The organism is Serratia sp. DD3, assembly GCF_000496755.2.
Genome location: NZ_AYKS02000084.1, coordinates 1 through 115343 on the forward strand (window position 1 = coordinate 1; position 115343 = coordinate 115343).

A 115343-nucleotide genomic window follows, 5' to 3' on the forward strand; every position below is an offset into this window, starting at 1 on the left:
AGCCGCTTCACATTAGCATCTGGCTGGTGGGTATGATGCGGAACGCTGACACGCCGTAAACCCGTCCCTGGGGGCTCGTATCGCGCGTCCATGCGCTCAACGGTCAGCTAACCTGCATCATACCCATCTGTAGCACAATTAGGGGCAGCTATTTAGGGTATAGCGGTATCGGGAAGAGGATGTTTATTTCGGGGCAATCACTAAATGGGCATGGGAGTCAGCCATTCCAGGTTTAATCGTGCCGACCTGGACATAGCGGGCTAAAAATTCCACTGATAAAATACCCGAAGCATTAGAGACCAGGTTGGTATCAATCCAGCGATAATCTACACCCGTAGCAGGTGTAATGGGTAAAGGATTACCCGAGGTATCAGTCAGTTGCACACCCACCCCCTCAGCACTGTTCGCGACATTATCTAGCGCTAAAATCCCCTGAGTGCCATCAGGATTATAGTTGCTGGTCGTTCCCATGACGGCCCATCTCATTGCCGTATTCTGCGAACAACGTGCGGTCACATTGACTAATTTATCAGCGACCCCATCCGCCGGTTGACCAAGCGCCCTGAAATCACTGCTATTCACCCGCCCCAGATTCACCGTAACCGTGTTAAAAGCCTGGCAAGGTGCGGTTTGGATCTTCACATCATTAGCCAGGCCTAAACGCACCAGGTTAAACAGGCGTGTATTCCATGCTGGCGGTGTCGAGCGGTTATCCATCAAACTGAACAGGACTAAGGCACCATCGTTATTATTTGTCATCATCAGCCCCGCCGCAGGAATGGTTCCTGCCAATCGGTATAGTGAGACCTTAAGCGTGAACGACCCAAGCTGCCGCCAATTGACAATATATTGATTGTCTCGACATTGGCCAGTAAAAGGCGGGTAGCCAGAAGCACCACTTTGGGCGTCGGCACAACGAATACCTCTTACTGGGCCGGGGCTTATGGGTGGCAGATTTTTGTTCGGTGCAGTACGCAGCCAACTAAAGGGATATGAATTACCATCAGACAGCAGTTCTACGGTGTAACCGACACTGCCTGACCCAGAACCGCCATAAGGGTTGTTTCTTCCGTTATCTCTTATGACATAAATATGGCCATCTTGCGTTGGCGCAGTGACTCCATTAACCGGGTAGCCACCTGAACTTTGCGCATAATGTTGCTCAAGCCACCAATATTTCACCTCATCATTCGCATCATCACATATTGCCAACCAACCATTATTAGCGGCGAACAATTCAGCGCTGCTGACACTCTGTTGCGCAAGAATAGTTCCCACCGGAGTTGCCGGGTCAATGTAGAGCGATGCACCAAAATTGACGCGTAAGGGATAGTCCCAAAATGCCGAATCAATTTTATTACAGGCTGACCATGCTTTGTTTATACAAAGAAGTGAGAGTAAAATCAGAAAAAATGATTTTGCACCGACCGTTTTAAACTTTGTTCTTATCATACCCACCTCATTAATCAAATACAAATAACTGGCTGCTTGGAAATATTTTTAGCATTGGTTTCTTTACGTTTTTCAACACTAAAGTGACACAGTTTTTCTCTTTTATTTTCATCATTCCAAGTGACTTTAAGCTGAGATTTTATATTTTCCCTGATCATCAAAATACCGCCACCACCAACAATACCTGCCATTTTCCCGTTACTGATAGCCGTTGCCCCGAGAGGCACATTTTCACCCTGATATTTAACTTCAAAAATACGCAGCTCACCATGGATAGTATCAAACTTCAATTTAACAATTGCCCCGGCATGTGGCGCAATATGTTGTGATGTATTTTTGATCTCCAAATCACTGGCTGCCGTATTGGGATTCAATGAGATTTCGTTATCACGATAAGGTGACAAATAAGGGAAAATAGCATATCCGCGACTATCCACTTTAATATTATTATTCCCTGAAACAACAGCATCAGTAGCGCCAGTGGCTTCAATAATCGCTGCGGTATCACCGGTATATTGACCAAATGTAATTCCACCACTATGCAGCGCAACAGAACCATTCATACCCAGCGCATACTGAGTGGTATTCTTTTTATAGGAAGCACTTGCAGAACGATTACCATAAGGCGTTAACTTCGATACATTACCGCTATAAACATTTTCATGTTCACCAGCGGTGGCCATCGTCGTGCTTAACCCATAGGAAAAACTGCGGTCTTCAAGCAAGGAACCTGTTACGGAAGCCAGTGCATATCCGTCACCTGCGGATGATTGGGTATAAGCCGTGGTCATCACTGGAGAATAGGTTGATGTACCCAAAGGAATACTTAACCCTAACTGGTACTGTATTTCATCACGATTATTACTGATATTATATGACCTTGCAGCAGAAAGCGTATATCTTAGTCTTTTATATTGATTACTGTAGCCCACCAGGTAGCTATTAGCACTTTTCACCCTGCCCCAATAATTGTTAAGACCGGCAGTGATATAGATACTGCCAGCATTACCAAGGGGTTGGTTAATACTCAACTGCACTGAGTTCTTCTGGTTCATTGAGCGTAAATCATATTCATTCACTTGCTGACTATGATCATATTTATCTCGGACCCTTGCAGCATCTTGTAGTGTAGTAAACCCCGAAGAGGAGTAATGATAAGTTGCGACATTAATGCTAGTCCCTGATTTATCAATAACATTTGAATAAGATAACCCTATGTTATAACCTTGGGTTTTATCATACCCAAGACCTGCCCTTGCCAGTGCCACATTGGCAGAAACTGCCCCCATCGTGGTATTTATGGCAAGACCCGTCAGCATAGATTGATAATGTTCACTGACCTGCACACCGCCAAAACCGGTAAAATAGTTATTCAACCCCCGATGATAGGAGAGTGAAGTAACAAATGGTTTTTTACGCAAACTACTATCATTCAATTTGCCTGCAGCCACTGAATATTTAGATTGATTTGGTCGCAATAATTCGGGTAATGATGCATAAGGGACAACGTACGTTTTTTGTTCACCCGTAGTTTCTTGAATGGTAACATTAAAGTCCCCTCCATAACTGGCCTGATAAAGGTCAGAAATTAAGAAAGCACCGGGTGATACCGTCGTTTCATAGATGATATTTCCATTTTGCCTGACGGTTACTCTGGCATTAGTATCAGCTATACCACGAATATCCGGCACATAACCGCGTCTGGAGTCAGGCAACATGCGATCATCAGAGAATAATGAAATACCGAGTAAGGGTGTCGCGGGTAAAAAACTCTCTCGCGTATCAATTTCTCCTGTTTGCGCCACAGAAAAAATCCCAGGAATATCTCGCTGAATGTAGGTACGCAACATGCTTAGTTTTTGCTGATCGCCAAGCGTAAGTGTACTGTAGCTTCGAAGCTGCCATCTACCTGCATTAAGCCAGATATTCATACCGGAGAAAAAACTGTCATAGCTGTCGCTAAAATCCCCGGTATCAGTATTAGAATGATAATAATTACTGATGTAATTTATCATTGCCGCAGTTTCCCCAGAGTCCCAGGCTGAAGGGTCTACATAACCCCGTGGGGTATACTTGGATGCCACTTGCGGTGCAATGACATCAACAGATAACGTCGATATATCAAATTTCACTTTAATATCGAAATTATTACTATCCAGTGCTATTTTCCCATTAGCATTAATAGTTTTAATGTATTCCTCATTAATTTCATCTTTAAACCCCAGCTGTAATAACACTGATTTATCAAAATAAATAACAGATTTACTCTCAGAATTTATTGATACTGTTATTGCCGTAGCACCAATAAAAGCACCATTTTTATAGAGTTCGACATCATACTCCCCTTCTTTTAGCTGATTTCCGTTTGAAAAAGTAGAGATATCGATACCGGTTCCGACAAAAAAAGCAGGATTATATTCCACTTCAGTTTCTTCTTGCGCATAAAGTGGCATGCTCAATAAAGAAATAATTATTATCCCTTTGTTTATTAAGCTGTCTTTTTTCATACTTTACTCATTAGATATTAATTTATTATAACTGGACGATAAATTACAGCACCATAGTCATTAACCATGCCGTACTCAGCCTTACCCTTATTAACATCCGATAACGTAACCCCTTTTAAAACCCAATTCTCACTCTGCCCGGGTGCCACCATATCGACTTCGTTCTTGATTTGTTTTCCATTGACATTGACATTCAGTTCAGTCAGCGAGGCATAATAGCGGCTGTTATTACTTACCTTAGCCAGAACATTGCCACGCCCATCATGGGTGAAATGCCAAACGAGATCTTTGTGCATGGCATCAACCTGGTTTTTTAACGCTGCTGGCCGATAGAATATTTTTATTTTATTAACAATAGAAAATTGCAAGTAATTGTCAGTTCCCTTTTTGGGTGCTGCCGGGATATCTTTGATGTTTAGCCAGTAGATTGACTCCTGATGAGTGTTAGCAACACCTTCTATTTTTTTTATTCTCAAATGCTGCTCACCGTTACTCTCTATTTTAAATACGGCTGGGTACAGAATAAAAGGAGAGGTCGCAGTGCTTGGCAAGTTACTATTTATTTTATTATCAATCCATGCCTGAACCATTGACGAGGTATTATCTCGATTATTTATTTTCACTGTAACACTACTATCAGACTCATTGTAGATAACCCGTGTACCAGTAATAGAGATACTCGCGAAGGCGATTGTTGGAGAAAGGCACAATGATATGACTATTTTCGTTAAATTTTTCATTTTATAGGCAGTAATTTTATTTTTGATAATAAAAACCAATCGAATACTGATGCGGTTATTAGGTAATTAGCTATACTCTTCATACTTCAAGTTGCTTGGGTGTTGACTGCCTTCGTTCACCCCAGTCACATAGTTAGCTATGCTCCCGGGGATTCCCTCAGTTGTCGCCTACAGGCAACTCGAATTATTTTGTGTATATAGCCTTCTTACTCAGGCTGTTAGCTGCGCACAGATACTCGGCTTTTCCTGAGCCTCTCGCCAAACGGGCCAGCGTAAGCGCTGTTCAAAACACTCGAGATTTTGTCAAGCAACACCAAGTATTTTGGGTATATATTGGTTCACCTTGAAACGTAAGATAGATAATAAGAAAAGTTTCCCTAAAGGTTTACAGAGTAAACCTTTAGGCAAATTATTTTCTTAACTACAGATTATCTATAGACCAACTCGATGGCACCGGTGGCGGTCAAATTCCCAGCTGTAATGCTTGCCTGATATTGCTGATACCATGCAGTCAAAGGGATTGACGCGGTACCTGATGTGGTATTTATTGTTTGGAAGGCGGAGTTATTGCCCGCTGTTTTAATATGCGTGTCTGTTGAGTCATATACCGCAATGCCAACGCCTCTTGCCTCACTTGCTGCAGCGGGCAAGAAAAGACCTGTAGTAGGGTCGACTTGCGTACCGGTACCGGTAAAGCGCACCGCAACCGAGCCACTGGCTGGTGTGCAACCCGTCAAATTAATCGTAAAGGCAGTTTGACCCGCTCTTGAACCAATATCGTTAAAATTACTGGTCGAGATAGTAGGTAAAACGACGCTAACCGTTCCTGAACCGGTACTAATGGTACAAGTATTGGCAACAATCTCACCCGTAAAGTTAATGGTACCATCTGCTGCATAAGCTGAAGACATGAACAATAAAGATAATGCAACAATCGGTTTTAATTTTTTCATAGCAGCTCCTGTTATTTGCTATTATTAATAAAAAATCCATTATTAGAGAGAACAGATTATATTAAGGTGCAAAGGTAAATATTATTAATTAATCTAATTGAAATTAAATACAACCTCCGTTTTTTGGTAAATAATCACTAACTGAATAACTTAATCAGCCTATATCTATAAATAATTTAGATAATCAATTAAATATATTAATTATTGGGTGGGGTAAAGATGATAATGCAACGTTCTTTTTAATTCCCCACAAGCCATATTCACAAGATATTGAGAGTATATCGATTAAGCGGGTCATGAGTAACCCATCATAAAGCATCGCTACAGCAGCCTATTTCAGCCGTTTCATTGCTTACACTGGCAATAAATCAGAGTTAAATATCGATAAATTCTAAAATAATGGCGTATTATTTCAAAAAAGGAAGGGTTTGCGCACTGGAATTTCTATGGATTTTTTTGAAACTTTCAGATACTAATTAGTTCGCTGGCTATATTATAGAGCCTTGCAATAAAATAGTAGTATTCAGTTAGGCCACTCAATTATTTGGGCCAAATACCTCCTCAAATAATCGCTGAGAATAATGAGTCCATCGGCTTAACGTAACGCGTATTAGGGGGTTATTTGGTGGCGAGGGCAACCCCATGAAGGGTTAAAAGGCATTGCGCTGTCACAATCCTGCGTTAATTCCCTATTCTAAGAAATCTGTAGTCCCCCAGGGTTGTAGTATTGGGGCCACCACTCCCTTGCGAACAGGAGTGGCACCTCTGGTTTCAGGTTATTTCTTCACAGCCAGCCACGGATCGATAATCTTCTGGTACTCTCCGGTGGCTTTGCTCAGGTGTAGCCACTGATTAATGTAGAACTTCCAACCCAGATCATCGCGTACCACCTGTTGGCCTTCTCACCGTATTGCATCGGCTTTTCCGGGTTTACGGTACAAAGCGCCGGATAGCGCTTCTGCTAATACCGGGCTTCGGCGGTATTTGCAATCATGCCCCTTTTTGCACACGGCTATTTAAAGCCGCTGCATTGGCACCATCAAAACCCCTGTGAAGCCTGCAACCATACCTGTGGTTGACTCTCTAATTGGCTGTCACTGTCATCGGGGTGATTCACCCGCCACGCCAGTTGTAGTGAAACCTGGCGCTGGTTGCCAAACCAAGTGGCCCCGGTTCCTAACGCCCCACGCTGTTGATGATTCTTATCCTTTGTCCATGGCGATTTGTTGGTTTTAACACCGCCATAATCAAAGAAAGTTTTCAATTGCCAAGCCGGGGTTATCGCGTAACGCAACTCCAGATTGGTCATCCAGCCTTGGTCACCGCTGGCCTCTCCAGAGGCATAAGCCCGCACGCCATTAACCCCTCCCAGCGAAAATTGTTCTGATGAATCGAGGTTTTTCGACGCTAACTGACCACTGAACTGGCTATAGAAACTCCAGTTCTCACTGAGCATCTGTAGGCGCAAGGCGGTCAAGTTGAATTTGCTGAAGTTACCCGCCGTGCGCGCGGTTTGACTGTCGTTTTGCGCGTTGGCCGGATCGGCAAGCTCCAGATTGCCGTTACTGACACTGGCGGAAACAAAGTTCAACCCACCACCGCCGAAGCTATCCTGGCTGTTGGCAGTTAAACTGGCAGTCCATAACTGGCTGTTTTTTTTGTTTTGTGTGTCGAATAACTCGATATCATCCCGTAACCGTTTGTCATCAAACTGCAACTGGCTACTGACGGTTAGGGTGCGACTTCTGAATAACGGTTGGGAAACATAGACACTGGTGGTGCGAGCGTTACCGTGCGCATCAAGATCGGCAAAGTCTTTGCCCAGGGTGTAATCCATATTGGAATAGGAGGCTCCCACGCGGGTAAACCAGCGGTTCACCGGGGCATCGTAGGACAGAAAGTAATAATACTGCCGATCATCACTGGCCAGGCCGCGCAGGCGCAGTCGATCTCCCAAGCCTAATGGGCTGTTAACCGAGACATCGGCGTTTAGGCGGTTTTCCCCGGTATATTTGCCACCATAGTTATCCAGATCGAGGCTACCGCTAAACAAAGGTGCTGGCGTGGCCTCCACCAGCAGATCCGCGGCTCCGGCTTTTTTACTGGTGAGCAGTGTTGAGCGCGCCTGCACGCCGGGGGTATCGTTCAGCAACAGCAGCGTCTGCTGCAGTTGACCGACGTTAATCGCCCCATCTGGTTGCATCCGGCCAATCAGGCGGTTCAAGGTGGCATCTGAAAGGCGCGAACTGTTCTCCGTTTTGATCTCGCCATAGTGCGCTTCCAGTACGTTGATCTTGACTACGCCGTTTTCAATTTCTTGTTCCGGCAGATAGGCACGGTTGAGCACATAGCCACGCTGCTGGTAATAGAGGGTGATATGCTGCACCGCTTCATAAAGTTGCGGCAACGTGAGTTCACGCCCGGTGTACCCCTGCAGCAGCGGCTGTAATACCGTATTGGAAAACAGAGTGTTACCGCTAATAATAAAGGTGGTCACCTTGACCTTAATCTGCTCACCATCGGCAGACTCCGCCGGTGCCGATGTCTGAGGGGCAGGCAACCCCAGTTCTGGCGTTATTGAAGGCGCTAAAATGGGGCGACTGGTGTCGATCTCACGCAAATTTTGGCCCGCATTCGGTATGGTCGGTGTTGCTGCCTGCGCACTGCTGAAGCTCAGCAACAAAGAAAGCACAGAGCAGGTCTTCCGGGACGGGGAGTAGCGCAAGGGGGATTTTTTAATTTTTTCCATGGGATTACCAAATAAATTCCATATATGTGGCGAAATGCGGGTCATAAGGGTTATCGGGGGGCCAATATCCCTTCCGACTTCTCCTGTCTGAAACAGGTATTCGAGCCGCCGTTAGCACAGTGCACAGCACCCCGGTACTAACGCTGAATAAACGACTAAAAAGCCCGAGCAAGTCGGGCTTGGAGTCAGCTAAATATCACTGTTAAATTTTGCAGTAAATATCAGCGCAAGGAGCACCGTTGACTAAACCGGTAGCGTAGGAGTTGGTGATGTTGGGGGTTTCAGATCCAGAATAACCCAACAAATTACCAACATCTTGATTGCCAGTTACACTTCCTGTGGCATAGCTATTAATAACACTATAAGTTGAACCCCCTCCTACCAATCCGCCGACAGAGGATCCGCCAACAACATTTCCGGTAGCATAACTATTAGTTACTGTCCCATTTAACATGCCAACCAATCCCCCAATTGTGAAACTATTCCCCGTTACATGACCGGTGGCATAAGAATTGGAAATATCAGTAAACATAGCAGCACCCACTAAGCCCCCCAGAATGTAACTGTGTGAACCATTACTGTTTACATTACCTGAAGCATGAGCGTTATTAATGCTTACGCGCTCACTATACCCGACTAATCCACCCGATTCAGCGAAGTACATATCGTCGCCCGATCCTTCAATATTTCCTGAGGCAGAAACATCACTAATCACAGAGTCATATGCGCGGCCAATTAATCCACCCATTGAGCCACTACCTTCAGGAAGGCTAATAACATCACCCGTTGCATGGGCGTTGTTTAAGGTGGCCCCCCATAACGTCCCGATTAACCCTCCAACTATATTCTTTCCGGAGACCTGTCCACTTGCAGAGACATTATAGATGGTCACATCCTGCATATAGGGATGACCTTCAAGACCCTGAGTACGCCCTATCAGCCCACCGACGGTATAAGAACCCGAAACGTCCATACTGCTATGTGCATCAGAGATACGCCCCCCTTCCTGTAATCCCACTAAACTACCCGCATCACCAACCCCTTCATTGATGCCACCCACAAGGTTGACATTGCGCAGTGTGCCAGTGGAGTAACCGAACAACCCAGAGTAATCTCTCGCAGATTGTCTGATAGTCAGATCATTGATGTTATTACCTAAACCAGAAAATACCCCCTGAAATTTGGACATGTTATAGTTTTCATCGTAATCGCCGCCAACAGGCCTAAATCCTTGCCCATCATTCCATATGGTGGTGATGCTGGCATCAATGGCATTACCTAAAACATAGTAACCGCTTAAGTTATTTCCCATTGCCTGCAATTGGTCGACATTGTGGATCACGGTGTAATCTTGCCAGTTATTGCTAAAACGGGCATTGGCGCCAGACAACGTGACGGTTTTACCTTTGGCTAACACATAATCCCCCCCTTCAACAAAAGCCAGGCTGGCATCGCTGCCAAAGGCTCTGAGGTTGGCATTAAGGGCGATATTACTATCAGCAGCAACTATCATCAGTTGGTTGTTACTGCTCCACAGAATATCATTGCCAACGGTGAGATCACCGCTGTCGCTAACCAACTCCACATGGGTGTTGCTGAGATTGTTACTCACGGCACGGGCAGAGACTTTATTGCTGCTGGTACTGTCATTCACATTAAGCTGAGGGGCGGTGATGTTCCAGGTCCCAGTGTCACCACTGGTAGCACGGGTAGTCACTACCGCAGTGGAAGTGACATTCACTCCCTGACCGCTGACGTCGACTGAACCGCCGTTGCCGCCATTAGCCGCGCTAGCGTCGAGTTTACCGCTCACATTGACCACACCTTGCTGTGTGCTGGAAAGCAGAATATGGCCGGATTTATTGCTCAAGGTTTGTGCTTGCAGCGTGCCGGTGTTATTGACCACATTTTGCAGCACATTGCCGTTGGCGTAAGAAGCAGTCAGGGCAATTTTACCCCCATCAGCCTGGATAACACCGCTGTTTTGCGCCAACGCATTAGCGGCGCTGCCAGTGACTTGAATATTCACCAGACCATCACCCGCAAAATCGAGCGTTGTTGCTTTACCCGCAGCCAGTTTCACCGAGCCAACGTTAGCTTTGATTGTGCCTTGGTTACTGACTTGACCGCCCAGTAACACCACCGCTCCGCCATCAGTGGCGGTGATGGTGCCTTGGTTAGTTACGCCATTAGGGGAGCTGCTGCTGCTGGTGAAATTATATTTACCCAGTCCGAAATTGTTGGTGCTGAGATCCTGAGTCGAGGCGACCAGGCCACCGACATTCACCTGCGCTGTGCTACCAAACAGTATGCCGTTAGGGTTGACCAAAAACACGCGACCATTGGAACTCAACTGCCCCATGATTTGTGAACCATTGGTACCTACCACGCGGTTAAGGGCAATAGAACTGGTTTGGGGTTGTTGAAACGTAACTTTATTACCCGCAGCGATATCAAAACTTTGCCAATCAATTGCAAGCTTGTCGGTGTTTTGATTAATCTGTAATTGCTGCGCACTTGGTTGAGTAATGGTACCGGTACCGAGTTTTATCGTGCCGTTGGTAGGTAAATCAGCAGCGAATGCGCTATGTACGGTTAAAGCACTGAGTATTGCTAAAGTTGATTTATTAAAAACAAAAGACAGCTTATTCCATTTATTTACTTTCATTACACGAACTCCATCTATCCATTGAAAGAACTAAAAGTATAATTCAGGAGGTAGGTTCAAATACGTCATCAGGCGTGACAAACGGCGCCATTCCATTAAGAGTTTTCCCCCTAATCAGTGAGCATGCTTGGTCTTTCCACGTTGAAGATCAGGTATTGCGCAATGAAAATGTTTATCATCACTTAATACATAAACGAATTTGAACCCTTGCAAGATACTTCTCATTCATAGAGCTTGTCAATGTCGTTTTCACCTAAATGGCATTCATTGTGGCTAGATTACCCAGGTTGTGTCGGATTAAGATGATCTCACATAAAATTTTGTTCATATTCAGTTTTTCCCGCCAAAATATTCAAACCGCAAAGAATTATCTCGTCCGTATTACTCCTTCAGGGCTTGTATTTAGTATATTTTCGGGTGTCTCACTTAAGCCCTCAGCTTTCACAGGTTTCTTTCGTAAGAGCATGAGCTTGGCTACGCACTTTTTTATTGCCTTTTTTCGAATAAATATACTTATTTTTTAGTTTAGCTTAGCTTTAAATAAGGTTTTCTTTATCGAATTTAGAAGGCATGTATAACCATTTCTTTATTAATTGATTGAGTATAGTACATTTCAATTATAACAAGAAAAACATTGTCTAATTATTGATCAAGTTACGTTCTCACCTGGGTACCAACACTTCAGCTCAAATCATTCTCAATACAACAAGCTCGAGTAATAAATCATCACTATTCTGGTAGGGGAAATATCTGAATAAACGGTTAGCCTAATTGTTTGTCACTGGCTCATGTTATTACGACACCAGGGCAACCCCATAAAGGGTTAAAAAGTATTCTGCAGTCCCCATCCTGCGTTAATTACTTGTTCTAAGAAATCTGTAGTCGCCCGAGGTTGTGGTATTGGGGCCACTCCCTTGCGAACAGGAGTGGTTCCACTGGCCTCAGGTTATTTCTTCACAGCCAGCCACTGCTCGATAATCTTCTGGTACTCTCCGGCGGCTTTGGAAAGTTTTCAATTGCCAAGCCGGGGTTATCGCGTAACGCAACTCCAGATTGGTCATCCAGCCTTGGTCACCGCTGGCCTCTCCAGAGGCATAAGCCCGCACGCCATTAACCCCTCCCAGCGAAAATTGTTCTGATGAATCGAGGTTTTTCGACGCTAACTGACCACTGAACTGGCTATAGAAACTCCAGTTCTCACTAAGCATCTGTAGGCGCAAGGCGGTCAAGTTGAATTTGCTGAAGTTACCCGCCGTGCGCGCGGTTTGACTGTCGTTTTGCGCGTTGGCCGGATCGGCAAGCTCCAGATTGCCGTTACTGACACTGGCGGAAACAAAGTTCAACTCACCACCAGCGACGCTATCCTGGCTGTTGGCAGTTAAATTGGCAGTCCATAACTGGCTGTTTTTTTGTTTTGTGCGTCGAATAAATCGATATCATCGGGTAACCGTTTGTCATCAAACTGCAACTGGCTACTGCTGAAGCTCAGCAACAGAGAAAACACAGTGCAGGTCTTCCGTGATGGGGAGTAGCGCAAGAGGGTTTTTTAATTTTTTCCATGGTATGACCCAATAAATTCCATCTATGTGGCGCAATGCGGGTCATAAGGGTTATCAACTGGCCAATATCCCTTCCGACTTCTCCTGTCTGAAACAGGTATTCGAGCCGCCGTTAGCCCAGTGCACAGCACCCCGTTACTAACGCTGAATAAACGACTAAAAAGCCCGAACACGTCGGGCTTGGAGTCAGCTAAATATCACTGTTAAATTTTGCAGTAAATATCAGCGCAAGGAGCACCGTTGACTAAACCGGTAGCGTAGGAGTTGGTGATATTGGCTTCATAAGAAAGACCTAACAAACTGCCAACATCTTCACTGCCAGTTACACTGCCTGTGGCATAGCTATTAATAATAGTAGAATCTGAAGCAGAGCCTATCAATCCACCAACAGAGGATCCGCCAATAACATTTCCGTTAGCATAACTATTAGTTACTGCCCCCCCCCATAACATGCCAACCAATCCCCCAATCGAGCCACCACTACCACTACCACCACTGACATGGCCAGTGGCATAAGAATTGGAAATATCAGTTTGCATAGCGGCACCCACTAAGCCACCCAGAATGATACTCCCTGAATTATTATCTAGATGATTACCGTTTATATTACCTGATGCGTGAGCATTATTAATGGTTACGCGCTCATTATACCCGACTAATCCACCCGCTTCAGCTAAGTACATATCGTCGTTCCAGCCTTCAATATTTCCTGAGGCAGAAGCATCACTAATCACAGAATCGTATGCACGGCCAATTAATCCGCCCACACCTGAATGACCAAAGACATCACCCGTTGCTTGGGCGTTGTTTAAGCTGGTTCCCCATAACTGCCCGATTAACCCACCGACTATAAACGAGCCTGTGACTTGCCCGCTTGCTGAGACATTATAAATGTTAATGTCTTGAGTGTATTGAATATAATTAACACTCTGAGTTTGCCCTATCAGCCCTCCGACGGCATTATAACCCGAAACGTCCATACTGCTATGTGCATCAGAGATACGCCCCCCCTCTTGTGTACCTACTAAACTACCTGCAGAATAATAACTCTCTCCCGATTCATTGATGCCACCGACAAGATTCACATTACGCAGTGTGCCTGCGGAGTAACCGAACAACCCAGAGTTACCTCTTGTAGATTGTCTGATAGTCAGATCAATGATGTTATTGCCTAAACCAGAAAATACGCCTTGAAACTTAGAAGTGACATAGTTGTTATCAACATCACCTCCAACAGGCCTAAATCCTTGCCCCTCATTCCATAGCGCGGTGATGCTGGCATCAATAGCATTACCTAAAACATAGTAACCGCTTAAGTTATTTCCCATCGCCTGCAATTGGTCAACATTGTGGATCACGGTGTAATCTTGCCAGTTATTGCTAAAACGGGCATTGGCGCCAGACAAAGTAACGATTTTACCGTTGGCTAATACATAATCACCGCCTTCAGCAAAAACCAGGCTGGCGTTGTTGCCAAAGGCTCTGAGGTTAGCATTAAGGGCGATATTGTTATCAGCAACCAGCATCAGTTGGTTATTGCTGCTCCACAGAATATCATTGCCAACGGTGAGGTCACCGCTCTCGCTGACCAACGCCACATGGGTGTTGTTGAGATTGTTACTCACGGCACGTGCAGAGACTTTATTGCTGCTGGCGCTGTCATTCACATTGAGCTGAGGGGCGGTGATGGCCCAGGTCCCGGTGTCACCATTAGTACCACGGGTGTTCACTACTGCAGTGGAAGTGATATTCACTCCCTGACCGCTGACGTCCACTGAACCGCCGTTGCCGCCATTAGCCGCGCTGGCATCGAGTTTACCGCTAACATTGACCACACCTTGCTGTGTGCCAGAAAGCACAATACGGCCAGATTTATTGCTCAAGGTTTGTGCTTGCAAAGTACCGGTGTTATTGACCACATTTTGCAGCACATTGCCGTTGGCGTAAGAAGCAGTCAGGGCAATTTCCCCCCCATCAGCCTGGATAACACCGCTGTTTTGCGCCAACGCATTAGCGGCACTGCCAGTGACTTGAATATTTACCAGACCATCACCCGCGAAATCGAGTGTTGTCGCTTTACCCGCACCCAATTTGACCGAGCCAAGGTTAGCTTTGATTGTGCCTTGGTTACTGACTTGACCACCCAGTAACACCACCGCACCGCCATCAGTGGCGGTGATAGTGCCTTGGTTGGTTACGCTATTAGGGGAACTACTGCTACTGGTGAAATTATATTTACCCAGTGAAAAATTGGTGGTGCTGAGATCCTGAGTCGACGCGACCAGGCCACCGACATTCACCTGTGCCGAGCTGCCGAAAAGTATACCGTTAGGGTTGACCAAAAACACGCGGCCATTGGAACTCAACTGCCCCATGATTTGTGACCCATTGGTGCCAACCACGCGGTTGAGGGCAATAGAACTGCTTTTGGGTTGTTGAAACGTAACTTTATTACCCGCGGCAATATCAAAACTTTGCCAATCAATTGCGAGCTTGTCGGTATTTTGATTAATCTGTAGTTGCTGTGCACTGGGTTGAGTAATGGTACCGGTACCGAGTTTTATCGTACCGTTAGTAGGTAAATCAGCAGCGAAGGCACTATGAATGGTTAAAGCACTGAGTATTGCTAAAGTTGATTTATTAAAAACAAAATACTGCTTATTCCATTTATTCGTTTTCATTACACTAACTCCATCTATCCATTGAAAGATCTAAAAGTATAATTTCAAAGCGAGTTTCAAATACGTCATCAGGCGTGACAAACAATGCTATCGCATTAAGAGTTAATCACCCTAATCGATGACTATGCTTGGTTTTTCCACGTTGAAGATCAGGTATTGCGCAATGAAAATATTTATCATTACTTAATACATAAACGAATTTCAACCCTTGCAAGATACTTTGCGTACTTACCGTTTGTCAATGTGGTTTGCGCCTGAAGGGTATTTAACTAGCTAGTTTATCCAGGTTAGATCCTATTAAGATGAACTTATGTAAGCTCATCGGGATTCTCTCTATTGCCGACTTCAAGCAATTCGAAGTATTTTGGGTATAAAAGCAAAAAGCGCCCGCAGGCGCTTTTAATAGAGAATAGCGTTCAACTAGAACTAGCCGATATATTCCAGCCCCCCCATATAAGGGCGTAATACTTCTGGCACCTGAATACGGCCATCAGCCTGCTGATAGTTTTCCAGCACGGCCACCAGAGTACGGCCTACAGCCAAGCCTGAACCATTCAGGGTATGCACCAAGCGCGGTTTTTTATCAGCCTTGGTGCGGTAACGAGCCTGCATACGACGAGCCTGGAAATCCCCCATGTTGGAGCAAGAGGAGATCTCGCGGTAAGTATTCTGCGCCGGGAGCCACACTTCCAAGTCGTAAGTTTTGCAGGAACCAAAGCCCATGTCCCCGGTACACAACAATACCTTGCGGTAAGGCAGGTTCAGCAACTGCAGTACTTTCTCGGCATGACCGGTGAGTTCTTCCAGTGCCTCCATAGACTCTTCCGGGCGAACAATCTGCACCATTTCAACTTTATCAAACTGGTGCATACGGATCAGGCCACGGGTATCACGACCATATGAACCTGCTTCAGAACGGAAGCAAGGCGTATGCGCCGTCATTCGCAGCGGAAGATCGTCTTCTTCGAGGATTTCGTCACGTACCAGGTTGGTAACAGGCACTTCTGCCGTTGGGATCAGCGCATAATTGCTGCTTTCTGACTCTTCTTCCAACGGTTTGGTATGGAATAAATCCGCGCCGAACTTCGGTAGTTGACCCGTTCCATACAGTGTTGCCTGGTTTACCAGGTAAGGAACATAGGTTTCCAGATAGCCATGCTGTTCTGTATGCAGGTCTAACATAAACTGTGCTAGCGCGCGGTGCATACGCGCGATTTGACCTTTCATCACCACAAAGCGCGCACCGGTCAATTTTACGGCTGCAGCAAAATCCAGGCCGCCACAAATTTCACCTAATTCAACATGATCACGCACAGGGAAATCATACTGGGCAGGTTCCCCCCAACGGCTCACTTCCAGATTTTCACTGTCGTCTTTACCATTTGGCACGCTATCATCAGGCGTGTTAGGCATAACCAGCGCGTAATCACGGATCTCACTCTGCAGTTTATCCAGAGCCGCTTTAGCCGACTCCAACTTGTCACCCAATTCATTTACTTCACGGCGTAGAGGTTCGATATCTTCACCACGCGCTTTAGCCGCACCGATGGATTTCGAGCGAGAATTGCGTTCCGCCTGTAATGTTTCCGTTTCTACTTGCAGAACCTTGCGGCGCTCTTCTTGTGAACGCAACAGATCCAGATCGAGTTTAAAACCTCTGCGAGCCAGTTTTACGGCAACTGCGTCTAGCTCATTACGCAGTAAATTGGGATCGAGCATGCTAATCCTGTGCTTGTAGTTATTGAAAGAAAACTATTTATACTCTTCATACTTCAAGCTGCTTGGGTGTTAGCTGCACTCTGTCACCCCAGCCACATAGTCAGCTATGCTCCTGAGGTTCACCCTGTGCGGGCCAGCACAAGTGCTGTTCAAACGGTTCCTGACCGATTTGTCCATCGCTGGCCGCCTGCAAGCAACTCGAATTATTTTGGGTATAGTATTTAAGTCATAAAACTATGGGCTTCTTTCACTTACGATTTTGGCTTATCAGCCCCCTGAGAGCACTGGGTTAACCATTACCTACAGCCGGGGATAAACCCCGCTAAAAGAAGCGTTATGCCGCTAACCTTACCGCAACAATGGCACTAGCGGTAGCGTTTTGTCGGGCTATTTTGATCCTGCTCAGCGAGCCATTGCAACTTTTCACCAATTTTACCTTCCAGACCACGCGCGGTCGGATGATAGTAACGGGTAGCAGCCATTTCTGGTGGGAAATAACACTCCCCAGCAGCATATGCATTAGCTTCATCATGGGCATAACGATATTCTGCCCCCAATCCCATCTCTTTCATCAATTTGGTTGGGGCATTGCGCAAATGTTCCGGTACGTCATAATCCACCAACTCCTTGGCATCATGCATCGCCGCTTTAAAGGCGCTATAAACGGCGTTACTTTTCGGCGCGCAAGCCAGATAAACAATCGCCTGAGCAATCGCCCGTTCCCCTTCTGCTGGCCCAACACGGGTAAAGCAATCCCACGCGGCAATAGCCACTTGCATCCCCCGGGGATCGGCATTACCAACATCTTCAGAGGCGATGGCTAACAAGCGGCGTGCGACATACAGCGGATCACCCCCGGCAGTAATGATACGGGCATACCAATAGAGCGCTGCATCGGGTGCCGACCCGCGTACCGATTTATGCAGCGCAGAGATCAGGTCGTAATAACGGTCACCTTTATTATCAAAACGCGCGCTACGCTCCCCCGAAACTTCCTTCAGCAAGGTTGGCGTCAGCACACGCATGCCTTTGCTGTCTATCTCGGCCATATCAGCCATCATTTCAAGGCTGTTTAAAGCACGACGTGCATCCCCCGCCACCAATTCCGACAGGATCTGTTTGGTTTCTGGTAGCAGGGTGATGTTCTGGCCGCCAAAGCCACGATCAGGGTCTTTCATTGCCTGATCCACGACCAGAGCAATATCCTCGGCAGTCAATGCCTTCAGCAAATAAACCCGGGCACGGGAAAGAAGTGCCGAATTGAGTTCAAAAGAGGGGTTTTCAGTGGTGGCACCAATAAAAGTAATGGTTCCATCTTCAATATGCGGCAAAAAGGCATCCTGCTGGCTCTTATTGAAGCGGTGAACTTCATCAACAAACAAGATAGTACGGCGGCCGGCATCACGATTTTGCCGTGCTCGTTCTATAGCCTCACGGATCTCTTTAATGCCCGAAGTGACCGCAGAGATCCGCTCAACATCTGCCTGCCCATAACGGCCAATCAACTCCGCCAGGGTGGTTTTCCCTGTTCCTGGCGGCCCCCACAAAATCATTGAATGCAGTTGCCCTGCCTCAATAGCACGTGGCAAAGGCTTGCCCGGCGCCAACAAATGCTGTTGACCAATGTATTGTGCCAGCGTTGTCGGCCGCATACGGGCCGCCAACGGCTGAAACTCATTATGAGAAAAATCAAGCGACATGTTACTCACGAACACCTCACTGCCGTTGGTCGTCCACCGTCACCCCTTTCGGCAGTGTGAATTTAAACTTGGCGGCATCAACACGGCTATTCTGCTGGCCTTTCAACTGATAAGCACTACGTTGCCCATCTTGCTCAACCGCAGTAAAGCTCTTGATGGTACCGCTATTGGTAACGGTAATGGCAAATTGCTTCAGGTTGCCGCTGCTCGCTTTCGGCGTCAGTTCAAATTCATCACCTTTCTGCTTAACGTTGTATTGCTTCCAGTCATTGGCATCGTTGCGGGTGATCAGCATAAATGGGGTGTTGCCAGTAGCACTTTTCAACCAACTGGCCGTCACTTGCTCAACAAAGGGATTATAGAACCACAGTGTTTCACCATCAGAAACCAACACACTTTCATCAGGGGAAGTCATATGCCAATTAAACAGATTGGGGCGTTTTACCCATAGCTCGCCTTCACCCTGTTGTACCGCGGCACCATCTGCACTGGTTACTGTTTGAGAGAAGCTGGCATGAAAACTGTTTACCTTCGCCAAACGACTCTGTAGATCTTGCGCCGCATCCGCCCACACGGCAGTAGACACCCATCCCGAAAGCAGACAACAGGCAACTAACAGTTTTTTCATTGTTTCAGTACCTTATGAAATGTATTTATCGCAAAGCAACGCTGTGCGCATCAAATAACCCTAAACCCCACCACTTTACCTGAAACATTGAGTTGGCAACCAGTGCAATATTCCGATAACCAGCGCGGGTTTACGCATCTTTGCAAAAAGGCCGCAAAAGCGGCCAGGTAAAAGTAAGATAGCCGACGCTGATTGGTGAGGGCTTTGCTGGCAAAAAATAGTGATCAGGACGGCCCATACCCATAGCCGTTTCACGCAAGATCAGGAATGCTTTTCGATCACCAGATCGACACCTTCATTAAGCAATTCATTAATGGAATGCCCAGTAGCCTGTGCCGCTAGTGCTAACGCCTGATGGCGCTCTGGTGAGAGTCGGGTGGTCACTTTGCCGCTATAGGTTTTATACGGCGCAATGTTGTCTTTCCGGCACTCATCCAAGAAGACCGCCAGTGAGATGGCCCCTTCTTTTTTCAGTTCTTCGACGCTGTAGGCATAAAAGTCTGCCCCGCCATTCAGCCCGATAAACTCGCCCCGGAACATTTCGATCTCCGGGTCAAAGCTGATAACAGCAATATGGCCGTCGATTTTCAGTGTGTTATTCATCATGGTTTAATTCCTAAACTATCCAACCAGATCCTGATGGCGTTAACCGCTCCTTTGTCAGTGGTCGGTCTAGGGTGGGGCCGGTGAAAGATGCGTTTCTCACCCTTTAGTAACACAGCAACCCTAGAGCCTTCCCTTTCGTGAACTTCCGCCCCTAACGCAGTAAAAAGTGCCTCGATATCAGACCACTTTATAGAACCGTTAACGGGCCGAGAGAACACATCTGACAACGTTTTTTGGTGTCGTTTGTTCATGGATTTTATAGTATCACTTTATGACACCACCGCAAGATACAGATATTGTATGTATTCAGGTTAGTTGGATGACCGGCAGATAGAGAAAGGCCGCAAACGCGGCCTTTGAAACTCTGTTTAGCTGTAATACTACCGAAAGCGGATAGTGCGAAAACTGCTCACTGGGTCCGCTTCGGCATCAGTGATTAATTACTCATGGCGCGGAGGGGCAAGTACCTCACGGTTACCGTTATGCCCTTGTTCACTGACAATCCCCTGGGCTTCCATCTGTTCAATTATGCGCGCGGCACGGTTATAACCGATACGGAACTGGCGTTGTACTCCGGAGATCGATGCACGGCGTTTATCGATCACAAACTCCACCGCCTGGTCGAACAACGGATCGAGTTCTTCATCGCTTTGACCACTACCCGCGGTACCCTCACCATCGTCAGCTTCGTTGAGAATGCCCTCTTTATATTGAGGACGCTCACGCGCTTTCCAATCTTTGACCACCGCATGAACCTCTTGGTCGCGAACAAAAGCACCGTGAACACGCACCGGAATTGATGAACTTGGTGCCAGGTACAGCATATCCCCCATACCCAGCAATGATTCCGCACCACCTTGATCGAGGATAGTACGTGAGTCAATTTTGCTGGACACCGTAAACGCGATACGCGTCGGGATATTGGCCTTGATCAACCCGGTGATCACATCAACCGATGGCCGTTGCGTTGCCAACACTAAGTGGATCCCGGCAGCACGGGCTTTCTGTGCCAAGCGAGCGATTAACTCTTCCACCTTTTTCCCCACGGTCATGATCAGATCAGCGAACTCATCTACCATCACCACAATATAGGGCTCTTTTTCCAGCATCGGCATACTCACTTCCATGCTGTCACTCGGTTTCCAGAATGGATCCGGGATTGGCCGCCCCATTGCTTCCGCCTGATCGACCCGTTCGTTATAGCCCGCCAGGTTACGCACCCCCAATGCGGACATCAGCTTATAGCGGCGCTCCATCTCGGCGACACACCAGCGCAATGCATTGGCGGCATCTTTCATATCGGTAACCACATCAGTAAGGAGATGCGGGATCCCTTCGTACACCGACAGTTCAAGCATTTTCGGGTCGATCATAATAAAGCGCACCTCTTTCGGTGTGGCCTTATACAAGATGCTCAGGATCATGGCATTGACCCCTACCGACTTACCGGACCCGGTGGTACCTGCGACTAACAAATGGGGCATTTTAGCCAGATCAGCCACCACTGGTTGACCCGCAATATCTTTACCCAGCACAATCGCCAACGGTGAAGGATTATCACGGAAAGCCGGGCAATCAAGCACTTCTCGCAGATAAACCGTCTGGCGTTTGGCATTTGGCAATTCCAGCCCGACATAAGGTTTACCAGGAATAACCTCTACCACACGAACTGCCGGTGCAGACAAGGAGCGAGCCAGATCGCGCGACAGGCTTGAAATACGCGCCGCTTTAACACCTGGTGCCAAATCCAGCTCAAAACGCGTAATAACCGGGCCAGGCAGAATGTCGACAACATCCGCTTTTACCCGATAATCCGCTAGGCTAGCTTCTACCAAGCGCGCCTTTTGCTCTAAGACAAAAGTATCTACCGGCTCAATATCTTTTGGCGCTTCCGTCAGCAGATCTAATGTCGGCAATGGCGTTGTTGGCTTCTGCAGTGGCAGATCATTGCGCATCAGGAATGGATGGATCAAGCTATCCATCGCCGGTGCAACTTCTGTTTGTGGTGATTGAGGTTGCGGTGCTGGCACTCGCGGCGTTGAAACCGGTGTGCTCGAATAGGCTGGCACTGCAGATTCATATTGACCAAAAGGCACGTCATCTTCTTGCTCGCTTTGCAGCTCAATGCGATCTTCAAGCTGAGGCGATAAGTTGAATAACGGTTCTTTTGGGCCATCATCAAACTGATCGGTGGTTGGCGTAATGCCAAAACCGTGTTGAGAGAAAGAAGCAGGTGGAGAAAGCTCTGCTGGTTCAGATTCCCGGTACTCTTCACCATAGCGAGCCTGCTGTTGTGCAGCAAATGCCTGGGCTAGTGCAGCCTGGTTCTGTGCCTCTTCATCCGCTTGTTGGTCTGGCTGATACCCTTCGCCATAGCGTTGGCTCTGCTGCTCGGCAAAAGCCTGACCTAATAAGGCTTCCTGCTGAGCATCCTCCTGAGGTTGCTGCTGCAAAAAGTCGTCCACACGCTGAGCTTGTTGCTGTTGTTGCTGTTGTTGCTCAGCCACGCGCTGAGAAGGCAGTTTGATACCATAAGAAGCCAACTCACGCCGGGTTGGGATCCGTACCCGATTTGGCCGGGGCAGTTCAGGGCCAATACCCTGCTTAATCTGCGAACTGGCGTCATTAGTTGCGGTGAATGCGGGTGTAAACAGGTTATTCACCGCCCCCAACGCCGCACTGCCAGCCGGGTCAAGCGCACCATCGCTATCACGTTGAGCAGCAGTAAAATCAAGTGGTGAAAGTTCTGCTTGTGCCGTATCCGTTATCTGCCAGTTACCCATCCGGGGATCGTTTTCTATTTCCAGATAAGAGGTTGCCGAATGGCTTGTATTAGACTCAACAGCCTTATCGGTAGGGATTTCGAATGAATACAACGGCGGCATATCAGCCTCTGCAGCCAGCCCTAGGGGCAGAGAATTGTCTGCGGCAGACGCTTCAGGCGCCATGATACCTGCTGGTGGTATCGCGGCGTCAGGCAGGGTAGAGCGCAGCATACCCGCAGGTTCGAACTCAGCAGTCGGATAGTCATCGCTGCTGGCTCGTAAGCCACTCAATAAGGGGTCAGCAACATCCTCTGCTACTTCTTGTGCCATTTCCGCCACGGAAGGGGCAGAAAACAGCACATCGCCATCATCCGCAATTGCATCAGCAGAGACCGCGGTCTTAGGCTCCTGAGTCGTTAGCTCAGGCCGATCTTCAAACACGCGGACATCATTACCATCGCGGTATTCAATACCATTGCGGGGTTCAATATCTTCATCTAGCTCAAGATCATCATCATGGTAATGCTCTTCACGACGGGAACGATTGGTCATAAAGGTGGCAGCACTCAACACTACCCAGCCGATTTTCTCAGCAATCGTCAGCCATGACCAACCGGTGAACAAGGTTAAACCCGCAGCCCAAACACAAAGTAACGCCAACGTTGCACCAATGCCATTGAACCAAGGCAACATGGCATTACTCAGTAAGCTGCCAATTACCCCGCCGGAAGCAAAATAATAGAGGTCATCAACATTCAGTGCCGCCAGACCACAAGAGGTCAGTACCAGCGCTAAAGTGCCGATCAGGCGCAATGCCAACGCAAAATAGTCAATATAATCGCCATCCTCAGTTTGGCGGTAACTCACCCAGCAAAGAATCAGCATGATCGGGGGGATCGCGTAGGCAAGTACGCCAAAAGTGAAGAACAAGGTATCGGCCAACCAGGCACCAACACTGCCCCCCAAATTATGGATAGGCTCATGCCATGCGGTTTGTGACCAACTAGGATCAGATGGATTGAAACTAAGCAGGGCAACCATCAAGTAGATGGCGCAAACCGCCACCACCAGCAGCATAGCTTCGAGCAAACGCCGCCCACTGCTGAGTTTTTTTAGAGTAACGTCTTTATCTTCTGTGTATTCCTGGCTCAAGAAAGGCTCTCCAGGTTCCTGTTAGCTGACAGCGTAACAACGCCGAGAAGTTTTCTCGGCGCTAAAACTGTATGAATAAACAGGAGTATAGCGAATTTAATCAGGTTTTGCACCTGCGTGTTACCGTGTTTTGATAACCAGACGATTGGTTTGCTTAACTTCTTCCATAACCACATAAGTGCGGGTGTCATTAACCCCTGGTAAACGCAATAGCGTTTCACCCAGCAACCGACGGTAAGCTGACATATCCGGTACACGGGTTTTCAACAGATAGTCGAAATCACCTGAAACCAAGTGACACTCCTGGATCTCTTCCAATTTCTGCACCGCAGCATTGAACTGTTCAAACACATCTGGCGCACCGCGGTTCAAGGTGATTTCCACGAAAACCAGTAAGGAAGCATCCAGATAATGGGGGTTAAGCAATGCGGTATAACCATTGATAAAGCCCTGACGCTCAAGACGGCGCACACGCTCTAAACAAGGTGTTGGGGATAAACCGACACGTTTCGAAAGCTCGACGTTAGAAATCCGCCCATCTTTTTGTAGCTCATTAAGAATGTTGCGGTCGATGCGGTCCAGGTCTTTACCTGGTCGTTTTTTATTCTCTGCCATTATTGTTGTCTCTCTTATGTTCTTCCCTGCACTTACACCCTAAGCCAAAACAATGTACCAAGGCAGGGTTTGTTCCAAGCGAAGACTCGATGCCAGTGGTAAGCGTCCCCCTCCTTGGTTAATCAGGAGAGTTCGTTCTTGATACCCATTCTCATTCAAACAGCGGGGGTTTGGCTATACTTAGTCACCCTAAGGCAATAATAAGCGACGCTGATGCGGATTTACCCGTCTGCCACCTGGCTGCAATTTGAATCAGTCTGGATGTTAATACTAAAATTCGCTGTCAGTCCGGAAAAAATTTCTCCTTCCTCTGATGTTTTCGCAAATGCACAGCCGATTGTCAAAGTAAAAGAACAAAAATCAGTAGAACGTGCCACTTGCCTGATGGAAATTCATCCCCAACAGAAGCGGAAAAGCCACGTGGATAGCCCTATTCTGCAATCCGTCGCTATTTTGCCCGATTCATTTCGCATCAAAGATACCGACTCATTTTTTGCCATTCAACAAATCATTAACAACGCGCCTTAACACTTTTTTTACGCGGGCATTTTCCCTACAATCAGCATCATTATCTGCCATTGTGCAAAAAGAGGTTATTGAAATGGGCAACGCTAAACACAGCAAGTTATTGATCCTAGGCTCCGGCCCTGCGGGCTATACCGCCGCAGTTTATGCCGCACGCGCCAACCTGAACCCCGTGTTGATCACCGGTATGGAGCAAGGTGGCCAATTGACCACCACCACCGAAGTGGAGAATTGGCCGGGGGATGCTGAAGGGCTGACCGGCCCAGCCCTAATGGAACGTATGCGTGAACATGCGGCAAAGTTCGATACCAACATTATTTTCGACCATATCACCCGTGTCGAATTGCAAAAAGCGCCTTTTCGCCTATTTGGTGACGACGATAATGAGTACACCTGCGATGCCCTGATTATCGCCACCGGCGCATCAGCACGTTATTTAGGGCTACCGTCAGAGCAGCAGTTCAAGGGGAAAGGCGTTTCCGCCTGTGCGACCTGTGATGGTTTTTTCTATCGTAACCAGAAAGTCGCGGTAGTTGGCGGTGGCAATACTGCCGTAGAAGAGGCACTCTACCTGTCTAACATCGCTGCAGAGGTGCACCTGATCCATCGTCGTGATAGTTTCCGCAGTGAAAAGATCCTCATCAATCGCCTGATGGAAAAAGTAAAGAACGGTAACATTATTCTACACACCAACAGCACATTGGATGAAGTGCTGGGTGATCAGATGGGGGTGACAGGTGTTCGCCTGCGGAGTACTCAAGCTGAGGATAAAACCGAAGAACTGGCGGTGGCAGGTGTGTTTATCGCGATTGGCCATAGCCCAAATACGGCCATCTTTGGTGACCAGCTTGAGCTGGAAAATGGTTATATCAAAGTGCAATCTGGTATTCACGGCAACGCAACACAAACCTCTATTCCCGGGATATTTGCCGCTGGTGATGTTATGGATCACATCTATCGTCAGGCAATTACCTCTGCAGGGACTGGCTGTATGGCCGCACTGGATGCCGAACGCTATCTTGACAGCCTTGCGACGCAAACAGGTCAGTAAGCATGTTATAACGATGGCATACTGCGCGGTGGTTGGCCCGCAGGTGACCTCAAGGATGAGGTTTATCAACCCGGGAATAGCAGCCGCTTAGCCATTATTCCGCCAGTTTGCGTAGCGGCTGTGCTATTTTGCTGACGGCTGAGTAGTAAAGTAACCATCGTGTTCGAACCATTGGTGTTAAAACAATGGCATTCAAACAATAGTGTTCAAACAATAGCATTCAAACCATGGCGTTTATTTGTCTTGCTTGTGGCTTAAGCGAACATTTCAACAGTACGTTAACCTAGCCTGTTGCTACGGGCATTGGCGGCACAGACTTTTCCGATGAAAAAAACCAGACAGCAGCAGTTAACCCGTTGGCTCAAGACCCAGAGTACTTTGGCACGGCGTTGGTTGCGTATTTCTATGCTGCTCGGCTTGGCAAACGGCATTTTAATCGTCGCACAAGCCTGGCTGTTAGCATCCTTACTCCATGCTCTGATCATTACCCATCAGCCACGGAGTGAACTTGTTTCATCATTTATCTGGTTGGCGGCGACTTTTGCACTGCGTGCCGTGCTCAGTGGGTTACGTGAACGGGTTGGTTTCATTTGTGGGCAGGTAATACGCCAACGGATGCGCGCTCAGGTGTTAGATAAACTGCAACAGCTCGGTCCAGCCTGGATACAGGGCAAACCGGCAGGCAGTTGGGCCAGCATCATTATTGAACAAATCGAAGATATGCAGGATTACTATGCGCGTTACCTGCCGCAAATGTATTTAGCCGTGCTTATCCCGGTGCTGATCCTGATCACCGTCTTCCCGATTAACTGGGCGGCCGGTCTTATCCTATTGGTAACCGCCCCACTCATCCCGCTGTTTATGGCGTTGGTCGGTATGGGGGCGGCAGATGCCAACCGCCGTAACTTTGTTGCCCTGGCACGCCTGAGTGGCAATTTTCTTGATCGTCTACGTGGGCTCGATACCTTGCGCCTGTTCAACCGTGGTCAGGCAGAAACCGCTCACATTGCCCGTGCTTCGGAAGATTTTCGTCAGCGCACCATGGAAGTCCTGCGCATGGCGTTTCTCTCCTCGGCGGTGTTGGAGTTCTTCGCCTCTGTCTCTATCGCCGTGGTAGCCGTCTATTTTGGCTTCTCTTACCTGGGTGAGTTGAATTTTGGCAACTATGGGACAAGTGTCACGCTGTTTGCTGGTTTTCTGGTGCTGATCCTGGCACCCGAGTTTTTCCAGCCGTTGCGTGATCTGGGTGCCTTTTACCATGCCAAGGCTCAGGCAGTGGGCGCTGCGGAAGCGCTGGAAAGTTTTCTTGCTGCCGAAGGGGAATCGATGGGTAATGGCACGCAACTCGTGGACAACCGCACCCCACTGACCTTGCAAGCACAGAATTTGGAAATTCTCACCCCCAATGGGGTGTTACTTGCCGGGCCACTTAACTTTACTTTGCCTGGCAACCAACGCATCGCCTTGGTTGGCCTCAGTGGTGCCGGGAAAAGTTCACTGTTGAATCTGTTGCTCGGTTTTCTTCCCTACCGGGGTTCATTACAGGTCAATGGCATTGAATTCCGTGAATTGTCAGCGGAAAGTTGGCGTCAGCAATTAGGTTGGGTTGGGCAGAATCCCCACCTGCCAGCAGCAACACTGCGCGATAATATTCTACTCGGCAACCCACAAGCCGATGAACGTCAACTGCAACAAGCCATTGATCAGGCCTACATCAGTGAATTTCTGCCACAGTTGCCAGATGGGTTGGAAACAGAACTGGGCGATAGTGCAGCTCGCCTCTCTGTGGGGCAGGCTCAGCGCGTAGCCGTGGCGCGAGCGCTGCTAAGCCCACGCAGCTTGTTATTGTTGGATGAGCCAGCCGCTAGCCTGGATGCGCACAGCGAGCGTTTAGTGATGCAGGCATTGAGTGTTGCCTCCCATCAGCAGACTACCGTGTTGGTCACACACCAGTTGGAAGAGACGGTAAATTACGATCAGATTTGGGTGATGGATAGCGGTAAAATTGTCCAGCAAGGCAATTACGCCACACTCAGTACGCAACCCGGTCTGTTTGCCAACCTGATAGCCCACCGTCGCAGGGAGCTATGATCATGCGCGTTTTATTACCATTCCTGGCGTTATATCGCCGCCACTTAGGGATGATTATGCTAGGCATAGTCCTGGCAATAGTCACATTACTGGCCAGCATCGGCTTGTTATCGCTATCTGGCTGGTTTCTAGCCGCTTCCTCACTGGCGGGCCTGGCGGGGTTGTCTAATTTCAATTACATGCTACCTGCAGCCGGTGTGCGTGGTGCAGCCATTTTCCGCACTGCCGGGCGTTATGCTGAACGGGTAGTGAGCCATGATGCGACATTCCGCGTTCTATCGCAGCTTCGCGTATTCAGCTTTAAAAAAATTCTACCACTCTCCCCAGGGGGGATCGCCCGTTTTCGTCAGGCCGAATTGCTAAATCGCTTGGTCGCGGATGTCGATACGCTCGATCACCTCTATCTGCGTGTGATTTCCCCGCTGGTCAGCGCCGCCGTGGTGATTTTAGTGGTCACCGTTGGCCTCAGTTTCATCGATGGTCAACTGGCGTTCACCCTGGGCGCAATTTTGCTGTTCCTGTTGCTGATCATCCCCCCGGTCTTTTATCGCGCGGGGCAGCCCATCGGGGCAGAACTGACCCTATTACGCAGTCAATACCGCACCGGCCTTACTGCCTGGTTACAAGGGCAAGCAGAACTGGTGGTCTTTGGCGCACTCGAAAATTTCCGCCAGCAACTCAATGACACTGAACAGCGTTGGCAGCGGCGCCAATGGCAGCAAGTCTCTCTCGGCGGGCTCTCACAAGCATTAATGATCCTGGCCAGTGGTCTGACTGTCACCTTGTTGTTGTGGCTTGCCGCTGCAGGTATTGGCAACAATACTCAGCCCGGTGCACTCATTGCCCTGTTTGTTTTTGCTGCCTTGGCCTCTTTTGAAGCCATGCTCCCTGTAGCTGGCGCGTTCCAACACCTGGGCCAAGTGATCGCCTCAGCCACTCGGGTCAAGCAACTCATCGATCAACAACCTGAAGTCACCTTTCCAACGCAGGCCGTATCGGGGCCAGAGCGGCAAACCCAAGCCTCACTGCAACTGAGTGAAATCACCTTTACCTATCCCAATCAACCGATAGCCGTGTTGAACAAAGTGACCTTGAATGTGGCTGCGGGCGAACAAATTGCCTTGCTGGGGCGCACGGGCTGCGGCAAATCTACCTTATTGCAACTCCTTACCCGTGCCTGGGATCCAGACAGTGGGCAGATCCAACTCAATGGTCAACCGCTGAGTGCTTATGATGAGCCCACCCTGCGTGCCATGACCAGCGTGGTTAGCCAGCGAGTTCATATTTTCAGCAGCACATTGCGTGACAATCTGCGCATTGCCACCCCTGATGCCAGCGATGAGGTTCTGAGTGATATGCTGCAACAGGTCGGGCTGGATAAGCTACTGGCTAACGAAGGGTTGAATGCCTGGCTGGGTGACGGAGGGCGCCAACTCTCTGGCGGTGAACAACGCCGTTTAGGGCTTGCCCGCGCGTTACTGCATCAAGCCCCGTTATTGCTACTCGATGAACCTACCGAGGGGTTAGATGCCGAGACCGAGCAACAAATCCTGGCTCTGTTACGCCAGCATTGTCATGGCAAAACCTTGATTTTGATTACCCACCGTCTCTCTGGATTGGAGTATTTCGACCGTATTTGTGTGATGGATGGTGGACAAATCGTCGAGCAAGGAAATCATGTTGAGCTAATGAGCCAGCAGGGGCGCTATGCACAATTTCAACAGCGGCTGGGGAATCTGCCCCTTTGATACGGCCTGATACTGACTGGATGTGTCCTTAATGGCACTCAGCAACCTCGCTGTTACTTGAATAAACCGAGATTTATGCAACTTTTTACTCTGTCACCGCAATCCATACTGTTTCCATCCCCGGATCACGCACTGCGTGACCCTAATGGCCTGCTAGCTATTGGTGGTGACCTGGCACCGCCTCGGTTGCTCGCCGCCTATCAGCAGGGCATCTTCCCCTGGTACTCGCCAGGGGAGCCGATTCTCTGGTGGTCACCAGACCCTCGGGCAGTGCTGTTTCCCACGGAATACCATCTTAGCCGCAGTTTTAAGCGTTTTCTGCGCAGTAATCCGTTCCGTATCACGCTCAATCAGGCTTTTGCTCAGGTCATCACCGCCTGTGCGCAACGTCCTGATGAAGGTACCTGGATAGGTGATGAAGTCCAGCAGGCTTATTTGCAACTGCATCAAATGGGCTACGCACACTCAATTGAAGTGTGGTTAGGCGATAAATTGGTTGGGGGGTTGTATGGTGTCGCACAAGGGGCACTGTTTTGTGGCGAGTCGATGTTTAGCCTGGTGACCAATGCATCAAAATGTGCCTTATTGGCTTTTTGCCGCCATTTTGTGGCATATGGTGGAGAATTGATTGACTGCCAGGTACTTAACCCTCACACTGCCGGGCTTGGAGCGAAAGAAATCCCGCGCAACCATTTTTTGCAGCAACTTGCTATACTTCAGCGCCGGGTTTTAGCGCCAGAATGTTGGTTGCCACAAGATATCAACCCTGATTTATGTAAGCACCTCCTTAAATCAAATGGTGATGAATATGGCCTCACAGTAGGTTAATTACCTCTTTCAATCACTAATTTTACGGAAACGCTGCATTATTCAGCGGCATTTCTTTACATAATGTAGGTTTTTCGGCATTATCTTGCCGGTTAAAAACTAAGGTAGTAACACCTAGAGGACTCAATGGCCAAAGAAGACAATATTGAAATGCAAGGCACCGTTCTTGATACGCTGCCAAACACCATGTTCCGCGTTGAATTGGAAAACGGGCACGTGGTAACCGCTCATATCTCCGGTAAAATGCGTAAAAACTATATCCGCATCCTGACGGGTGACAAAGTCACTGTAGAGCTGACCCCGTACGACCTGAGCAAAGGCCGCATTGTCTTCCGTAGCCGTTAATCGGTTCATCCATCACCTGCCAGTGGTGATTGCGAGGATGTGATCCCTCTTAGCGATAATTCTGTTTACCTAAGCAGCAAGGTTCAGTATCAAGTTCTCTTGGTGCGGGTAAACTGAGAGGGGGCTTTTCCATTCCCAGCACTGATTAAATTCAGACGTAAAAAAAGCGATGTCTAAACATCGCTTTTTTGTGTTTTATGACTACCTATCACTTAGTGCATGGCACTTTCATCCGCTTTACGCTTCTGAGCACTAAGGAAGCCGTAAGTGAGCTTGTTATTCTCTTTATCCAGTTCGACTTTCACCGAACCACCATCAACCAAGGAACCAAACAGCAATTCATTGGCCAACGGTTTCTTCAGGCTTTCCTGCATGACACGCGCCATTGGACGAGCCCCCATCGCACGATCATAGCCTTTCACTGACAGCCAGTCACGGGCTTCGGCACTCACTTCCAGCGATACCCCCTTGGCATCCAATTGCGCTTGTAGTTCGACGATAAACTTGTCGACCACCTGCTGGATCACCGCGGTAGACAAATGGTTGAACCAGATAATGTTATCCAGACGGTTACGGAATTCTGGCGTAAACACTTTCTTGATCTCTTCCATAGCATCAATGCTGTTGTCCTGGGCGATCAAACCAATAGATTTACGTTCTGTTTCACGCACACCGGCGTTAGTGGTCATCACCAGAATAATATTACGGAAATCCGCTTTACGGCCATTGTTGTCAGTCAGCGTGCCGTTATCCATCACCTGCAATAGCAAGTTGAACACATCCGGGTGTGCTTTCTCGATTTCATCGAGTAACACCACCGCATGGGGATGCTTGATCACCGCATCCGTCAACAACCCCCCTTGGTCGTAACCGACATAACCCGGAGGCGCACCGATCAAACGACTGACGGTATGACGTTCCATATATTCGGACATATCAAACCTCAGTAATTCAATATCCAGTGCCTTGGCCAGTTGTACCGTCACCTCAGTTTTCCCGACGCCGGTTGGCCCTGCGAAAAGGAAAGACCCAACGGGTTTATGATCCTGCCCCAAACCGGCACGACTCATTTTAATGGCTTCGCTCAGCGCTTCAATGGCAGGATCCTGGCCAAATACCAACATTTTCAGGCGATCGCTCAAGTTTCTCAATACGTCTCGATCACTGGCTGAAACTGTTTTCTCTGGGATACGAGCAATGCGCGCAACCACAGACTCGATATCTGACACATTAACGGTCTTCTTGCGTTTATTGGCCGGTAGTAAGCGGCTACGAGCCCCGGCTTCGTCAATCACGTCGATCGCTTTATCCGGCAGATGACGATCATTGATATATTTCACTGACAGCTCAACCGCTGCGCGGACCGCTTTCGCCGTGTAACGCACATCATGGTGCGCTTCATATTTACTCTTCAGGCCATTGATGATCTGAATTGTCTGTTCTGGCGTCGGCTCAGTAATATCTATTTTCTGGAAGCGACGCGCCAACGCGCGGTCTTTTTCGAAAATACTGCTGAACTCCTGATAGGTGGTGGAGCCAATCACCCGGATCTTGCCACTGGAAAGTAATGGCTTAATCAGGTTGGCGGCATCCACCTGCCCGCCAGATGCCGCACCAGCACCGATGATGGTATGTATCTCATCAATAAACAGGATACTTTTTTTATCCTGTTCAAGCTGTTTCAGCAGCGCTTTGAAACGCTTTTCAAAGTCGCCACGGTATTTGGTACCCGCCAGTAGTGAACCGATATCTAACGAGTAAAGTGTGCATTCTGCCATCACCTCTGGCACATCGCCCTGAACAATCCGCCAGGCCAACCCTTCGGCAATCGCGGTTTTGCCCACCCCCGACTCCCCCACCAAGAGTGGGTTGTTTTTACGGCGACGACACAGGACTTGAATCGTCCGCTCCAGCTCACTGTCTCGGCCAATCAGTGGGTCGATGCCACCGACACGAGCCAGTTGATTCAGGTTAGTGGTGAAGTTTTCCATACGGTCTTCCCCCCCTGACTGATCTTCATTACTGGCCGAATTCTCTTCATTCGGCGCCTGGTCGGGCTGATCTTTACGCATACCATGTGAAATGAAGTTCACCACATCCAAGCGGCTGACATCATGTTTACGCAACAGGTAAGCGGCCTGAGATTCCTGTTCGCTGAAAATAGCCACCAGGACATTAGCGCCAGTGACTTCACTACGGCCAGAAGATTGCACATGGAATACCGCACGCTGCAATACGCGCTGGAAGCTGAGTGTTGGCTGTGTATCACGCTCCTCTTCGTTAGCAGGCAACGTTGGCGTGGTCTGTTCAATAAAGGCTTCCAGTTCCTGACGTAATGCCGCCAGATCCACCGTACAAGCCTCAAGGGCTTCTCGCGCGGCAGGGTTGCTGAGTAACGCCAGCAACAGGTGCTCCACGGTCATAAACTCATGTCTGTGCTCACGCGCTCTGGCGAAAGCCATGTTGAGACTGAGTTCCAGTTCTTGATTGAGCATAAGCACCTCCCCAATAGATCGCCTGTTCAGGCTTTTTCTTTCGTACAAAGCAACGGAAACTCATTCTCCCTTGCATAACGGTTCACCTGAGCCACTTTGGTCTCCGCCACTTCAGCGGTAAAAACACCACAGATAGCTTTGCCATGATAGTGAACCGTGAGCATCAATTGTGTTGCACGTTCAGTATCATAAGAAAAGAACTTTCGCAGAACGTCAATCACAAATTCCATCGGCGTGTAATCGTCGTTGTTAAGTATCACTTTATACATTGATGGCGGCTTTACCGCATCAATCTGTTTTTGTTCGGCTAAATGTTCAAGATCTAGCCCACCATGACTATTGCCCATTGCTGATCATCTTCTCTGGTGCTCCATCGTTCCTCCTCGTTTGGCTGCCTGAGGCTTCGCGCCATGGCCTGGTGACAGCAATTGACACGAACTTGAGTCTATATGGAGACATCTTAAGGTTGTTCAAAGTAGTATCCCTTGATACTTCTATTTTATCATCATCATACTGAAGCTGCTGCATCACCTACCGAATTATTTCGCAACTTATTTGTTACTAAATGATGTCGGCAATGTTAACCAGATCAAATTTTAGTAAACCACTGCCTGCTGTCAAAGCCGATATCTTGACGTGACGACCATTTGCTCTAGAGTGTAAATTCGTGAGTTGCTGCTCTTTTGACCAAATAACACTCACCTGAATCAGTTATTCATCTCATCTGAAAAATAATTATGTTGCGAGGGATGTAAAAGCATGGAAACCGGTACGGTTAAATGGTTCAACAACACCAAAGGGTTCGGTTTCATCTGCCCTGAAAGCGGTGGTGAAGATATTTTTGCTCATTATTCAACGATCAAAATGGATGGTTATCGAACGTTGAAAGCAGGTCAACAAGTCAGATTCGATGTGCATCAAGGGCCGAAAGGGAATCATGCCAGCGTTATTATGCCTGTGGAAAACGAGGCATTGGCCTGATTGCGCCACCAGCCCCACCCTGCACTGTCAAACTAAACTGTCAAACTAAATGCAAATGCCAGCGGTCATTCGGCTGGCATTTTACTTAATGAACCTAGGTCTCGTTTACTCACGCGCCAGCGCATCAATCGGGTTCAGTTTGGCTGCTCGCTGTGCAGGTAAATAACCGAATATCACGCCAATCGCTGTAGAGCAGAAAAAAGCGCTCAGCAGAGCCGCCATTGAAAAGCTGAACTGCCAGCCGGGTAGCAACCCTTGTGCCAGCAAGCAGATAGAGAACGACAACAACATCCCCACTCCACCCCCTATCAGGCACACCAATACCGCTTCGATTAAAAACTGCTGCATGATGTCACCAGAACGCGCCCCTACCGCCATACGGATGCCAATTTCACGGGTGCGTTCTGTTACCGAAACCAACATGATATTCATCACACCAATCCCACCAACCACCAGCGAGATCACCGCCACCAGGGTAAGGAATAATTGCATCGTATAGGTGGTTTTCTCCACCGCTTGTACCAGGCTGTCCATGTTATCAGTAAAGAAATCTTTCTTGCCATGGCGCAATGTCAGCAGTCGCGTAAGCTGCTGCTCCGCCTCTTGGCTATTATAGCCATCGCGGATACGCACCGTAATCGAATCAAAATAGTTGTTGCCCATGATCCGATTGCTCATGGTGGTATAGGGAAGCCACACTCTCAGCGAACTGCTACCACCAAACATTGACTGCTTTTCCTGCGCGACACCAATCACCGTCGCAGGCATATTACCCACCAAAATCACCTCACCCACCACATTCTCTTGATAGGGAAACAAGCGGCGTTGCGTATTGGCGTCGATCACCACCACCTGCGCTTGCGATTGCACTTGTACGGCATCTATACCTGAGCCTTGAGAAAAAGCCATCCCGTAAACCCGGAAATACTGCTCACTGACGCCAGCAACATTGGCTGCCACGTCTGTCTTGCCAAAACGCACGCGCATGCTACTGCTAATATTGGGTGAAAGTGCACGGACGTAAGGCTGTTCACGCAGTGCCTCAAGGTCGTCATATTTCAATGCTTGCCGATAGATAGGGTCATCATCACCAAAATCCTTGCCGGGATAAAGCTCCACCGTATTAGTACCAATAGATTTGATATCTGCCAGCACCTGCTGTTGAGCCGCATCACCAATCACCTTGATTGAGGCTACCGATGCAATACCGATGATGATCCCTAACATGGTCAATGCGCTACGCATCTTGTTAGTCGCCATAGAGCGCCACGCCATCACCAGCGCCTCACGCCAACGCCCGGCCATCTGCCGCCAAGAAGCAACGGAGGTGGTCAACTCAAGCGTTTTAACTGGCCGCTTGCCTTGAAGCCGCGAACCAGAATCAGCAATGATTTCTCCATCACGGAGCTCAATAATTCTTTCAGCTTGTTGGGCGACAGCCAAATCATGCGTAACAATAATCACCGTGTACCCCTGCTCGCGCAGTTGCTTGAGCACCAGCATCACCTCTTCCCCGGATTGGCTGTCCAGTGCCCCGGTAGGTTCATCAGCCAGGATCACCTGACCGCCATTCATCAGTGCCCGGGCGATACTGACACGCTGCTGCTGCCCACCGGAAAGTTGGTTAGGCCGATAAGTAACGCGCTCCGCCAAACCTAGGCGCGTTAACAAAGCGATGGATCTGGCACTGCGCGCCGCCTTACCCAACCCAGCGTACACTGCGGGTACTTCAACGTTCTGTGCCGCACTCAGATAGGGCAGTAAATGATAACGCTGAAAAATAAAACCGAAATGCTCACGCCGCAATTCCGCGAGTGCATTACTATCCAGTGTTGCCACATCCTTCCCGGCAATACGGTAAGTGCCACCAGAAGGTTTATCCAGGCAACCGAGAATGTTCATCAGGGTTGATTTGCCTGAACCAGAAGCCCCCATAATGGCCACCATCTCCCCCGCGTCGATGCGTAAACTGATGCCTTTCAGCACATCTACCGATTGCCCCGCAGAAAGATAGCTACGCCGAATATCACTCAGCTCTAGCAATACCGCCATCAGTTATTGCCCTCCGCAGCGCCACGGCTGACAATCACCTCCTCGCCTGCTTGCAATCCGCTGAGAATCTGCACCTCCAGATTATTACGTATGCCGATCGTCACTTCCCGTTTCACTTCTTGGTTATGCTGCAATATCGAAACGTAATAGCGGTTTTCGTCAATTTGCTCCCCCAACGCAGCGAGGGGTATCACCAAGGCATCGCTGACTTCATCAAGTAATATATGAACCAGTGCGGTCATTTGCAGACGAAGTAAGCCTTGTGGGTTAGGCACTGCAAAACGCGCATAGTAGAAAATGGCATTATTGATTTTCTCGGGTGTGGGTTGAATATCTTTCAACACACCTTCAAAGCGTTTGCCGGGGTCGCCTAATATGGTAAACCAAGCTTTCAGACCGGGTTTCAGGTGAATCACATCCGCTTCTGAAACCTGCGCTTTCACCAACATGGTGCTCATATCTGCCAGCGTCAGGATATTGGGTGCCTGTTGTGCGGCAATCACCGTTTGCCCCTGCAAGGTGGTGATCTGTACCACATCGCCGTCCATCGGCGCCTCAATGCGCGTATAGGCTAACTTAATTCTGGCAGTGTCCAGACTGGCTTGATTTTTAGCTATTTGGGCCTGGGTGGTTGCAACTTGCGCCTTTTTCACTGCCAGTTCAGTGGTGAGCTTATCCAGATCCTGGCGTGACACCGACTGGGATTTGACCAACTGCTGGTTACGTTGCAGGGTCAGTGTCGCCAATTGCAGTTCTGCGTGCATTTGCTGCAACTGAGCGTGCAACTGCTGCAACGTTGCTTCACCTTCACGAATGCTGTTTTGCTCTTGCTGTGGATCAATGGTGGCCAGCAGTTGGCCCTTTTTCACTTTATCGCCAATTTCAACCTTTAGGCTCTGCAACTGTCCACTGACCTGTGCCCCGACATCCACCTTGCGCATCGCATCCAACTGACCTGTCGCCAAGACGCTTTGTTGCAAATCGCGCTTCGTCACCTTCACGGTTTTAAAATCCACTGGCGCAGGCTGTGAAAAACGCCAATAGCCAAAAATGGCCAACACCAGCAGAATGGCCCCTACTCCCCACCAATACTTGTTACGCCCAATTAACTGTATCAATACTCATTCCTATCCCGGTGACCTGCAATGACTGAATGCACCATATAGTAACGCGATGAAATTACCACTGTTGATTTTTAATTGCCTAATCCATGCTTATCAGGCCGCCAATGTGTAAAGTTTAAAACAGAACATTAACTTACTCTTAAAAGGGATGTTACTTCTCTTTAAGGTTATTAAAACAGCAAACAAGCATATATTGGGCAAACAGAGATTTGTTGGGAACAAAACGGAAAAAACATAATTTTTGACTTTTTTGCCGCTCTCCTTATCCCCTATACTACATTTTGCTACTGCAACTTGACGCTGTAGTGGCAAAGCATACCTCGGTCCATCCTGTCTGCAGTCAGAAGGCCAGTGAGCAAAGTCCATGCATAGGCCTGCTCATCACGCCAAGTTCTCTGCAACCTGGCAGGCCGTGAGTATGCTCGACAATTTTGTTCATCTGGGATTGGTTAGCCTTACGCTGCTAACGCTTCTGGACCGTCGAAACGTAATGAAAATGCTTTTGATCTACTCATTTTTAGGGCGTTTTTTAACTTACCGTGCTTTTGTGCCGCTATACCCAAGTTAAATCAAGTTACCATCAGGGGGTAACGGGTATGGAGAGCTACACATGGTACATAAAAATAATAGATAGGTTATTGAATGAGCAAACACACACCAAGCACCACTCCGCCGACAGATGCGGATTTTATGTTTTCCCCCATTCCACTCTCTGCCCGCCGCCCCACCTGGAAACAGGTGCTGGTCTGGGTTGGCTTTGGTTATGTTGCCACCGGGTTATTTATTGGTGGTGCATTAGCCGGTGTCGGCGGTAAACCCGGCTTACCCTTTCCCCAAGCGTTAATGGCCATTGCCATTGGGATGAGTATTTTATTCGTCCTAACCTCGCTGCTGGGCATTATGGCGCAAAAAACCGGGTTAAGCCTGGCGTTGATCAGCCGTTACTCTTACGGTCGGTTAGGGGCTAATTTACCGATGATTGCCATGGGTTTATTAACCTTGGGATGGTTTGCCGCCATTACCGGTATGGTTGGTGATATCTGGGGCTCTTTCCTCGGTAACCCTTCCGGGATCACTGTGTTTGATCCCGCACTTCATGGTTTTCAAGGCAGTGTCATTACATTAGAAGTCTTTTTAGCCTGTCTTATTTCCGGCCTGCTGTTTACCCTCACGTCACTCTATGGCATGAAAGGGTTGGAGATCATTGCCATACCGGTTTCACCGATCATCATGTTGATTGCGGTGACCACCGGTATCGCCATGCTGAATGAAGGGGGAGGATTAGCTGAGTTTATTACCCGTTCAGATCAAAATAGCGGATTACCCCTCTCCACCGCGATTACCATGGTTATTGGTAGCTGGATTGCTGGCGCCGTGATGGGCGTGGATCTGTTTCGTTTCAATAAATCAGTCGGAGCCGTGTTATGGGGAGCCGCCGCCTGCTTTATCTTCACCAATCCGTTATTGAACATTGTGGGTTATATCGGCACGGTCACCGTGGGTATGCCTAACTATGTCACCTGGATGCTGGGTAAAAGTGTGATATTAGCCAGTATCGGGGTACTCACCTGGACCTTGTCCCTGTGGACGACCAACGATGCCGAACTCTACTGCAATTCACTTTATACTGGCCCGGTGCTGGATTCTTGCGGGATTAAAGTGAATAAGAAAACACTGATATTGATCGCCGGGATCCTGGGTACGCTGCTGGGTTCTCTGGGCTTTTATCAAATCCTGTTCTCCCAGTTTATCAACTATCTGGGCGTTATGGCGCCACCACTGGCTGGTCCATTATTGGCGGATTACTATCTGCATCGTCGCGGTAACTACGCCCTTGATCAGTTGCACCAGCAGCCTCGCTTTAACTGGGCTGGGGTGATCAGTGCGGTTTTAGGTATGGGCATCGGGTTAGCCTTTTCACTGCTTAATATCTTGGCAAACTGGCCTACCGGATTATTGGCGCTACTGATCACTATCGTCACCTATACACTACTCCAGGCAGTATTGGTCAAAAAACAGTGCGCCACCAATTGAACAGAAGGGAAAAAAGATGAAAAAAGTCATGCTCAATGAGTTCAGCACCGCGGAGTTGGAAACATTATTTCAGCAAAAGCAAATTGACAGTGTAATTGCTATTTTCGGTAGTTGTGAAAGCCATGGTGGGCATCTGCCCCTCGGCCCCGATCTGTTTGTGCCAACCGAAGTGGCCAAGCAAGCGGCACAACGCCTGGATCGCACTCTGGTGTTGCCAGGCGTTCCCTATGGAACCTCCATGCACTATAACGCCAACCCGATGGCCATCACGCTCCGTTTTGAAACGGTTATCGCCCTGGCGGAAGATATGTTTGAAAGCCTGATTCAATATGGCATCAAGCATATCTTTGTCCTCAATGGTCATGATGGCAATATTGCCGCCCTTGAAATTGCCCAGCGTAAAGTCAAGGCGCGCCATAAAGAGGTGGTATTTGCCTTTTTACCGGCTTGGTGGTCTATCCTTGGTGATCGTCTGGGGCCAGACTTTTTCGCCAGTTGGGATGGCTTGGGCCATGGTGGTGAAGGGGAATCATCAATTACCGCTGCCGTTTGCCCTGAGTTATGCGACCTGTCTAAAGCAGTGCGCCAAATGCCTGAAGATGCGCTGCGCTACAGTAAGCATATCCAGCTAATCTGGGATATCGCTGAAGTTTCAGCTACCGGTGCGACAGGCGACCCAACATTTGCCAGTATCGAAAAAGGCCAGAAAATGCTGGCGGCACTGGTGGATATCGTCGTAGAGAACATCCAGGAACTGGAGAAAACTGACTGGAATTATGACCGCCGCTGTGACTAAACAAGTGTAGGTTTATCAGTTATGCAAACGGCAAGGTGCTAGCACCTTGCCGTTTGATTAGCAGCTTGCTGAAGGCAGCATCGTGCCCCCAACTAAAACTTAATCTGCCCGCCCCCTAGCCAACCAAATGACACGGGAAAACAACTTTTTCAACAGCGGCGGTATTGAACTGGTACCCCACTCCCCCGCCTGCATCGCCACTTCAAGCGCCAGATCGGGTTTTGATGAGTGATGCACTGCTTTGAGGATCACTTTGCGTGCTGGCATCTGAACTTTTAACGGTACCGAGGCCACCCGATGATAAACGGCACTGAACCCCTCACGATACATAAAATGCTCCATATCCAGCGCTGGCAGCGGCGTCAAACGGTCACGCTCACTATCTTCATGGCTATCCAGCAAGCTGCGCACGGTATTGGCATATTTCTTACCCGCATCATCACCGTCAACTAAGGCATGCCATTCAATGCCCATGCGCCGGGCAAATTTCAGCAGGGGTTTTAAGCCACATTGGGCGAATTCGATAACTCTGATGCCTTCAGCTTCAAAGTGATAACCACACTGACGTGCCAATTCATTGAGCAACCAAACTTCCGTTTCCCCCTCTACCAACAGCCAGCAACGGGCAAACAACGACGCCGGGCGATTAAAACGGATATGGAAGGCAATACGCCGCCCATCTTCCACACTTAACCCCTGTGGCCCAAGGCGGTAGGTTGCCACACGCGCAGATTCACGCACCAGCCGGCATATGTTTTCTACCGGTACCAGTGAAACCAGCGCGCTGGAGTTGGTGGTGGTAATACGTTGCAATGGCATCAGGTTAAGCAGATTCCAGGCCACTGACAGCATAATGGGGTGCAGACGCGTTTCCGGATCCTCCACCAATAACAGTGGCCGGGTATGCGGATCGAGTTTTAAGTTACCTTTGGCTTGCACCAGTGTAGAGAACATCCCTAACAAGATCAGCCGCATGCTACGGCTATTGGGTTCTCCAATCATGCGGTTAATGCTATCCAGCGAGCGCCAGGCTTGCTGTTCAGACCGTTGCCGATGGCGATGCGTTCCAACCGCCTGCGAGCCCAGTTCAGCAAAATAGTGCTCAAGTAGTTGCTGCATGGCAGTCAATCCCTGACGCAGCTCTGAATTGGTCAATTTTTGCGGATTACGCACCAGTTCCCGCGTGAGTTGCTCTAGTTGTTGCATCAAAGCGCTATTATCGGCAGCAAGATGTTCATTCAGCGGGCTGGGGCGCAAACGTCGGATAAAGCGGGCATCACGCAAACGCAATACCGGGTGAATACGGATCAGCGCATGAACCAACTGGTTGATATGATGCAAATGCAAAGCATTGCCACGGGTGTCGAGGAAACGACGCCAGGTACACACCGTGCCATCGTCCGCCAACTCGCCGGCACAACTGAAGTAAATACGGTTGAGGTTATCGTCCCCTTTCGACCAGAGTGGTGCAAGTTGGCGATAACGTGGCAGGTGGGCATGACCGATATCTTTTTCACAAAAGGTAAAGATAACCTGCAAATGACGCTCTTTTGCCGCTTCATCGCCGGGTGGAAAGTAAAAATCTCTGGCTTCAAAGTGATAAAGCGTCTGCTCCGGTGCCAGTAAAAAGGTCATGGCATCCAACAGGCTGGACTTACCCCAGGCATTCTCACCGATTAATACCGTGTTATCATTCAACTGCAATGAAAGCCGATTTATGCCTCGAAATCCTACAATTTCAACTCGTTCTAAGAACATCTAGCGGCTCCTGTGCACACCATGGTTATTGCCAATACTGCCAAGGTTGACGCGTTGGTGACCTACCTGCATCTTGCTGCACCTTAATGACCCAGTCTATGCGAGTTGCAGATAAGCGGCAAATTGAATGAACTTGGGTATAATCCGCCAGCCTCTGATAAACTCCTATCAAAATTACCAGGCTCGTATTTAATTATGTATTCAGGACTGCTGATTATTTTATTACCGCTGATCGTCGGTTACCTTGTCCCACTACGCAGCAACACCCTGATTCAGGTTATTAACCGTCTGCTCGGGTGGATGGTGTACGTTATTCTGTTTTTTATGGGGATCAGCCTGGCGTTTCTGGAAAACCTGGCCATTAATCTGGTTTTGATCTTTCAATACACTGCGGTGTTTTTCCTGTGTATCTGCTGCGCCAATCTCCTGTTACTTTCTGTGTTGGAACGCTATCGTCCATGGCGGCACCCCAACAAACAGTTAAAACCCCCCTCTCGCCTGCATATGGCACTGGAATCACTGAAGCTTGGTGGCGTGGTTCTCGCGGGTTTTGCGCTAGGGTTAACCCAGTGGCACTGGCTGCAACTGGCGGGTAAAGGCAGTGAGTATGCCTTGATTTTCCTGCTATTACTGGTGGGGATCCAACTACGCAATAATGGCATGACCCTGCGCCAGATAGTGCTAAACCGTCGTGGTCTGGTGGTGGCGGTGGTGGTAGTAGTCAGTTCATTGGCTGGTGGCGCGTTAGCGGCACAATTGCTGGGGCTTTCGCTAAAAACCGGTTTAGCAATGGCATCAGGGTTTGGCTGGTATTCACTTTCCGGTATTTTGATCAGCGATGCCTACGGCCCGGTGATGGGCAGCGCCGCTTTCTTTAACGATCTGGCGCGGGAACTGGTGGCCATTATGCTGATCCCGACACTGGCTCGCCGCAGCGGTTCTACCGCCTTGGGATTATGTGGCGCGACCTCCATGGACTTCACCTTACCGGTGCTACAACGCAGTGCCGGGCTGGACATGGTGCCTCCGGCAATCGTACACGGGTTCCTGTTAAGCTTGTTAGCCCCGATACTTATCGCGCTGTTCTCTTAATGATGCCGTTCAGCGCTGGCTAACTTAAAAGCGAATGATTCCTGTTTTCAGGTTAATTTGTTCTAAATCAAATTAAGTTAATATTGCATTAAAAATACCTTTTTAAGCCACGCCTGCCGATCTATGCTCAAAAACAGGTATATAAAATGCAACTTTAAAAAGGAAGCGATCATGTTTTGTGTGCAATGTGAACAAACCATCCGGACATCTGCAGGCAATGGCTGTTCTTACGCTCAAGGTGTGTGTGGAAAAACAGCTGAAACCTCTGATCTGCAAGATCTGTTGGTTGCCGTGTTACAAGGGCTATCTGCATGGGCTTTACAAGCGCGGGCGTTAGGGATTATCGATCATGACATCGACCATTTTTCACCCCATGCCTTCTTCTCGACACTGACCAACGTCAACTTCGATTCTCAGCGCATTATCGGCTACGCTCGTGAGGCTGTCGCGTTGCGCGAATCACTGGCGGCACGTTGTCGTCTGCTTGATGCCAGTGTCCGGGTTGATCACCCGCTGGCAGCACTGCAACTAGCGGGAGACGATATGTCCGCTCTGCTACAGCAGGCGGCACAGTTTGCCCTCAATAGCGATAAAGCTGGCGTCGGTGACGATATTCATGGGCTGCGCATGCTTTGTCTGTATGGGCTGAAAGGCGCCGCCGCTTATATGGAACACGCTCATGTATTGGGGCAGTCGGATAGCCAAATCTATGCCGATTATCATGCTTACATGGCTTGGCTGGGCGCACTGCCGACCGATGTTGATACCTTGCTAAACAACGCCATGGGCATCGGCAAAATGAACTTTAAGGTGATGGAGATGTTGGATCAGGGGGAAACCCTGGCGTTTGGTCATCCACAACCCAGTTCGGTCAATGTTCGCCCGGTTGCCGGCAAAGCGATTCTGATTTCTGGTCACGACCTGAAAGACCTGCAACTGTTACTGGAACAAACCGCAGGTTCTGGCATCAACGTCTACACCCATGGTGAAATGCTGCCCGCCCATAGCTATCCAGAACTCAGTAAATATCCCCATTTGGTGGGGAACTACGGTGGCGGTTGGCAGAATCAACAAGTTGAGTTCGCCAAATTCCCTGGCCCAATCGTCATGACCTCCAACTGTATTATCGATCCCAATCTCGGTAATTACGCGGATCGTATCTGGACGCGCAGCATGGTCGGCTGGCCGGGCGTTAATCACCTGGATGGTGACGACTTCAGTACCGTTATCAGCCAGGCACAACAGCTTGCGGGTTTTCCCTACAGTGAGATTGAACAGCAGATCACCATCGGCTTTGGTCGTCAGGTGCTCCTCAATGCGGCGGATACCGTTATTGACCTGGTGGCACAGAAAAAACTGCGCCATGTCTTCCTGGTTGGCGGCTGTGATGGTAGCCGTGATGACCGCAGCTACTTTACCGATTTTGCCCGTAATATTCCGCAAGATTGCCTGATTATGACCTTGGGTTGTGGCAAATATCGCTTCAACAAGCTGGAGTTCGGTACGTTGGAAGGCTTGCCGCGCCTGCTGGATGTGGGCCAGTGCAACGATGCCTATTCAGCGGTGATGTTGGCGGTGAAGCTGTCAGAAAAACTCGGTTGCAGCGTCAATGATCTGCCACTCAGTCTGGTGCTCTCCTGGTTTGAGCAAAAGGCGATTGTTATCCTGCTGACGCTACTGTCACTGGGGGTTAAAAATATCCTGACCGGCCCCACCGCCCCGGCGTTCCTGACCGATAACCTGTTGGCGATCCTCAACGATAAATTCGCCATGCGCCCAATCACCAGCGTTGAACAAGATTTGCAAGGTATTCTCGGCTAATGCTGCTTCCCCGGGGCTGCCAGTTGCAGCCCCTCTATTTTTAAGGTGATTGAAGTGACCCAACCCAGCCCATTTTGCCCTAATCAGATGCAAGTACACTCCCTGCAACAGGAAACTGCTGACGTTTGGACACTGAATCTGATCACTCCCGGCGTTTATTCCTATCTTCCCGGCCAGTATGCCTTAGTCAGTATCCGTAATAGTGAAGAAATATTGCGCGCCTATACGCTCTCTTCCTCCCCTGGTTTAAGCCGTTTTATCAGTATCAGTGTCCGCTGCCTGCCAGACGGTACCGCTTCCCGCTGGCTGACTCAGGAGGTCAAACCGGGTGATCAGCTCTGGCTATCAGATGCTCAAGGGGACTTCAGTTGTGCGCTGTATCCCAGTGACCATTACCTGATGCTCGCTGCTGGTTGTGGCGTTACACCAATAATCTCTATGTGCCGCTGGTTAGTCAGCAACCACGCGCAATGCGATATCCGCGTGATCTTTAATGTTCGGAGCCCATCTGAGGTCATTTTTGCCGATGAGTGGCAGAAATTAGCGGCTCAACACCCACAATTGCAGTTGACACTGATGGCTGAGCAAGGGGCAACTCCGGGTTTTCTCACCGGTCGCATCAATGAGCAGGTGCTGCGACAAGTGGCACCGGATATTACTTCACGTACCGTGATGACCTGTGGCCCCGAGCCTTACATGCAACAAGTGGCGCAACTGTGTCAGCAACTGGGGGTTCCGCCGGCTCAATTTCACCAGGAGCTGTTCCATACTCCATCAGCACACACTGACCCACTGGCTGATCAATTGATACTGCGTATCAACCAGCCACTAGGTGAATTCCGTATTCCCGTTGGCAGCACCCTGTTGGCCGCCTTGGAGATGCACCAACTACCGGTCAATGCAGCCTGCCGCGCTGGGGTATGCGGTGCTTGCAAAATCCGCATTCTCAACGGTAAATACAGCACCACCAGTACGGTCACGCTAATGCCCAAAGAGATCGAAGCAGGTTATGTGTTAGCCTGCAGTTGCCTATTGGAGAGTGATACCACTCTGGCCTAGTGTGTATCCGTCGTCAGGCGATTTGATAAGCAGGATCAGGATGCAACCACACCCTTTATACTCGTTATACTTCAAGCTGCCTGGGTGTTGACGGCGGTTACTCTGCTCATCACTGAGGCTTAGCGCATCAGGGCCGCAGTAGCCTGATTAATGACGGCTAGACAACAGGTTGAATCAAACGGACTACTGGCGTGCTTGCCGACATTTTCTTCACGCCAAACAAGAAAAAACCATTTTATTTTCTGCTTTTCCCACCCTGCAATCGGGTTATTATAACAACTCACCCGTCATCAAACGTTCAAGGTTCCCTATGTTAATTGATTTACGCAGTGATACCGTTACCCAACCCAGCGCAGAGATGCGTAGCGCCATGGCACGTGCCGATGTTGGCGATGATGTGTATGGTGACGATCCTACCGTTAATGCTCTACAATCCGAAGCCGTCAGGCTTTCAGGCAAAGAAGCCGCACTGTTCCTGCCCACCGGAACCCAGGCTAATCTGGTGGCTTTATTAAGCCATTGCCAACGCGGTGAGGAATATATTGTCGGCCAGCAGGCGCATACCTATAAATATGAAGCCGGTGGAGCCGCAGTCCTTGGCAGTATTCAGCCACAACCTGTCGAAGCCGCGCCGGATGGTACGCTACCATTGGACAAAGTCGCAGCCGCCATCAAGCCCGACGATATTCACTTTGCCAGAACCCGTTTATTGAGCCTGGAAAATACCATCAGTGGCAGAGTGCTACCGTTAGCCTATCTGCAACAAGCCTGGCAATTCACCCGTGAACGGCAGTTAGCCCTGCACATTGACGGGGCGCGCATCTTCAACGCTGCCGTGGCACTAAATGTACCGCTAAAAACTATCACCCAATATTGCGATACCTTCACCATCTGTCTGTCAAAAGGCTTGGGTGCACCGGTTGGTTCGTTACTTTGCGGTAGCCAGGAGTTTATCCAGCGCGCGATTCGTTGGCGCAAAATGGCTGGTGGTGGTATGCGTCAAGCCGGTATCCTGGCAGCGGCTGGGTTGTATGCTTTAGAACACAATGTTGAACGGCTAAAAGAAGATCACGATAACGCCAAATGGCTGGAACAGCAGTTACGTGCTATTGGATTGGATATTGCCGAACCCGGCGCACAGACCAACGTATTATACCTGCACCAATCGCCGGAACTGGCAGCCAAACTGGGGCCATGGATGCGAGAGCGTGGGGTGCTGATCAGTGCTGGGCCATTGACCCGTATCCTCACTCACCTCAACGTCAGCCGCCAAGACCTGCAAAAAGTGGTCAATCTGTGGCAGGAATTCTTGCAGCAACATGCCTAAAATCGCCTCAACCCGGCCAGTTACCGCATAATTGCAGTAACTGGTTGCCAACTGAGCTAAGACGCCCTGATAAACTATCAGGGCGTGCTATTCAGCCGGTTATCGCCGCCACAAAGCGGCGGGTAATTTGCTGAGGGCGGGTGATCGCCCCCCCAACCACCACCGCATGAGCCCCTAATGCCAGACAACGAGCGGCCATTTCCGGCGTTTCAACATTCCCTTCAGCAATCACCGGCAAGTTCACCGCCGCCACCACCTCGCGCAGAAAACGGAAATCCTCTTGCGCCAGCTTTTTCCCGGCAGTTTCTTGGGTATAACCATGCAGTGTGGTTCCCACACAATCGAAGCCTAACTCACTGGCAATTTTTGCCTCTTCCAAGGTGGCAATATCCGCCATCAGCAATAGCGCCGGATATTTAGCACGAATGGCGGCTATCAAGGCCGGTAACTGCAACGCCCCCGGGCGTGGATAGAGTGTGGCATCCAAGGCGATCATCTGCGGCGCCACCGTCATCAATTGGTCAATCTCCGCCAGGGTTGGCGTAATATAGACCTCACTACCCGGGTAATCCTGTTTGATAATGGCAATCACCGGTAACGCCACCGCCTGCATAATCGCTTTGACATCTGCTACGCTGTTGGCGCGGATCGCCGCCGCCCCTCCCTGCTCGGCAGCCAGCGCCATACGCGACATAATAAAATCACTGTGTAGAGGTTCATCTGGCAAAGCCTGGCAAGATACCACTAGCTTCCCTTTAATCTGCTGCAAAATCGATACGGTCATAACCCCAATAACTCCTCTACTTCATTTTTAATAATGGTGACATGGGGCCCATAAATCACCTGTACCCCATTGCCACGGATAATCACCCCGCGGGCACCCGTGGCTTTTAAAGCCGCTTCATCAATGTGATCACTCTGTTTAAGCGTGATACGCAAGCGCGTGGCACAACAATCCAATTCGACGATATTCTCTTTGCCCCCTAACGCAGTCACTACCTGTTGTGAACGGTCGCTGGCGGGTTGAAGGGTTTCCGTTTCCAACTCATCACCGCGCCCTGGGGTTTTGAAATTAAAGCGAGCAATCAGGAAGCGGAAGGTGAAGTAATAGAGGAAGAACCAAGGGATGCCGACCAAGGGGACGTACATCCAATGGGTTTTGGCTTCCCCTTGCAAAACACCGAACAGGATAAAATCGATAAAACCGCCAGAAAATGTCTGGCCGATAGTAATGTGCAGGATATGCGCCAACATAAACGCCAAACCATCAAAGATGGCATGAACCACATACAATGCTGGGGCAACAAACAGGAACGAAAATTCAATAGGTTCAGTAATCCCGGTCAGAAAGGAGGTTAACGCCGCAGAAAGCAGCAACCCGCCAACACGTTTGCGGTTTTCCGGCTTGGCACTTTGATACATCGCCAGGCAAGCCCCTACCAACCCGAACATCATGGTAATAAAGCGGCCCGACATGAAACGTGCAGTACCAATGTAGAACTGTTGGGTATTGGGATCCGCTAACTGAGCGAAGAAAATACGCTGCGTGCCCTCAACCAGTTGCCCATTAACTACTTCACTTCCCCCAAGGGCGGTGGTCCAGAAAGGCAGATAAAAGATATGGTGCAAACCAAATGGGCCCAGCATACGCAGGACAAACCCATAGATGAACGTCCCCAGATAGCCGGTGGCATCCACTAACCCGCCGAGACTGAAAATTACTTTCTGGAAGTGCGGCCAAATTAGGGTCATCACCGCGCCGACGCCAATGGCCGCAAAGGAACTGATGATAGGAATAAAACGTGAACCGCCAAAGAACCCGAGAAACTGCGGCAAAGCAATTTTGTTATAGCGGTTATGCAGATACCAAGTCACCAATCCAATGATGACACCACCAAAAACCCCGGTTTCCAGCGTCTGAACCCCGAGGATCATGCCTTGACCTACGGCACTCGGGTTATCAATGGCCAGGGTGCCACTGATCTTCAGCAACGCATTAATCGTGGCATTCATCACCAAATAGGCAATTAACGATGCCAGCCCGGCAGTACCTTTATCACTTTTGGCTAAGCCAACCGCCACGCCAACAGCAAACAGCACCGCCAAATTAGCAAATACCGTCGCCCCGGCACTGGCCATTACCGTGAAGAGCCCCTGTAACCAGCCGATATTCAGAAAAGGGTAAGCTTCAACGGTGTTCGGGTTGGAAAGCGCGCCACCAATCCCTAACAGTAACCCGGCCGCCGGTAGTACGGCGATGGGTAACATAAACGACTTACCAAAAAGTTGGGCTTTTTCAAACCAACTTCCTGATGTTTTTCCTCCTGGCTTTGACATAAATTTTCTCCTTTAATATTTATTTTAGATAAAAATTATTACCACAAATAAAACGTAAAAATGAAAATAAAATTCAAAACAATGATGTGCTTCACAGGCTGCGGATTTTGCTGGCGGGAAGGGAAGATCTTCCGTCACAATAGGGCAGAGATAGCCAACAAGGTAACGTGATGAATACTGGAAATTTGTTATTACGTCTTAAGCAGAATTTGACGAGTTACAGTCCTACACTGCAAAAACTCGGCAATTTTGTCATCGAAGAGTCTTCCAGGGTGCTCTACTTTACCATTACTGAGTTGGCCCGTGAGAGTGGGGCCAGCGAAGCCAGTGTTACCCGCCTCTGCCGCCATCTGGGCTGCAAAGGCTACACCGAGTTTAAAATGGCGCTGGCACTGTGTGTGCAGCAAAATCAACCGGAAGTGGCGTCAAACCTCAGTTCAACAGAAAGTTTGATCGAAGAAAGCGTACAAGCGCTGCGTGATACCGGGGCGCTACTTGACCATCAGGCATTACAACTGGCAGCCCAAGCTTTGCACCAGGCAAAAGCCGTGCAAATTTATGGCGTCGCCGCCAGTGCGATCATTGGTGATTTCCTGCAATACAAGTTATTACGTGTGGGTAAACCGGCACTGCTTTTTAGCGATATGCATCGTGCCGCAATGAATGCCACCTCACTGGGCCAGCAGGATGTACTGATTGCCATTTCCAGTTCAGGCTCCACCAAAGATATTTTACATGCGGTCACCTTAGCCAAACAGCAACAGGCCCAGGTGATTGTTATCAGCAACACCCAACGCAGCCCCTTGGCTAAACTGGCGGATATTTTACTGGTAGCTGCCAAACCGGAAGGCCCACTCAACGCGGGCACATTGCCAGCCAAAGTGGGGGCGATGTTATTGGTGGAGTTTATGGTGGCAGAACTGACCAAACAGGCTGCGGGCTATAACCAGTCCATTGAAAATACCGCCCGTGCCACCTTCCCATTGCTGTTATAAACTCACACCACCATACGGCCATAAAGCCAATATCCTGCGGCCAACATCGCCAGCAGATTAACCACCACACTGAGAATAAAATACGTTTTAAAGGGCTGTTTTTGCGTTTTATGCCGGAAAAGCTGTTGCCCAAGAAAGCCTCCTATCCAGCCCCCCAGTATCCCAAACAGTAACAGGGTGAACTCTGGCAACCGTTGCCACCCCTTGCTGGCAGCCAGTTTGTCGCCACCATAGAGCAACAGGGTCAACACATTGACCAGCAACCACCACCCCCATAATGGATGGGGAATAAACTGGCAGCCAATAAAAATCAGCAACAGCATCAAATAACAAAAATAATTGATTTTCATTGGTATAGGCTCAAATGGATGTAAGCTGTAATAAGGAACACATTGAAATGATAGCAAGTATAACTGCTGCAATTCATCAGCAAATTTGGCATTCTGTAACGACCGCTTATATTACTGACAAATTGACGACAAGGCAGCAATAATGACTCCGCAACGTATTTTGGTTCTTGGTGCTAGTGGCTATATCGGTCAGCATCTGATCCCCTGCTTGGCTCAACAGGGTCATGAAGTCACCGCTGCCGCACGTCGCATCGAATGGTTGGAGCAACAAAACTGGCCGCAGGTGAACTGCCGCTATGTTGATGTTTATCGCCCTGCCACCCTGCCCGACGCTTTATGGCAAATCGATACCGTCTATTACCTGATCCACGGAATGGGTGATGGCGAGCATTTTATCGAAAAAGAGCGTCAAGCCGCAGAAAATCTACGTAATGCACTGCGAGATTCTCAGGTCAAGCAAGTTATTTTCCTCGGTGCTCTGCAACCGGCAGGGGAAAGCTCCCCGCACCTGGTGGCGCGTAAACTGACCGGTGAGATCCTGCGGCAAAGCGGGATACCGATAACAGAGCTGCGCGCCGGTATTATTATCGGCCCAGGTTCCGCAGCTTTCGAGATTATGCGCGATATGGTTTACAACATGCCGGTCCTGACCCCGCCACGTTGGGTACGTTCTAAATCCTCGCCGATAGCCTTGGATAATTTGCTCACCTACCTGACCGAGTTATTACAACATCCCGCAACAGAAAGCCGGATTTTCGACGTTGCTGGCCCGGAGTACATCAGCTACCAAACCATGTTTGAACGTTTTATTGCCATCAGCGGTAAAAAACGTTGGTTGATCCCAGTTCCTTTGCCGACGCGCTTTATCTCAGTCTGGTTTATCAGCATGATTACCTCGGTGCCGCCGTCCATTGCCAAAGCCTTGATTCAGGGCCTTAACCATGACTTACCCGCTAATGGTCAACCGCTGCAAACGTTAATCCCACAGCCGCTACAAACCTTTGATCAGGCAGTCACCCTCACCCTACGCCGCGAAGAAGAAGTTACCGACTCTGCAGACTGGGGTTACGCCCCAGAAGCCAGAGCCCGCTGGCGCCCAGGCTACGGCTTCTACCCCAAACAAGCCGGCTGCATAGTGGAAACAGCCGCCTCCAGTGAAGCCTTATGGCATGTGGTTCAGCAATTGGGCGGCAAAGAAGGCTATTTCTATGCCAATCTTTTGTGGCAAATCCGCGCTCGGATGGACGATATGCTGGGGAACGGTGTCGTCTATGGCCGACCGCAACGGGAAACCTTAGCAGTCGGCGATGTGGTGGATGGTTGGAAAGTGATCACGCTAAAACCATTGCAACAATTAGCCTTGTTGTTCGGCATGAAAGCCCCAGGGCTTGGGCGCTTGACCTTCACCATCAAAGATCTGGGTGATCGTCGCCAACTTGATGTCCGTGCCTGGTGGCACCCTGCCGGTTTTCGCGGGTTGCTTTACTGGTTTGTCATGATGCCAGCCCATCTGTTTATTTTTCGTGGTATGGCCAAACGCATTATTAAGCTGGCTGAACAAAAAGATAATCTATCTCGCTGAGATTGAAATAAATTTAGTTTTTATTGGTACAACAACGAAAAACAAGCGGCGTTTACTCTGCCTGAGCGCACCATTTGCTGATACAGTTAGGCTCTTTCCGATTGCATAGCGCTTAAAATCACGGAACAATGGCGCACATTGGATAATCGCCTCCGGCAAGCAAGCCAACCGCTTGATTTTGGGTAAAAATAGAGTTCGTTATGAAGGTATTGGTCACTGGTGCAAGCAGTGGGTTAGGCCGTAGCGCCATCGAATATCTTTGCCGTCAAGGCATCGCGGTACGCGCCACCAGCCGTAATCAGGCGTTGGGTTCTCTGCTGGAAAAAATAGGCGCGGAGTTTATTCATGCCGACCTTAGCAACCTGGTTTCTACGCAAGCTAAAGCCATGTTAGCGGGGGTGGATGTGCTATGGCACTGCTCTGGTTTTACCTCTCCGTGGGGGACTGAACAAGCCTTTGAACTGGCTAACGTCCGCGCTACGCGTCGTTTGGGGGAGTGGGCTGCGGCTTATGGCGTCTCACAGTTTATCCATATTTCCTCACCGGCGATTTATTTTGACTACCGCCATCATCACCATCTGCAGGAAGATTTCCGCCCACAGCGCTATGCCAATGAATTTGCCCGCAGCAAAGCAGCAAGCGAACAAGTGGTACAGCACCTGGCGTTATCCAACCCGCAAACTCACTTTACTATTTTGCGGCCCCAAGGGTTGTTTGGCCCACACGATAAAATATTGTTACCGCGCCTGCTGCAGATGATTAAGCAGTGCGGCAACCTGCCGTTGCCCCGTGGCGGTGACGCGCTGGTGGATATGACCTATCAAGAAAACGCGGTACATGCGATGTGGCTGGCAACCCTGAAAACAGACACCCCATCAGGGCGTGCCTACAATATCACCAATCAACAAGTGTGCCCGCTGAAGCATGTGATACAGCAATTCATTGATCAGCTCGATATAAAATGCCGTATCCGTTCAGTGCCTTATCCGCTATTGGATCTTATCGCCAGAGCCATGGAAAAGCTGAACAGCAACAACAACAAAGAGCCACTGTTCACGCATTATGGCGTTGCTAAACTCAATTTTGACCTCACGTTGGATAACACGCGGGCACAACAAGAACTGGGTTATCAACCGCTGATCTCACTGGAAGAGGGCATTACTCATACTGCTCGCTGGCTGGCAGAACACGGCAAACTGCACGGCCTGTGATTAGCGCCCCTGCCCATATTTGCTGAGCAAGGCATCAATAATCGCTTCACTTTCGGCATCCGGCTTACCGCGATGATCGCCAGGTCGGAAATGCATCTGAAACGCCGCCACCAAGTGCTGCTGCTGATTTCTATCCCACGTGGGATCAACACCGTAACCATAGCGTTGCAGTTTGGCCAAAAACGGCGCCATCGCTACCGGGGCCTGCTTATCACGACCCGCCAGATAGTATTCAACCTGTTGCTTATCCGGCCATGCGCCAATACCCGCCTGCGCCAATTGCTGCCAAGGGAACAGCGGCCCCGGATCCTGCTTGCGCTGTGGAGCAATATCACTATGGCCAACGATATCCATCGGCTGAATATCGTAACGCTTTATGATATCGCGGCTCAGTAGAATCAATAGCTCGATCTGTGCTGGGGAATACGGGGGCCAATGCTTGGCCTGCAACAGATGACTAAACCCCGGGTTGACGAGCTCAATACCAATCGAAGTATCATTGAGATTATTGCGCCCACGCCAATAGCTGACGCCGGCGTGCCAAGCACGCATCTCTTCCGGCACCAATTGGTAAGCCACGGGTTTGCCCTTTTGCAATGACGGCTGCTCAGGCAACAAATAATGAGCACTAACATTTTCATCTGTCAGTGTCTTCAACGACGCGTTAAAATCCGACGCAGTATAATGCATCACCAAAAAACGAATTCGCTGATCTGCCCCCCGGGCCTGATGCAAGGTTTCCAAGCGATAGCTGCCCTGCTCCATAATGGTACTGGCACTGGTACTGTGCTGCTGGGTTTGGCACCCTGCCAATAGTACACTTGCTAATATCACCGCTGCTCTGATACTCACCATCCCTCCAATATACCCTTCGCCATTCAAACTGCTGGGGCCATAATCGATGTTTGATGACTGGCGAACCTATGCCAAGAATCCCTCACCTCGCATACCTTCACCCCAAACACCCTCGATTTAAAAAGAATATCTATCAATATCACATACGACGAAGGAAACAACCGATAAGAATATCAATCTCACTATATTGTGCTACCTCCGTCGCGTTATCCTGCTCAGTGATAAATTTTAACTCACAAAGATTGCATAAGTATTCTATGGAAGTTAACATTCGCCGCATCAATGTCTATTCAACTCCTACGCATGAGTATTCAACTAAAAGATATCAATTGCTTTTACGGCGCACACCAGGCGCTGTTTAACATCACTTTGGATTGCCCTGCAGGGGAAACGTTAGTATTGCTTGGGCCAAGTGGTGCCGGGAAAAGCTCTTTGCTACGGGTACTTAACCTGCTTGAGATGCCACGTTCAGGGGTACTGAACATCGCTGGCAACCAGTTTGATTTCAAACAGGCACCCGGTGAAAAATCCATCCGCGAACTGCGCCAGAATGTCGGCATGGTATTTCAGCAATACAATCTCTGGCCGCATCTTAACGTACTGCAAAACCTGATAGAAGCCCCTTGCCGTGTACTTGGCCTAACCAAGGCTCAGGCGATGGAACGGGCCGATAAGCTGTTAACGCGTCTGCGCTTGACTGATTTTGCTGATCGTTTTCCGCTGCATCTTTCCGGTGGTCAACAACAGCGTGTTGCTATCGCCCGTGCACTCATGATGGAACCGCAGGTGTTGTTGTTCGATGAACCGACTGCCGCACTGGACCCGGAAATTACTGCACAAATTGTCAGTATCATCAATGAACTGGCAGGTACTGGCATCACTCAGGTGATCGTTACCCATGAAGTTGAAGTCGCACGTAAAACCGCCAGCCGAGTGGTCTATATGGAAAATGGCCGCGTCGTTGAACAGGGGTCTGCGCTTCATTTTGCTCAACCGCAAACCACAGAGTTTGCTAACTACCTGTCACACTAATACTTTTATTTGCTGTTTTAGGGGAATTTGCGATGAAAAAACTACTTATCGCCGCCGTTCTGGCTGGCATCAGCGTTTCTGCCACTGCCGCTGAAACTATTCGTTTCGCTACCGAAGCGTCCTATCCTCCGTTCGAGTTTGTCGCGGCAGATAATAAGATCCAAGGTTTTGATATCGACCTGGCTAATGCCCTGTGTAAAGAGATCCAGGCCGAATGTACTTTTACCAATCAAGCCTTCGACAGTTTAATCCCAAGCCTGAAGTTCAAACGCTTCGATGCCGTAATTGCAGGTATGGATATTACCCCTGAGCGTGAGAAACAAGTGCTGTTCAGCAAGCCTTATTATGATAACTCAGCGCTATTCATTGCTGAGAAAGGTAAGCTGGCTGACGTTGCCGCACTGAAAGGTAAAAAGGTAGGTGTACAAAATGGCACCACTCACCAGAAATACCTGACCGATAAACACCCGGAAATCACCACCGTGCCTTACGACAGCTATCAGAATGCAATTCTGGATCTGAAGAATGGCCGTGTTGATGCGGTGTTCGGAGATACTGCCGTGGTTAACGAATGGTTGAAGCAGAATGCTGCACTGGCCGCCGTGGGTGACAAAGTGACCGATAAAGGCTATTTCGGCACCGGTCTGGGGATTGCGGTTCGCCAGCAAAATACCGAGCTACAAGGGAAATTCAACGCAGCTCTGGATAAAATCAAGCAAGATGGCACCTACGAAACCATCTACAAAAAATGGTTCCAACAGTAATCATCACCCATGAATGAAATTCAACCTCTAGCAAGCGCCGCCGGCATGACCGTTGGCCTTGCCGTTTGTGCCTTGGTGCTCGGGTTAATCCTGGCGATGCTGTTTGCCGTCTGGGAAACCTCCCGTTGGAAAGTGGTCAGTTGGCTCGGAACCGCTTGGGTGACGCTATTGCGTGGCTTGCCGGAGATCCTGGTGGTGCTGTTCATTTATTTCGGCTCATCACAGCTGTTACTGCTGCTGTCGGACGGCTTTACCCTAAACTTTGGCCTGTTCCAACTACCGGTACAGTTGGCTATCGATAATTTCGAGATCAGCCCCTTCATGTGTGGCGTCATTGCCCTCGCCCTGCTGTATGCTGCTTACGCCTCGCAAACCTTGCGTGGGGCGCTGAAAGCCGTGCCGCAAGGCCAGTGGGAATCGGGCCAGGCATTGGGGTTGAGCAAAGCGGCAATATTTTTCCGTTTAATCATGCCGCAAATGTGGCGCCATGCCTTGCCGGGGCTAGGTAATCAATGGTTGGTGTTATTGAAAGATACCGCACTGGTTTCCCTGATCAGCGTTAATGACTTGATGCTGCAAACCAAAAGTATCGCCACCCGTACTCAGGAACCGTTTAACTGGTATGTCATTGCCGCAGCCATTTATCTGCTGGTGACATTACTCAGCCAGTACATCCTTAAACGGATTGAACTCCGTGCCACACGTTTTGAACGGAGGCCATCCTGATGCTTGAGTTCTTACCTGTCATTCTTAAAGGATTACATACCAGCTTGACGCTGACGGTAGCGGCATTGGTGGTTTCCCTATTCCTGTCATTGTTCCTGACGGTGATACTGACGCTAAAAACGCCGGTATTGACGCCGTTGGTAAAGGGCTATATTACGCTGTTCACCGGCACCCCCCTGCTGGTACAAATCTTCCTGATTTACTATGGCCCGGGCCAGTTCCCCGCCATCCGTGAGTATCCCTGGTTGTGGAGTCTGTTATCACAACCTTGGCTCTGCGCCATGATCGCCTTGGCGTTAAACAGTGCGGCTTATACCACCTTATTGTTCCACGGTGCGGTACGTGCTATCCCGGAAGGTCAGTGGCAATCTTGTGAAGCCCTTGGCATGTCGCGCAAGCAAACATTGCGCATTCTATTACCGTTCGCCTTTAAACGCGCCTTGTCCTCCTATTCCAACGAAGTGGTCTTGGTCTTCAAGAGTACCTCGCTGGCCTACACCATCACGCTGATGGAAGTGATGGGGTACAGCCAACTGATGTATGGCCGAACTTATGATGTGATGGTGTTTGGTGCTGCAGGTCTTGTTTACCTGTGTGTTAACGGGTTACTGACATTGATGATGCGCCTGATTGAACGCCGTGCGCTGGCGTTTGAACGCCGCAACTAAGCTAGCTGGCTAGCGAAACTGCTTGCTTCAAGCCCTGCCCTGCAGGGCTTTTTTATTCCACCAAATAAATTTTTAATCATTCATATTGCATATTAATTCACTAAATGGCATGTTTAGCGTCCTAGCCACTCACCATGCCGACGTTATTGGCAGCAAAATCAAAGGTGGCGAAATAAAGAATCTCATTTTTGACAGGAGTATTACGCATGAAAAAGCTGTTACTTGCCGCCACCCTTCTCGCCGGGATGACCTTTAACGCCGCAGCGGCAGAGAGTATCCGTTTTGCCTCTTCTGCCACCTATCCCCCTTTTGAATCCCTGGATGCCAACAACCAAATCGTCGGCTTTGATATCGATTTGGCCAAAGCCTTATGCAAACAGATGCAGGCCGAGTGTACTTTCTCCAACCATGCTTTTGATAGCCTGATCGCCGCACTGAAATTCAAAAAATATGATGCAGTGATCTCCGGTATGGATATCACCGCAGAACGTAGCAAGCAGGTCTCTTTTACCCAGCCTTATTATGCCAACTCCGCTATCGTGATTGCCCCAAAAGGCAAATTCACCTCACTGGCTGATTTAAAAGGTAAGAAAATCGGTATGGAGAATGGCACTACCCACCAAAAATATATGCAGGATAAACACCCAGAGATTAATACGGTGTCTTATGACAGCTATCAAAACGCCATTCTGGAAGTGAAAAATGGCCGTATTGATGGTGTGTTTGGGGATACCGCGGTGGTGAATGAATGGCTGAAAAACAACCCGGACCTGGCCCCTGTGGGTGAGCATGTTACTGATGCCCAGTACTTTGGCACAGGTTTAGGTATTGCCGTGCGCCAAGATAACCAGGCGCTGTTAGCCAAGTTAAACGCTGCGCTGGATGCCATCAAGGCTGATGGTACTTATAAAGCCATTAACGACAAGTGGTTCCCGCAATAAGTGACCCGTCAGTGATCAGTGCTTAGGGCTTGAACCCTGCCCAGATCCATTCAAGTTACCACTTGAGTGCGATGGGCAGTTCGAGCCCTGACTATTTTCGTGCTATTTATTTACGTACCAATAGCGTCAACACTTCATAGTGTGCCGTATGCGGGAACATATCAAACAACTGCACACGCTCAACGCGATAGTCAGGCAACAGGGTGATATCCTGCGCCATAGTCACCGCATTACAGCTTGAATAGAGAATATAGCCCGGTGCCATTGCATTAAGGTACTCGCAAAGTTCTTTGCCAATCCCCCGGCGTGGTGGGTTCACCAGCACCAGTTGCGGTACCGCCCCTTCAGCAAGAGCAAAACCGGTGGAATCCAGCGCTTGAAAATCAACCTGCTGTAAACCCAGTTTTTGGGCTGACAACTTAGCACAAGCGATCGCTTCTGGGTTAATTTCAATCCCGGTCAAGCGTGTTTGCGGTTGCGCACAGTGCAGACCAAAGCCCCCGACACCGCAGAAAAGATCCCACATACTGCTGATGCCCAATGCCTGCACCCAATCCCGTGCGGTCGCGTACAACTGCCCCGCTAGCTGTGGATTGGTCTGGAAGAAACTCTGGGGGCGAATATACAGCGGTACCTGATTAAATCGTTCCTCCAATACCTGCTGTTCGGTGAGCGGGATTTCACAATCGCTCTCCATAATCGCCATATGCACTGGCTGAATATTGGCAGAAATGACGGTCAACTGAGGTAATTGCTGCTGCAACCAGGGTAATGCCGCACGTAACTGAGCTAATTTTTTCTCAGAACGGAGCACAAAGCGCAGCATAAAACCGGCGCTGTGGGTACTTTCGGTTAATAACAGATACTTCAGTTCACCCCGTTTGCGGGCAACGTGATAAGGGGTCAACCCGGCACGAGGGATAAATTGCTTAAGTACAGCAAAGACCTCAGCAAAGCTGGCGGGGTACAGTGGGCAAGCACATAAATCAACCGGGGTTCCATCCCGGTGCAACATGCCAAGCAATGGGCGTTCAACGCTGCCGCTAACCACCATTTTTGCCTTGTTGCGAAATGCGCGTGGTTTACTCGCTACCGGCGCTAACCAATCGACCTGCTGGTGTGCCGCTAACAAGGATTGTAAGTGATGCTGTTTCTCAGCCAACTGCTGCGGATAGGGCTTTTCCAACCACTGACAGGAACGGCAGATATTCGCCTGATACAACGCGCAATGCATAAAGGGTAACCATCAAATCCGCAACACGAAGGGTGCAGATTGTAACACTTTACCGCACACCGTCGCTATTCAAGCTGCCGTTAGCGCTAGGATAAAGATATTTTCGTGGTGGTAAACGGAAACAGGAAATTGGAGGAATTTGATCAACCAGTGAACACGATTTAATGCAACATCGGCTGACGGGTGACCACTGGCGCGGCTTCTTCTTCATCGCCCATAAACAGCAGATCGTTGGCTCGTGCTTCCAGGATCAGCATGGAAATCTGCTCTTCTCCCTGCTGCATAAAATGGGCAAACTGTTCATAAGTTACCCCGACAGCAATGCTCAGCACTTGGCAAACAATCAGCTTAGGCAGATTGTCGTCCTGAATATCAACGAATGCCTTGATGGTCAATGAGCTGGCATTAATCTGGCTCAGATCAGCCACCAAGGGGATCAACGCGGTGGGCTTGACCTCTGCCAAGGCAGAAAACAGAATCACACCATCAATCAGATCAAGCTTGGCATCAAAGACACCATCAAAATTTTGCATATGTGGCAAGTGTAAGGCCTGACAAGAGTCACACTCAAAAAAAGAGACACCCAATTGATCCAGCCAACGTCGTAACAACGCCAAATCGGGGACAATGAGCGAATCCATAAATTACCAGCCTCACAAGCTTTAAAAACATAAACGGCGCATAGCTTACGGAATATTCAATCGATATGCCACGCCCAAAGGCGATAAATTCACAGATTTGATCATTTTTCTACGCCAACACGCCCAACTCGCCGCTGCGGTAACTTGAGCCAAACGTGCTTTAATTTCCTTTAAAACCACTAAATTCACTATATTTCAACCGCCTGACTTCAGGCAAAAGCCCGGGCGGCCACACTGCTCAATATATTCGACCATGATCCCGGCGATATCCAACCCGGTGGTATTTTCAATACCTTCCAACCCCGGCGAGGCATTGACCTCCATCACTAACGGGCCGCGATCAGCACGCAGAATATCAACGCCAGCCACATCTAGCCCCAGAGCGGCGACAGCCTTGATCGCCGTAGCACGTTCTTTGCTGGTGATCTGCACTCTGCGGGCGGTACCGCCACGGTGCAAATTTGAACGAAAATCGCCGGGTTTTGCCTGCCGTTCAATCGCGGCGATCACCCGCCCACCGACCACTAAACAACGAATATCACGCCCCTGTGCTTCGTGAATATACTCCTGCACCAATATATGGGCATTCAAGCCACGGAACGCATCAATCACGCTCTCTGCCGCTTGGCGGGTTTCGGCCAAAACCACGCCGATCCCCTGCGTGCCTTCCACCAGTTTGACCACCAACGGTGCGCCCCCCACCAATTCAATCAAATCCCCGGTATCATCTGGAGAATGGGCAAAACCGGTAATCGGCAGATCAATGCCTTGGCTGGCCAACAATTGTAGCGAACGCAGTTTATCGCGTGCGCGGGTGATGGCCACCGACTCGTTCAATGGATAACTGCCCAATAACTCAAACTGACGCAGCACCGCCGTACCGTAGAACGTAATAGCAGAACCGATGCGTGGAATAACGGCATCATAATGTTGCAGCTTACGGCCACGATAATGGATAGCTGGCGCTGCGGGGTTGACGTTCATATAGCAAGAAAGTGGGTCAATGATATCGATCTGATGCCCACGTTGCTCCGCCGCTTGGCGCAATCTTTTGCATGAATACAGCGAACCATCACGGGAAAGAATGGCAATTTTCACGGATCACTCCTGGAAACGTTGGTCAGTTACCCTGATCTTTTTTATCGTCATTGGGCAAAGAGCGCTGATCATGCTTGGGCGGCTTATCACCCAGCAGCAGGAAGCTCCCACCATGTACTACACGCCAGACCAAAAATACCGCCGCAGGCACCATCAGGGCCACACCAAGAAAAATCATCCCTACCGCCGCTTGCTGCGATGCCAGCATACCCGGTAAATGCACCCAATCATGGATGCTCATATAAGAGAGCACCAGCAACACCATGCCTAGCGCTTCAAGCAATAAAACAGTACGCGGTAACTTGCGGATTGAACGCATATATCGTCTCCTGAATGGTTGCACTCAGTGTAGTGAATTTACTCTCTTGGCAATAGCCCCACTGATTAATCGGTTCGATAAATCGAATTAACAGGCAGAAGCCGCTTTTTTTTGCCACTGACAACAGGCATAGTAAACGGCAATTTACTTTGCTAGATCTCAGTTATTACCCTAACAAACCAGGAGTATCATATGTTTGCTGTAATCTTCGGGCGTCCGAACTGTCCTTATTGTGTCCGTGCTAAAGAGTTGGCAGAGAAGTTGACTGAAGAGCGTGACGATTTTAATTTCCGTTACGTTGATATCCATGCAGAAGGTATCACCAAAGCCGATTTGGAAAAAACCGTCGGTAAGCCAGTTGAAACCGTGCCGCAGATTTTTCTTGATGAACAGCACATTGGCGGCTGCACCGACTTCGAAGCCTATGCCAAAGAGCATCTGGGCTTGTTTAAGTAATCGGCTGTTCTAAACTATTGCCGCTTTCGCTGACGCAACTGCTCCAGCGTTTGCGAAATCATCCGGATAAACAGGTATAGCATGGCACCCAGTACGCACCAGAATACGGCACTAACGGCATAAGCTAGTTCCTGCCAGAGTGAATAGCCAGGCAACAACCCGATGTAACGGATGATCAAACAGAGCGGCAATGCAATCAATGCACCCAGCAGCGGGCACAAAATGTGCTTTTTGATTGAAAGATAACTGGCAATCAGCCCCGGTATAACAAACAGCAACAAGCCGATCTCGCTTTGATGCTCAACAGCAGAATGGTTGACCGTGACACTTTTCTGGCTAAGAAAAACCAGACTAAACAGCAAGAAACTACTCACAATCCCCAACCAATAGCGATAATTTGCCATGCCCTTCTCCCCTTTAAACCAGTCACTACACTGCAGAAAAACAGCCTGACCACCCATCAAGTCATATGCCGCCGGCCTGGGCTGGCTTCACTAGCTGAAACTTTTCCCTGGTCAAAAAAAGTGAAATACATTAGCCGTTAAAATGGACTACTTATCCTCTGGCTTTACCACTTAGCGTGCTCTTATTGAAACAACTCGGCTATACGCTGGCTGTTACTCATCATAGCAGCTAGAATAAGCCCCGCTGTTCAATAGTTATACTCGTCACTAATCGAGCGGCAGCTATATTGGCTAACCTTTGCATCAATCTGGGTCGGTATCGGTTTTATCCCTATATTATAGGGTTAAATCTATACCTTAAAGTTTTCTATATCAAAAATTTACTGGTAAACAATAAGTTATCCTCCGTGAATATAAACGTCGCTAGTTTGTTAAACGGTAACTATATTCTGTTACTGTTTGTGGTTCTCGCTCTAGGGCTCTGCCTTGGAAAAATCCGCTTGGGCTCCATTCAATTAGGTAATGCGATTGGTGTTTTGGTGGTTTCACTGTTGCTGGGCCAGCAACACTTCAACATCAATACTGAAGCATTAAGCCTCGGCTTTATGTTGTTTATTTTTTGTGTTGGTGTCGAAGCTGGGCCCAATTTTTTCTCCATCTTTTTCCGTGATGGCAAAAACTATTTTATGCTGGCACTGGTGATGGTCGGTACCGCCATGCTGACAGCCATCGGGCTTGGTAAATTGTTCGATTGGGATATCGGCCTGACTGCCGGTATGCTGGCAGGTTCCATGACCTCCACCCCGGTATTGGTCGGTGCGGGGGATACGCTACGTAATACCATTAGCGATGGCCCCACACTGTTGGCCGCCCAAGATAATCTCAGCCTGGGCTACGCCCTGACTTATCTGATTGGCCTCGTCAGCCTGATTTTTGGCGCTCGCTACCTGCCCAAACTGCAGCACCAGGACCTTTCGACCTCCGCCCAGCAAATCACCCATGAGCGTGGCCTTGATACCGACAGCCAGCGCAAAGTTTACCTGCCAGTGATCCGCGCCTATCGGGTTGGCCAAGAGTTGGTGGCCTGGGCTGATGGCAAGAATCTGCGTGAACTGGGCATTTACCGGCAAACTGGCTGTTATATCGAACTCATTCGTCGTAACGGTATTCTGGCTACCCCAGACGGTGATGCCGTCCTGCAAATAGGGGATGAAATCTCACTGGTTGGTTACCCTGATGCCCATGCCCGGTTGGATCCCAGCTTTCGTAATGGTAAAGAAGTCTTCGATCGTGACCTGCTCAACATGCGCATCGTGACCGAAGAAATTGTAGTAAAAAACAGCAATGCGGTCGGTAAACGCCTGAGTCAACTGAAACTGACTGATAACGGTTGTTTCTTGAACCGCGTGATCCGCAGCCAGATTGAAATGCCGATTGATGACAGCATCGTGCTCAATAAAGGTGATGTGCTGCAAGTCAGTGGCGATGCTCGCCGGGTGAAAAGTGTGGCCGAGAAGATTGGTTTTATCTCGATCCACAGCCAAGTCACCGATCTGCTGGCATTCTGTGCCTTTTTTATCATCGGGCTATTAATTGGCCAGATCACTATCCAATTCAGTAATTTTTCGTTTGGTATTGGTAATGCCGCTGGGCTATTGATGTCTGGCATTATGCTAGGCTTTCTGCGTGCCAACCACCCTACTTTCGGTTACATCCCCCAGGGGGCACTGAATATGGTGAAAGAATTTGGCCTGATGGTGTTTATGGCGGGTGTTGGCCTAAGTGCCGGAGCCAGTATTGGTCACAGCCTGGGTGCCATTGGCGGGCAGATGCTGATTGCCGGGTTAATTGTCAGCTTGCTACCTGTGGTGATCTGTTTTTTATTCGGTGCCTATATTCTACGTATGAACCGCGCCTTACTGTTTGGTGCCATTATGGGTGCTCGCACCTGCGCCCCAGCGATGGACATCATCAGCGATACTGCCCGTAGTAATATTCCCGCTCTGGGTTACGCGGGCACCTACGCCATCGCTAATGTGTTGTTAACCTTGGCCGGTTCACTCATCGTAGTGATATGGCCGGGGATAATGGGGTAAAGCACGCACCAGAAAACACCCCTAAGATAAAATATTTATGATATTTCGATTATTAAGCAGAACTTTTCCAAATACTGATAGTCTGAGTTAGTGCCACTGCTTTTCTTTGATGTCCCCAATTTGTGGAGCCCGTTAATCCCGCCTTTTTAGGTTCAAGATTATCGGGTTTTTTATTGCCTAAAATTTATCGCCTTAGTTATCAATAAACTCGACACTCCATCGCCCTCTGGATCCCTGTTTAGCAGGGGGTGATAACTAACCTGAGCTCTGGATAAAAAATTGAACTAAGTGCCTGTTCCCAGATCCGATCTTTTGATGAAAAAATAAACGGATCAATCGAGCGGGGAACAGGCATGAACAAATTAGTAGAACTCTTCTGTGATGTGGATGATTTTGCAGGGTCTTAATCCCATTATGGGAGCAGCAGTGTCTGGAGAACGGTAGCCGCAAACGTCGACGCTCTTGCCGGATGAGTCCCAGCGAGATAATGACCATCCTTATCGCTTTTCATATGTCAAACCAAATGACGTCGCTGATAATGGCTTAACCAGACCTCAGGTTAACTATGCTGATGCTGACGCCCCTTCCCTAGCATAAATCCAACTCACCTAGTCACTTACATCCGCCAAAAACCCCGGTTAACACATTGCTAGTAATTGATAAACCACCATCCACATGTAAACTAAATACACCTAACCGTTTAACTTCTGTTTCTAAGCAATAAACGCAACCACTCTCTGTGCTAATCTTGCCGCTATGGGCCAAGACGATAATTTAACTTTTATGAAAGAGCATATAGATTTGGCTGGGTATATGCAGTTAGCCAAGCAACTTCAATCATTAACCGAATCTGAAACTGCCTTAAATGCTTTTATTATCAAGCATTTTGAAGAGCTCGCTTATTACGGCATCATTGATCTGGCGCAAAAAGCCGAAGTCAGTAAAGCGACAATTGGTCGCTATCTGAACAAGCTCGGCTTTACCGGCTATGCTGAGTTTAAAACCGCATTAAAGAATAATTTGCGCACTCATAACATCATGATTGCGCCGATTGAAGCCAGCAGAGTGAAGAATCAAAGCCAGGATGACAGTATCCAAGAGACGGCGCTCCGTTACATCAGTAATGTCACTCAGCTGATTCAACAATTCTCCGATGAGTTGGATGGCGATGCTCTGAAAAAACTGGCTAAGATGATCGCAGAAAAGCAGCGAACTATTTACGTTGTCGGCTCAGCCTCATCACGGGCGCTAGCCACACATTTTTCAACATTGCTAAAATACAGCCGTACTGAAGTGGTGCTGCTTCCTTTAGACAAAGCAGAGCTCCCTAAAGCGTTACTTGGCGTGTCACAACAGGATATTTTAGTGGCTTTTTCTTACTATCGCTTTAATCCAGTGGTTTTGGAAATAACCAAATATTTCAATAGTATAAAATCCAATGTGGTGGTGATAAGCAATACCCACTCCAACCCTTATGGTATCTATAGCGATATGCAGTTTATTTTGCCAAGTGATGTTGATTCAATCTTCCATAGCCGTACGATTGGCTTTTTGTTTATTGAGTTATTGCTGTATTTACTGCAAAAAGAGTGTCGAGATGATGATAATTTCGAGGATTTAGAAACGTTATTTAAATTCTTTGGTACTTACTCATGCACCGAATAGCTTAAATATACCCTTACTCAATGGTCGTACCTATGCTTACTGATTGTCTGGTGATGAGCCAAATTCGGCTCATCACCAGGGTAAATGCTTTAAGCCGCCAGTTGCTGCAATATCCGCATTAGTAATCGAATTCGCGGCTCGATCGATTCGAGTAACAGGTACTCTTTATCACTGTGAAAATGGCCACCTATTGCCCCCAAACCATCTATGGTAGGTATCCCTAAAATCGCCATGTGGTTGGCATCGGATCCACCGCCAGCAGAATGCCACTTGATATCAATTTCGAGCTCTTGTGCCAGTGTTTCAACCAGTTTCATCAATGATTCGGTACGCTCAGAGGGCATCATCGCTGGCTTATACACTTCCCGCTCTAAAGCCACCGATACCCCATCAATAAACGGGTTGGCTTGCATGCGCTTCAGCGCTGCATCAACCTGTTGATATTCTTCGTTACTCCAAAAGCGAACTTCAACAGCAGCATCGGCATACTCAGCTACCGTATTACTATTTGTGCCGCCTGACACAACCCCAACGTTTAACGTTGTACCCGAGTCAAAGTTGGTCATCCCATTGATGGCGACAATCCAATGTGCCAATTCTGTAATCGCACTACGACCATTTTGCGGTTCATTACCGGCATGGGCAGCAACGCCATGAAAATTCAGTTGATAACAAGCTCGCCCTTTGCGTGCCTTTACTAAACCGCCATCCGCTCGTGCCGCTTCAACCACCAATGCATGCTTGGCATGTTTAGCCACTGACTGAAGCCAAGCAACCGAATCTGCAGAACCGACTTCTTCATCAGGATTCATACACACGCAAATAGAACACTTATCGATCAGATCAGGCTCAAGATGACGTAGCGCATATACAATGTTTAGTAGCCCTGATTTCATATCAGCGACGCCAGGGCCATACGCTTTCTCATTATCATAAGACATAGGGCGCTGCGCCGCCGTGCCTTTTGCAAACACCGTGTCAAGGTGACCAACCAACATGATATCAATTTGTTCAGTATCTGGCTTATTGCGAATTTCCAGACCAACACCCGCTTTAGCACAATCGACACGTTTAACATACCAACCAGTCATAGCTTGAAATTTTTGTTCAAATTGACTGGCGACACATTCAATGCCTTCAAGGGTATAGGTACCGCAATCGACGTTGATCAGCGGTCGTAACTCTTCAAGATACTCCGCTAGATTAAATTTCATCATTCACTCCAAAATCCTAGAGTCGCCTTACGCCCCGATAAAAGTAATGATAAGTACCGTCAGCAACCCGCCTATCATCGGAATCGCGGTGCGTTTTACCAGTTCGAATGGCGGAATACCTGCCACCCCTGCACAAGCAATCACCACCCCAGCCACAGGAGAGAAAGAGCGGAAAATACCAGCAGAAAGTTGCATCGGTAACGCTAACGCAGCGGTGGAAACACCAACGTGAGCAGCAACATCAGGTGCTAAGTTAGAAAAACTAAAGAAGGCCGCATTGCCAGAACCTGACATAAGCGTTGTGATACCAATAATTGCCACAAGCACGATAACCATCATGATGTAGCCAAATCCAAGGTGGGCGGAAACACCCAACATGCCAGAAATAAAGCCTATCGCATCAAGACCAACCACAAAAGTTTGTGCTGCAATGATTAACGATACAACGCTAGCGAAGACATCCCCCATCCCTTGAAGGTAGACTTTCAACGAATCGGCTACTGCCTTGCCGTTTCGAGAATAAATAAAGTCACAGACCATTGCGACCGCAAGGCTAATAAACATCGCGGTGACCACGTCAATTTTAATCGAGGTAATCGCAAATTTACTGAATGTTAACAGCAATACCAGTGGCAAAACCGGTAAGATTGCAAACCACTGTGGTGCTTCACGCGCGGTATCCTCTTTGGCTTGCAGCTCGTAAGAGACACCTTTAACCTGATCTCGTTTATCAAACCACTTCTGACAAACAAAATGCAGCACAGCAATAACAAGTGCCGAGCAAATGCCAACAAATAATTGGTATTCAATAAAATATGAAGCGGCATCAATGCCAATCACTTCTGCCGCTTTGTTCGCAGCACCAGAAGCTGGGCCTAAATCTAAACATGCTGTTGTCGCCAATACCGCAGCAACAGAGGCGGGAGTGCAACCGATACCGACCAATACTGGATATAATGCAACCAGCAATAACATCGCTAATCCAACGGCACTTGGTATGAAAACGTTTAAAAACTGACCTAAGATGTACCCTAAAGCAAGAACTATATAGGGGTTTTTAATTGTAGAAAGCGGCTTAGTGGTCACTTTTACCAAAGCATTGGCTGCACCGATGTGCCCCATATACTTAGAAAAACCACCGACAGCCATAATAATCAGGCCTAAGTTGGCCAATGTTGAAGAAGTGATTGACTGAATAACAAAGAAAAAATCTACCAATACCGAACCCGTTGGCTTTGTCCCTTTTGGCAAAAAATCAGGCTCAGAAAAAAGGACACCGATCATCATCATCAAGAGACCAGTCCCAAATAATACCGCTTGGGTGTTATATTTCTTTATAATTAAGTATCCCGCACCAAACACTATGGGCAAGGCAAGCAGCGCAACCATATGCTTCTCCATAAGAAAACAGTTAATAACGCCTATCTTGAATTTATCCAGCTTGAAACGACATGAGAAGTGATCTTTCCCTAAAAAAACTGTGATATAGCGTGTAGTAACCGCATTTTCATACTGGATTTACATCTCAAAACAATAATCACTCCAATGTCACCCTGATATGCAGAATTTAATCCCACAGCGTTACTAATCAGTACGCTACTATGGTGCTGTGGTTGAAGGTTCAGTGTAAAAACTAGCATTTTGAGCTAAATCTAAGCGGTAATATATGGAATTGATTGAATAGTCATGAGAAATACCATTTCCCATTAACCGGTTTTAAATCACGACCCACACGCGGTTAACCATAAGAACGACCAAAACTCTATGGATGGCGTCATATTGATACTGCCTCGCGGGCACAGAGGCCATTGCTGGCCATCTTGGACTTACCTTTGCTCAGTAACCTCTCATACAACGCTTTCATGTGTGGATTGAAACCGATAGCCGTCAACGCCGCCATATATACTCGAATTATTTAGTGTATAGAGTAAGTGATTAGGGTGAGTAAAGGCAGCCAACACCGCTACAGTTTCATTGGTTACGGGTATACAGTTGGCGAGTTTTCTGGCGGGCCAGCCTTGGATAACCCAGCCATATTTCCGTCCGACAGACCAGAACAGCTTTCTATCGGCACACCGGATAAACCACCACTTGCGCTGCATTCGCAAAATGTCGACTTCCCCGCCTCAGGATCGATAGTCAAAATATTCTTAAAATTTTTTTTAGTCTTACAACCATAAAGACGAGAATTATTCTTATTTTTTCAATGTATTACACACAAAAGTAGCAAGCACGGAACAACAAAAATGTAATATTGTAGTGGCATACTGACAGACGAAACTATTAAAACAAGTTTCGGTATACATCTTCTTTACGAGGCTTTTATGAAAAAAAAAATACTCCCACTAACGCTTAGTCTAGCGTTGGCAATTTCTCTTGTTTCCGGTTGTGGCGATAGCGATAACTCGGTAGCAAATTCAACACCCGATACGCCGCAACCTCAGCCTATTTCCATACAGTTATTGCACACCAATGATCATCACTCTCATCTTGAAGGACAACCCTACACCTTAATGCTGGATTACGATCCCAATCAACAGGGTAATGAACCTGTTCAGGTTGATCTGGGAGGATTTGCCCGGATTGCTAATGCCATCAGTACATACCGTAATAACAATACGTTAGTGGTTAATAATGGGGAACTCAACGGTACCCTGTATTTCAGCTTGTTCAAAGGTGAAGCGGATTTTATGGTTTTCAATACGCTGGGTCTAGATGCCTACCAGCTTGGTAACCATGAGTTTGATGAAGGGGATGCCAGGTTAGCTGAGTTGATCGCCATGGCCGATTTTCCCATTCTTTCTGCCAACATTCACCCTCAACCAGCCAGCCCCCTTTATGGATCAGACATTAAACCATATATTATCAAAGAGATAGATGGAGAAAAGGTCGCGATTATTGGTGTTATTAAAGTAGAAAAAACCAAAGAGTCTTCAATGGTTTCTGATGACGTGGATTTTTCAGAAGAGTTTTCCTCCACTGAAAAATATGTCAAAGAAGTGGAAGCTTTAGGTATTAATAAAATTTTAGTAATCAGCCACCTTGGCTATGATTTTGATAAAAAATTAGCAGCATCAATAGATGGTATTGACCTGATTATTAGCGGTGACACACATGAGTTGCTTGATTCGACTGGTGAAATTGAGGCATTAGGGATTACAGCACAAGGCCCTTATCCCACTATTGTCAACAATACCAAGGGCGAGCCAGTCTATATTGTGGAAGCATGGGAATATGCCAAAGCACTCGGCGTGTTGAATATTGATTTTGATGCGAGTGGCAAGGTTCTAAAGGCGGCAGGTAACCCTGAATTACTAGTGGGTGGCCCTTATAAAGTGAAGGATAGCAGCAATAATTGGGTTTTAGCTACCGCAGCAGAAGAAACCGCAATTTCAACAGCCATCAGTCAACTGAAGGTAGTCAAAGAAATGGAACCCTCCGCTGAAATTATGGCCGTTATTCAACCTTACAAAACTCAAATAGAGTCATTCGTGACACAAAAAATCGGGTCTGTTACCACACCACTTGGCTTCGAACGCATCCCCACGCCATTTGCTTCAGGCTCTGAACCAAATGGAAGCTTTGCAGCCCAGGTCGTTGCCGATGCCTTCCTGCAATACATACCAAATGCAGATTTTGCGATACAGAATGCAGGTGGGGTTCGTGCACCATTTAATCAAGGCGAATTTACAGTAGCAGATGCTTACACCGTACTCCCCTTTTCCAACAAGATAACCACAATCAAAATCAAAGGTAAGGATGTGGTTCAGGTCCTTGAAGAGGCGTTGAATTATTCGCAAGGCCTTTCTGGTTCAACCGGAGCATTCCCATATGCTTCTAACCTTCGTTACGATGTGGTATTAGGCAGACCAGCGGGTGAAGGTATCCGTAATGTTGAAGTAAGAGATCGGAAAACAGGTGCTTGGGCCCCTATCGATCTGGAAAAAACCTACGTAGTAGTGACAAATTCATTCACAGCCCTCGGCAAAGATGGCTATGTCACGTTTGGTCGCTTGCGCGGAGAGAATCCAGCGAACTTCTCGGATTCTGATGCAAGTTATTCCATTCCATTAATCGAGTATTTTCTTAAAGTACTGCCTGACTCTACACTATCTCCCCCAGAGTCAGACAATTTCAGCCTAAAATCAGTTTCTCATTAAGCTGAAGTCTGGTTAAGCCATCGTCAATGCCATCATTTCTGAATGGTTCAGCTTGATTGATGGCTTATCCTCTTTGAAACAATATGCCACTAACCCGCATACTCTATTCGTAACCGCCGTTAAATCGGCATACTTACCCTATCCATACTGCGGCACATTTTTTGAATAAGAGGCCAAGTCAATGTTCCAAGGCAACAACACCTCGACTCTCTCCAACGTATCAGCCCCACCAATGCGCTCCAGCACATGTAGGATATAGCAGTGCGCTGGGCCCCACGATAACCTCGTTACCATCGCCTTCAAACACCGCTTTTCCTGGCAATATTCAATGACTTTTAATTGGGCGGGCATATTAATTTATGTGATCACCAAGCAACCAGTCTCAAATAGTCACCCAACCTGTCGGCCAGCACTGACCGGCAGGTTGATATATCAACCAGACACTATTTTATCACTGCACGACCCATCGTTTCACTGGCTGACCATATGCGGTAGCGCACTTCAACGTCTTTGGGGACATAAACCACGATAGGTAGGCGGCTGTTATAACGCTGCATGGCCTGTTCACCTAAATTGGCGGCAATAAACTCCTGGCGCTTGGTGTCGTCGGCACAAGCCATCATGGTGGACGCCAGCGGCGAAAGTTTGGTCAAGACAAAGTAGTTATAACCCCATCCCTCCAATGTTTTGCTATCCAGCGCTCCCCCCATCATATGGCGGTTACAATCCACTTCCAGCGTTTTACCAATCAGTAATTCAACCTTAAAGTTTTCTTCATTCTCCTTCTGAGGTAAATAGATGACCTGCCGAGTCATGCCTTTCTCAGCTTTAGGGAATGGCGCTACTTTTTCCAGCGGTTGCTGCTGAAGATCTTCCTGTGTGGTTGTTGCGGCAATAGTTGTTGCAGCGAGAGCATTAGCAGAAGCAGCCATCAGCAAGCTGCTAACAAGCAAAGATATTTTGTTCATTTGTTATCCTTTTAAAACAGGGTGTCACATGCGTTCGATTAACGTAATTTATATCATAATAGCCTGAAACTGACAGATTGTTGTCTTCCCCCCCCACGAAGCTCGTCATAGAGGAGCATCTGGTCGTCTCAGCGACCGTCACCGAGTCTCACTTGAATCAATCATCAACAACAATACAAATTATTACCCCGCCAAAGCAACATGACACCCCACTCGGATACACTCACCTCGCCAATGTTATTTAAATAACATTAAAGAATGAACCATGAAATCAACTGATAGAAAACTACCCTAATCAGCCGAAATACGGCGATTTAAGCACTATTAATCATCACCCCTCAATGTTAGGATAATAACATTACTGATTGTTTCATTGCTTAAACCTGAGCCAAACAGGGTTATTGCGGCCACCAACTGCCGGAAAAAACCTGGCTATATCACTTCCTTTGAGGAACCAACATGACTGATTATGCTCGTTATATTGACCATACTTTACTGGCGATGGACGCGACCGAAAGCCAGATCGCCAAATTGTGTGAAGAAGCACAACAACATAATTTTTATGCTGTCTGCGTGAACTCAGGTTATGTACCGCTAGCAGCCCACCTGTTACAAGACTGCGAAGTTAAAGTATGCTCAGTCATCGGTTTCCCACTGGGTGCCGGTTTGAGCGTCGCCAAAGCTTATGAAGCCAAAGCGGCTATTGCTGCTGGTGCACAAGAAATTGATATGGTTATCAACGTCGGCTGGCTGAAAAGTGGCTTGCTGGATCAGGTCAGCGCCGATATTGCCGCCGTACGTGAAGTTTGTGCCGCCATCCCACTGAAAGTCATATTAGAAACTTGCCTACTCAGTGATGCTGAAATCGTTCAAGTGTGTGAAATATGTCGCCAGCTTGATGTCGCTTTCGTTAAAACCTCTACGGGTTTTAGCACTGGCGGTGCGCGTGAAGAGCACGTCAAACTGATGCGCGCCACGGTGGGCAGTGAAATGGGGGTTAAAGCTTCGGGCGCGGTGCGTGATCGGGCTACCGCAGAGAAAATGATTGCCGCAGGAGCTACACGCATTGGTACCAGCTCCGGGGTTGCCATTGTCTCCGGCGACAGTGCCAAGGCCGGGAGTTACTAATTTTCGCCCCCCGTGGAAACGCGGTTTATCGTGCCCCGAAGCGGAATGAAGCCCAAGGATGGGCAGAACAACTTACTCAACAGACAATGGTTTAAATAGCGATGGATATCACTGATGGAAACACCACGGGAAACACGCATTAACCAATTAACGCAAGCGTTAAAGCGTGCAGACAAAATCCATTTGAAAGAGGCCGCCATACTACTAGGCGTTTCGGAAATGACCATCCGTCGTGACCTGAGCAGTGAACCTGCGGCAATCGTCTTGTTGGGGGGCTATATCGTCGCCGACCCACGGATCAATAACGTCAGCCAATATCTAGTTTCTGACCAACAAAACCGGCAGGTAACCGAAAAGCAACGCATTGGTATGTTGGCTGCCCCTCTGATCAACGAAAATGACACCGTGTTCTTTGATTGCGGTACCACAATCCCAGCGATCATCAACACCATTGACGATGCCCTGCCCTTTACCGCCATCTGTTACTCACTCAATACCTTTCTGGTACTGCAACAGAAAGCCAACTGCAAGGTGATCCTGTGCAGTGGTGAATTCAAACCCAATAACGCTATTTTTACCGCCGTAGGCCAGCATAATGAGCTGGACCATATCTGCCCCAATATCGCCTTTATCTCTGCCGCAGGTGTTAGCTTGCAGCAAGGTGCCACCTGTTACAACTTTGATGAATTACAAATGAAGCACAAAGCATTAGCCAGGGCACAGCAAAAAATTTTGGTGGCAGATCACAGCAAGTTTGCCCATACCAAACCTGCCTGCATTGGGCCACTCACGCTGTTTGATCGTGTCATCACCGACCGCCAACCTAAGCCTGAATTTATCCATTACTTCACTGAACAGGGGATTAGCTTGCGGTTTTAAATTTCCTTTATTGAATTGATGGCGCCCATTAATTGCGTCACAGGCAAATTAACAAATCGGCTTGTCATGTCTCTGAATAACAAGAATTAAGATCTTATTAATAATGATAAGCAAACATGTCATTGATTCATAGAAATGACATCCTATTTTTGCTGCACAATCAATAATTTATTTACCGATAAATCTCATTGTTGCCCTCTTCGATATCAGTATGATTCTGTTGAAAAATAATCAAGACTATTTTTATCAGATAGCAAGATAACTATCTTCACACCAAACAGTTCAACCTCACCTTCTCTAATTCAACAAAAAATAACTTAAAAACAATATGTTATTAATAATGCATAAAATATAAAATGTGACCCAAGTCATCAAATTAAATTATTTCGATTTTTTAGCTAGATCAATCCATAAAGATAAAATATATTGCCGCCCCTAATCACGGATACAGACGTTTATCTTGCAAAATCACCACAAAGCAACACAAAGCAACACAAAGCAACACAAAGCAACACAAACATTAAAATAACAAAAATCAAACAAAATGCACGCAATGTTATTAATTATCACAATAATCGCACAAATCATGAGACATAAAACAATTAATAGCACAATTCACGCATTTGAGAGTGAGATCACGGTAGAAAATGCTAACAAGCGTTATCTTGCCGCCAGCAAAAATCGATGGGTAACCGCCTAACAGTGATAATAATATCTCGCAGCCATATAGCGACCAAGTTTCATTTAGCTGATACCGCTATTTATGCCTAATCATTATCATCCTAACAAATAACCAAGGGGAAATTTGACTCTAACGACTTTCAATAAATTCAGGGTTCATATAAACAGCTAGGCACCGCCCCGCACGGACACATCAGGCATAAGATTAATAATTCGCCAGGGACATAGAGATTAACGATGTAACTGGTGCAAACAAACATGCAGCTAAACCCATGACGACGTTCCAGAACATCCCAATATATTGTGGATGCCATGTCTATTATTTCGCCCATGGATTTAACCTTACGTTTTATTGCAAATTTTAAATTAATTGCTTCACCTCGGAGATATTTATGGATTCTGTAGAAATTGGCACTGTAGCCTCTGCGGCATCGCCTTCCAGCAAAACCTGGCGCAAAACTGACACCATGTGGATGCTGGGTCTTTATGGTACCGCTATTGGTGCGGGTGTGCTTTTCCTACCGATCAATGCGGGTATTGGTGGCTTGATCCCTTTGATTATTATGGCGATTATCGCCTTTCCAATGACCTTCTTTGCCCACCGCGGCCTGTGCCGTTTCGTGCTTTCCGGCAAAAACCCCGGGGAAGATATCACTAAAGTGGTTGAGGAACATTTTGGTATCAGTGCAGGTAAGCTGATCACGTTGCTTTACTTCTTCGCTATCTACCCGATTCTGCTGGTTTACAGTGTTGCCATCACCAATACCGTTGACAGTTTTATCACCCACCAATTAGGCATGACACCGCCACCGCGCGCCATTCTGTCACTGATCCTGATCGCCGGGCTGATGACAATTGTCCGCTTCGGTGAAGAAGCGATTGTTAAAACCATGAGTATTTTGGTGTTCCCGTTTGTCGGCGTACTGATGTTACTAGCGTTGTACCTGATCCCAAACTGGAGTGGGGCCATTTTCGAAAATGTCTCACTGGCTGGCTCTGGCGATGGCTTAAGCCATGGTTTTGTGATCACCCTGTGGTTAGCTATCCCAGTAATGGTATTCTCATTCAACCACTCGCCGATTATCTCTGCGTTTGCCGTCGCCAAACGTGAAGAATACGGCGTAGATGCTGAGAAGAAATGTTCACGCATCCTGGCTTATTCCCATATCATGATGGTGCTGACCGTGATGTTCTTCGTCTTCAGTTGCGTGCTGAGCCTCTCCCCAGCGGATCTAGCGGAAGCCAAAGCCCAGAACATTTCTATTCTCTCTTATCTGGCCAACCACTTTAACAACCCGATGATCGCCTACATTGCACCGGTGATCGCCTTTATCGCCATTACCAAATCGTTCTTGGGCCACTACCTGGGTGCCCGTGAAGGCTTTAATGGCATGATCAGCAAATCGATGAAGAGCCGTGGCAAAACCATCAGTACCCAGAAACTGAACCGTATTACAGCAATCTTTATGCTGGTGACTACCTGGATCGTTGCCACCATGAATCCAAGTATTTTGGGGATGATTGAAAACCTCGGTGGCCCAATTATCGCCATGCTGTTGTTCCTGATGCCGATGTATGCAATCCGTAAAGTGCCGGCCATGCGCAAGTACAGCGGCCCTATCAGCAACATCTTTGTGGTCGTGATGGGGTTAGTTGCGATGTCTGCCATTCTCTACACCTTGTTTAGTTAATCAGGTTTGGTTAATCAGGTTTAGTTAATCACATTCAGCCGGTGCCCTAAGGGGCATCGGTATTCTCGAATCATTTTTCCTTTCCTCACCTAACCACTGCGACGCCCTAGGTTCCAAGCAGTGACGGATGAAAGGGTATTAACTTGAAGAAGGCAGCGAAACTATGGTCAGCGTTTTCGATATTTTTAAAATTGGTATCGGCCCATCCAGTTCCCATACCGTTGGCCCAATGAAGGCAGGCAAACAGTTTGTCGATGATTTGATTAATGCCGGGCAACTCCACATCACCACCAGAGTAGTGGTTGATGTTTATGGTTCGCTGTCACTGACAGGTAAAGGCCACCATACCGATATTGCTATTATCATGGGGCTGGCGGGTAATCTACCGCACGATGTGGATATCGATAGCATTAGCAGTTTTATCCACAATGTAGAACAGAGCGGCCGTCTGTTGCTGGCTAACGGCACACATGAAGTTGATTTCCCACCTTCTGGAGGGATGAACTTCCACAACAGCAATCTACCACTGCACGAGAATGGGATGCGCATCAGCGCTTATGCTGGCGAGCAGTTACTGTATAGCAAAACCTACTACTCCATCGGTGGTGGCTTTATTGTTGACGAAGAGCATTTTGGTCAACCCGCCAGTGATAACCAAACTATCCCCTACCCATACCGCTCGGCACAAGAGCTACAACAGCACTGCAAAGAGAACGGGCTTTCCCTTTCCGGCCTGGTGATGCAGAACGAACTGGCATTACGTAGCAAAGAAGAAATCGAGGAACATTTTGCCAATGTCTGGCAGGTGATGCGCACCGCGATTGAGCGGGGTATGAATACAGAAGGTCTACTGCCTGGCCCAATGAAGATTCAGCGCCGGGCCGCCTCATTACGCCGTATTCTGGTCACGGGGGATAAAAACAATATCGACCCGATGAACGTGGTGGATTGGATCAATATGTTTGCCTTTGCGGTTAATGAAGAAAATGCCGCAGGGGGACGAGTAGTGACCGCGCCTACCAATGGGGCTTGTGGCATTATTCCGGCAGTGCTGGCCTACTATGATCAGTTTATCCGCCCAGTGAATACCAACTCCTACAGCCGTTTCTTCCTCACTGCTGGTGTCATTGGTACCTTGTATAAAATGAATGCCTCAATTTCTGGTGCCGAAGTGGGTTGCCAAGGTGAAGTGGGCGTTGCCTGTTCTATGGCCGCTGCTGGGCTGGCTGAATTGATGGGCGGCAGCCCGGCACAGGTGTGTATCGCGGCAGAAATAGCCATGGAACATCACCTGGGTTTGACCTGCGACCCTCTGGCTGGACAGGTTCAGGTGCCTTGTATTGAGCGTAACGCCATTTCTGCCGTAAAGGCGGTTAATGCGGCCCGCATGGCACTACGCCGTACCAGTGAACCGCGCGTCTGCCTGGATAAAGTGATCGAAACCATGTACGAAACCGGTAAAGATATGAATGCTAAATACCGTGAAACATCACAAGGCGGTTTGGCAATCAAAGTGGTGGCCTGTAATTAATCTTGCCGATTATTAACCTTGCCAGTCTTTAATCTTTCCTGTCATTAACATTTCCTGTCATTAACATTTCCTGTCATTAACAACGAAAAGGGCAGACCAAACTGTCTGCCCTTTTTTGCTAACTCGCCTCGCTAGCTGATTCAGCCAAAGATGCCGCCAAACCACTGGCTCAGTTTCATCATGACAAAATCCCATATACGGCTGAAGAAGTTCCCTTCTTTGACTTCCTGCATCACCACCAGCGGGTACTGTGCAATGGTTTTACCATCCAGTTGGTAATCGATGGTGCCAACAACCTGATTTTTCGCCAACGGCGCTTCCAGTGTCGGCGGGTCAAGTTTGTAGCTGGCTTTCAGGTTTTTCATCTGCCCTTTAGGCAGAGTAACCGCAGCATCTGTCGCCACACCGAGTGGCACTTCATTCACATCACCAAACCATACTTTTTGCGTTACAAATGCTTTATCCGCCTTGATAGGTATCGCCGTTTCATAGAAACGGAAGCCCCAGGTCAATAATTTTTCACTTTCACTAAAGCGAACACTGTCATTCGGTGCCCCCAATACCACTGAAATCAGGCGCATTGGGCCATCGGTCGCCGAGGCCACCAAGTTATGCCCGGCACCACTGGTATAACCCGTCTTGATACCATCAACTGCCAGATTGCTATTCCACAACAGTCGGTTACGGTTTACTTGGCGAATTTTGTTAAATGTGAACTCTTTCTCTTTATGCAACGCATACTCGTCCGGTACATCACGGATCAGCGCCTGACTCAACAATGCCATATCGCGCGCTGTACTGTATTGCCCCTCCGCATCCAGGCCATGTACCGTTAGAAAGTGCGTATTTTGTAAACCTAAGGATTTGGCATAATTATTCATCAAGCTAACAAAGGCATCCTGGCTACCCGCAACAAAATCTGCCAAGGCAATGCTGGCATCATTACCGGATTGGATAACAATCCCTTTATTCAATTCAGAGACCGGCACCCGGTCACCCGGCTTGATAAACATTAACGATGAGCCACGTAAGGTCGGGTTCCCCGTGGCCCAGGCATCTTTCCCCACAGTAACCAGCGCGTCCGGTTTGATTTTACCGGCTTTCATCGCCTGACCAATCACATAGCTGGACATGATTTTAGTCAGGCTCGCGGGGTCCAGCCGGGTATCGGCATTACCCTCTGCCAAAATCTTGCCACTGCTATAATCCATCAGCACATAAGCTTTAGCATTAATTTGTGGAATTTCAGCAGGTTCTGCCGCATAGGCAGTGGGAGCTGCCAATAAGATGGCACCGACACTGAAGGCCAGTTTATAAAAAGAGACAGATAAGATTTTATTTCTCATAATGTTGCCAGAGTACCCATTAAACTCATGAAATAACTTTAATTTTCAAATAAAGCTATCCGTTCTATCAACCGACGAGAACGACCGAATGCCAACCCTCATCATCTATGTACCTGTTGTAGCCCCCACCAACTTAAATGGCAATGGGCAGCGGCAATTGATTTTATTCTGGCAGGGGTCGGTCAAATTTTCTTAGTTTTTACATAACTGTACACAATCACCCGAACCTGGGTTGATATTTTCAGTTTGTACAATTTGCCGTGGGATAAGGCTAAAATGGTTAGCGCCATCAGGCTGACAGATGACAGGTGACAGGTGACAGGTGACAGGTGACAAACCACATTTTCTAGCGTAGATAAGAGTCTATTTTATAAAATTGATGCAGGAGCACGTTATGCTAACCATTTGGGGCCGTAAAAACTCAAACAATGTCAAAAAAGTACTTTGGTGTGCTGGCGAACTGGGGCTGAATTTCACCCATATCAATGCCGGGGGCGCTTACGGTAAAGTTAACGAAGCCGCCTATCGAGCCCTCAACCCTAATGGGCTGGTACCCTTGTTGCAGGACGACGATTTTGTGCTGTGGGAGTCGAATACCATTGTTCGCTATCTGGCAGCAAAATTTGGTCAGCCCCCCTTTTACCCGCAAGATCTGCAAGCCCGCGCCGCTGCAGAAAAGTGGATGGATTGGCAAATTGCCCCGATCGCGGCCCCGTTCCGTACCCTATTTTGGGGCATAGTTCGTACCGAGCCGGAACAACGTGATAATCAACAAATCGAAGCCGCCATTAAGGAAATGGAACACCACCTCGATATCGTGGAACAAACGCTGGCAAATCAACCCTATCTTTCAGGTGAAACCTTCGGCATCGGCGATATTCCGTTAGGTACCTTTATTTATGCCTGGTTTGAAATGCCCATCAAGCGCCAGCCGCGGCCACATATGGAGCGTTGGTACCAGCAACTTTGTGCCCGACCAGCTTACCAAAGTGCTGTGATGCTGCCACTTAGTTAAGTGAATAGGGTATGGAGGGGTATACTCTAAATAATTCAATTGATTGCTCCATCACTGACCAATAGGTAATGAAATGGAAGCCCCAAAAATGGTTGTCAACAGCGTCGCCTACCGAGCGGGTAAACGGCTGAAAGATATTACGATCGATGATATCAGTGAAGTGGTGAAAGAACCGGATACCTTTGTCTGGCTCGGGTTATGGCAACCCGAAGATAGCTTTATGCGCAAAGTCCAGGAGGAGTTTGGCCTACACGAGCTGGCGATTGACGATGCGTTACATGCCCACCAGCGCCCCAAAATCGAAACTTATGGTGATTCCCTGTTTATTGTGGTGAAAACCGCACAATGGATAAACGATGAAGTGGAATACGGTGAAACACATTTCTTTGTGGGTAAACATTTCCTGATTAGTGTACGCCATGGTGCATCTTCCAGCTATGTTCCTATCCGTGCCAAAGTGGAGGAGAACCCGAAACACCTCAGCCTAGGACCGGGTTTTCCCCTGTACTCGGTACTGGATTTTATCGTCGACAATTACCGCCATATTGTTGGTAAATTTGAAGAGATGATCGAAGATATCGAGTCCAGTATGTTCCGTTCTGATTTTGATGAAACCGCCATTGAGAACGTCTACACCCTGCGCCGCCATCTGCTCGGTCTGCGTAATGCAGCCCTCCCCATGGATGAGATCTGCAATCAGCTTATCCATCTGCATGAAGATGTGATCCCCAAAGAACTCCGTGCTTACGTTCGCGATGTCCAGGACCATGCCCGGCAAGTGGTCATTACTTCAGACGATATGCGTGAAATGCTGACCAACGCCATGCACGTTAACCTGGCGCTGGTCAGCGTAAAACAGAATGAAGTGGTGAAAAGACTGGCGGGCTGGGGGGCCATTTTGGCTATTCCGACGGTGATTTTCAGCCTGTATGGGATGAACTTTGCCGATATGCCAGAGCTGAAATTCCCCTGGGCATATCACGCAACATTAGGTGCCACAGCAGTTGGCTGCATTTTCCTTTACCGGAAACTGAAGCGCGCTGGTTGGCTATAGCCGGCTCCGGCCTGCCCACACAGGGCTATGGATGACTTAGCCCTGTGTGGGAGAGTGCTTTGATACCGCTTTAAAACAGAGATAGCAGTACAAATTCCCTGCCAATCTCTGTAGAATCCCTGCCCTGAACACACCCAAACCGAATACTTTTTAACCTATGAACAATGTCACCCAACAGCCCAGAATCGGCTTTGTTAGCCTCGGTTGCCCAAAGAATCTGGTTGATTCTGAACGCATCTTGACCGAACTGCGTAACGAAGGTTACCAAGTCGTACCGCGTTATGATGATGCGGAACTGGTGATCGTCAACACCTGCGGATTTATTGATAGTGCCGTACAGGAATCACTGGAAGCCATCGGTGAAGCATTGAACGAAAACGGCAAGGTGATTGTGACTGGCTGCCTGGGCGCCAAGGAAAATCAGATCCGCGAAGTGCACCCCAAAGTGCTGGAAATTTCCGGCCCGCACAGTTATGAACAGGTTTTATCCCATGTTCACCAATATGTACCGAAGCCCGTGCATAACCCCTTTACCAGCCTGATCCCGGCTCAAGGGGTCAAACTGACACCGAAACACTATGCCTACCTGAAGATCTCCGAAGGGTGCAACCACCGTTGTACTTTCTGCATCATCCCTTCCATGCGCGGGGATCTTGATAGCCGCCCGATTGGTAGCGTGTTGGATGAAGCCAAACGCCTGGTTGAATCCGGGGTAAAAGAATTACTGGTGATTTCACAAGATACCTCGGCCTATGGTGTCGATATCAAGCACCGCACCGGCTTCTGGAACGGTCAACCGGTGAAAACCAGTATGGTTAGCCTGTGTGAGCAACTTTCTAGTTTGGGTGCTTGGGTACGTCTGCACTATGTTTACCCTTATCCTCATGTCGATGAAGTGATCCCACTGATGGCGGAAGGTAAAATCCTGCCTTATCTGGATATTCCGCTGCAACATGCCAGCCCCAAAATTCTCAAGCTGATGAAACGCCCTGGCGCGGTAGAGCGCACACTGGAGCGAATCAAACGCTGGCGGGAAATCTGCCCGGACCTGACGCTACGTTCCACCTTTATCGTTGGCTTCCCTGGGGAAAGCGAAGAAGACTTCCAGATGCTGCTCGATTTCCTGAAAGAGGCGAAATTGGATCGCGTCGGTTGCTTCAAGTACAGCCCGGTAGAGGGTGCTGCAGCCAATGAGCTGGCGGATCAAGTGCCGGAAGAGGTCAAAGAGCAGCGCTTCCACCGTTTTATGCAGTTGCAACAGCAAATTTCTGCGCAACGTTTGCAAGATAAAATTGGCCGCGAAGTACTGGTGCTGATTGACGAAGTGGATGAAGAAGGCGCAATTGGCCGCAGTATGGCAGATGCGCCAGAAATTGATGGTGCGGTTTACCTTAACGGTGAAAGTAACGTCAAGGTGGGTGATATTGTCAAAGTGAAGATTGAAAACGCTGACGAGTATGACCTGTGGGGCTCTAAAGTCTGACGGACCTGACCACCTGCCCAAGGTGATACTTTGGGTATAAGCGCGGTTCGCATTTTAAGTGCTGTTAACACTAAAGGGGCATCAGAGCCCCTTTATCATACTCTTCACTTTTGAAGGCGCTTAACTGATTGGCATCCGTATCGGGTCGGGGTGTTGGTAGGCAAAACCCAACTCACGGCAGATACGGCTACCGTCCACCAGCCGCCCTTCCTGCTCCCCCTCATCTGCAAACTGTGGCGGTTGCAGGTGCAATTGCTTGGCCAACAACGGGTAGAACTCACGCTTGGTGGGATGGATTGGCGCACAAATATTATAAACGTGCCCCCCGGTAGGCTGCTGGAGCAACAGTTGAATGGCGGCAATCACATCATCCTGATGCACCAGATTCACCCCTTGTGCTCCCCCTTTCACACCCACCTTACCGGCAAGAAAACGCCCAGGGTGGCGATCTGCCCCCACCAACCCAGCCAAACGCAGGATATCTACCGACGTATGCGGTAATTGATGCAGCCAAAGCTCCAGTTCTGCCAATACGCGCCCACTGGAAGTCACCGGATGCAGCGGTGAATCTTCATTTACACTACCGCTGGTCTCGCCATAGACCGAGGTCGAGCTGGTAAAAATAATACGCGGAACCGCATAAGCGATGGCGCTATCCACCAGCATCTGCACCGCATCAAAATAGCCGCGACTCCCTTCGACAGTACGGCTAGCTGGCAAGGTGATCACCAACGCATCCACACGCAATAACTGCTCTAGATCATCGGGCTGACAAAGCAGTTCTGGCACTACTTCAAGCTGATAACACTCAACGCCACTCATCCTTGCGGCTTCGACCCCGTCCGGTGTGGTTTTACTGCCAACCACTTTATAGCCACGGCTCATCAATGATAAAGCCAGCGGCATACCTAACCAACCCAGACCAATAATGGCGACTTTTTTCATCAGCTTCCTCTCAAGAAGATCATAGCGTTGACGTTTTCCGTTTATCGAGACACCGGCGCGTTCAGTATGGCTTATCGGCGCGATAGCTGTTAGCGGGTAGATTTTAGCATAGCTCCAGCGGAAAGCCGTGTCTCAAATCCCCGCAGAGATAACCCACGCCTTTGCCAAATCAGGCGGTCTCTACACGACAATGACTCGACCCTCAGGGAAGGGGCGAATAACTATGGTCAACAACCGAACAATTTGCAGTATGACAAGCATAAATTCACAAAAAATAGTTGCATGTGATAGCACAGATAGTTTAGCTTAATCAGCAGTCCAGCATTGGCTGGTTTAATGTAAAGAGAATTATCATGACACGCGTTCAGTTCAACCACCATCATCACCATCATCCTGACTAGTCTTTCAGGCGATGTGTGCTGGGAGACGGTTCTTGAATCTTCCAGTGGCGCGTAGAACGTAAAAAACGCATGAGAAAGCCCTCGGAAGATATCTTCCGAGGGTTTTTTTTTGGTTTCAGACTGACATAAATTATTTTTTTACAACAAATTCAATTCATTAAGATTTATACAGAGGTCACTATGTTGGATAAAACACGTTTACGCATCGCCATGCAAAAGTCAGGTCGCTTGAGTGAAGATTCGCAAAAACTGCTGGCCCGCTGTGGTATCAAGATCAACCTGCAACAACAACGCCTGATCGCCTTCGCCGAGAATATGCCGATTGATATCCTGCGGGTGCGTGATGATGACATCCCCGGGTTGGTGATGGATGGCGTGGTTGATCTCGGTATCATTGGCGAAAACGTGCTGGAAGAAGAGCTGCTCAATCGCCGTGCTCAAGGGGAAGACCCGCGTTACTTAATGCTGCGCCGTCTGGACTTTGGTTCTTGCCGCCTGTCACTGGCAGCCCCATTGGATAGTGAATATAGCGGCCCACAATGTTTGCAAAATTCCCGCATCGCTACCTCCTACCCACACCTGCTTAAGCAATATCTCGATAAACAAGGGGTGAATTTCAAATCCTGCCTACTGAACGGTTCTGTGGAAGTCGCCCCACGCGCTGGCTTGGCGGATGCCATTTGTGACCTGGTTTCCACCGGTGCCACGCTGGAAGCCAACGGCCTGCGTGAAGTGGAAGTGATTTACCGCTCCAAAGCCTGCCTGATCCAACGTGATGGCGCCATGTCTGAGCCGAAGCAGCAGTTGATTGACCGTTTGATGACCCGTATTCAAGGGGTGATCCAGGCGCGTGAATCCAAATATATTATGCTGCACGCCCCGAGTGATCGCCTGGATGAAATCATCGCCCTGCTACCCGGTGCCGAACGCCCGACTATTCTGCCATTAGCCGGTGCGGACAGCCGTGTTGCCATGCATATGGTGAGCAGTGAAACCCTGTTCTGGGAAACCATGGAAAAACTGAAAACCCTGGGTGCCAGCTCCATTCTGGTACTGCCCATTGAGAAGATGATGGAGTAACACCATGCAGAACTTCAATACGGTGGTCAATTGGGGCAGTTGTAATGCCGAGCAACAGGCTGAATTGCTGATGCGCCCGGCTATTTCCGCCTCTGACAGCATCACCCGCACCGTGCGTGAAATACTGGAGAATGTAAAAACCCGTGGTGACAGTGCACTGCGTGAATATAGCGCCAAGTTTGACCACACCGAAGTGACTGCACTGCGTGTTACCGCCGAGCAAATCGCGCAAGCCAGTGCCCGCTTGGGGGAGGAAATCAAACAGGCAATGGCGGTGGCTGTCGCCAATGTGGAAACATTCCATAATGCGCAACAGTTACCCCCGGTGGATATCGAAACCTTGCCCGGCGTGCGTTGCCAGCAGGTGACCCGCCCTATCGATTCGGTCGGGTTATATATTCCCGGCGGTTCTGCCCCGCTATTCTCCACCGTATTGATGCTGGCCACCCCAGCACGTATTGCTGGTTGCCGCCGCGTGGTGCTCTGCTCACCGCCCCCCATTGCTGATGAAATTCTCTACGCAGCACAGCTTTGTGGGGTGCAGGAAGTGTTTCAGGTGGGTGGCGCTCAGGCTATTGCCGCCTTGGCTTTCGGCACCGACTCCATTCCGCAGGTGGATAAAATATTTGGCCCGGGCAATGCATTTGTTACCGAAGCCAAACGCCAGATCAGCCAACGCTTGGATGGTGCCGCCATCGATATGCCAGCGGGCCCTTCCGAAGTATTAGTGATTGCTGACTCGGGTGCTACGCCGGCATTTATCGCCGCTGACCTGTTATCACAAGCGGAGCATGGCCCAGATTCACAGGTGATTCTACTGACGCCCGATCAAGCCTTGGCCGAAGCAGTGGTAGTGGCGGTTGAACAACAACTGGCACAATTGCCCCGGGCCGCCACGGCGCGCCAGGCATTAGCCAGCAGCCGCTTGATCGTCACCAAAGATTTGGCGGAATGTATCGCTATCAGCAACCAGTATGGGCCTGAACACTTAATTATCCAGACCCGAGATGCACGCGCTTTGGTAGATAGCATCACCAGTGCGGGTTCGATCTTCCTTGGCGACTGGTCACCAGAGTCGGCCGGTGATTACGCCTCGGGCACCAACCACGTGCTACCCACCTACGGCTATACCGCCACCTGCTCAAGCCTGGGGCTGGCGGATTTCCAAAAACGCATGACGGTACAGGAACTGACACCGCAAGGCTTTATGACGCTGGCCCCCACCATTGAAACGTTAGCGGCTGCCGAGCAACTTATCGCCCACAAAAATGCCGTGACCTTGCGTGTCGCTGCGCTGAAGGAGCAAGCATGAATATTGAAGCATTAGCGCGTAAAAACGTGCGTGAACTCACCCCTTACCTGTCTGCTCGCCGTTTAGGGGGCAAAGGGGATGTGTGGCTGAATGCCAATGAATACCCACTGGCACCAGAGTTCCAACTGACCAGCCAGAACTTAAACCGCTACCCAGAATGCCAACCCGCACAGGTGATTGAGCGTTATGCCGCGTATGCCGGGGTGAATAAAGAGCAGGTAGTGGTGTGCCGTGGTGCAGATGAAGCCATCGAACTGCTGATCCGTGCTTTCTGTGAACCAGGCAAAGACGCCATTCTTTATTGCCCGCCTACCTATGGCATGTATGGCGTCAGCGCGGAAACCTTTGGCGTGGAACGCCGCACCGTGCCAGCCAAGCAAGATTGGCAACTGGACCTGCCAGCCATTGCCGCCAACCTGGATAACGTCAAACTGATTTATGCCTGCAGCCCGAATAACCCAACCGGTAACCTGCTGAACCCTGACGACTTGCGCCAACTGCTGGAAATGGCACAAGGCAAAGCGCTGGTGGCCGTGGATGAAGCCTATATTGAATTTTGCCCGCAGGCTTCCGTTGCTGGCTGGTTAAAGGATTACCCACACCTGGTGATACTGCGCACCCTGTCAAAAGCCTTTGCGCTGGCCGGTTTGCGCTGTGGTTTTGCCTTGGCGAACCCAGACGTCATCAACCTGTTGTTAAAAGTGATTGCCCCGTATCCCCTTTCTGCCCCAGTGGCGGATATCGCCGCCCAGGCGCTAAGTAGCGAAGGTATTGCGGTTATGCGCCAACGCGTGAGCGAACTTGCTGCCAACCGTAGTTGGTTACAACAGGTATTGCCGGAGTGTGCTTGCGTGGAGCAGGTGTTCCCCAGCGAAAGCAATTACCTGCTGGTCCGGGTCACTGCCGCCAGTAATGCGTTTAAAAGTTTGTGGGATCAAGGCATTATCCTGCGCGACCAAAATAAACAGCCTAGCCTGGCTAACTGCATACGCATCACCATTGGTACCCGTAGTGAATGCCAGCGCGTTGTTGATGCCCTCAATTGTTTGCCCACAGCCTAAGGAGCCGATGTGAGCCAGAAAATTCTTTTTATTGACCGCGATGGCACGCTGATTGCTGAACCACCGGAAGATTTTCAGGTTGACCGCCTGGATAAACTGGCGCTGGAGCCGGAGGTGATCCCTTCCCTGCTGGCACTGCAACAAGCGGGGTTTACCCTGGTGATGATCACCAATCAGGATGGACTGGGGACGGCCAGTTTCCCACAGGAAACTTTTGATCCCCCACACAACCTGATGATGCAGATCTTCGATTCTCAGGGGATTAAATTCGCACAGACCCTGATCTGCCCGCATAAGCCAGACGATCAGTGCGAATGCCGTAAACCTAAAATCGCCATGGTTAAAGGTTACCTGGAGCCGGGCGTGATGGATACCGCCAACTGCTATGTGATTGGTGACCGCCAAACCGATATCCAATTAGCCAACAATATGGGCATTCAAGGGCTGCTGTATCAGCGCCAAAGTTTGGGCTGGGCGGCCATTACCCAACAGCTGACCAAACGCGACCGCCATGCTCAAGTGACGCGAGTGACCAAAGAGACCCAGATTGAGGTCAATGTCTGGCTGGACCGCGAAGGTAACAGCAAGATTAAAACCGGTCTTGGCTTCTTCGACCATATGCTGGATCAGATTGCTACCCATGGCGGCATCCGTATGGATGTCCAGGTGAGTGGCGACCTGCATATTGATGACCACCACACCGTGGAAGATACCGCGCTGGCACTGGGTGAAGCCCTGAATAAAGCGTTAGGCGACAAGCGTGGGATTGCCCGCTTTGGCTTTGTGCTGCCGATGGATGAGTGCCTGGCCCGTTGCGCGATGGATATTTCTGGTCGCCCGCACCTGGAATACAAAGCTGATTTCAACTATCAGCGTGTGGGTGATCTCAGTACCGAGATGGTTGAACACTTCTTCCGTTCATTGTCTTATGCCATGGCTTGCACCTTGCACCTGAAAACCAAAGGCCGCAATGACCATCACCGGGTTGAAAGCCTGTTTAAAGCCTTTGGCCGCACTCTGCGCCAGGCGATCCGCGTGGATGGCAACACCTTGCCCAGTTCGAAAGGGGTGCTGTGATGAAAGTGGTGATCCTCGACACCGGCTGTGCCAACCTGGCCTCCGTCGCTTACGCGGTAAAACGGCTGGGTTACCAGCCAGAAGTCAGCCGCACACCCGAAGTGGTACTAGGTGCTGATAAACTGTTCCTGCCTGGCGTAGGGACAGCACAAGCCGCCATGGAACAATTAAAACAGCGCCAGTTAATCGACCTGATCAAAGCCTGCACCCAACCGGTGTTGGGCATCTGCCTGGGAATGCAACTATTGGCAGAAAGCAGCGAAGAGAGTGGCGGTATTAAAACCCTAGGGCTGATTGATACCCCAGTAAAACAGATGACCGATTTCGGCCTGCCTCTGCCCCATATGGGTTGGAACCAGATCGTTTCGCACGCGGGTAATCCGCTGTTCCGTGGCATCGATAACGGTGCCTACTTCTACTTTGTTCATAGCTATGCGCTGCCAATATGTGCAAACACCATCGCTCAGGCGAACTACGGCGAGCCCTTCACCGCCGCCGTACAAAAAGACAACTTCTTTGGCGTGCAGTTTCATCCAGAGCGATCTGGCAGCGCTGGGGCCCAACTGTTGAAAAACTTTCTGGAGATGTAGCTAGCATGATTATTCCCGCTTTAGATTTAATCGACGGCAATGTAGTGCGCCTGCACCAGGGTGACTATGGCCAACAACGTGATTATGGCAACGATCCGCTACTGCGCTTGCAAGACTATCAGCAACAAGGGGCACAGGTGCTGCACCTGGTGGACCTGACCGGGGCTAAAGATCCCGCTGCCCGGCAAATTCCCTTACTGCGCAAACTATTGGCAGGCATCAATGTGCCGGTACAAGTGGGGGGCGGTATCCGTAACGAGCAAGATGTTGCTTCCCTACTGGCCGCTGGTGCCAGCCGCGTGGTGATCGGCTCAACAGCAGTAAAACAGCCGGAGATGGTACAGGGTTGGTTTGAGCGTTACGGTGCCGATGCCATGGTACTGGCGCTGGATGTGCGCATTGACGCCCAAGGCCGTAAACAGGTCGCCATCAGTGGCTGGCAAGAGAACTCTGACGCCACACTGGAACAAGTTATTGAACAGTACCTGCCTTTCGGCCTGAAACACGTGCTTTGTACCGATATTTCACGGGATGGCACGTTGAAAGGCTCCAACGTGGAGCTGTATCAGGAAGTGTGCCAACGCTACCCACAAATCGCCTTCCAGGCATCCGGTGGCATCGGTAACTTGGATGATATCGCTCAATTACGTGGTAGCGGTGTTGAAGGGGTGATTGTTGGGCGCGCCCTGTTAGACGGTAAATTCAGTGTTGAGGAGGCTATCGCATGTTGGCAAAACGGATAATACCTTGCCTGGACGTTAAAGATGGGCAAGTGGTGAAAGGCGTTCAGTTCCGCAACCACGAAATTATTGGTGACATCGTTCCGCTGGCTCAACGCTATGCCCAGGAAGGCGCCGACGAACTGGTATTTTACGATATCACCGCCTCTAGCGATGGCCGGGTGGTGGATAAAAGCTGGGTATCGCGGGTAGCAGAAGTGATCGATATTCCGTTCTGTGTCGCCGGAGGGATTAAAAGCGAGGAAGATGCCAGCCAGATCCTCTCCTTTGGTGCGGACAAAATTTCCATCAACTCACCAGCACTGGCAGACCCAACGCTTATCAGCCGCCTGGCGGAGCGCTTTGGCGTACAGTGCATTGTGGTGGGAATAGACACCTGGTTTGAAGCCACCACCGGCACATATCATGTTAACCAGTATACCGGCGACGAAACCCGCACCCGGGTGACGCAGTGGCAAACCCTTGATTGGGTACAGGAAGTGCAACGCCGTGGTGCTGGGGAAATTGTGCTTAATATGATGAACCAGGACGGCGTGCGCAATGGCTATGACCTGGAGCAACTGCAACGTGTACGGGAAGTGTGCCAGGTACCACTGATTGCCTCTGGCGGCGCCGGTACTATGGAACACTTCCTGGCGGCCTTCCGTGATGCCAATGTCGACGGCGCACTGGCTGCTTCGGTGTTCCATAAACAAATTATCAATATCGGGGAGCTGAAAAAGTTCCTGGCAAAGAATGGTGTGGAGATTCGCCTGTGTTAACAGAACAACAGAGAAGTAAACTGGATTGGGAAAAAACCGATAACCTGATGCCGGTGATCGTTCAACATGCGGTTTCTGGCGAAGTGCTGATGCTGGGTTATATGAACCCGCAAGCACTGGCAGAGACCGAACACAGCGGCAAAGTCACCTTTTTTTCACGCACCAAACAGCGCCTATGGACCAAAGGTGAAAGCTCCGGCCACTTCCTTAACGTGGTGAGCATCACGCCCGATTGCGATAACGATACCCTGCTGATCCTGGCCAACCCCATCGGCCCCACCTGCCACTTGGGCAATAATAGCTGCTTCCACCCGGCAAGCAGTGACTGGGGGTTCCTGTATCAGCTTGAGCAACTACTGGCCGAGCGCAAAAACGCCAGCCCAGACAGCTCTTACACCGCCAAACTGTACGCCAGCGGCACCAAACGCATTGCACAAAAGGTAGGGGAAGAAGGGGTAGAAACCGCTCTGGCTGCCACGGTGAATAACCGTGAAGAACTGACCAATGAAGCAGCAGACTTGATCTATCACCTGCTGGTGCTACTGCAGGATCAGGAACTGGATCTGAGTAAAGTGATTAGCTGCCTGCGGGAGAGGCATGAGAAGAAGTAGCGTTAGGAGTTGAGTTGTAGCAGTAAGAGCCTATCGCCATAGACTCTTACTGCATCGTTATACCCCCTAGGCGCCCTGCTTTAGAAAGTCCAATCATCTTGCTACTATAAATCCAAACAATAAAGGCATGACTCTCCAGTGCACTAAATTCTTTTTTTTCATAGGGATAAGCTGAAGCTTAAAACGACTTCATGTGTAAGAAAAGTGACTAGTGACATGGTCACCTGTATCAAATCCAACTCAGCGCGCCTCAAAAAGGATATGTAATCAACTGAGTCAGGCTGTTCAGCGTAACTGTTCAGCGTAACAACGTTCAAAATAGTACAATATTTGGTGAAGTTAACTTGATATATAGATACTATTGATATCTTAATTTTTTTTGCTGAATATACTTTTTTATCAAAAAATGTTTAAAAAAGTGAATGATATGCTATGAAAAAAAAGATTGTTATCGTAGGTGGTGGTTTTTTCGGCATGTATATTGCCGAATTTTTTGCAGAGCGGGGGCATGATGTCCAACTGTTTGAAAAAGAGTCAAACTTTATGTCTCGGGCATCATTTAACAATCAAGCACGCGTTCATAATGGTTACCATTATCCTCGTAGCATTTTAACCGCCTTAAGGTCTCGCGTATCTTTCCCTCGTTTTGTGGCTGAGTTTCGTGATTGTATCGACTCCGACTTCGAAAAGTACTATTTAATCAGCAGCAAACTAGGAAAAGTGACAGCTAATCAGTTCACCAAATTTTGTGAGCGTATTGGCGCATCTTGTGAGTCCGCCCCCTCCCACTTACAAAAGCTCACTAATCCGGCCATGATAGATGCCTGTTTTTCTGTTACCGAATATGCTTTTGACTCGTGGAAACTTCGCGATGCCATGCTAGAGCGAGTGAAAACATCCTTAGCCAATTATCAGACAAATGTTTCAGTCGATAAGGTATGCCAGCACCAAGACGGTTTAATGGTTACCTACACGAATACCCAGTCTGGTGAAATTGCAGAGATGTATGCTGATCATGTATTCAACTGCACTTACTCTCATATCAACTACATGTTGCAAAATTCTACTCTAGAGTTAATCCCTCTTAAGCATGAAATGACAGAAATGTGCCTTGTGGATGTACCGGATGAGTTGAAAAAAGTTGGCTTGACGGTGATGTGTGGTCCATTCTTTTCCGTAATGCCCTTCCCCTCTGCTAAGTTGCATTCTTTTAGTCACGTTCGTTATACCCCACATTATGAATGGTTCGACAAAGACCATATCACTTATGTTGATGCTCATAGAAAATTTGATGAAGACGAAAAAAATAGTGCTTGGCACTATATGAAGAAAGATGCCATGCGCTACTTACCCATTCTAGAAGATTGTGAGTATAAGCGCTCTCTCTGGGAAGTGAAAACCTTGCTACCTCGTAGTGAATCTGATGATTCGCGCCCAATATTATTTAGAGCTAATCATGGTTTATCTGGGTTCCACTGCATTATGGGGGGAAAAATAGACAATGTATATGATGTAATCGATGCGATTACTAAGCAGCATATTGTAGATTGATAGGAGTGTTAACGCCGTGAAAAGTGACTCTTTTGTTTCAGTAGTATTAAATATTGACCAACAGTTAGTTGGGATAGAAGAAAAAGTAAAACAAATTCAAGTTTATTTGGATAGCTTGTATTCTGATTATGAAATAGTCATTATAATTCAAGGGCCTTGGGTAACAAATAGCCCAGGATATGATATGGAAACGATGTTACGCCATATCCCCAGCGTTCGTTATATTCAACTTGCCGGCTGCGTTCACAATGATGTTGCTTGGGCTGCTGGTCTTGAAAATGCCATCGGTGATTTTGTGGTACTTTTCGATCTTCAAACTGATCCAATCAGTGCTATTTCAGGTACCGTTGAGTGCTGCAAATCAGGTATGGATGTCGTAGTGGGTGTTGCTGAACAACCTATTTCATTAGCTTATCGCTTGTTTCGTTCAATCTCAGATAAAATCCTGCAAGCTATCGACTACCACTTACCGCCACAGGCAACCAGCTTACGTTGTCTTAGTCGACGAGCGGTTAACTCAGTCACCAGTACCGGCCGTTTCCATCACCAATTTTATTTAAGAATACAAAAAACTGGCTATCCTAGTGGTTCATACTGTTACGAACTACAGCCAGACAGCTCACAAAAAAAATCCTTCTGGTGTGGTTTCCGATACTTGGTGCGTTTGATGGTATTCAACTCATCTCGACCACTACGCTGGATGTCTGGAATCGGCATGATAGGAAGTTTAGCTGCATTCATTTTTGCAGTATACAGTGTGACTATCAATATTATTAGTGGCCACGTAGTTGAGGGGTGGACAACAACTGTTCTCTTTATGTCTCTGTTATTTATGTTACAATTTGTCATGCTGGCTTTTTTTGGTGAGTACCTTGGCCGCTTATTGGATGATCGCAGTGAGCAGGCTGATTACTCAATTGTATTCGAAAAGAACAGTGCTGTTATGGTCAACCAGGATCGTGTTAATGTTCTCAGTGATTCTAGCAGTACATACAAAAATAAAGTTCAAACGGGCCGTGACCGATAACCTATCGGCAACAAGTAGCAAAGATAATCAGGTGGAAGATAATGCAAAATGCCTTAATCGGATTTTCGGGGTTTGTTGGTAGTACCCTACTGAAGCAAGCAAAGTTTGACGCACTTTATCGTTCTAACAACATTGGCGATATTGATAATAATATTTTTGATACCGTTGTATGTGCAGGCGCACCTGCGCAAAAATGGTTAGCCAACAAAGATCCAGAATCTGACCGTAAAAAAATAGACAGCCTGATTGCACATTTAAAAACAATAAAATGTAAAACGTTCATCCTTATCAGTACTGTGGATGTTTTTAAATCACCCATTGGCGTCAATGAGTCAAGTTTAGTTGACACCACAGACCTCCATGCTTATGGTCTTAATCGTTATCGTTTGGAGCAATTTGTCAAACATAATTTTGAACAGTTTTTGATAGTTCGATTACCTGGATTAGTTGGCCCAGGGCTACGCAAAAACATCATTTTTGATTTTCTTAATAGCAACAACCTTCATTCAATCGATAGCCGCGGTGTATTTCAATTTTATCCGATGGTCAACTTGTGGTTCGATATACAAGCTTCATTGAAAGCCGAATTAAAGCTCGTTCACTTAACAAGTTCACCGCTAAGTGTGGCGCAAGTTGCTCAGCAAGGCTTTGGCATCAGTTTTGAACAGCAGTTTGACGGGGAAGCAGCCACATATGATATGCAATCTCAATATGCATCTATACTAGGCGGCCAAGGTAATTATCAATATAGTGTTCGTGAAACGATACAAGCGATCCGCGCTTATGCTCAGTCCGAACCTATCGCGATGAAATCTGCAACTGAGGAAAAGAAATGAGATTGTCCATTTCTAATATTGCTTGGGATGTAGCAGAAGATAATGCCATGGTAGGGCTTTTACATAAGTATCAAGTAGATGCTATTGATATTGCACCAGGGAAATATTTCGCTGATCCTATTAATGCGTCAAATACTGATATTGCTAAAGTCAAAAATTGGTGGGGTGACCACAATATTGAGATTGTTGGGATGCAGGCCCTATTATTCGGCACACAAGGGTTGAATGTATTCGGTTCTGAAGAGAGCCAGCAAGCTATGCTATCCCATTTAACTGCAGTTTGTCGTATTGCAGTGGGTTTAGGTGCAACTCGTCTCGTTTTTGGTTCGCCACGTAATAGAGACTGTTCAGGACTCAGTGAGCAAAAAACCATCGAAACTGCGCTATCTTTCTTTCAACAACTCGCGGACATTGCACAACAGCATGGTGTAATTATTTGTCTGGAACCAAACCCGACGCACTATGGTGCCAATTTTATGACCACCACTGAAGAAACAGCACGTATTGTTAAGTTAATCCAACACCCATCAATAAAAATGCAATTGGATACCGGCGCGATGGCAATTAACAGCGAAAATGTTAATGATCTACTGCCTTGTTATTCAGATTTAATTGGTCATATCCATATTAGTGAAGCGGACCTGCTACCAATTGGAGATGCTACTACAAACCACAGCGCAATCCATCACGCATTAGCTCAATATTTGCCCATGCAGGTGGCCACTATTGAAATGGTAGCAACAACAAGTGAGCCTCATTTATACTCTATTGAGCGAGCACTGCAACACACAATCACCAATTATCGCCCTGCATTGCAGGTGAATAACATATGAAATGGTTGATTCTATTGTTAGGCATCGCATCTAATGCATCAGCCAGTGTATTAATTAAGCTAGCCATGATGCCACCACGTAAATTTCCGAGTTTTACCGATCCGTTGGCTGCACTAACTAATTGGCCATTCTGGCTAGGATTAATTTTATATGGGGCAGCATTTTTACTTTATGCAGCGGCCTTAGCCTATCTTCCGTTAAACGTAGCACATCCGATATTGACAACGGGTGCTGTTGCTTCCGTTGCGTTACTTTCAGTGCTCATTTTCAATGAACCATTACACTGGACTACTGGCGCTGGCATAGCTCTGGTTATCGCTGGAGTTGCACTGATCACTGCGCGCGTAGCTTAAAATAACAACAGAATGAAACTATTATGAATACATTGACAAAGCAGCAAGATTCATGGCAAGTCCCATCGTTCGATATTTCCTTATGGCTTGGAAAAAAGAGTGACTATTGTGTCATTATTCCAGTTATCAATGAAGGAGAACGAATTAAAAGCCTGCTCAGCCGTATGGCTGCACTGGCAATTGCTGATATGGCAGATATTATTATCGTTGATGGCGGTAGTAGTGATGGTTCTTTAGAACTGACCAGCTTGCGAGATTTGGGTGTTCGTGGGTTATTATTGAAAACTGGGGAAGGCAAATTAAGTGCCCAACTACGTTGTGCATATGCATTTGCCTTGGAACAGGACTATGAAGGTATTATCACGATCGATGGAAATGATAAAGATGATCCCGAAGCCATTCCAAATTTCATTACTGCATTAAAGAATGGATTCGATTTTGTTCAAGCCTCACGCTTTCTTAACGGCGGTATTGCAGAGAACACACCTAAATCACGTGATTTAGCCATACGCTTTATGCATGCTCCGGTATTAAGTATCGCGTCAGGTTTCAAATGGACAGATACTACACAAGGCTTCCGTGCCTATAGTAAAAAAATGTTACTTGACCCGAATATGTCTATATTCCGAGATGTATTTATGACATATGAATTATTAGCTTACCTATCCTATCGCGCACCGAAGTTGGGGTACCGGTGCATTGAACTAGCAACAATACGGCGCTATCCTAAAGGAGAAGTACCAACTAAGATAAGTAGTGTAAAAGGTAATATTTCTGTTCTTCTCGTATTATTTAAGGCAAGTTTTGGTTTATATAATATAAAGTTAAAAAAATAATTAATGTTTCTACATTAAAGCGATATAGGTTAGTAGGTGAGTTTTAATGTAAGTAAATATTCAATGATTCATTATTTTAACAGTCACAAACTGTCTCAGACAGTACTAGAGCTTAGAGATGATAATATGAAAGACGTAATGAAAATATTATTCCTATTCTTTTTGGGCTTTTCAATCCTATTTTTTCGCGAGCCCTATGCATTCCTAGATGCTAACGTTTATGCAGAAGATGGTATATGGACAGCAAAAGCATTGCGTGATGGCTGGATATCCACATTTTTACATGCACGCTCAGATTATTATGTTTTCTTCAACATTGCTTTACTTTTTATTTCCTCAAAAATTAGTTATATAGTCAGTGGCAGCCCTCTTTCTTTTTTACCGCAAGCCATAGCGATAGTTTCATATTCTTTCTATTCTGTTGTTGCTATATTAATCTATAAATGCTTGAGAATTTATTCTAATCGTTTCTTTTCAATGGCAGGGTTTCTATTTTCTATATTAGTTCCCCTTGGCGGATCTACCAGTGAGAGTATAGGCACTTTAGTCCAAGTTGGATTTTACATGCCAATCATCTCGGTATGCCTCCATTTATTAAGAGGCGAGTGCAGGGTAAAATATTTCAAATACATTTTTGATATATTTATATTTCTTGCAGCTGCAACAAATCCAGTTTGTTTTGCTGTTACTGGTATTTATTTGGCTTTGCGGATAAAATATTTTATAAAAAATAAACATGCCCTGCTTGAATTCCTGCCTTTAATTACATCATTATCATTACTTTTTTTAATCATTATTCCTAATATGGATGGACACGGAGGCATATTAGGCACTCCAAATCCGAAAAATATTATTGAAATGGTTACGGCAAGATCTATATTATATAATTTCATATTCCCTTGGTACAGTGTATTTAATGATTTAGCTTCTATTTTGTTTAGCTTTCTATTCCTCTCAATGTGTATCTTTGCATATATAAGCACTAAAAATGATAAAGCTAAAAATGCTATAATATTTCTATTCTCTGTAATGGCAGTGTACACTATAGCCACTATAAGTGGGCGGTATGGATTAACGGGAATTCTTAATAATTATACGGCAACATATCCTGATAGATATTTTATGGGTATAAATGTAATTTCATCTACTCTCTTCGTTATAGTATTGTCTCAATTATCCAATATCTATTTTTTAAATAAAATTTCATATGCATTGGTTATAATTGTTTTAATTCTTCATATAATGAATGTACTGAACGGCTCCGTTATAAGTAATTCGACACTAAAATATAACTCTTCAAATAAATTTAAAAGTAGTTTATGTCACCCAGAAATAGCAACTGACGGGTTTTTATTAATACAAATTGAACCGCCTGTGCCTAAATTTAAAATGAAGGTACCAGCTAAATATATTAATGATATAAACTGTACAGATTAATACTCAGGGCAAGATTACGAAACACCGCCCCGCCAAGGACAGACGCTAGGTACTCAGTGTCTATCCTTGCTCGGTGCATCTTTTTCGTAATCCTGCTTTAAACGTAACCGTCCCAGCCCATAGACATAAAAAAGGGGACGACCATCACTCGATCCCACATTGCCTATCGAGTGATTCTTTTTCTTTGGCACACTCTGGGTATAAAAAAGATAAATCACTTTCAAGCGCCACCCAAAATCCTTACAGCTTCTTGACTATGACTAAGCAAGTGTTAATATTTACTCCATTTATATCGGGACAACTACCCGAGTACGATACATTAATTATTAGAATGGTTTTGGTTTTTTATCACAGGAATTTCATGAACAGAAAAAATTGCTTCGATACAGTAAGACATATGGCTGCTCTTATGGTGTTATTCTCACATCATTACGCCCTATCTGGTCAATTAGAGCCATATATACTTAACTTTGAAAGTCTGGGGGGGATTGCCGTTATAATTTTCTTTAGTATTTCTGGGTTTTTAATTTCAAAGTCAGCGATGAATAGCAATGACTTTGTGGATTTTATGTCCAAGCGTGTTAAACGTATATTCCCCGCTTTAATTCCTTGCTCATTAATTATGTTTATAGTAATTGGTGGCTTTGTTAACCGTCATCAACCAAATGAATACTTCACCGCTGAAGTTTTCAAAAATATAATAAGCACAATTTCTTTAAATGGTTTTACCAATGACGGCATCTCTGATAATTTTATACATCCAGGAATCAATGGCAGTTTATGGACACTGCCTCTTGAATTCTTATGTTATTTAATCACTGGTCTTGCTGTAGCAACATGGAAGAGAGCTGAATTCTTCACTTTTGCTTTCATTTTCATGGTATTCATGTCAATTATACTATTGATCAATGAGTATCAAATACTCGTGTTTTCTATTCCTCTGTGGTTATTTTTTCTTCGCGGATCGTCTTTCTTTCTTGGGGCTGTTTTAGCTCTCAATTATGACAAGTGGAAAAAAAAGAATGTTTGTTTGTTCATAGCCATATTTCTTTTCATGTACGCTTTTTCCACTTATGGGAAAAAAATAGAATACACCGTTACTTGCTATATTCTAGTGTCATTTATGACAATACTTATATGCACATCTTTTAATGACTTCTTAGTAAACGGGAGGTTCGATTTTTCATATGGAATCTACATTTATGCTTTCCCTGTACAGCAGATCATAATTAACTACACCAACATGCCGTTCTTCCTTAGCATGTCGGTCAGCGCTGCGATTACGATAATTTTAGCTGCGTGCTCATGGCATTTTGTTGAGAAAAAAGCACTTTCTAAATATAGCAAAAAAATCTTACTCAAAAACGAATAGTTTTTTTATTTCAGGATAATGACATGAATAATAATGACTCTGGCCTGCTACTAATGGATATTTACAAGGAAGGTAGCTCAGATCAAGCAATGTCTGGTACTGATGATAAATCGACTGCCTTTACCGCTTTAATATAATTCATCCACTAATACCCAATTAACTTGAAAACGCTTACCCACGCTGGTTATTAGGGGAAGCGTACTGAAGGGGTCGTAGCGGCATAAGCCGCCTGAGTACCCCTTAGTGTGATTGTCCCTGGTATCTCGGACTCAATATGCACTTCAAAAAGTATTGGATTTAATCCAGTGCAAATTAAATCCTCAGTTTAAGTTCACTTCATCCATTCGGTATGAAATACCCCGTCTTTATCAATACGCTTGTAAGTATGCGCGCCAAAGTAGTCACGCTGCGCCTGGATCAGGTTGGCAGGTAACACAGCAGAGCGGTAGCTGTCGTAGTAGGCGATGGCGGCAGAGAAGGTTGGCGTTGGAATGCCATTCTGCACCGCATAGGAAACTACATCACGCAGTGCCTGCTGATAATCATCGGCAATCTGTTTGAAGTAAGGCGCCAGCAATAGATTAGCAATGTCGGCATTTTCAGCATAAGCATCAGTAATTTTTTGTAGGAACTGAGCGCGGATGATGCACCCAGCACGGAAAATCTTGGCAATTTCACCGTAATTTAAATCCCAATTATTTTCCTCAGAGGCTGCTTTTAACTGAGAGAAGCCTTGCGCATAAGACACGATTTTGCCTAGATACAACGCCCGGCGCACTTTTTCCGCAAACTCGGCTTTATCACCGCTAAATGGCGTTACTTTAGGGCCAGTCAGCACTTTAGATGCCGCAACACGCTGCTCTTTCAATGAAGAGAGATAACGCGCAAACACTGATTCCGTGATCAACGACAGTGGTTCGCCTAGATCCAGCGAGCTCTGGCTGGTCCATTTACCGGTACCCTTATTAGCAGCCTCATCCAAGATCACATCAACCAGGTATTTACCTTCGTCATCTTTCTTGGTGAAGATATCTTTGGTGATATCAATCAAATAACTGCTCAGTTCGCCTTTATTCCACTCGCTAAAGGTTTCAGCAAGTTGTTGATTGCTCAAGTTTAATGCCTGCTTCAGCAACGAGTAAGCCTCTGCGATCAGTTGCATATCGCCATACTCGATACCGTTATGCACCATCTTCACATAATGCCCGGCACCATCAGCACCGATATAGGCAACGCAGGGCTCGCCTTCAGCTACAGCGGCGATTTTCTTCAGGATAGGAGCAACCAGTTCATAGGCTTCTTTCTGGCCGCCAGGCATGATAGAAGGCCCTTTCAAAGCCCCCTCTTCACCACCGGACACTCCGGTACCAATAAAGTTGAAGCCCTGAGCAGACAGTTCACGATTACGGCGAATGGTGTCCTTATAGTAGGTGTTGCCACCATCAATCAGGATATCGCCCTTTTCCAGATGCGGGGTCAAAGAAGCAATGGTCTTATCCGTCGCATCCCCCGCTTTTACCATCAGCAAAATGCGGCGTGGCTTTTCCAACGATTCGACAAATTCTTCCACGCTGTAGTATGGCACTAAACTTTTGCCTGGATTCTCGGCAATCACTTCATCAGTCTTGTCACCGGAACGGTTAAAAATTGAAACGGTATAACCACGGCTTTCAATGTTCAGTGCCAGATTGCGGCCCATCACCGCCATGCCGACAACGCCGATTTGTTGTTTGGACATTAGGAACTCCTGTTTTAAAAAACTTTAACGTTGAAAACAAAAGAGATAATTGATTAAAGTTAATAAATATAAAACCATATCATAACGTGAAGATGAGTATTGTACAGATAAATTAGCGGGGCAGGGATTGTTCAGTGATGTGAGATCTTTGCGGAATAAATCGAATTTTTGCCGCGTATATACCCGCGATCTTTCAAGTTGATTAACCAATCTTGATATTAGGGAAAGGGTGTGTTGCGGCGTCAGTCACCGACAAATTTGCCAGAAGCGAATATAAACGACATTAAGTCAGTCCGTAGGTTGTGATACAGGGATGTATCTCATCATAGCCTCTCAGAACGATTGCCCAAGGCATCTCGGACTTAACGAGCGTTTCAAGCAACTTGAAGTATGACGGGTATTAATCAACCTTTTAATAGTCTGCTACTCATGTAAATAATCAGTGCTGTAGCCAAAAATTCAGTAAACACCAATGAATATGACGCTCCAATTGCACCGAACATGTATGTCGTAAAATAGATATGCATGCAATGAGTTGCAGCGCAACAGATGTAAATCCGTTGCAAAGTACGATCATGATGATTAGCCAGCAAGAACAATTGGGCTAGCACAATTGCCGGCGGGATAATCAACAGCATCATTGAAAGTACGGCAAGAATAGGGGCCGCTTCAATAAATTTTTCACCAAATAGTAAAGTGATAATTTGAGCTGAAAACTGGTTAATAAACCAAAAAGCGCAGACACCAAAAAGTGTGCTGAAGACAAGCACTCTTTTTATCAGTCGATTGCGCTTGACACTTTCGTTCTCGCGATAGCTGCAAATAATCGGATAAGCAGCTTGGCATAAAGGTGCCATCACTGCTAGACCAGAACGCACTAATCTTTCTGCTGCTCCGTATAACCCAGCAGAAACTGGGCCAGCAATTATTCCCAACAAAATAGTATTACTGGCTGAGTACACCATCGTTATTGAATTGGCGATGAATACCGGCCAACCTTCACGTAAATTAGCCACAACACTTGGTATCACGAGTTTTGGGTAACCCAACTGATAACGTTTGATAACCCACATTAGTATAACGACTGCTGCCAAAAAATTGGGGAAAGCAAGCAGCAGTGCCGCGCTTGTAGCGGTGATAGGAAACAGCAAAAAAGTGACTAACGTGACAACCCTTGCCAACAGCGTGATCATCGCTCCCCAGGCCATCTTGCCCACCCCTTGCAATAACCAGTAAGGTGAAAGCATTGAGCCAACAATAAGTAACGAGGAGATCAGTATGTAATCACTCAATACTGCAAGTCTCTCCCAATTGAATGTCATCAATGAGATAACTAATAGGGCCACCAGTGTTAAAAACAGTTTACTAAAGGCTACCGCATAAAAGCTACGTGATAACTCATAGTGATTGTCCATTTTTGCAATAGTACGCACTGCTGAAAAGTTGAAGCCATAGTCAACAAATATAGAAAGATAAAACGCTATCATGTAGCAGAACATGATATCGCCAAATAGCGCGACACCAATATTACGGCCAATGATAGGAAAAACCAGCAGCGGGAAAATAAAATTCCCGCCCTGTACCATCAGCAGTGAAAGGTAGTTACGAACAACGGGGTGATTAACATATTTAATCATCCGACGCTTCCCGCTTTATATGGCCACTCTGCGGGCTGGATATCTTTAAAATAGCTAACCAATCTCGGCGCATAAAACTCAAGAAGAGAAGTAAAATCACAACATTGACGATTATCGTAGAATAATAGAAGTGATTATCAAAAATCATAAATACCGTTGCCATACAGAAATAACTATAAAATAGTGTGTTAGCCACTGTTTTCTGCTGCTGCATACGTTTATATAATGTCATACCAATACTGGTAAATAACAACATAAAACCCGCCACCCCATACATACCAAAATCCATATAAGGTTTTTGCATAAAGGTCATGATGTTGATCCAGTTATATCCTCCCATTTTTTCCAGATCAAGGGTTTCATCTGGCATGAAAAATTTAGTCGCAAAGCGGAAGGTTCCTGTTAATAACATGCGCCCATTACGGAAGTCTCCCGTATTATCAAGATAGATAACCAATTTATTAAAGGCATGCATCTCGGTACTCAAATTAATCCAAATGGACATCATTTTAGGCGGCAATACCATCGTGGGTTTGAATTCTTCCTTATCTAACTCGGCCTCTAATTCCTTTGCGGTTTCTGAATCATGAGCTTTTGAATTTACCGCCACATCATTTAAAGGCTTACTATTCTGATTCTGATTCTGATTCTGATTCTGATTCTGATTCTGATTTGGAGTATTATAAATAGCCTTGTAATAATCTGTACTGCTAACTCCCGGCTGTTGATTATTTAAATAAACCTGAGTTCTAATGATCGGTATAGAAACCATCAGTATGACGACAGCCATTAAAGTTAAAAAGCCCGTAAACAAAAGTGATAGTTTATTTTTTTCAAAAAAATAATATTGAATAAGTATGTAAAATAGACTAGTCACCACGGGAATAAAAATATTGATGCGTCCACCCAGTAACAGCAGTAACAGCAAATAATATGCACTGAAAATAAGATAACCATACTTCCGTGTTTCGGTGACATATATAGTATTAAAAATAATAAAGAAAACAGGCAGCACCAGCAATACCATAAGATAGTTACTAATCACTTTAGGCATGATATTTGCGCGTGCATTGTCATCAAAAAGAGGTATTGCGCCAATTTTATCAATTGCAAACCAGTAAAGCCCAGTTTCCACAATAATACAGATTAGGTTAGCCCAGAACAGTGTTCTACCACAGATCCGATAGTCACCATTCATCTTTTTACTATTTTCGATCCGCCCATAGCGCAGCATAAACCAGAATACCACTGCGTAAAAAACAACAATGACACTAATCAAGGCATTCCAGGTTGATTGGCTGAAACTATCCTGTTCAATTAGTGTCAATCGTGCTTGACTGCATCCGATCATAAATAAAAACATACTCATAAAGATGGATGGTAGATTATAAAAATTTTTGAAATAGTAGGTGAAAAATGCAAAATTAACTACCGCGGCTACTGCAAATGACTTACTGATAGCATTAACCGGCAATAATAAAATAGCAATTATAGAAATCGTACAAAATAGAGCTAGAAAAGATTTATTCACAAATCCACTTGTCAACATTTTACTGATTTTCCTTTCTCACTTGAACAGTGATAGATGGTAATTGGTCCAAGCATTTTTTATTAATATTACTGCGTTCTGAATCAATGAACCATCCCCATTTATTAAAATAATGGATGGCAGACTGAATATGGTAGCCTAACAGTTTGTAGTTTTTATAGGAGCCTTTTGCAAAACTATGCTTCACCGTTGCGCCTGCACAAAATATTGGCTTAGTGTACGCCAATACTTTACGACACAAATCAACATCCTCAAGGTACATAAAGTATCGTGAATCAAACCCTTGTACTTTCTTCAGTAAATCGGCTTGCGCAAATATAAAGCAACCGGAAATAGATGGGGCAAAGAAATTTTGTGTATCGTCGACACCATGCAGTTCATACTTTTTATCAAAAAATTTTGCAAAAAAAGGCACAAAGCGGCGTAATAAAAGGTTTGCTGGTGTTGGCAGCAGCCGGCAAACACGCTGTTTCTCACCGTTTGGGTAGATGATATTCGGTGCAAGAAAGGCATGTTGGTTTTGTTTGGCAAAACGATATAACGTCTCTACCGTGCCGACATCAAATTCAATATCTGGATTGCAGATAATAAAATATTCACATTTATCAAGGAAGGCAGCCATCGCTTGGTTATGGCCATGGCCAAATCCGCCATTTTTGTCAGACTTGATGTAAACAATACGCGGATTATTGATGTGTGCTGCCCATTCACAACCAGCATTATCAACTAAAATAATGGTTTCAACTAAAGCTTCACTTAATAATGAATCTATTGTAGGTTGTAGCTCTTGTTGTGTATGTTTATACAACACAATAGACGCTACAACAGGCATTTTTTTTTCCATTTGATTCCCTTCACTCATTTTGTGCTTATTCCATCTTTAAAAGCACGATACCATGTTCTGAAGTGCATTTTTTTATTTGGTTGGGTCATAATCAATAGCAGCTGGTGAATGGTGTTAAAAACGTTTTCACGAATTTTTATCAGCAGAGGGATATGCGTCATTCTGGTTAATAAAAAACCATTACGTATCCGATAATATCTTCTGAAATCAGAATGCATAGGAACATGCCAGGCTAAGACTTTCATCGTCCTATCACCAATAGCATGGGACATTCTCGCCGAGGTTGAAGCATAAATCTTATAACCCATTGTGACGGCACGTAGACACCATTCGGTATCAACATAGTCAATAAAGAAAGATTCATTCATCAAACCTACGTCACGCAATACACTGACAGGGATCAGCGAACCAGAAGAGATGAGCATACTGACTTCAAATGGGGCCTGTTGTGTCTCCGGCCGTAATTTTGTACGCCAGCCCAATGCATTGACTTTGATGAGTGGATAGTAAAATCCATAACGTGAATCGGTAAAGATGGGGCCGATCGCAGCCAGTTTTTGGGTCGCGGCAAGAACGTGGAAATCATGCAACAGATTTGCCATAAAACCATCATTCACATTGCTGTCTTGATCAAAAAATACAATCATATCAGCCTGATGGCATTGACATGCTTGCTCAATACCTATGTTCTGCGCCTTCGCAATCCCGACGTTTTCTTCAAGTCTAATAACGGTTGCCGAACGCGACAACTGCTCAACCACCTCTGGCGCTAACGTGCCATTATCCACTAAAACACAAGAAACTTGTTGCTGAGTTAGACTGTCGATCAGCCTGGTAAGGTTGTCTAACTCAGGGTGGTAAGACACAATCACTGCAGAAATCTTATCATGCATAGGGGAAAATTCAGTAACGGAAGGGAGTTCACTACAAGTTTGTTGCTCTAACACTAACCACCCCAAATAGTAAGCAATCTAATGACACCAACAGAGCGAGATATCGACGCTCAGCGCATCGTTTTTCGTAACCCAGCTCTATACTTTTCATACTCCAAGTTGCTCGGGTATATAACAAATATCTGCGAAGCTAAACCGCAGCCAACCAACTCAAAGTATGACAGATATGGTCTTAGGGTTGCATGTTTGCGCGCACAATAGCATCAATTCTGTCTCGCCAGCAAGATAGAGCGATACCCTGTTGCTTAATTTTGTCACAATTAAGTACTGAGTATTTAGGTCTTCTCGCTGGTGTTGGGTACTGCTCTGTCCCTATCGCTTTCACCACAGGCGATTTAGGCAATTGCTTCATCTTTAATGCAGATGTAAATATTGCCTCTGCAAACTCATTCCATGCGACTTGGCTGTCACCACAGAAGTGATAAATTCCCCCATCAGCATTCTTTTTTAATAATTCTATGATTGCTACGGCAATATCACCCGCATAGGTTGGGCAACCGAACTGATCCGCCACCACATTTAACTCATCCCGCTCCTTCCCTAAGCGCAGCATGGTCTTCACAAAATTATTACCATACTCACTAAATACCCAAGCGGTGCGGATAATCAAGGCATCAGGTTGAATCTGGCTAACGGCAATTTCACCGGCTAACTTGGTTTTACCATAAACTCCTAGCGGGTTAGTTATGGCTGTTTCTATATAGGGTGTATTGGCCTCACCATCAAAAACATAATCCGTAGAGACATGGACCAAACGAGCACCAACTTCATTCGCGGCTAATGCCAAGTTTTTAGGGCCAATTTCATTAATCAAGGTAGCAATTTGCTGGTCAGACTCCGCTTTATCAACCGCCGTGTAAGCTGCCGCATTGACAATCACATCTGGCCGATATTCAATTACCTGCTGTTTAACCTTAGCCAAATCTGTGATATCGAGAGTATCAACATCAGTTGCCAGTACTTGCCACCCTGCCGGAAGGCGGTCACAAAAGCAATTACCTAATTGCCCTTTAGAACCGGTCAATAACACTTTCATTGGCCTAACTCCTTAAATAATCTACCCAGTTTATCTTTTTCAGACAGTATCGGGTTCTTAATTGGCCACTCGATACCTACAGCAGGGTCATTCCATAGCAGGCACCCTTCATGTGCTGGGTTATAATAATCGGTGCACTTATACTCAAAATCTGCCATATCAGAAAGTACAACAAAGCCATGTGCCAAACCCGGTGGAACCCAGAACTGGGTTTTATTTTCTTCAGAAAGGAGCACACCCTCCCAAACACCGTACGTGGGTGAATCCTGGCGTATATCTACCACCACATCAAACACTTCACCACGCACTACTCGCACTAGTTTACCCTGAGGATTTACCTTTTGAAAATGCAGCCCACGCAACACGCCATGGGAAGAGCGCGAATGGTTATCCTGCACAAAATCCAGTTCAATATTTAGCATTTCCTGGTAGCGTTTTTTTTCAAAGGTCTCCAAGAAAAAACCGCGCGCATCGCCAAATACCTTTGGTTGAATAATCTTCACACCATCGATTTTGGTATCCGAGACTTGCATCCTACTTCTCCACAATTAGTTGCGATAGGTACTGCCCATAAAGGGTTTTTCCAAGCAATTTAGCTTCAGCTTCAACTTGTTCTCGACTCAACCACCCTTTACGGTAAGCTATCTCTTCCAAGCAAGCTACTTTCAAGCCTTGGCGGCTTTCGATAGTATGAATAAACTGCGATGCTTCAATCAGGCTGTCATGGGTACCGGTATCCAGCCAAGCAAAACCGCGACCGAGCAACTCAACATTGAGTTCGCCTCTTTCCAGATACATTTGGTTGAGTGTGGTGATTTCTAATTCTCCCCGGGAAGATGGCTTAACCTGTCTCGCCAATTCGACAACATTATGGTCATAGAAATAGAGCCCAGTTACAGCCCAGTGAGATTTAGGTTTTACTGGTTTTTCTTCCAGTGAAACTGCACGGAAATTATCATCAAACTCCACAACGCCAAATCGTTCAGGGTCCATCACCTGGTAACCGAATATTGTCGCACCTTGGTTACGCTCCACTACGGTTGTTAGTTTTGGCCCAAAGCTCTGACCAAAAAAGATGTTGTCCCCCAGCACTAAGGCACAACTATCACCATTGATAAACTCTTCACCAATCAAGAAGGCTTGTGCCAAACCATCCGGGCTTGGCTGTTCTGCATAGCTTAAAGAAATACCTAGCCTACTGCCATCCCCAAGCAGTCGCTTGAACGATGGCAAGTCCTCCGGGGTGGATATAATCAGAATGTCGCGAATCCCCGCCAGCATCAATACTGAAAGCGGGTAATAGATCATCGGTTTATCATATATAGGCAATAACTGCTTTGATATGCCCCGAGTAATAGGGTAAAGACGTGTACCACTCCCCCCCGCTAGAACAATACCTTTCATTTTTATATCACCAAATTAGCGGGTTAAACCCAAACGCTCAGCTGCATAGGAGCCATCTTTTACTCGACGCCACCAAGATTCATTAGCCAAGTACCATGTAACGGTTTTTCTAATAACACATTCAAACACTTCCATAACCCCTAGGATTCTTACTCTGCCAGTTCCAGGTATCACGCATCATGGTGGCGATACCGCGGGATACCGCCCAACCGAGCTCTTTCTCAGCTAGTGTGGCATCCGCCCAGAATGCTGGCAGGTCGCCGTCACGGCGGGGCAAAATCTGGTAAGGGATCGTTACACCTGAGGCTTTTTCGAACGCATGAACCATTTCCAGTACTGAGTACCCTACCCCAGCACCAAGATTGTAGGCCTTAAAACCGCTGATTTTGCGTAGGTGGTCCATCGCCATCAAGTGCCCTTCCGCCAAATCCATTACATGGATGTAATCACGCACGCCGGTGCCATCTTGGGTTGGATAATCACCACCAAAAATACCCAGCGTCTCCAATTTGCCAATAGCAACCTGTGAAATGTAGGGCAGCAGGTTGTTAGGGATGCCATTCGGATCTTCACCAATCAGGCCGGACTCATGCGCGCCCACCGGGTTAAAATAGCGTAAGGCAATAATGGAGAATTGCGGTTCAGCTTTGGCGAAATCCTGCAGGATCTGCTCAACCATCAGTTTAGATGTGCCATAAGGGCTGGTGGTACCACCAATCGGGGTGGTTTCAACATAGGGGACAGGGGCATTAGCGCCATACACTGTAGCTGAAGAGCTAAAGATAAATTTGTGTACACCGGCACGGCGCATTTCATTCAGCAGTACCAATGTCCCAGTGACATTGTTCTGGTAATATTCCAAAGGTTTGCGGGTTGACTCACCAACAGCTTTTAGCCCGGCAAAGTGGATCACGGATGAGATCCGGTGCCCATCAAAAATACGGTTTAAACATTCGGCATCTTGAACATCGCCTTGATAGAAGATCGTCGCCTTGCCGGTGAGTTGTTCTACTCGCCGCAGTGACTCTTCTGAGGAGTTAGAGAGGTTGTCCAGGACCACAACGTCCTCACCTCGTTCCAGCAATGCCAGAACAGTATGGGAACCAATATAACCTGCCCCCCCAGTGACTAAAATCGCCATTGTTACTCCTTAATCTCTCTTTCCGAGGTCTAGATGCAAGAACCTGTAGCGCCCTACGCCTAAGTGGAATCATGTTGTCGCCGGACAACCCTTTGAACCCACTTCGGCTAAAATTTTCCGTTTGCTATTAAGCTGATACTGATTTTCACACGCTACCGCCCTTGGCTTTCAGCTACCAATGCGCTGTAGAAATATTTAATTATCGGCTGTCATACAACAAGTTACAGGTAGCCCAACCACAATGCGAGATCCCCCATTGTTTTGGCTGAGACCTATCGACCTGACACATGCAAGGCGACAAGTATATACCGTTCTTCGATTTAAGAAACTACGTTAGCTCAATATACGATGTTTCCGCCTGTATCTTGAGCAACAATGAGTGATATTCCACGTTTTTAACCACTGTCGTTAATCTGTGATTAAAAGTTGAAATCCCCGCCTTCAACCTCCATCATGCTGAGTGCGGCATTTGCCGTTTAACTGTTTACCGTTTAACTACACAAGGTGAAATTAGGCGTATGGAATGGATCGCAGATCCAACAATTTGGGCTGGCTTAGCCACATTGGTTGTGTTGGAAATTGTCTTAGGGATTGACAACCTGATATTCATCGCCATTCTGGCGGAAAAATTACCCAAAAAACAACGTGATAAAGCTCGCGTCATCGGTTTATTACTGGCGCTGCTGATGCGTTTGGCGCTGTTGGCCTCAATCTCCTGGTTGGCTACGCTAACCAAACCACTCTTTTTTGCTGTCGGCCACCATTTCAGCGGTCGCGACCTGATTATGCTGATTGGTGGACTATTCCTGCTGTTTAAAGCCACTATGGAGTTAAACGAGCGGCTAGAAGGCAAAGATGATAACCACCACGGCCCACAGAAAGGTGCGCGTTTCTGGCCGGTCGTGGCACAGATTGTGGTACTGGATGCAGTATTTTCACTAGATGCCGTCATTACAGCTGTCGGCATGGTGGAAGAATTGGCAGTGATGATGATTGCCGTCTGTATCGCCATCGGCTTGATGTTATTAGCCAGTAAACCGCTGACCCGTTTTGTCAATGCTCACCCCACCATCGTTATTCTCTGCCTGAGTTTTCTGCTGATGATTGGCTTTAGCCTGGTTGCTGAAGGGTTCGGTTACTCTATTCCCAAAGGCTATCTCTATGCGGCCATCGGTTTCTCGGTAATGATCGAAGCATTAAATCAGCTTGCCCAATTTAATCGCCGCCGTTTTCTGTCAAAAGTTCGCCCGCTGCGTGAACGTACCGCTGAAGCCGTATTGCGGATGTTAAGTGGCAAACATGAAGAGGCAGAAGTCGACAACCATTCAGCTAACTTGTTGGCGGACAGCAACAGCGACAATGGCGAAATCTTTAACCAGCAAGAGCGCCATATGATTGAGCGTGTGCTGGGTATGGCCCAGCGTACTGTCAGTAGCATCATGACCTCACGCCATGATGTTGTGTATCTTGGGCTAAACGATCCGCAAGATAAACTGACCAAACTGCTGGAAAAGAACCAACATACGCGCATTGTCGTTACTGAAAACCGTGCCAGTGATGAACCACTCGGGGTGATCCATACTGTTGATGTATTAAAGCAGCAGTTGCAGCAAGCCCAGTTGGATTTACGCGCGCTGGTACGTCAACCGCTGATTTTCCCTGAACAATTGACGTTACTCTCCGCACTGGAGCAGTTCCGCCAGGCTAAAACCCATTTTGCGTTTGTCGTCGATGAGTTTGGCTCTGTCGAAGGGGTGGTAACGTTGACGGATGTGATGGAAACCATCGCCGGTAATCTACCAGAAGCGGATGAAGAAATTGATGCCCGCCACGATATTCAGCAAACCACCGACGGCTGTTGGATTGCCAATGGGCATATGCCGATGGAAGATTTAGTGCTGTATGTTCCACTGCCCCTTGAAGAGAAGCGCGAATATCACACCCTGGCGGGGTTGTTGATGGAGCACTGCCAACGCATCCCAAATACAGGGGAACAATTAAAAATTGGTGATTGTCTGTTTGAACCGTTAGAGATCAGTAGTCATCGTATTGTGAAAGTAAAAATTACGCCGCAACTCCCGATAAATGAAGACGAGGATCTTTGATCCACCACTGGGAAGGATAGGTATCTACACATCTCTAAGCTGGCCCAGCGCGCTTGCCGCTTGCTGGGTCAGCTCCCAGGTATACTCCGATAATAACTGCAACGTATTGAGCAAGCTTGATAAACCTGCCAGCAAGGTGAGTTGCCCGGATGTTTACAATTAGTATGCTCCATCTCTTTTCAAGACGACATTTATTGTTTTAAACAATATTGCAATATCATTCCATAAAGACCAATTCTTCACATACCAAGCGTCAAAATATACACGAGTGTCATAATCCACATCGTTTCTGCCACTAACTTGCCATAACCCAGTCATACCTGGTTTTACCATCAGGTAATATTCTACATCGCCAGCATAGCGTTCCAATTCCTGTTCGATCACCGGACGAGGGCCAACTAAACTCATCTCACCTTTTAGGACGTTAAAAAGCTGCGGTAACTCATCCAAGCTGGTCTTCCGTATGAAACTTCCAACACGTGTAATACGTGGATCATTTTTCAATTTAAAATCTTTTTCCCACTCTAGTTGAGCCTCAGCATCATTTTCTAACAGTTTCTGTAATACTTCTTGAGAATTAGTAACCATCGAGCGGAACTTAAGACATTTGAATTTCTTTCTATTTTGACCTATTCGTTCATGTCCATAAAAAGCTGCGCCACCATCTTTAGAAACTAAGTAAGTTAAAACAAGAAGAATTGGCGACAATAAAATAATAATTGAAATAGCCCCCAAAATATCAAACGATCTTTTTAAAAAGCGTGACGTTCTCTTAGCCAAATTATTATTAACACGTAGAATCATTACTTCATGGCTGTAAATAAAAGACATTTCAGTTCCGTAGAGAGGAACTCCTCGTAATGAAGGTATTACAGAAACAGAACGGCATGTACGGCTTGCCAGTTTCTTCAACCATATATCCCGCAAAGCATGTTCTTCGTACTCGAGTGCAACAATAAATTGTGTGGTTTCAGGATCACACTTACTCCATAGCTCATCTTCATCAGAAATTACTGGAACACCAAAAATTTCATTTTCACATTTCTGCTGGCAGGCATAAAAGCCCCGAATTGCGAATCCAAGTACTTCTTCACTTTGAAGCGCAGAGTAAGCGTCACGAGCATTTTTTCCTGAACCAATAATTATGGTATGTTTCTTCCACATTCCAAATTTATTTATCAACCTCTTAACTATAGATCGAGAAAGAGGCACTAATATTAAGGCTGAACTCCACGTTAAGAACCAAACATAACGAGAAAATTCCCACTTTGAGAATGCGACTAAAGCTAGATCAAGTATAGAAAAGATTAAGAGTGTTCTAAGTATTTCTTTTAATTCAAACCAGAAAGGTTTTCTATAACTATAATGGCGTAGGCGAACCCAAAACCAAGTAACACAAAGTAAAGCAAGCATAACGTGGGTTAGTATTCTTGCTGGCATTTCAGATATTGGTAGATACTTACTTGCATCTGGTTCTAGCACATTAATAATTACTATCGCTAAAACTAAAGATAATACAAAAAATACAAAATCTGATGTTGCCAAAAAAAACTTAACAACATTTAATTTCTTTGAGTAACTATGAGCACTCATATCGATATTCCTTTATAGAAATAATCAGTACCAATAACGCTTATGCATACTAAATGCACGTCTTAATTTCGGTCGCCTACGTTTTTCATCCAATGAACTTACTGTACCTGCGACCGAATCATGGGCCAAAGGCGTGCCCCCTGATAACCCGCACCTTACCAAATCGGTCGGCACTCGGCCCTACGCATCACGGCCGGCTGCTACAAACGTATATGGTCACTCCCGATAATGCGTGTGTTTTCTTGAAAAAGTGAACAGGTATTGCAGCCATTTATCCGGGTTCTTTCTGAGTCTTATTGTGTGATCTTCCCCCATTCCAATAAAGCCAGAACAGTATGGGAACCGATATAACCGGCTCCACTGATGACCATAATT

General features: G+C 47.4%; 95 protein-coding genes, 3 pseudogenes and 1 other annotated feature. Of the genes and pseudogenes, 52 read left to right on the forward strand and 46 right to left on the reverse strand.

The window, feature by feature from the left end; translation table 11 throughout:
- Positions 1 to 183: 183 nt before the first annotated feature.
- The 16 genes and pseudogenes from IO95_RS16085 to lrp form a co-directional block, all read right to left on the reverse strand.
- Positions 184 to 1278, reverse strand: coding sequence for a fimbrial protein (locus IO95_RS16085; protein ID WP_160165620.1), 1095 nt, complete (start codon positions 1276 to 1278; stop codon positions 184 to 186).
- A gap of 188 nt (positions 1279 to 1466) precedes the next feature.
- Positions 1467 to 3959, reverse strand: a complete 2493-nt coding sequence (locus IO95_RS16090) for a fimbria/pilus outer membrane usher protein (RefSeq protein ID WP_037385859.1) — start codon at positions 3957 to 3959, stop codon at positions 1467 to 1469.
- A gap of 17 nt (positions 3960 to 3976) precedes the next feature.
- Entirely contained in the window at positions 3977 to 4699 is a 723-nt protein-coding gene (locus IO95_RS16095) for a molecular chaperone (RefSeq protein ID WP_072011684.1), read from the reverse strand.
- A 428-nt stretch (positions 4700 to 5127) separates the two neighbouring features.
- Positions 5128 to 5652, reverse strand: coding sequence for a fimbrial protein (locus tag IO95_RS16100; RefSeq protein WP_023492889.1), 525 nt, complete (start codon positions 5650 to 5652; stop codon positions 5128 to 5130).
- 776 nt (positions 5653 to 6428) lie between these two features.
- Positions 6429 to 6628: pseudogene (locus IO95_RS26130) on the reverse strand (ArtI protein); the annotation flags it as partial.
- A 63-nt stretch (positions 6629 to 6691) separates the two neighbouring features.
- Positions 6692 to 8401, reverse strand: coding sequence for a ShlB/FhaC/HecB family hemolysin secretion/activation protein (locus IO95_RS16105; protein WP_037385862.1), 1710 nt, complete (start codon positions 8399 to 8401; stop codon positions 6692 to 6694).
- Positions 8402 to 8603: 202 nt separating this feature from the next.
- A complete protein-coding gene (locus IO95_RS16110) occupies positions 8604 to 11069 on the reverse strand; it encodes a GLUG motif-containing protein (protein WP_023492853.1) in 2466 nt (821 codons plus the stop codon).
- Positions 11070 to 12010: 941 nt separating this feature from the next.
- A complete protein-coding gene (locus tag IO95_RS16115; RefSeq protein ID WP_160165628.1) occupies positions 12011 to 12496 on the reverse strand; it encodes a ShlB/FhaC/HecB family hemolysin secretion/activation protein in 486 nt (161 codons plus the stop codon).
- 335 nt (positions 12497 to 12831) lie between these two features.
- Positions 12832 to 15309 carry a GLUG motif-containing protein gene (locus IO95_RS16120; protein ID WP_051791269.1) on the reverse strand — a complete coding sequence of 826 codons (2478 nt, stop codon included), beginning with the start codon at positions 15307 to 15309 and terminating at the stop codon, positions 12832 to 12834.
- A 426-nt stretch (positions 15310 to 15735) separates the two neighbouring features.
- Complete coding sequence (gene serS, locus IO95_RS16125) at positions 15736 to 17028, reverse strand: serine--tRNA ligase (protein WP_023491922.1); 1293 nt, start codon at positions 17026 to 17028, stop codon at positions 15736 to 15738.
- 365 nt (positions 17029 to 17393) lie between these two features.
- A complete protein-coding gene (locus IO95_RS16130) occupies positions 17394 to 18737 on the reverse strand; it encodes a replication-associated recombination protein A (protein WP_023491923.1) in 1344 nt (447 codons plus the stop codon).
- A gap of 7 nt (positions 18738 to 18744) precedes the next feature.
- A complete protein-coding gene (gene lolA, locus IO95_RS16135) occupies positions 18745 to 19356 on the reverse strand; it encodes an outer membrane lipoprotein chaperone LolA (protein ID WP_023491924.1) in 612 nt (203 codons plus the stop codon).
- A gap of 261 nt (positions 19357 to 19617) precedes the next feature.
- Entirely contained in the window at positions 19618 to 19962 is a 345-nt protein-coding gene (locus tag IO95_RS16140) for a type II toxin-antitoxin system HicB family antitoxin (protein ID WP_023491925.1), read from the reverse strand.
- A complete protein-coding gene (locus IO95_RS16145) occupies positions 19959 to 20213 on the reverse strand; it encodes a type II toxin-antitoxin system HicA family toxin (protein WP_037386120.1) in 255 nt (84 codons plus the stop codon). The genes IO95_RS16140 and IO95_RS16145 overlap by 4 nt, the downstream gene beginning before the upstream one ends.
- A 189-nt stretch (positions 20214 to 20402) precedes the next feature.
- Positions 20403 to 23879, reverse strand: coding sequence for a DNA translocase FtsK (locus IO95_RS16150; RefSeq protein ID WP_023491927.1), 3477 nt, complete (start codon positions 23877 to 23879; stop codon positions 20403 to 20405).
- A gap of 120 nt (positions 23880 to 23999) precedes the next feature.
- The gene (gene lrp, locus IO95_RS16155; protein WP_023491928.1) at positions 24000 to 24494 is read right to left on the reverse strand and encodes a leucine-responsive transcriptional regulator Lrp; all 495 of its coding nucleotides are present in this window, start codon (positions 24492 to 24494) and stop codon (positions 24000 to 24002) included.
- Between the two features lie 213 nt (positions 24495 to 24707).
- Here lrp and IO95_RS25675 point away from each other — a divergent pair, with 213 nt between their 5' ends.
- The 6 genes from IO95_RS25675 to infA all read left to right on the forward strand — a co-directional run bounded on the left by IO95_RS25675 (position 24708) and on the right by infA (position 31082).
- Complete coding sequence (locus IO95_RS25675; RefSeq protein WP_023491930.1) at positions 24708 to 25022, forward strand: hypothetical protein; 315 nt, start codon at positions 24708 to 24710, stop codon at positions 25020 to 25022.
- Between the two features lie 73 nt (positions 25023 to 25095).
- Positions 25096 to 26070, forward strand: a complete 975-nt coding sequence (gene trxB, locus IO95_RS16165; RefSeq protein ID WP_023491931.1) for a thioredoxin-disulfide reductase — start codon at positions 25096 to 25098, stop codon at positions 26068 to 26070.
- A 324-nt stretch (positions 26071 to 26394) separates the two neighbouring features.
- The gene (cydD, locus tag IO95_RS16170; RefSeq protein WP_023491932.1) at positions 26395 to 28161 is read left to right on the forward strand and encodes a cysteine/glutathione ABC transporter permease/ATP-binding protein CydD; all 1767 of its coding nucleotides are present in this window, start codon (positions 26395 to 26397) and stop codon (positions 28159 to 28161) included.
- A 2-nt stretch (positions 28162 to 28163) separates the two neighbouring features.
- The gene (cydC, locus tag IO95_RS16175) at positions 28164 to 29909 is read left to right on the forward strand and encodes a cysteine/glutathione ABC transporter ATP-binding protein/permease CydC (RefSeq protein ID WP_023491933.1); all 1746 of its coding nucleotides are present in this window, start codon (positions 28164 to 28166) and stop codon (positions 29907 to 29909) included.
- Positions 29910 to 29984: 75 nt separating this feature from the next.
- Positions 29985 to 30737 carry a leucyl/phenylalanyl-tRNA--protein transferase gene (gene aat / locus IO95_RS16180; RefSeq protein ID WP_023491934.1) on the forward strand — a complete coding sequence of 251 codons (753 nt, stop codon included), beginning with the start codon at positions 29985 to 29987 and terminating at the stop codon, positions 30735 to 30737.
- Between the two features lie 126 nt (positions 30738 to 30863).
- Entirely contained in the window at positions 30864 to 31082 is a 219-nt protein-coding gene (gene infA, locus IO95_RS16185) for a translation initiation factor IF-1 (RefSeq protein ID WP_002211347.1), read from the forward strand.
- A 212-nt stretch (positions 31083 to 31294) separates the two neighbouring features.
- Here the strand turns inward: infA and clpA are convergent, their stop codons facing one another.
- Positions 31295 to 33577 carry an ATP-dependent Clp protease ATP-binding subunit ClpA gene (clpA, locus tag IO95_RS16190; protein ID WP_023491935.1) on the reverse strand — a complete coding sequence of 761 codons (2283 nt, stop codon included), beginning with the start codon at positions 33575 to 33577 and terminating at the stop codon, positions 31295 to 31297.
- Between the two features lie 26 nt (positions 33578 to 33603).
- The gene (clpS, locus tag IO95_RS16195; protein WP_023491937.1) at positions 33604 to 33924 is read right to left on the reverse strand and encodes an ATP-dependent Clp protease adapter ClpS; all 321 of its coding nucleotides are present in this window, start codon (positions 33922 to 33924) and stop codon (positions 33604 to 33606) included.
- 412 nt (positions 33925 to 34336) lie between these two features.
- On the opposite strand from clpS, the gene cspD reads away from it, so the two are divergent.
- Entirely contained in the window at positions 34337 to 34558 is a 222-nt protein-coding gene (cspD, locus tag IO95_RS16205) for a cold shock-like protein CspD (protein ID WP_023491938.1), read from the forward strand.
- A 105-nt stretch (positions 34559 to 34663) separates the two neighbouring features.
- Here the strand turns inward: cspD and macB are convergent, their stop codons facing one another.
- Both macB and macA read right to left on the reverse strand, forming a co-directional pair.
- Positions 34664 to 36610, reverse strand: coding sequence for a macrolide ABC transporter ATP-binding protein/permease MacB (macB, locus tag IO95_RS16210; protein ID WP_023491940.1), 1947 nt, complete (start codon positions 36608 to 36610; stop codon positions 34664 to 34666).
- A complete protein-coding gene (gene macA, locus IO95_RS16215; protein ID WP_051791275.1) occupies positions 36610 to 37725 on the reverse strand; it encodes a macrolide transporter subunit MacA in 1116 nt (371 codons plus the stop codon). The genes macB and macA overlap by 1 nt, the downstream gene beginning before the upstream one ends.
- Positions 37726 to 38376: 651 nt before the next feature.
- Here macA and IO95_RS16220 point away from each other — a divergent pair.
- Both IO95_RS16220 and IO95_RS16225 read left to right on the forward strand, forming a co-directional pair.
- Positions 38377 to 39768: a cytosine permease gene (locus IO95_RS16220; protein ID WP_023491945.1), complete on the forward strand. Its 1392-nt coding sequence runs from the start codon at positions 38377 to 38379 to the stop codon at positions 39766 to 39768.
- Between the two features lie 16 nt (positions 39769 to 39784).
- Positions 39785 to 40564, forward strand: coding sequence for a creatininase family protein (locus IO95_RS16225; protein ID WP_023491946.1), 780 nt, complete (start codon positions 39785 to 39787; stop codon positions 40562 to 40564).
- Between the two features lie 99 nt (positions 40565 to 40663).
- On the opposite strand, the gene IO95_RS16230 is transcribed toward IO95_RS16225, so the two are convergent.
- Entirely contained in the window at positions 40664 to 42322 is a 1659-nt protein-coding gene (locus IO95_RS16230; RefSeq protein ID WP_023491947.1) for an ATP-dependent endonuclease, read from the reverse strand.
- Positions 42323 to 42517: 195 nt separating this feature from the next.
- Between IO95_RS16230 and IO95_RS16235 the strand changes: the two genes are divergently transcribed.
- The 4 genes from IO95_RS16235 (at position 42518) to ltaE (ending at position 47621) form a co-directional block, all read left to right on the forward strand.
- Complete coding sequence (locus IO95_RS16235; RefSeq protein ID WP_023491948.1) at positions 42518 to 43414, forward strand: lysine exporter LysO family protein; 897 nt, start codon at positions 42518 to 42520, stop codon at positions 43412 to 43414.
- Positions 43415 to 43585: 171 nt separating this feature from the next.
- Entirely contained in the window at positions 43586 to 45235 is a 1650-nt protein-coding gene (gene hcp / locus IO95_RS16240) for a hydroxylamine reductase (protein ID WP_023491949.1), read from the forward strand.
- A 54-nt stretch (positions 45236 to 45289) separates the two neighbouring features.
- Positions 45290 to 46294: an NADH oxidoreductase gene (hcr, locus tag IO95_RS16245; protein WP_023491950.1), complete on the forward strand. Its 1005-nt coding sequence runs from the start codon at positions 45290 to 45292 to the stop codon at positions 46292 to 46294.
- 310 nt (positions 46295 to 46604) lie between these two features.
- Positions 46605 to 47621 (forward strand): low-specificity L-threonine aldolase, encoded by a 1017-nt coding sequence (ltaE, locus tag IO95_RS16250; protein WP_023491951.1) that lies wholly within the window; start codon positions 46605 to 46607, stop codon positions 47619 to 47621.
- 91 nt (positions 47622 to 47712) lie between these two features.
- On the opposite strand, the gene IO95_RS16255 is transcribed toward ltaE, so the two are convergent.
- Both IO95_RS16255 and IO95_RS16260 read right to left on the reverse strand, forming a co-directional pair.
- The gene (locus IO95_RS16255; RefSeq protein WP_023491952.1) at positions 47713 to 48405 is read right to left on the reverse strand and encodes an N-acetylmannosamine-6-phosphate 2-epimerase; all 693 of its coding nucleotides are present in this window, start codon (positions 48403 to 48405) and stop codon (positions 47713 to 47715) included.
- Positions 48402 to 49958, reverse strand: a complete 1557-nt coding sequence (locus tag IO95_RS16260; RefSeq protein ID WP_023491953.1) for a maltose/glucose-specific PTS transporter subunit IIC — start codon at positions 49956 to 49958, stop codon at positions 48402 to 48404. Before IO95_RS16260 ends, IO95_RS16255 begins: the two co-directional genes overlap by 4 nt.
- Before the next feature lie 167 nt (positions 49959 to 50125).
- Here IO95_RS16260 and IO95_RS16265 point away from each other — a divergent pair, with 167 nt between their 5' ends.
- Positions 50126 to 50953: a MurR/RpiR family transcriptional regulator gene (locus IO95_RS16265; RefSeq protein ID WP_037386130.1), complete on the forward strand. Its 828-nt coding sequence runs from the start codon at positions 50126 to 50128 to the stop codon at positions 50951 to 50953.
- Between the two features lie 2 nt (positions 50954 to 50955).
- Here the strand turns inward: IO95_RS16265 and IO95_RS16270 are convergent, their stop codons facing one another.
- Entirely contained in the window at positions 50956 to 51303 is a 348-nt protein-coding gene (locus IO95_RS16270) for a DUF1294 domain-containing protein (protein ID WP_023491955.1), read from the reverse strand.
- A gap of 142 nt (positions 51304 to 51445) precedes the next feature.
- Between IO95_RS16270 and IO95_RS16275 the strand changes: the two genes are divergently transcribed.
- Both IO95_RS16275 and IO95_RS16280 read left to right on the forward strand, forming a co-directional pair.
- Positions 51446 to 52885 carry a DUF2867 domain-containing protein gene (locus IO95_RS16275; protein WP_023491956.1) on the forward strand — a complete coding sequence of 480 codons (1440 nt, stop codon included), beginning with the start codon at positions 51446 to 51448 and terminating at the stop codon, positions 52883 to 52885.
- A gap of 200 nt (positions 52886 to 53085) precedes the next feature.
- Positions 53086 to 54096: an NAD(P)-dependent oxidoreductase gene (locus tag IO95_RS16280; protein ID WP_037386132.1), complete on the forward strand. Its 1011-nt coding sequence runs from the start codon at positions 53086 to 53088 to the stop codon at positions 54094 to 54096.
- Here IO95_RS16280 and IO95_RS16285 read toward each other — a convergent pair whose 3' ends face one another.
- Positions 54097 to 54951: an N-acetylmuramoyl-L-alanine amidase gene (locus tag IO95_RS16285; RefSeq protein WP_037386134.1), complete on the reverse strand. Its 855-nt coding sequence runs from the start codon at positions 54949 to 54951 to the stop codon at positions 54097 to 54099.
- 303 nt (positions 54952 to 55254) lie between these two features.
- Here IO95_RS16285 and artP point away from each other — a divergent pair, with 303 nt between their 5' ends.
- The 5 genes from artP to IO95_RS16310 all read left to right on the forward strand — a co-directional run bounded on the left by artP (position 55255) and on the right by IO95_RS16310 (position 59082).
- The gene (gene artP, locus IO95_RS16290; protein WP_152554959.1) at positions 55255 to 55983 is read left to right on the forward strand and encodes an arginine ABC transporter ATP-binding protein ArtP; all 729 of its coding nucleotides are present in this window, start codon (positions 55255 to 55257) and stop codon (positions 55981 to 55983) included.
- A 32-nt stretch (positions 55984 to 56015) separates the two neighbouring features.
- The gene (artJ, locus tag IO95_RS16295; protein WP_023491962.1) at positions 56016 to 56747 is read left to right on the forward strand and encodes an arginine ABC transporter substrate-binding protein; all 732 of its coding nucleotides are present in this window, start codon (positions 56016 to 56018) and stop codon (positions 56745 to 56747) included.
- Between the two features lie 9 nt (positions 56748 to 56756).
- Positions 56757 to 57473 carry an arginine ABC transporter permease ArtQ gene (artQ, locus tag IO95_RS16300; protein WP_023491963.1) on the forward strand — a complete coding sequence of 239 codons (717 nt, stop codon included), beginning with the start codon at positions 56757 to 56759 and terminating at the stop codon, positions 57471 to 57473.
- The gene (artM, locus tag IO95_RS16305; protein WP_023491965.1) at positions 57473 to 58141 is read left to right on the forward strand and encodes an arginine ABC transporter permease ArtM; all 669 of its coding nucleotides are present in this window, start codon (positions 57473 to 57475) and stop codon (positions 58139 to 58141) included. Before artQ ends, artM begins: the two co-directional genes overlap by 1 nt.
- 206 nt (positions 58142 to 58347) lie before the next feature.
- A complete protein-coding gene (locus tag IO95_RS16310) occupies positions 58348 to 59082 on the forward strand; it encodes an arginine ABC transporter substrate-binding protein (RefSeq protein WP_023491967.1) in 735 nt (244 codons plus the stop codon).
- Between the two features lie 106 nt (positions 59083 to 59188).
- On the opposite strand, the gene rlmC is transcribed toward IO95_RS16310, so the two are convergent.
- The 4 genes from rlmC to IO95_RS16330 form a co-directional block, all read right to left on the reverse strand.
- Positions 59189 to 60316 (reverse strand): 23S rRNA (uracil(747)-C(5))-methyltransferase RlmC, encoded by a 1128-nt coding sequence (gene rlmC / locus IO95_RS16315; RefSeq protein ID WP_023491968.1) that lies wholly within the window; start codon positions 60314 to 60316, stop codon positions 59189 to 59191.
- Between the two features lie 161 nt (positions 60317 to 60477).
- Complete coding sequence (locus IO95_RS16320; RefSeq protein ID WP_023491969.1) at positions 60478 to 60957, reverse strand: YbjN domain-containing protein; 480 nt, start codon at positions 60955 to 60957, stop codon at positions 60478 to 60480.
- Positions 60958 to 61152: 195 nt separating this feature from the next.
- A complete protein-coding gene (gene rimK, locus IO95_RS16325; RefSeq protein ID WP_023491970.1) occupies positions 61153 to 62055 on the reverse strand; it encodes a 30S ribosomal protein S6--L-glutamate ligase in 903 nt (300 codons plus the stop codon).
- A 22-nt stretch (positions 62056 to 62077) separates the two neighbouring features.
- Positions 62078 to 62374: a DUF1418 family protein gene (locus IO95_RS16330; RefSeq protein ID WP_023491971.1), complete on the reverse strand. Its 297-nt coding sequence runs from the start codon at positions 62372 to 62374 to the stop codon at positions 62078 to 62080.
- Positions 62375 to 62566: 192 nt separating this feature from the next.
- Here IO95_RS16330 and IO95_RS16335 point away from each other — a divergent pair, with 192 nt between their 5' ends.
- Complete coding sequence (locus IO95_RS16335) at positions 62567 to 62830, forward strand: GrxA family glutaredoxin (protein ID WP_023491972.1); 264 nt, start codon at positions 62567 to 62569, stop codon at positions 62828 to 62830.
- A gap of 14 nt (positions 62831 to 62844) precedes the next feature.
- Here the strand turns inward: IO95_RS16335 and IO95_RS16340 are convergent, their stop codons facing one another.
- Positions 62845 to 63234: an inner membrane protein YbjM gene (locus IO95_RS16340; protein ID WP_023491974.1), complete on the reverse strand. Its 390-nt coding sequence runs from the start codon at positions 63232 to 63234 to the stop codon at positions 62845 to 62847.
- A gap of 407 nt (positions 63235 to 63641) precedes the next feature.
- On the opposite strand from IO95_RS16340, the gene IO95_RS16345 reads away from it, so the two are divergent.
- The 3 genes and pseudogenes from IO95_RS16345 to IO95_RS16350 all read left to right on the forward strand — a co-directional run bounded on the left by IO95_RS16345 (position 63642) and on the right by IO95_RS16350 (position 66995).
- Positions 63642 to 65330: an aspartate:alanine antiporter gene (locus tag IO95_RS16345; protein WP_037386208.1), complete on the forward strand. Its 1689-nt coding sequence runs from the start codon at positions 63642 to 63644 to the stop codon at positions 65328 to 65330.
- A gap of 353 nt (positions 65331 to 65683) precedes the next feature.
- Positions 65684 to 65850: pseudogene (locus IO95_RS26135) on the forward strand (IS982 family transposase); the annotation flags it as partial.
- Between the two features lie 263 nt (positions 65851 to 66113).
- Positions 66114 to 66995 carry a MurR/RpiR family transcriptional regulator gene (locus tag IO95_RS16350; RefSeq protein WP_037386212.1) on the forward strand — a complete coding sequence of 294 codons (882 nt, stop codon included), beginning with the start codon at positions 66114 to 66116 and terminating at the stop codon, positions 66993 to 66995.
- Between the two features lie 89 nt (positions 66996 to 67084).
- Here the strand turns inward: IO95_RS16350 and IO95_RS16355 are convergent, their stop codons facing one another.
- Both IO95_RS16355 and dcuC read right to left on the reverse strand, forming a co-directional pair.
- On the reverse strand, positions 67085 to 68212 hold the full coding sequence (locus IO95_RS16355) for a M20 family metallopeptidase (RefSeq protein ID WP_235186781.1): 1128 nt from the start codon (positions 68210 to 68212) through the stop codon (positions 67085 to 67087).
- A gap of 24 nt (positions 68213 to 68236) precedes the next feature.
- Complete coding sequence (dcuC, locus tag IO95_RS16360) at positions 68237 to 69598, reverse strand: C4-dicarboxylate transporter DcuC (protein WP_023492742.1); 1362 nt, start codon at positions 69596 to 69598, stop codon at positions 68237 to 68239.
- Between the two features lie 551 nt (positions 69599 to 70149).
- On the opposite strand from dcuC, the gene IO95_RS25280 reads away from it, so the two are divergent.
- Positions 70150 to 70389, forward strand: a complete 240-nt coding sequence (locus IO95_RS25280; protein ID WP_152554956.1) for a hypothetical protein — start codon at positions 70150 to 70152, stop codon at positions 70387 to 70389.
- Between the two features lie 144 nt (positions 70390 to 70533).
- Entirely contained in the window at positions 70534 to 72369 is a 1836-nt protein-coding gene (locus tag IO95_RS16365) for a bifunctional UDP-sugar hydrolase/5'-nucleotidase (RefSeq protein WP_023492679.1), read from the forward strand.
- Between the two features lie 443 nt (positions 72370 to 72812).
- On the opposite strand, the gene eco is transcribed toward IO95_RS16365, so the two are convergent.
- Positions 72813 to 73337, reverse strand: a complete 525-nt coding sequence (gene eco / locus IO95_RS16370) for a serine protease inhibitor ecotin (protein WP_023492680.1) — start codon at positions 73335 to 73337, stop codon at positions 72813 to 72815.
- A 459-nt stretch (positions 73338 to 73796) separates the two neighbouring features.
- Between eco and deoC the strand changes: the two genes are divergently transcribed.
- The 4 genes from deoC to IO95_RS16390 all read left to right on the forward strand — a co-directional run bounded on the left by deoC (position 73797) and on the right by IO95_RS16390 (position 79247).
- Positions 73797 to 74465: a deoxyribose-phosphate aldolase gene (deoC, locus tag IO95_RS16375; RefSeq protein ID WP_023492681.1), complete on the forward strand. Its 669-nt coding sequence runs from the start codon at positions 73797 to 73799 to the stop codon at positions 74463 to 74465.
- A 114-nt stretch (positions 74466 to 74579) separates the two neighbouring features.
- Positions 74580 to 75344 carry a DNA-binding transcriptional repressor DeoR gene (deoR, locus tag IO95_RS16380; RefSeq protein ID WP_023492682.1) on the forward strand — a complete coding sequence of 255 codons (765 nt, stop codon included), beginning with the start codon at positions 74580 to 74582 and terminating at the stop codon, positions 75342 to 75344.
- A gap of 1073 nt (positions 75345 to 76417) precedes the next feature.
- Positions 76418 to 77716 carry an HAAAP family serine/threonine permease gene (locus tag IO95_RS16385; RefSeq protein WP_023492684.1) on the forward strand — a complete coding sequence of 433 codons (1299 nt, stop codon included), beginning with the start codon at positions 76418 to 76420 and terminating at the stop codon, positions 77714 to 77716.
- A 163-nt stretch (positions 77717 to 77879) separates the two neighbouring features.
- A complete protein-coding gene (locus tag IO95_RS16390; protein ID WP_023492685.1) occupies positions 77880 to 79247 on the forward strand; it encodes an L-serine ammonia-lyase in 1368 nt (455 codons plus the stop codon).
- A gap of 140 nt (positions 79248 to 79387) precedes the next feature.
- Here the strand turns inward: IO95_RS16390 and IO95_RS16395 are convergent, their stop codons facing one another.
- Complete coding sequence (locus tag IO95_RS16395) at positions 79388 to 80593, reverse strand: serine hydrolase (RefSeq protein ID WP_023492686.1); 1206 nt, start codon at positions 80591 to 80593, stop codon at positions 79388 to 79390.
- Positions 80594 to 80987: 394 nt separating this feature from the next.
- Between IO95_RS16395 and IO95_RS16400 the strand changes: the two genes are divergently transcribed.
- From IO95_RS16400 to rimO, 3 genes are all read left to right on the forward strand, one after another.
- On the forward strand, positions 80988 to 81608 hold the full coding sequence (locus IO95_RS16400) for a glutathione S-transferase family protein (RefSeq protein ID WP_023492253.1): 621 nt from the start codon (positions 80988 to 80990) through the stop codon (positions 81606 to 81608).
- A 73-nt stretch (positions 81609 to 81681) separates the two neighbouring features.
- Positions 81682 to 82662 carry a magnesium and cobalt transport protein CorA gene (locus tag IO95_RS16405; RefSeq protein ID WP_023492254.1) on the forward strand — a complete coding sequence of 327 codons (981 nt, stop codon included), beginning with the start codon at positions 81682 to 81684 and terminating at the stop codon, positions 82660 to 82662.
- 157 nt (positions 82663 to 82819) lie between these two features.
- Positions 82820 to 84145, forward strand: a complete 1326-nt coding sequence (gene rimO, locus IO95_RS16410; RefSeq protein WP_023492256.1) for a 30S ribosomal protein S12 methylthiotransferase RimO — start codon at positions 82820 to 82822, stop codon at positions 84143 to 84145.
- Between the two features lie 120 nt (positions 84146 to 84265).
- On the opposite strand, the gene IO95_RS16415 is transcribed toward rimO, so the two are convergent.
- Positions 84266 to 85090 (reverse strand): SDR family oxidoreductase, encoded by an 825-nt coding sequence (locus tag IO95_RS16415; protein ID WP_023492258.1) that lies wholly within the window; start codon positions 85088 to 85090, stop codon positions 84266 to 84268.
- Between the two features lie 353 nt (positions 85091 to 85443).
- On the opposite strand from IO95_RS16415, the gene hisL reads away from it, so the two are divergent.
- The 17 genes from hisL (at position 85444) to IO95_RS16495 (ending at position 100968) form a co-directional block, all read left to right on the forward strand.
- Positions 85444 to 85491 (forward strand): his operon leader peptide, encoded by a 48-nt coding sequence (gene hisL / locus IO95_RS25290; RefSeq protein WP_100396937.1) that lies wholly within the window; start codon positions 85444 to 85446, stop codon positions 85489 to 85491.
- Positions 85467 to 85602 (forward strand) — a sequence feature (His leader region). It overlaps the preceding gene by 25 nt.
- Before the next feature lie 69 nt (positions 85603 to 85671).
- Complete coding sequence (gene hisG / locus IO95_RS16420; protein ID WP_023492260.1) at positions 85672 to 86571, forward strand: ATP phosphoribosyltransferase; 900 nt, start codon at positions 85672 to 85674, stop codon at positions 86569 to 86571.
- Positions 86572 to 86575: 4 nt separating this feature from the next.
- Complete coding sequence (gene hisD / locus IO95_RS16425; RefSeq protein WP_023492261.1) at positions 86576 to 87883, forward strand: histidinol dehydrogenase; 1308 nt, start codon at positions 86576 to 86578, stop codon at positions 87881 to 87883.
- Positions 87880 to 88944, forward strand: coding sequence for a histidinol-phosphate transaminase (hisC, locus tag IO95_RS16430; RefSeq protein ID WP_023492262.1), 1065 nt, complete (start codon positions 87880 to 87882; stop codon positions 88942 to 88944). Before hisD ends, hisC begins: the two co-directional genes overlap by 4 nt.
- Positions 88945 to 88953: 9 nt before the next feature.
- Positions 88954 to 90021 carry a bifunctional histidinol-phosphatase/imidazoleglycerol-phosphate dehydratase HisB gene (gene hisB, locus IO95_RS16435; protein WP_023492263.1) on the forward strand — a complete coding sequence of 356 codons (1068 nt, stop codon included), beginning with the start codon at positions 88954 to 88956 and terminating at the stop codon, positions 90019 to 90021.
- Entirely contained in the window at positions 90021 to 90611 is a 591-nt protein-coding gene (hisH, locus tag IO95_RS16440; protein WP_023492264.1) for an imidazole glycerol phosphate synthase subunit HisH, read from the forward strand. Before hisB ends, hisH begins: the two co-directional genes overlap by 1 nt.
- A gap of 5 nt (positions 90612 to 90616) precedes the next feature.
- Complete coding sequence (gene hisA / locus IO95_RS16445; RefSeq protein ID WP_023492265.1) at positions 90617 to 91354, forward strand: 1-(5-phosphoribosyl)-5-[(5-phosphoribosylamino)methylideneamino]imidazole-4-carboxamide isomerase; 738 nt, start codon at positions 90617 to 90619, stop codon at positions 91352 to 91354.
- Positions 91336 to 92112, forward strand: a complete 777-nt coding sequence (hisF, locus tag IO95_RS16450; protein WP_023492266.1) for an imidazole glycerol phosphate synthase subunit HisF — start codon at positions 91336 to 91338, stop codon at positions 92110 to 92112. The genes hisA and hisF overlap by 19 nt, the downstream gene beginning before the upstream one ends.
- The gene (gene hisIE / locus IO95_RS16455; protein WP_023492267.1) at positions 92106 to 92723 is read left to right on the forward strand and encodes a bifunctional phosphoribosyl-AMP cyclohydrolase/phosphoribosyl-ATP diphosphatase HisIE; all 618 of its coding nucleotides are present in this window, start codon (positions 92106 to 92108) and stop codon (positions 92721 to 92723) included. Before hisF ends, hisIE begins: the two co-directional genes overlap by 7 nt.
- 432 nt (positions 92724 to 93155) lie before the next feature.
- Positions 93156 to 94274, forward strand: a complete 1119-nt coding sequence (locus tag IO95_RS16460; protein WP_037386142.1) for an FAD-dependent oxidoreductase — start codon at positions 93156 to 93158, stop codon at positions 94272 to 94274.
- A gap of 16 nt (positions 94275 to 94290) precedes the next feature.
- Complete coding sequence (locus IO95_RS16465) at positions 94291 to 95301, forward strand: glycosyl transferase family 2 (RefSeq protein ID WP_037386144.1); 1011 nt, start codon at positions 94291 to 94293, stop codon at positions 95299 to 95301.
- Between the two features lie 41 nt (positions 95302 to 95342).
- Complete coding sequence (locus tag IO95_RS16470; protein ID WP_023492858.1) at positions 95343 to 96137, forward strand: NAD(P)-dependent oxidoreductase; 795 nt, start codon at positions 95343 to 95345, stop codon at positions 96135 to 96137.
- Positions 96134 to 96970 carry a sugar phosphate isomerase/epimerase gene (locus IO95_RS16475; protein ID WP_037386147.1) on the forward strand — a complete coding sequence of 279 codons (837 nt, stop codon included), beginning with the start codon at positions 96134 to 96136 and terminating at the stop codon, positions 96968 to 96970. The genes IO95_RS16470 and IO95_RS16475 overlap by 4 nt, the downstream gene beginning before the upstream one ends.
- Positions 96967 to 97323: an EamA family transporter gene (locus tag IO95_RS16480; protein ID WP_023492830.1), complete on the forward strand. Its 357-nt coding sequence runs from the start codon at positions 96967 to 96969 to the stop codon at positions 97321 to 97323. Before IO95_RS16475 ends, IO95_RS16480 begins: the two co-directional genes overlap by 4 nt.
- A 23-nt stretch (positions 97324 to 97346) precedes the next feature.
- Positions 97347 to 98159 (forward strand): glycosyltransferase family 2 protein, encoded by an 813-nt coding sequence (locus IO95_RS16485; RefSeq protein WP_037386151.1) that lies wholly within the window; start codon positions 97347 to 97349, stop codon positions 98157 to 98159.
- 126 nt (positions 98160 to 98285) lie between these two features.
- Complete coding sequence (locus IO95_RS16490) at positions 98286 to 99596, forward strand: hypothetical protein (protein ID WP_152554957.1); 1311 nt, start codon at positions 98286 to 98288, stop codon at positions 99594 to 99596.
- 361 nt (positions 99597 to 99957) lie between these two features.
- Positions 99958 to 100968: an acyltransferase gene (locus IO95_RS16495; RefSeq protein WP_037386153.1), complete on the forward strand. Its 1011-nt coding sequence runs from the start codon at positions 99958 to 99960 to the stop codon at positions 100966 to 100968.
- A 331-nt stretch (positions 100969 to 101299) separates the two neighbouring features.
- Here the strand turns inward: IO95_RS16495 and gndA are convergent, their stop codons facing one another.
- The 10 genes and pseudogenes from gndA to galE all read right to left on the reverse strand — a co-directional run bounded on the left by gndA (position 101300) and on the right by galE (position 111270).
- Positions 101300 to 102706 (reverse strand): NADP-dependent phosphogluconate dehydrogenase, encoded by a 1407-nt coding sequence (gene gndA / locus IO95_RS16500; RefSeq protein WP_023492848.1) that lies wholly within the window; start codon positions 102704 to 102706, stop codon positions 101300 to 101302.
- 404 nt (positions 102707 to 103110) lie between these two features.
- Positions 103111 to 104343, reverse strand: coding sequence for an oligosaccharide flippase family protein (locus tag IO95_RS16505; RefSeq protein ID WP_037386156.1), 1233 nt, complete (start codon positions 104341 to 104343; stop codon positions 103111 to 103113).
- Entirely contained in the window at positions 104336 to 105892 is a 1557-nt protein-coding gene (locus tag IO95_RS16510; protein ID WP_037386159.1) for a hypothetical protein, read from the reverse strand. The genes IO95_RS16505 and IO95_RS16510 overlap by 8 nt, the downstream gene beginning before the upstream one ends.
- A 1-nt stretch (position 105893) precedes the next feature.
- Positions 105894 to 106754 carry a glycosyltransferase gene (locus IO95_RS16515; protein ID WP_235186782.1) on the reverse strand — a complete coding sequence of 287 codons (861 nt, stop codon included), beginning with the start codon at positions 106752 to 106754 and terminating at the stop codon, positions 105894 to 105896.
- Positions 106751 to 107683 (reverse strand): glycosyltransferase family 2 protein, encoded by a 933-nt coding sequence (locus IO95_RS16520; protein WP_152554958.1) that lies wholly within the window; start codon positions 107681 to 107683, stop codon positions 106751 to 106753. Before IO95_RS16520 ends, IO95_RS16515 begins: the two co-directional genes overlap by 4 nt.
- A 178-nt stretch (positions 107684 to 107861) precedes the next feature.
- Positions 107862 to 108725, reverse strand: a complete 864-nt coding sequence (gene rfbD / locus IO95_RS16525; protein WP_023491979.1) for a dTDP-4-dehydrorhamnose reductase — start codon at positions 108723 to 108725, stop codon at positions 107862 to 107864.
- A complete protein-coding gene (rfbC, locus tag IO95_RS16530; protein WP_023491981.1) occupies positions 108722 to 109258 on the reverse strand; it encodes a dTDP-4-dehydrorhamnose 3,5-epimerase in 537 nt (178 codons plus the stop codon). The genes rfbD and rfbC overlap by 4 nt, the downstream gene beginning before the upstream one ends.
- A 1-nt stretch (position 109259) precedes the next feature.
- A complete protein-coding gene (rfbA, locus tag IO95_RS16535; RefSeq protein WP_023491983.1) occupies positions 109260 to 110129 on the reverse strand; it encodes a glucose-1-phosphate thymidylyltransferase RfbA in 870 nt (289 codons plus the stop codon).
- 15 nt (positions 110130 to 110144) lie between these two features.
- Positions 110145 to 110261, reverse strand: a pseudogene (locus IO95_RS26520) (dTDP-glucose 4,6-dehydratase); the annotation flags it as partial.
- The gene (gene galE / locus IO95_RS16540; RefSeq protein WP_023491985.1) at positions 110251 to 111270 is read right to left on the reverse strand and encodes a UDP-glucose 4-epimerase GalE; all 1020 of its coding nucleotides are present in this window, start codon (positions 111268 to 111270) and stop codon (positions 110251 to 110253) included. The gene galE and the pseudogene IO95_RS26520, both read right to left, overlap by 11 nt.
- A 518-nt stretch (positions 111271 to 111788) precedes the next feature.
- On the opposite strand from galE, the gene IO95_RS16545 reads away from it, so the two are divergent.
- Complete coding sequence (locus IO95_RS16545) at positions 111789 to 113375, forward strand: TerC family protein (RefSeq protein WP_023491987.1); 1587 nt, start codon at positions 111789 to 111791, stop codon at positions 113373 to 113375.
- A 159-nt stretch (positions 113376 to 113534) separates the two neighbouring features.
- Here IO95_RS16545 and wbaP read toward each other — a convergent pair whose 3' ends face one another.
- The gene (gene wbaP, locus IO95_RS16550) at positions 113535 to 114968 is read right to left on the reverse strand and encodes an undecaprenyl-phosphate galactose phosphotransferase WbaP (RefSeq protein ID WP_037386165.1); all 1434 of its coding nucleotides are present in this window, start codon (positions 114966 to 114968) and stop codon (positions 113535 to 113537) included.
- Between the last annotated feature and the right edge of the window lie 375 nt (positions 114969 to 115343).

Coding starts and splice junctions, on each gene's coding strand:
- galE (WP_023491985.1), bottom strand. CDS start 111,270: ATGGCGATTTTAGTCACTGGGGGGGCAGGTTATATTGGTTCCCATACT.
- IO95_RS16515 (WP_235186782.1), bottom strand. CDS start 106,754: ATGAGTGAAGGGAATCAAATGGAAAAAAAAATGCCTGTTGTAGCGTCT.
- cspD (WP_023491938.1), top strand. CDS start 34,337: ATGGAAACCGGTACGGTTAAATGGTTCAACAACACCAAAGGGTTCGGT.
- IO95_RS16110 (WP_023492853.1), bottom strand. CDS start 11,069: ATGAAAGTAAATAAATGGAATAAGCTGTCTTTTGTTTTTAATAAATCA.
- IO95_RS16335 (WP_023491972.1), top strand. CDS start 62,567: ATGTTTGCTGTAATCTTCGGGCGTCCGAACTGTCCTTATTGTGTCCGT.
- IO95_RS16495 (WP_037386153.1), top strand. CDS start 99,958: ATGAACAGAAAAAATTGCTTCGATACAGTAAGACATATGGCTGCTCTT.
- rfbA (WP_023491983.1), bottom strand. CDS start 110,129: ATGAAAGGTATTGTTCTAGCGGGGGGGAGTGGTACACGTCTTTACCCT.
- IO95_RS16285 (WP_037386134.1), bottom strand. CDS start 54,951: ATGGTGAGTATCAGAGCAGCGGTGATATTAGCAAGTGTACTATTGGCA.
- hcp (WP_023491949.1), top strand. CDS start 43,586: ATGTTTTGTGTGCAATGTGAACAAACCATCCGGACATCTGCAGGCAAT.
- lrp (WP_023491928.1), bottom strand. CDS start 24,494: ATGGCAGAGAATAAAAAACGACCAGGTAAAGACCTGGACCGCATCGAC.
- IO95_RS16220 (WP_023491945.1), top strand. CDS start 38,377: ATGAGCAAACACACACCAAGCACCACTCCGCCGACAGATGCGGATTTT.
- hisF (WP_023492266.1), top strand. CDS start 91,336: ATGTTGGCAAAACGGATAATACCTTGCCTGGACGTTAAAGATGGGCAA.
- artM (WP_023491965.1), top strand. CDS start 57,473: ATGCTTGAGTTCTTACCTGTCATTCTTAAAGGATTACATACCAGCTTG.
- IO95_RS16140 (WP_023491925.1), bottom strand. CDS start 19,962: ATGATGAATAACACACTGAAAATCGACGGCCATATTGCTGTTATCAGC.
- IO95_RS16225 (WP_023491946.1), top strand. CDS start 39,785: ATGAAAAAAGTCATGCTCAATGAGTTCAGCACCGCGGAGTTGGAAACA.
- IO95_RS16260 (WP_023491953.1), bottom strand. CDS start 49,958: ATGTCAAAGCCAGGAGGAAAAACATCAGGAAGTTGGTTTGAAAAAGCC.
- deoR (WP_023492682.1), top strand. CDS start 74,580: ATGGAAACACCACGGGAAACACGCATTAACCAATTAACGCAAGCGTTA.
- deoC (WP_023492681.1), top strand. CDS start 73,797: ATGACTGATTATGCTCGTTATATTGACCATACTTTACTGGCGATGGAC.
- IO95_RS16505 (WP_037386156.1), bottom strand. CDS start 104,343: ATGATTAAATATGTTAATCACCCCGTTGTTCGTAACTACCTTTCACTG.
- hisG (WP_023492260.1), top strand. CDS start 85,672: ATGTTGGATAAAACACGTTTACGCATCGCCATGCAAAAGTCAGGTCGC.
- IO95_RS16145 (WP_037386120.1), bottom strand. CDS start 20,213: ATGAACAAACGACACCAAAAAACGTTGTCAGATGTGTTCTCTCGGCCC.
- IO95_RS16490 (WP_152554957.1), top strand. CDS start 98,286: ATGAAAGACGTAATGAAAATATTATTCCTATTCTTTTTGGGCTTTTCA.
- IO95_RS16395 (WP_023492686.1), bottom strand. CDS start 80,593: ATGAGAAATAAAATCTTATCTGTCTCTTTTTATAAACTGGCCTTCAGT.
- infA (WP_002211347.1), top strand. CDS start 30,864: ATGGCCAAAGAAGACAATATTGAAATGCAAGGCACCGTTCTTGATACG.
- clpS (WP_023491937.1), bottom strand. CDS start 33,924: ATGGGCAATAGTCATGGTGGGCTAGATCTTGAACATTTAGCCGAACAA.
- IO95_RS16510 (WP_037386159.1), bottom strand. CDS start 105,892: ATGTTGACAAGTGGATTTGTGAATAAATCTTTTCTAGCTCTATTTTGT.
- IO95_RS16090 (WP_037385859.1), bottom strand. CDS start 3,959: ATGAAAAAAGACAGCTTAATAAACAAAGGGATAATAATTATTTCTTTA.
- cydC (WP_023491933.1), top strand. CDS start 28,164: ATGCGCGTTTTATTACCATTCCTGGCGTTATATCGCCGCCACTTAGGG.
- IO95_RS16460 (WP_037386142.1), top strand. CDS start 93,156: ATGAAAAAAAAGATTGTTATCGTAGGTGGTGGTTTTTTCGGCATGTAT.
- aat (WP_023491934.1), top strand. CDS start 29,985: ATGCAACTTTTTACTCTGTCACCGCAATCCATACTGTTTCCATCCCCG.
- IO95_RS16100 (WP_023492889.1), bottom strand. CDS start 5,652: ATGAAAAAATTAAAACCGATTGTTGCATTATCTTTATTGTTCATGTCT.
- trxB (WP_023491931.1), top strand. CDS start 25,096: ATGGGCAACGCTAAACACAGCAAGTTATTGATCCTAGGCTCCGGCCCT.
- IO95_RS16475 (WP_037386147.1), top strand. CDS start 96,134: ATGAGATTGTCCATTTCTAATATTGCTTGGGATGTAGCAGAAGATAAT.
- IO95_RS16350 (WP_037386212.1), top strand. CDS start 66,114: ATGAAAGAGCATATAGATTTGGCTGGGTATATGCAGTTAGCCAAGCAA.
- artP (WP_152554959.1), top strand. CDS start 55,255: ATGAGTATTCAACTAAAAGATATCAATTGCTTTTACGGCGCACACCAG.
- IO95_RS16405 (WP_023492254.1), top strand. CDS start 81,682: ATGGAAGCCCCAAAAATGGTTGTCAACAGCGTCGCCTACCGAGCGGGT.
- IO95_RS16310 (WP_023491967.1), top strand. CDS start 58,348: ATGAAAAAGCTGTTACTTGCCGCCACCCTTCTCGCCGGGATGACCTTT.
- IO95_RS16280 (WP_037386132.1), top strand. CDS start 53,086: ATGAAGGTATTGGTCACTGGTGCAAGCAGTGGGTTAGGCCGTAGCGCC.
- gndA (WP_023492848.1), bottom strand. CDS start 102,706: ATGTCCAAACAACAAATCGGCGTTGTCGGCATGGCGGTGATGGGCCGC.
- IO95_RS16390 (WP_023492685.1), top strand. CDS start 77,880: ATGGTCAGCGTTTTCGATATTTTTAAAATTGGTATCGGCCCATCCAGT.
- IO95_RS16105 (WP_037385862.1), bottom strand. CDS start 8,401: ATGGAAAAAATTAAAAAATCCCCCTTGCGCTACTCCCCGTCCCGGAAG.
- serS (WP_023491922.1), bottom strand. CDS start 17,028: ATGCTCGATCCCAATTTACTGCGTAATGAGCTAGACGCAGTTGCCGTA.
- clpA (WP_023491935.1), bottom strand. CDS start 33,577: ATGCTCAATCAAGAACTGGAACTCAGTCTCAACATGGCTTTCGCCAGA.
- IO95_RS16355 (WP_235186781.1), bottom strand. CDS start 68,212: ATGATGAAATTTAATCTAGCGGAGTATCTTGAAGAGTTACGACCGCTG.
- IO95_RS16545 (WP_023491987.1), top strand. CDS start 111,789: ATGGAATGGATCGCAGATCCAACAATTTGGGCTGGCTTAGCCACATTG.
- IO95_RS16330 (WP_023491971.1), bottom strand. CDS start 62,374: ATGCGTTCAATCCGCAAGTTACCGCGTACTGTTTTATTGCTTGAAGCG.
- IO95_RS16470 (WP_023492858.1), top strand. CDS start 95,343: ATGCAAAATGCCTTAATCGGATTTTCGGGGTTTGTTGGTAGTACCCTA.
- hisH (WP_023492264.1), top strand. CDS start 90,021: ATGAAAGTGGTGATCCTCGACACCGGCTGTGCCAACCTGGCCTCCGTC.
- IO95_RS16270 (WP_023491955.1), bottom strand. CDS start 51,303: ATGAAAATCAATTATTTTTGTTATTTGATGCTGTTGCTGATTTTTATT.
- lolA (WP_023491924.1), bottom strand. CDS start 19,356: ATGAAAAAACTGTTAGTTGCCTGTTGTCTGCTTTCGGGATGGGTGTCT.
- IO95_RS16485 (WP_037386151.1), top strand. CDS start 97,347: ATGAATACATTGACAAAGCAGCAAGATTCATGGCAAGTCCCATCGTTC.
- macB (WP_023491940.1), bottom strand. CDS start 36,610: ATGGCGGTATTGCTAGAGCTGAGTGATATTCGGCGTAGCTATCTTTCT.
- artQ (WP_023491963.1), top strand. CDS start 56,757: ATGAATGAAATTCAACCTCTAGCAAGCGCCGCCGGCATGACCGTTGGC.
- IO95_RS16235 (WP_023491948.1), top strand. CDS start 42,518: ATGTATTCAGGACTGCTGATTATTTTATTACCGCTGATCGTCGGTTAC.
- ltaE (WP_023491951.1), top strand. CDS start 46,605: ATGTTAATTGATTTACGCAGTGATACCGTTACCCAACCCAGCGCAGAG.
- IO95_RS16340 (WP_023491974.1), bottom strand. CDS start 63,234: ATGGCAAATTATCGCTATTGGTTGGGGATTGTGAGTAGTTTCTTGCTG.
- eco (WP_023492680.1), bottom strand. CDS start 73,337: ATGAACAAAATATCTTTGCTTGTTAGCAGCTTGCTGATGGCTGCTTCT.
- hisA (WP_023492265.1), top strand. CDS start 90,617: ATGATTATTCCCGCTTTAGATTTAATCGACGGCAATGTAGTGCGCCTG.
- IO95_RS16400 (WP_023492253.1), top strand. CDS start 80,988: ATGCTAACCATTTGGGGCCGTAAAAACTCAAACAATGTCAAAAAAGTA.
- wbaP (WP_037386165.1), bottom strand. CDS start 114,968: ATGAGTGCTCATAGTTACTCAAAGAAATTAAATGTTGTTAAGTTTTTT.
- IO95_RS16230 (WP_023491947.1), bottom strand. CDS start 42,322: ATGTTCTTAGAACGAGTTGAAATTGTAGGATTTCGAGGCATAAATCGG.
- IO95_RS16415 (WP_023492258.1), bottom strand. CDS start 85,090: ATGAAAAAAGTCGCCATTATTGGTCTGGGTTGGTTAGGTATGCCGCTG.
- IO95_RS16365 (WP_023492679.1), top strand. CDS start 70,534: ATGAAAAAAAAAATACTCCCACTAACGCTTAGTCTAGCGTTGGCAATT.
- artJ (WP_023491962.1), top strand. CDS start 56,016: ATGAAAAAACTACTTATCGCCGCCGTTCTGGCTGGCATCAGCGTTTCT.
- IO95_RS16480 (WP_023492830.1), top strand. CDS start 96,967: ATGAAATGGTTGATTCTATTGTTAGGCATCGCATCTAATGCATCAGCC.
- rfbC (WP_023491981.1), bottom strand. CDS start 109,258: ATGCAAGTCTCGGATACCAAAATCGATGGTGTGAAGATTATTCAACCA.
- hisD (WP_023492261.1), top strand. CDS start 86,576: ATGCAGAACTTCAATACGGTGGTCAATTGGGGCAGTTGTAATGCCGAG.
- rlmC (WP_023491968.1), bottom strand. CDS start 60,316: ATGCATTGCGCGTTGTATCAGGCGAATATCTGCCGTTCCTGTCAGTGG.
- IO95_RS16385 (WP_023492684.1), top strand. CDS start 76,418: ATGGATTCTGTAGAAATTGGCACTGTAGCCTCTGCGGCATCGCCTTCC.
- IO95_RS25675 (WP_023491930.1), top strand. CDS start 24,708: ATGCGGATTTACCCGTCTGCCACCTGGCTGCAATTTGAATCAGTCTGG.
- IO95_RS16120 (WP_051791269.1), bottom strand. CDS start 15,309: ATGAAAACGAATAAATGGAATAAGCAGTATTTTGTTTTTAATAAATCA.
- IO95_RS16320 (WP_023491969.1), bottom strand. CDS start 60,957: ATGGATTCGCTCATTGTCCCCGATTTGGCGTTGTTACGACGTTGGCTG.
- IO95_RS16275 (WP_023491956.1), top strand. CDS start 51,446: ATGACTCCGCAACGTATTTTGGTTCTTGGTGCTAGTGGCTATATCGGT.
- hisC (WP_023492262.1), top strand. CDS start 87,880: ATGAATATTGAAGCATTAGCGCGTAAAAACGTGCGTGAACTCACCCCT.
- dcuC (WP_023492742.1), bottom strand. CDS start 69,598: ATGGTTGCGCTGCTTGCCTTGCCCATAGTGTTTGGTGCGGGATACTTA.
- cydD (WP_023491932.1), top strand. CDS start 26,395: ATGAAAAAAACCAGACAGCAGCAGTTAACCCGTTGGCTCAAGACCCAG.
- IO95_RS16095 (WP_072011684.1), bottom strand. CDS start 4,699: ATGAAAAATTTAACGAAAATAGTCATATCATTGTGCCTTTCTCCAACA.
- IO95_RS16255 (WP_023491952.1), bottom strand. CDS start 48,405: ATGACCGTATCGATTTTGCAGCAGATTAAAGGGAAGCTAGTGGTATCT.
- rimO (WP_023492256.1), top strand. CDS start 82,820: ATGAACAATGTCACCCAACAGCCCAGAATCGGCTTTGTTAGCCTCGGT.
- rfbD (WP_023491979.1), bottom strand. CDS start 108,725: ATGAAAGTGTTATTGACCGGTTCTAAAGGGCAATTAGGTAATTGCTTT.